This window comes from Pseudomonas sp. P39-UII1 (assembly GCF_039672635.1).
GTDB lineage: Bacteria > Pseudomonadota > Gammaproteobacteria > Pseudomonadales > Pseudomonadaceae > Aquipseudomonas.
In genome coordinates this window covers 1-115,343 of record NZ_JBDFPP010000005.1, presented here as the reverse complement: position 1 = coordinate 115,343, position 115,343 = coordinate 1, and the positions used below count along the sequence as shown (strand labels likewise).

Sequence of the window (115,343 nt, the reverse complement as noted above, 5' to 3'; positions counted from 1 at the left end):
GTACGGGGTTACCCCCTGGTCCCGGCACAGCGCCTTGAGCTCGACACTCAAACGTGGGTCCAGGCAGATCGCGACGCTGTCACCGGTGTAGTCCTGACGTTCAGGCCGTGGCCGGTCACACGGCAAGCTGATCAACGTTGGCGCGCCGGCCAGGTGGGCGGCCCAGTATTCGGCCTGGCGCTGCAAAGCATCGCCACCCAGCCAGCGGCGCTGCCACAGGGCATAGTCCAGGTACTGCACCGGCAGCGCTGGCAATGGGTCCGCACGATCCTGGCTGAAGGCTTGGTACAGTTCGCCCAGCTCGCGTACCAGCACACCCAGCGACCAGCCGTCGGCCACCAGGTGGTGCAGGGTCAGCAGCAGTACATGGTGGCCCTGCGCCAGGTGCAGCAAGCGCCCACGGATCGGCAGGTCCTGGTCCAGGGTGAAGGGTCGACTCGCCTCCTGCTCGATCAATGCAGCCAGCGCCGCCGCCTCAAGGCCGGGGGCTGGTACCCTGGCAAGGCTGAAAGCCTCGGTCGCCAGGACTACCTGCGGCTCGCCATCCTGCTCTACAAAATGGCTGCGCAGGCTCTCATGGCGCTCGACCAGGCGCTGCAGCGCCCGTTCCAGTGCATTTGCGTCCAGCGCCCCTTCAAGGCGCAGGCCGATAGGGATGTGATACGCCGCACTGCCAGGTGCCATCTGCGCCAGGAACCACAAACGCTGCTGAGCGAACGACAGCGGCATGCGGCCCACACGCAGGCTCGGCTGGATGGCGGGTAACACCTGCGCGGGTTGGCTGGCCAGGCTCGCCGCGACCGCCGCCAGGCGGTCATCGGCAAACAGGTCGGCCAACGCCAGTTCCAGGCCCAAGCGCTGACGCACCTGGGCCAGCATGCGCATGGCCAGCAGCGAGTGGCCGCCCAGCTCGAAGAAGCGGTCGTTGCGCCCGACGTGTTCGACCTGCAGCAACTCGCCCCATACCTGCGCCAACACCAGCTCGTGCTGGCCTTGCGGCGCCTCGTAGGCCGCCGCCGCGAAGTCCTGCGGCCCCGGCAGCGGCAATGCCTTGCGTTCGACCTTGCCGTTGTTGCTCAGGGGCATCCGCTGCAGGGCGACAAAGGCCGCCGGCACCATGTATTCAGGCAGGCGCCCACGCAGGTAGTTGCGCAGCCCGTTTGCATCAAGCGCCTCATCAAGGCGGGTGAACCAGGCCACCAGGCGCAACGGCCCCTGCTCACCGGGCACGGCCATCACGATGACGTCGCCGATACCCGGGCACTGTGCCAACTGCTGCTGGATTTCCCCCAGTTCGATACGGAAACCGCGGATCTTCACCTGGTCGTCATTGCGCCCCAGGCACTCCAGCTGGCCATCGGCCTGCCAGCGCACCAGGTCGCCGGTGCGGTACAGCCTGGCACCGGGCTGCTGGCTGAACGGGTCATCGACAAAGCGTTCGGCGGTCAGCTCAGGCCGGTTGAGGTAGCCCAGGGCCACGCCATCGCCGCCGATGTACAGCTCACCTACCACCCCCAGCGGTACCAACTGGCGCTGGGTGTCCAGCACGTAGACCTGGGTATTGCCGATGGGTTGCCCGATCGGCACCTGCGTGGCGCTGGCGGGCAGCGTGCGCACCTCAAAGGTGACCGCGAAGGTGGTGGTTTCGGTGGGCCCGTAGCCGTTGATCAGGCGCAGCGCCGGCGCACGCTCGCGCAGGGCCCGGAAGGCCGCAGGCTCGGCGCGCTCGCCACCGCTGATGAGGATGCGCAGCCGCGCCAACGCGTCGGGCAGCAGTTGCACATACTGGTTGAACAGCGCCGTGGTCAGAAACAGCACGCTGATGCCGTCCTCTGCCAGCGCAGCGGCAAAGCGCTGAGGGTCCACCAGCGTCGGGTGATCGATCACCCGCACCTGGCCGCCGTTGAGCAGCGCGCCCCAGACTTCCAGGGTGCTGGCGTCGAAAGCCGGGTTGGAGGCGAAGGCGATGCGGTCCTGCGCCGTGAAGTCGGCGTAGCCATTGACCATCACCAGGCGCACGATGCCCCGGTGCGGCACGCACACCCCTTTGGGCATGCCGGTGGTGCCCGAGGTGTACATCACGTAGGCGCTGCTGCCGGCGCCCTGGGGCAGGCCCGGGTTGTGCCCAGGCTGGCTGTCGAGCGCCAACTGATCCAGGTCCAGGCGCCGCACCGGGAAGTCTGTAGCCACGTCGGCCAGCGTCAGCAGCGCCACGGCCTGGCAGTCATCGACCATGAACGCCTGGCGTTCCACAGGCGCATGGATATCCAACGGCACATACACCGCCGCGCACTTGAGCACCGCCAGTTGCGCCACCAGCAGCGGCAGCGAGCGTGGCAGCAGGATCGCCACGCAGGCACCGGGCTGCACGCCCTCGGCGATCAGGTAATGGGCCAGGCGGTTGGCCCGGGCATTGAGCTCGCCATAGGTCAGCGCCTGCTGGCCATGCACCGCCGCCAGCGCCAATGGGTGGCGGGCGACGCGTTGTTCGAACAGGCGTTGCACGCACTGTTCGCGCGGGTAATCGCGGCGGGTTTCATTGAACGCGTGCAGCTGGGTGTGACGCTCCTGCTCGTCGATCAGCTCGACATGCGCCAGGGTTGCCTGGTCATTGCCGACCATCGCCCAGAGCAGGGTTTCAAAGTAACCGAGGTAACGGCGCACGGTAGGTTCATCGAACAGCGCCGTCGCGTACTCCAGGCTGCCGGCCAACAGCTCGCCGTGCTCGCCCAGGTTCAGCGTAAGGTCGAACTTGGCCACCTGCCCGGTCTGGCCCACGGCCTCAAGCTGCAGGCCCTGGAGTTCAAGGGCCGGGCCATGGGTGGCCTGCCAGTTGAGGGTCGCCTGGAACAACGGCGTGTGGGCCAGGCTGCGGGCGGGCCGGACGATCTCGACCACCTGTTCGAACGGCAGGTCCTGATGTGCCTGGGCGTCGAGCACGCGGGTGCGGGCCTGCTCCAGCAATGCTTGCGCAGTCGGCGCCGCTTGGGTGTCGATGCGGATGGCCAGGGTATTGACGAACAACCCCGCCAGCGCTTCCACCTCAGCCCGGCTGCGCCCCGCCACCGGGCAGCCGATCACCACTTCGGTTTGCCCAGAAAGCCGTGCCAGCAGCGCCGCCCACGCGCCCAGTACAGTCATGTAAAGGGTGACGCCGTGGCGTTGCGCCAAGGTGCGCAGGCCGGCGGCCAAGCGCAGGTCAATTTCCAGCGGCAGGCTCGCCCCGGCAAAGTCCTGGCGTTCCGGGCGCGGCCGGTCGCTGGGCAGCTTGAGCAGGGTTGGTGCGCCGTCCAGCGCCTGGCGCCAGTAGTCGGCCTGGCGTTGCAACTGTGCACCGGCCAGCCAGCGACGCTGCCACACCGCGTAGTCGCCATACTGGATGGTCAAGGGCGGCAGTGGGTCTGGCTGGCCTTGGCACATGGCGGGGTACAACGCGCTCAGTTCCTGGGTCAGCACACCGAGCGACCAGCCGTCGGCGACGATGTGGTGCACAGTCAGTGCCAGCACATGGTGTTCGGCGCCCAGGCGCAGCAGGCGTGCCCGCAGCAGCGGGCCATGGGCCAGGTCAAAGGGCGCGCTGGCCTCTTCACGTAACCGGGCGGGCAACGCATCGTAGCTTGATGCTTCGCGCTGGAACCACTCGCCGCCGGCGGTGGCAGCGATGATCACCTCGGCACTGTCGTCACGCGGCACGAAGCGGCTGCGCAGGGTTTCATGGCGCTCGACGATGCGCAGCAGCGCACACTCCAGCGCATCGGCATCCAGCGGCCCGCGCAGGCCCAGGGCCAGCGGGACGTTGTAGGCCTGGTTGCCGCCTTCCATCTGCGCCATGAACCACAGCCGCTGCTGGGCGAACGACATGGGCAGCGGTTGTTCGCGTGGCACCGGCAGTATCACCGGCAGTTCACTGCGACCGGCCGTTGCCAGTACGGCCGCCACCGCCGCCAGTTCGGCATTGGCGAACAGCTCGGCCAAGCTCAGCTCGACGCCCAGGCGCAGGCGCACCTGCGAGACCATGCGCATGGCCAGCAGCGAATGGCCGCCGAGGGTGAAGAAGTGGTCATGCCGGCCAACCCGCTCGACCTGCAGCAGCTCGGCCCAAAGCTGCGCCAGGGCGTTTTCGAGTTCGCCCTGGGGGGCTTCGTAACCCTGTTCGAACAGTGCCGAACGTTCAGGCTTGGGCAGCGCGCGACGGTCCAGTTTGCCGTTGGCGGTCAAGGGCAAGGCCGCCAGCTCGACGAACGCCACCGGCACCATGTACTCCGGCAGGTGCACCTGCAACTGGGCGCGCAGGCTTTCAGGGGTTGCCGCCTCGACATCGGCCTGTGGCGTGAAATAGGCGACCAGGCGCGGCTGGCCGGGTTGGTCTTCGCGGGCCAGCACCACGGCTTCGTTGATGCCCGGCAAGGTGGCCAGGCGGTTCTCGATTTCACCGAGTTCGATACGCACGCCGCGGATCTTCACCTGGTCATCGTTGCGCCCCAGATAGTCCAGGGTGCCATCGGCCAGCCAGCGCACCAGGTCGCCGGTGCGGTACATGCGCGCGCCTGGCGTGGCCGCAAAAGGGTCTTCCAGGAAGCGTTCAGCGGTCAGTTCAGGGCGGTTCAGGTAACCGCGTGCAACCCCGGCACCGCCGATGTACAGCTCCCCTGGCACGCCCAGCGCCACAGGCTGGCGGTGTTCGTCGAGCACGTACAGGCGGGCGTTGTCCACTGGCCGGCCGATGTGCAGCACCCCGCCCGCCTCGACCACGCCGGAGCTGGCCACCACCGTGGTTTCGGTGGGGCCGTAGTTGTTGACCACGGCAAAGCGCTGGGTGCGGTTGAACTGGCGCAAGCGGTCGCCACCGATCAGCAACGTGCGCAAGGTCGGGTGCTCTACCTGGTGGCTGAAGGCATATTCGGCCACCGGCGTGGGCAGGAAGCTCACGTCCAGCGGCTGCTCGCGCCACCAGGCGAGCATCGCATCAAGTTCTTCGGTGCCATCGGCGGCCGGGGCCAGGTGCAGCGTGGCGCCGGCACACAAGGCGGGCCAGACCTCCCACGCCATGGCGTCGAAGCCGAAGCCTGCCAGGCACGAGGTATGCCGGCCATGGCAAAGGTCGAAGGCGCGGCAGTGCCAGTCGACCAGATTGTTGACGGTCTGGTGCTCGACCATCACGCCTTTGGGCTGGCCAGTCGAGCCGGAGGTGTAGATCACATAGGCCAGGTTATGCGCGCTGAGCGCTGGCACCGCCGGGTTGTCTTCACGTGCCGCCCAGGCCGGCGGGTCGAGCAGCACTACCGGAACATCCAGGCTCCCCAGCCGCGCGCGCAGGGCCTGCTGGGCAAGCACCACCACGGGTGCGCTGTCGGTGAGCAGGTACTGCACCCGCTCATCCGGGTGGGCCGGGTCGATCGGCACATAGCCGGCACCGGCCTTGAGCACGGCCAGCAGGCCCACAAGGGTCTCCAGGCCACGGCGGGCGACCACCGCAACGCGGTCATCGGCGCGTACGCCAAGGCTGATCAAGTGATGGGCCAAGGCATTGGCCTGGCGGTTGAGGCTGGCATACGTCAGCGCTTCGCCCGCATGGGTGGCGGCGATGGCGTTCGGGTGTGCCTGCGCCTGGCGTTCGATGCGCTGGTGCAAGGCAAGGTCGGTTTCATGGCTGGCGGCGTAGTCATTGAACCCTTGCAGCAGTTCGTGACGCTCGCTGGCCGGCAGCATGTCCAGCGCCAGTACCTGCGCTGCGGGCGCCTGCAACAGGCTTTCCAGCGTTTGCTGCAGATAGGCGCAGACCCGTTGCGCCGGCACTTCGGCGCTGGCCAGTAACGTCAGGCGCAAGGCTTCGCCCAGGTCATCGACGCTGAGCGTCAGCGGGTAGTTGGTGGCCTCGGCCGATTCGACGACATCGATACCGGCCAGTGCCGCACGACGCGGTGCGCTGGCCGCGACCGCGCTGTGCCGGTAATTGAGCAGTGCATTGAACAGCGGCGCGGGGGCCGCCACGCCGCTGCAGCGCTGGGCCAGCGCCAGGGGGGCGTGTTCATGGCGCATCAGGGCGCTGAGGCGCTGATGGGTGGCGCGCAGCGCGGTGGGCAGGTCGACGTTGGCCAGGTCCACCCGTAGCGGCAGCGTATTGATGAAGATGCCCAGTGCCCGGTCGGTGGCTTCGGCGCCCTGCAGGCGGCCCATCAGCACCGTGCCGAAAACCACCTGTGCACGCCCGGTCAGGCCGCCCAACACCCGGCCCCAGGCCAGGTGGAACAGGCTGGCGACACTGACGCCCTGCCCCCGGGCATAGGCCCGCAGGCGTAGGCACAGGTCCAGCGGCAGGTCGAGGGTGTGCTCGTTGTGCACGGCGCCATCGCCCTGCACGTCCTGAATGCCATAGGCCAGGGTCGACTCATCGATGCCGCCGAGCATCTCGCGGAAAAACGCCTCATGCTGCGCTTCGCTGATGCCCAGCACTGCCTGCGCGACATAATTGCGAAACGGCACCGGGGTGCCCAGGTGCTGCTGGTCGCCGGTGAGGAAGGCGATCAGCTCGTGGCGGACCACGTCCAAGGCACTGTGGTCCATGGCGATATGGTGGAACTGCAGCGTGGCGCTCAGGCTGCCATCGGCCTGGGCCGGCTCGCGCAACAGGCGGATCAAGGGAGCCTGGGTCAGGTCGAGCCGGTTACGCTGCGGAGCATCCTCGGGCAGCGCCAGAACCTTCAGTTCGGCCGCGCGCCACACCACTTGCACGGGGGTCTCCAGGCCTTGCCAGTGCACCGAGGTGCGCAGGATGTCGTGGCGCGCAACCACGCCGCGCAGGGCGTCGGCGAACGCCTGCAAGCGCGCTTCGCTGGCGAACACGAAGCGCGCCTGCATCACGTAGGGGTCATGGTCGGTGGCACTGGCGTGGTGGAACAGCATGCCCTGCTGCAGCGGTGCCAGCGGGTAGATGTCCTGCACGTTGGCAGCGCCACCTGGGATGCAGGCGACGACCCGGTCGAGGCTGGCCTGGTCGAGCTCGATCAGGTTCAACAATTGCGGGGTAATGCGTGTGCAACCTGGTTCGATCAGGTTGGCCGGCACGTTCACTGCACCTTGCTTCACGGCCACGTACTCGCCGCGCTCGATCATCGCCACCAGGGCCGGTTTGTGCTCGCGAAGGCGCGCCACCAAAGCGGCGTCGGTCAAGGCCTGACGGTTGCCCTGAACCACCAGCTGGCCATCCTTGAGTGCCAGTTGCACGTTGTTGGCCGTCAGTGTTGCCAAGAGTTGGTTGATGCTCACAGGACGATCTCCATTCTGTCTGTGATGGCTGCATAGCCGGCCAGTGTGGGTTGGTCGAACAGGGCGCGCACGTCGGCCTCCAGGCCTTGTTCGCGCAGGCGCGAGGTGAGGGTCACCGCCAGCAGCGAATGGCCGCCCAGTTCAAAGAAGTTGTCGTGGCGCCCTACCCGCTCCACGCCCAGCAGTTCGGCCCAGATCGCGGCCAGCAGGGTTTCGGTTTCGCCTTCCGGGGCCTCGAACGGGCGGTCCTGAATGGCATCGGGCTGCGGCAGGGCCTTGCGGTCGAGCTTGCCGTTGGGGCTCAGCGGCAATGCTTCGAGGTGCATGAACAGCGCGGGCACCATGAATTCCGGCAGGTGCTTGAGCAGTGCGGCGCGCAGCATTTCTACCGCTTGCGGCTCGCCGGTGTAATAGGCGATCAGGCGTTGATCGCGGGCTACCACCACGGCTTCCTTGATACCCGCGATGGCGGTCAGGCCGGCCTGGATTTCCCCCAGTTCGATGCGCAGGCCGCGGATTTTCACCTGGTCGTCGTTGCGGCCCAGGTATTCGATGTTGCCGTCCGCAAGGTGTCGCGCCAGGTCGCCGGTGCGGTATAGACGTGCACCGGGCCGGGTGCTAAACGGGTCGTCGATGAAGCGTTCGGCGGTCAGTTCGGCACGGTTCAGGTAGCCACGGGCAACCTGTACGCCACCAATGAACAGCTCGCCCGCCACGCCCTGCGGCACCGGCTGGCCTTGGCCGTCCAGTACGTACAACGTGGTGTTGGCGATTGGCTTGCCGATCGGGGTGTTGTCCGGCGCGGTGACGCAGTGCCAGGCACTCACATCCACGGCGGCTTCGGTCGGCCCGTAAAGGTTGTGCAGTTCGACCGTGGGCAATTGGGCGTGGAATCGCCGTACCAGACTGCCCGGCAATGCTTCGCCGCTGCACAGCACACGCTTGAGGCGATCTGCCGAAGCGTCGCCATGCGCGAGGAACGCGTCCAGCATCGACGGCACGAAGTGCAAGGTGGTGACGCCCTCGCTGCGAATCACCTGGCGCAGGTACTCCGGATCACGATGGCCGCCCGGGCGGGCCATGACCAGGCGCGCGCCGGTTTGCAGCGGCCAGAGGAATTCCCACACCGACACGTCGAAGCTGAACGGCGTTTTCTGCAGCACCACGTCGTCGGCGCCAAGGCCGTAGGCCTCCTGCATCCACAACAGGCGGTTGACCACCCCGGCGTGCTCGTTCATCACGCCTTTGGGCAGGCCGGTCGAGCCCGAGGTATAGATCACATAGGCCAGATGATGTGGCGTCAGCGCAGCCACAACCGGGTTGCTGGCAGGTTGTGCATGCCAGGTCGGCTGATCCAGGTCGATCACCAGCCCAGATTCCGGCACATGGCGAGTCGCCGCATGCACCAGCACCGCTACCGGCGTGCTGTCACTCAGCATGTGGCGCACACGTTCGGCCGGGTAATCCGGATCGACCGGCACATAGGCACCACCGGCTTTGAGAATGGCGAGCAGCCCCACCACCATCGACAACCCACGTTCGACGCAGATAGCCACGCGATCGTCTGGTCTCACCCCAAGATCAATCAGATGGTGCGCCAGGCGGTTAGCCTGCTCGTTGAGCTGGCGATAGCTCAATACACCCTCTTCAGCCCGCACGGCCACGGCATCCGGCGTGCGCTCGACCTGCGCCTCGATCAGGCCATGCAAGGTCTGCGCAAGGTTGTAGTCCTCCGCGGTGTCGTTGAAGTCCACCAGCACACGCTGACGTTCCTCGGCCTCCAGCACCGGCAAGCGCTGCAACGGCAGCTCAGGTTCGTGCTCCAGCGCCGCGACCATAGCCTCGAGCACCTGGTTCATCTGCCCGCAGATCCGCGCCGCACCTATGTCCGCAGGCGTCATGGCCACCAGACGGAAGCCGTCGCCCAGGTCATCCACGTTGAGGCCCAGCGGATAGTTGCTGCGCTCCTGGCTTTGCAGGTTGTCGATACCCTCGGTCGCCTTGCGCTGGCTGGCACTGACCTGGGTGCTGTGGCGGTAGTTGAGCATTGCGCTGAACAGCGGCAACGGTGCCGCCACGCCGCTGCAGCGTTGGGCCAACGCCAGAGAAGCATGCTCGTGGGCCAGCAGCGCGCTGAGGCGCTGGTGGGCCGCCTGCGCCCCTTCACGCAGGCCGGTGCCGGCCAGGTCGATGCGCAGCGGCAAAGTGTTGATGAACATACCCAGCGCCCGCTCGGCACCCTCGCCGCCCTGCAAGCGGCCAAGCAGCACGGTGCCGAACACCACGCTGTCCTTGCCGCTGGCGGCCGCGAGCAACCGCGCCCAGGCCAGGTGGAACAGGCTGGCGACACTGATACCCAGTTGCCGCCCTTGTTGGCGCAGGCGCTGGGCCAGGTCGTCATGCAGCCACAGCTGCGCCTCCTCGATATCACGGCCATCGCCTTGCACGTCGCTCAGGCCGAACGGCAGGGTCGGCTCGTCGATATCGCCCAGCTGCGAGCGGAAGAACGCCTCGTGCTCGGCCTGGCTGACCCCCAGGCGGGCCTGGGTCACGTAGTTGCGGTAAGGCACCGGCGCGTGAGCAGGTTCCGGGTTGCCCTGCAGGTAGCCGATCAGCTCTTCGCCGACCACTTCCATGGCGGTGTGGTCGAGGACGATGTGGTGGAACTGCAGGGTGGCTTCGATGGCCTGTTCGGTCTGGGTGTAGAACAGACGGATAAGCGGGGCCTGGCTCAGGTCGAGGCTGTGACTGCCCTCACCTTCGAAGATGCCCAGCGATGCACGGCGCCAGACCACTTGCACAGGCTGCGGCAGGCCTTCCCAGAGTACGGCCGTGCGCAGCACGTCGTGGCGGGCGATGACAGTGTTCAACGCCGCAGCGAAGTTGGCCAGGTGCTCGCGGCTGGCGAAAGCGAACCGCGATTGCAGCACGTAGGGGTCGTGCTCCGCTGCACTCAAGTGATGGTAGAGGATGCCTTCCTGCAGCGGCGCCAGCGGGTAGATGTCCTGCACGTTCGCAGCCCCGCCCGGCACGCTGGCGACGATCCGCTCGATGGCGTGCGGCTGCAACGCCACCAGCGGCAGCATGGCCGGGGTGATGTGGGTGCAGCCCGCGGGGATCAGGTTGTCCGGCACTTCCACCAGCCGTGCCTGGCCCAGGGTCGCCGCCAAAGCGGCGATGGTCGGCTGGCCGAACAACGTGCGTACGTCGACCTGCAGGCCTTCACGGCGCAGGCGCGCGGTGAGGTTCACCGCCAGCAGCGAATGCCCGCCCAGTTCGAAGAAGTTGTCATGACGGCCGACCTGCGCCACGCCCAGCATCTCGGCCCAGACGTTGGCAAGCGCAGTTTCCACGGTGCCTTGCGGGGCAACATAGGCCTGCCCGCAGAGCAGTTCTGGGGCCGGGTCTGGCAAGGCCTTGCGGTCGAGCTTGCCATGGGGGGTCAGTGGCAAGGCATCCAGATGGATAAACGCCAGCGGCACCAAGTGCGACGGCAGGCTGGCCTGCAGCGCCTCCCGCAGTGCCTCCAGCGGCGCCGCGCCGGTGAACCAGGCCAGCAAGCGCTCGTTACGCACCAGCACCACCGCATCCTGGATGCCCGGCTGCGCTGCCAGTACGGCTTCAATTTCGCCAAGCTCCACGCGCACGCCGCGGATCTTCACCTGGTCGTCATTGCGCCCCAGGTAGTCGAGGGTGCCATCGGCGTTCCAGCGCACCAGGTCACCACTGCGGTACATCCGCGCCTGGGCCTGGGCACTGAACGGGTCGACGAGGAAACGCTCGGCGGTGAGTTCGGGCCGGTTCAGGTAACCCCGGGCGACACCCGCACCGCCGATGTACAGCTCGCCGACCGCACCCACCGGTACCGGCTGACGATGCGCGTCCAGCACATAGACGCAGGTGTTGGCGATCGGCAGGCCGATATGCAGGGCGCCACCCGGCTGCAGCTGGCCGGAAGTGGCGACCACGGTCGCCTCGGTCGGGCCATAGTTGTTGACCAGGGCAAAGCCTGGGTCACGGTCGAACTGGCGCAGGCGATCGCCGCCGACCAGCAGGGTACGCAGGGTCGGGTGCTGGCGTTGGCGGCGCAGCGCCTGCTCGGCCACCGGCGTGGGCAGGAAGCTGACCTGCAACGGTTGCTCCAGCCACCAGTCGAGCAGTTCGTCGACGTGTTCACCGGCGATGCGCGCAGGCGGCAGGTGCAGCACCGCCCCGCTGCACAGCGCCGGCCAGACTTCCCAGGCCACGGCGTCGAAACCGAAACCGGCCACGGTGCTGGTGTGGCTGCCCGCGCCGAGGTCGAAGGCTTCACAGTGCCAGTGCAGCAGATTGGCCAGCGTGCCGTGCTCGACCATCACCCCTTTGGGCTGGCCGGTGGAGCCGGAGGTATAGATCACATAGGCCAGCTGCTGGTCGTCCAGACCCGCGACTTGCGGGTTGATGTCCGTTTCGCCCTGCCAGTCATCGCGGTCCAGCTCGACCCGTGGGCTATCGCCGAGCACGCCCAGCGTGCTGGCGTCGGCCAGCACCAGCGCCGGGGCGCTGTCCTGCAGCAGGTAGGCAATGCGCTCGGCCGGGTAACCAGGGTCCACCGGCACATAGGCAGCACCCGCCTTGAGCACCGCCAGCAGGCCGACCAGGCGTTCGAGGCTGCGCGGCAGGCACAGGGCAACCCGGTCGCCCAGTTGCACGCCGCGGCGGATCAGGTGGTGGGCCAGGCGGTTGGCGCTGCGGTTCAACTCTCCGTAACTCAGCACCTGGCCATCCTGCACCAGGGCCGCTGCTTGCGGCGCACGGGCGGCCCAGGCTTCCACCAGGGCATGCACGGTCTGCCCCTGCGGGTAGGCGCGGGCGGTGGCGTTGAAGCTGTGCAGCAGCTGTTGGCGTTCAGGTGCGTCGAGAATCGGGAGTGCGTCCACGGGGGTGCTGTCGGCGTGTGCCAGCGCATCGCTCAACTGCGCCAACGCCTGGCTCATCCACTGGGCGACACGCCCGGCACCGATGCCCTGCTGGGCGAGCACGCTCAAGGTGAAGCCGTCGCCCAGGTCGTCGACGCTGAGGGTCAGCGGGTAGTTGCTGCGCTCTTCGCCGCCCAGCAGGCGCACGCCCTGCACGCTGGCATCGCCTTCGGCAGGTGCAGCGGCACTGCTGTGGCGGTAGTTGAACAAGGCACTGAACAACGCTAAGCCAGGTGCCACGCCGCTGCAGCGCTGGGCCAATGCCAGCGAGGCGTGTTCATGGCCGAGCAGTGCCGACAGGCGCTGGTGGGTAACCCGTACGGCCTGCAGCGCAGGCGCGGCAAGGTCGATACGCAGCGGCAGGGTATTGATGAACACACCCAGCGCACGGTCGGCGCCTTCACCGCCCTGCAGGCGGCCCATCAGCACGGTGCCGAACACCACGTCGCTGCGGTTGGCCAGCACCCCGAGCACCCGCGCCCAGGCCAGGTGCGCCAGGCTTGCGGCGCTTACGCCCAGGCGCCGGGCCTGCTCGCGCAGCTGCCGGGCCACCGCTGCATCGACGGGTAATTGTGCCTCTTCGATGGCGCGGCCATCGCCTTGCACATCGGCCAGGCCGAACGGCAGGGTCGGTTCGTCAAGGTCGCCGAGCATGTCGCGGAAGAACGTTTCGTGCCCGGCATCATCCGCCCCCAGGCGGGCCTGGGCGACGTAGGTGCGGTAAGGCACCGGTGCGGCCAGGTGCCCGGCGTTACCCGCCAGCAATGCCTGCATTTCGCCGGCGATCACTTCCATGGCGGTGTGGTCGAGGGCCAGGTGGTGGAACTGCAGGATGGCCACCACGCGCTGGTTTGCCGGGTCGTCGGCATGCACCAGGCGCATCAGCGGTGCCCGCGCCAGGTCAATGCGCTGGTGGCGGGCGTCGAAACGGGCCTGCAAGGCATCGATCGGCGAAGCGCCGGCCAGGTCGGTGATTGCCGTCACCTCCATGCGTGCTGCTCGCCAGACCACCTGCACCGGTTGCTCCAGCCCCTCGGTCAGCACCGACGTGCGCAGGATGTCATGGCGGTCGATGACCTGCTGCAGCGCCCCGGCCCAGGCCTGCAGGCGGGCCAGGCTGTCGAAGGCCAGGCGCGATTGCAGCAGGTACGGGTCGCCCTGCTCGGCGCTCAGGTGGTGATAGAGAATGCCCTCCTGCAGCGGCGCCAGCGGGTAGATCTCCTGCACGTTGGCAGCGCCGCCCGGGACGCTGGCGACGATCCGGTCGATGCTGGCCTGGTCGAGCTCGACCAGGCTGAGCATGGCCGGTGTGATCCGCTCGGCACCCTCGGGCACGCGGTTGGCGGGCACTTGCACTTCGCGGCCACTGCCCACCGCTGCAGCCAGGGCGGCCAGTGTGGGCTGGGCGAACAGCACACGCACATCGGCGCTGAGGCCGGCCTTGCGCATGCGCTCGATCAGGATAACGGCCAGCAGCGAGTGGCCACCCAGTTCGAAGAAGTGATCATGGCGGCCTACTTGTTCGACCTTGAGCAGCTCTGCCCAGATCGCCGCGAGGCTGCGCTCCACCTGGCCCTGCGGCGCCTCGAAGGCACGGCTGAGCAGCGCCTCGTTGCCTGGCAGCGGCAGCGCGCGGCGGTCGAGTTTGCCGTTGGCGGTCAGCGGCAGTTCAGCCACGTGCACATAGGCTGCTGGCAGCATGTAGTCGGGCAATTGGCCTTGCAGCTTGCCGTGCAGCTCGGCGATGGCCGGGGCTGCGCCGTTTGCCGTGAAGTAAGCGACCAGGCGCTTGTCGCCCGGCGTGTCCTCGCGCAGCACCACGGCCGTGTCGCGAACGCCGGTGCAGTTGGCCAGGCTGGCCTCGATCTCGCCCAGCTCGATGCGAAAGCCGCGCAGCTTGATCTGCTGGTCGGCGCGGCCCAGGTAGCGCAGGGTACCGTCGGCCTGCCAGCTCACCAGGTCGCCGCTGCGGTACATGCGTGCGCCTGCCTCGGGGCTGAACGGGTCGTCCAGGAAGCGCTCGGCAGTCAATGCCGGTTGGCCCAGGTAACCGAGGGCGACGCCGTCGCCGCCGATGTAGAGTTCGCCCACGGCACCGACCGGCAGCGGCTGCTGGCGGGCGTCGAGCACATAGCAGCGGCCGTTGCCGATCGGCTGGCCAATGGGGATGCTGCCCTCGCCGACTTCGGTGATCTCGTGGGTGGTACTGAACGTGGTGGCTTCGGTCGGGCCGTAGCCGTTCAGCAGGTGGGCCGGTGCACCTTCACGCAGCACCCTGGCGATCACAGCCGGGTCCAGCACATCACCGCCCACCATCAGGTAACGCAGCTTGGCCAGCGCCGGCAGCAGGTCGCCGGCAAACTGGTGGAACAGCCCGGCAGTCAGCCACAGCACGCTCACGCCCTGCTCCAGCAACGCATCACGCAAGGCTTCGCGTGACAGCACCTGATGCTGGTCGATGACCACCACGCGCCCCCCGTTGAGCAACGGCGCCCAGACCTCCAGCGTACTGGCATCAAACGCGGGGTTGGAGGCAAAGGCAACCCGGTCCTGGTTGTTGAACGCGGCAAAACCGTTGTTGATCACCAGGCGCACGATGGCCCGGTGCGGCACTTGCACGCCTTTTGGCGTACCGGTGGAGCCTGAGGTGTACATGATGTACGCCGCGCTGTTGGCGTTCACCGCCAGCCCTGGCGACTGGGCGGGGTAGCCTGCAAGGTCGAGCTGGTCCAGCTCGACCCGCTGGGCCTGGCCCAGTTGCGGCTCGTCGCTGAGGGTCAACAGCACCTGCGCCTGGCTGTCGGCAACCATGAACGCCTGGCGCTCGACCGGCGCATTGCTGTCCAGCGGTACATAGACCGCCGCGCATTTGCTGGCGGCCAGTTGCGCCGCCAACAGGTCGACGCTGCGTGGCAGCAGCAGTGCGATGCGATCACCCGGGCGCACGCCAAGGGCCAGCAGGTGATGCGCCAGGCGGTTGGCGCGTTGATCAAGCTGCTGGTAGCTGACCTGCTGCTCGCCGTGCACCACCGCCACGGCGTCCGGGCTGAGCGCCGCATGGGCACCGAACAGGGTGTGCACGGCATGCTCGTGGGGGTAGTCACGGCGCGTGGCGTTGAAGCCATGCAGTACCAACTCGCGTTCGCCAGGCGCCAGGCAGCTGACCCGCTGCAGGGCGGTGGCCGGTGCCTGCTCCAGGGTATGCGCCAATTGCTCGAGGGCCGTGCCCAGCAGGCGGCACACCTGCGCCCCGTCCACTTGCGCCAGCGCTTGTACCGTGACAACGAAGCCATCGCCCAGGTCGTCGACGTTGACCACCAACGGGTAATTGCTTCGTTCATGGGCCGCCAGTTGCTCGATGCCTTGCCAGGCGTCGCGCAATTCGGCCTTGGCCGGTGCACTGTGGCGGAAGTTGAGCAGGCTGGTGAACAGCGGCTGGGTGGCCGGGACGCCGCTGCAGCGTTGGGCGACGGCCAGCGAGGCTTGCTCGTGGGCAAGCAGCCGCGCCAGGCGTTGATGGGTCAGGCGCACGCCGTCGGCGACGCCGGCTGCGCCGACGCTGACGCGCAACGGCAAGGTATTGATGAACATGCCCAGCGCCCGCTCGGCGCCCTCGCCGCCTTGCATACGGCCGAGCAGCACGGTACCGAACACCACTTCCTGGCGCCCGGACAGCTGCGCCAGCACCTGGCCCCAGGCCTGGTGGACCAGGCTGGCGACGCTGATACCCAGCTGCCTGGCCTGCTCACGCAGGCGCTTGGCAAGGCTGGCATCGAGCGCCTGTCGGCTGTCGAGCACGCGGCTGCCGTCGCTGTGCGCAGAGCGCAAGCCGAAGACTTCGGTCGGTTCGTCGATATCCCCCAACAACTCGCGGAACAGCGCCTCTTCGGCCTGGCTGTCGCCGCCGAGGCGCGCCTGGGCCACGTAGTTGCGGTAAGGCACGCTGGCGTGTGGCAGCGGCTGGTGCTGCAGCACGGCGGTAACTTCCGCCACCAGGTGCTCGACTGCGGCGTGGTCGAGGATGATGTGGTGAATCAGCAGGGTCGCTTCGAGGCGGCCGTTGACTTGCGCCGGGAGCAGGCGGATCAACGGCGCGGTGCCAAGGTTCAGGGCGTTGGCGTTTCCTTCGTTGGGCGAGAAAGCGCCCACGGAGGGCACTTCGCGCCAGACGACCTGCACGGGTTCTTCGAGGTGCTGCCAGTGGATGCTGGTGCGCAGGATGTCGTGCCGCGCGATGACTTGATCCAGCGCAGCAGCGAAGGCGTCCAGCGTGGCCTGGTCGGGGAAGGCGAAGCGCGCCTGCAGCACATAGGGGTCGGCGCCTTCGCTGGCCAGGTGGTGGTAGAGAATGCCCTGCTGCAGGGGTGCCAGGCCGTAGATGTCCTGGATATTACTGGCGCCGCCGGGGACCTGCGCCGTCAGCGTGTCGATCGAGGCTTGCGAGAGATCGGCCAGCGGCAGCATGCCTGGCGTGATGTGCTTGCAATCAGCCGGTATGCGGTTGGCGGGCACCTTCAGGCCGGTTTCACCGCTGACCGCAGCCGCCAGCGCCGCCAGGGTCGGTTGGCCGAACAGCACACGGATGTCGGCATGCAGGCCGTGTTGGCGCAGGCGCGAGGTGAGGGACACCGCCAGCAGCGAATGGCCGCCCAGTTCAAAGAAGTTGTCGTGCCGCCCTACCCGCTCCACGCCCAGCAGTTCGGCCCAGATCGCGGCCAGCAGGGTTTCGGTTTCGCCTTCCGGGGCCTCGAACGGGCGGTCCTGAATGGCATCGGGCTGCGGCAATGCTTTGCGGTCGAGCTTGCCGTTGGGGCTCAGTGGCAGGGTTTCGAGGTGCATGAACAGCGCGGGCACCATGAATTCCGGCAGGTGCTTGAGCAGTGCGGCGCGCAGCATTTCTACCGCTTGCGGCTCGCCGGTGTAGTACGCGATCAGGCGTTGATCGAGGGCTACCACCACGGCTTCCTTGATACCCGTGATGGCGGTCAAGCCGGCCTGGATTTCGCCCAGTTCGATGCGCAGGCCGCGGATTTTCACCTGGTCGTCGTTACGGCCCAGGTATTCGATGTTGCCGTCCGCAAGGTGTCGCGCCAGATCGCCGGTACGGTACAGACGCGCACCGGGCCGGGTGCTGAACGGATCGTCGATGAAGCGTTCGGCGGTCAATTCGGCGCGGTTCAGGTAGCCACGGGCAACCTGCACGCCACCAATGAACAGCTCGCCCGCCACGCCCTGCGGCACCGGCTGGCCTTGGCCGTCCAGTACATACAACGTGGTGTTGGCAATTGGCTTGCCGATTGGGGTGTTGTCCGGCGCGGTGACGCAGTGCCAGGCACTCACATCCACGGCGGCTTCGGTCGGACCGTAAAGGTTGTGCAGTTCGACCGTGGGCAATTGGGCGTGGAATCGCCGTACCAGGCTGCCCGGCAATGCTTCGCCGCTGCACAGCACGCGCTTGAGGCGATCTGCCGAAGCGTCGCCATGCGCCAGGAACACATCCAGCATCGACGGCACGAAGTGCAAGGTGGTGACGCCTTCGCTACGAATCACCTGGCGCAGGTACTCCGGATCACGATGCCCGCCCGGGCGGGCCATGACCAAGCGTGCGCCGGTTTGCAGCGGCCAGAGGAATTCCCACACCGACACGTCGAAGCTGAACGGGGTTTTCTGCAGCACCACGTCATCGGTGCCAAGGCGGTAGGCGTCCTGCATCCACAGCAGGCGGTTGACCACCCCGGCGTGCTCGTTCATCACACCTTTGGGCAGGCCGGTCGAGCCCGAGGTGTAAATCACGTAGGCCAAATGACGCGGGGTCAATGCCGCCAGCAAGGGATTAGAAGCCGGTTGTGCATGCCAGGTCGGCTGATCCAGGTCGATCACCAGCCCCGCTTCCGGCACATGGCGAGTCGCGGCATGCACCAGCACAGCTACCGGTGCACTGTCGCTCAGCATGTGGCGCACGCGTTCGGCCGGGTAATCAGGATCGACGGGTACATAAGCACCACCGGCCTTGAGGATGGCCAGCAGCCCCACCACCATCGACAACCCACGTTCGACGCAGATGGCCACGCGATCGTCCGGTCTCACCCCTAGATCAATCAGATGATGCGCCAAGCGGTTAGCCTGTTCGTTGAGCTGGCGATAGCTCAACACGCCCTCTTCGGCCCGCACAGCCACGGCATCCGGTGTGCGCTCGACCTGCGCCTCGATCAGGCCATGCAAGGTCTGCTCAAGGTTGTAGTCCTGCGCCGTGTCGTTGAAGGCAACCAGCACACGCTGCCGCTCCTCCGCCTCCAGCACCGGCAAGCGCTGCAACGGCAGTTCAGGCTCGTGCTCCAGCGCCGCGACCATGGCCCCGAGCACCTGGTTCATCTGCCCGCAGATCCGCGCCGCACCTATGTCCGCAGGCGTCATGGCCACCAGGCGGAAGCCGTCACCCAGGTCATCGACGTTCAGGCTCAACGGGTAGTTGGTGCGTTCCTGCCCCTCCAGTACCTCGATGCCCTGCCAAGCCTGACGCTGCTCGGCACTGCTTTGAGCACCGTGGCGGTAGTTGAGCATTGCGCTGAACAGCGGCAACGGTGCCGCCACGCCGCTGCAACGCTGGGCCAACGCCAGGGAAGCATGCTCGTGGGCCAGCAGTGCGCTGAGCCGCTGATGGGTGGCATGGGCCGCCGCGCGCAGGCTGACGCTGCCCAGGTCGACCCGCAGCGGCAAGGTGTTGATGAACATACCCAGTGCCCGCTCGGCGCCCTCGCCGCCTTGCAGGCGACCCAGCAAGACGGTGCCGAACACCACGCTGTCCTTGCCACTGGCCGCTGCCAGCAGGCGCGCCCAGGCCAGGTGGAACAGGCTGGCGACGCTGATGCCCAGCACCCGCGCCTGGTGGCGCAGGCCAGCGGCCAGTTGCGCAGACAAGGGCAGCTTGACCTCCTGCATGCCACGGCCATCGCCTTGCACGTCGCTCAGGCCGAACGGCAGGGTCGGCTCGTCGATATCGGCCAGCTGCGAACGGAAGAACGCCTCGTGCTCGGCCTGGCTGATGCCCAGGCGGGCCTGGGCGACGTAGTTGCGATAGGGTGCCGGCGGCTGCGTGGGGGCAGGTTCGCCCTGGAGCAAGGCGACCAACTCTTCACCAATGACTTCCAGGGCCGTGTGGTCGAGGACGATGTGGTGGAATTGCAGGGTGGCTTCGATGCGTTGGCCGTCAGCCGGTTGGGCATGCAGCAGGCGGATCAGCGGGGCGCTGCTCAAGTTGAGGTCGGCGGCGCTGCTTTCGCGGGGCAAGCCCGCTCCCACAAGATCTGCGTCAACAGTGACCGGGGGGACCGTGCGCCAGACCACTTGCACCGGTTGCGGCAGGCCGTCCCAGAGCACAGCGGTGCGCAGTACATCGTGGCGGGCGATGACCTGGTCCAGGGCGTTGGCGAAGGCTTGCAGGCGTACAAGGCTGTCGAAGCGCAGCCGCGAATACAGCACGTACGGGTCGTGCTCAGGCGCGCTCAGGTGGTGGTAGAGGATACCTTCCTGCAACGGCGCCAGCGGGTAGATGTCCTGCACGTTGGCGGCGCCACCGGGCACGCTGGCGACGACCCGGTCGATGGCCGCCTGGTCGAGCTCGACCAGGCTGAGCAGGTCCGGGGTGATCGAAGCGCAATCTGCCGGGATACGGTTCTCGGGCACATCGACCTGCTGGTTCTGGCCGAGGGTCGCTGCTAGCGCGGCAATGGTCGGCTGGCCGAACAGGGTGCGGACATCGACCTGCAACCCCTCCAGGCGCAGGCGCGCGGTCAGGCTCACGGCCAACAGCGAGTGGCCTCCCAGTTCGAAGAAGTTGTCGTGCCGCCCTACCTGCTCGACACCCAGCAGTTCGGCCCATAGGCGTGCCAGCAGGGTTTCGGTGCTGCCTTGCGGTGCCTCGAAGGGGCGTTGCTGCAACGCAGCGTCCGGCGCGGGCAGCGCTTTGCGGTCAAGCTTGCCGTTGGGTGTCAACGGCAGGCTGTCGAGGTGGATGAACAGCCCCGGCACCATGTACTCGGGCAGCTGTGTCAGCAACGCTTGGCGCAGGCTGTCAGCTGGCTGTTCGGCGCCGGTGTAGTACCCGACCAGGCGCTCGCCAAAGGCCAGCACCACGGCGTCACGCACACTGGCCACGCCGCTCAGGCAGGCCTCGATCTCACCCGGTTCGATCCGCAGGCCGCGGATTTTCACCTGGTGGTCGTTACGGCCCAGGAACTCGAGGTTGCCGTCGGCCCGCTGGCGCACCAGGTCGCCGCTGCGGTATAGCCGCTCACCCGCCACGAACGGGCTGGCAATGAAGCGCTCGGCCTGCTGCTGCGCCAGGCCCAGGTAGCCCCGGGTGACGCCGGCGCCGCCGATATGCAGGTGGCCGGCCACGCCCCACGGCACCGGCTGGTCGAGGCTGTCGAGCACGTACAGGTGGGTGTTGTCGATCGGCCGGCCGATCGGCAGTACGCCGGGTGGCAGCGCGGCGTCGGGTTCCAGGGTCCACACGCTGCAGTCGACCGTCGTTTCGGTGGGGCCGTAGACGTTGTGCAGGCGCACGCCCGGCAGGCGCTGGCGTACACGTGCCGCCAGGGCTGCGGTCAACTCGCCGCCGCCACAGACGATATCGCTGAGGCTGCTGCACTGGGCGCTTTGCGCTTCATCGAGGAATTGCTGCAGCAGCGCCGGTACGAACTGCACCACGCTCACCTGCTGCTTCTGGATGAGCTGCGCAAGGTACTGCGGGTCACGCTGGCCGTCTGGCCGTGCCAGCACCAGGCGCAGGCCGCTGCACAGCGGCCAGAACAGCTCCCACACCGAGGCGTCGAAGCTGACCGGGGTCTTGTGCAGCACGCTGCCTTCGGCCGGCACGGCGCACAGGTGGCGGCTCCAGTGCACCAGGTTGACCACGTTGCGGTGCTCGACCATCACGCCCTTGGGCAGGCCGGTGGAGCCGGAGGTGTAGATCACGTACGCCAGGTGCTGCGCTGCCAGGCCCGGTACACGCGGGTTGCTGAGCGGCTGGGCGCCCCAGGCCGGCTGGTCCAGATCGACCAGCAGCGCTGGCGACGCTTGCACTGCCGCACGGGTGGCACCGTGCACCAGCACGGCCAGCGGGGCGCTGTCGGCCAGCATGTGGCGGATACGCTCGGCCGGGTAGCCGGGGTCGACCGGCACGTATGCTCCGCCCGCTTTCAGAATGGCCAGCAAGCCGACCACCAGCGACAGGCCACGCTCGACGCAGATCGCCACGCGGTCGTCGGGTTTTACCCCAAGGCCGATCAGGTAGTGGGCCAGGCGGTTGGCCTGCTCGTCCAGTTGGCGGTAGCTCAGCGTGCCTTCTTCGGCCACCAGGGCCAACGCATCAGGCGCACGCCGCACCTGCGCCTCGAACAGGCTGTGCAGGGGCTGTTGCAGGTCATGCGGCAACGCAGTGGCGTTGCTTTCGACCAGCAATTGCTGGCGTTCCTTGGCGGCCAGCACCGGCAGTTGCTGCAGGGGCAACTGTGGCTGCTGTTCCAGAGCATCGAGCAGGCCAACGAGTACCTGCAGCAGTTGCTCGCAGACCCGCTGCGCACCCACCTGCGCAGTCACTTGGGCGGTCATGCGCAGGCCATCGCCCAGGTCGTCGACGTTGACGCTCAGCGGGTAGTTGCCATGCCCGCCGCTGGGCAATGCTTCGATGCCTTCAAGGGCTTCGCGGTGCATCTGTTGCTCGGCATTACTCGCCCCGTGGCGATAATTGAGCATCGCGCTGAACAACGGCAGTGGCGCGGCTACACCGCTGCAACGTTGGGCCAGGGCCAGCGACGCGTGTTCGTGCACCAGCAGCGCGCTCAGCCGCTCGTGGGCCAGACGCACACCGTCCCGTACGCCCAGGCCATCGAGGTCCAGGCGCAGCGGCAGGGTGTTGATGAACATGCCCAGGCCACGGTCGGCGCCGGCGCCACCTTGCAGGCGGCCGAGCAGCACGGTGCCGAACACCACGCTGCTGTTGCCGCTGGTGGCCGACACCAGGCGGGCCCAGGCCAGGTGCAGCAGGCTGGCGGCACTCACGCCCAGTTGCTGGGCCTGATAGCGCAGGCGTTGGTAGTCGGCGGCTTGCAGTTGCACGCTGGCCAACTCGAAGCGGCTGGCCTGGGCCTGGAGATCGGTCAGGCCGTAGGGCAACGTCGGCTCAGCGATATCGGCCAGTTGGGTGCGGAAGAACGCTTCGTGCTCGGCTTCGCTGATCGCCAGGCGCGCCTGCGCCACGTAGTTGCGGTACGGCACGGGCGCGTGGCTTGGGGCTTGGCCGCGCAGGTGGTCGCGGATCTCTTCGAGCACCACCTTCATGGCGGTGTGGTCGAGGACGATGTGGTGGAATTGCAGGGTGGCTTCGATGCGTTGGCCGTCAGCCGGTTGGGCATGCAGCAGGCGGATCAGCGGGGCGCTGCTCAAGTCGAGGTCGGCGGCGCTGCTTTCGCGGGGCAAGCCCGCGCCCACAAGATCTGCATCGACAGTGACCGGGGGGACCGTGCGCCAGACCACTTGCACGGGCTGCGGCAGGCCGTCCCAGAGCACCGCCGTGCGCAGCACGTCGTGGCGAGCGATGACCTTGTCCAGGGCGCTGGCGAAGGCTTGCAGCCGTGCAGGGCTGTCGAATGCAATGCGCCATTGCAGCAGGTACGGGTCTTCGCCGGCAGCACTGAGGTGGTGGTAGAGGATGCCTTCCTGCAGCGGCGCCAGCGGGTAGATGTCCTGAATGTTGGCGGCGCCGCCCGGCACCGTGGCCGCGATGCGGGCGATGCTGGCTTCACTCAGGTCGATAAGCGCCAGCATGTCCGGGGTGATGTGGGTGCAGGCGGGCGGGATGCGGTTTTCGGGCACCGTCACCTGGCGCCCTTTGCCCAGCGCTGCCGCCAGTGCAGCCACTGTCGGCTGGCCGAACAGCACGCGCACGTCGGTTTGCAGGCCCTGTTGGCGCAGGCGCTCGATCAGGGTGACGGCCAGCAGCGAATGGCCGCCCAGCTCGAAGAAGTTGTCGTGGCGCCCTACCCGTTCCACACCCAGTACGTCAGCCCAGGTTGCGGCCATGGCGGCTTCGGTCTCGCCTTGAGGCGGCACGTAGCCTTGGCTGCCCAGGTCGGCGGCCGCGGGCTCGGGCAATGCACGGCGGTCGAGCTTGCCGTGGCTGGTCAGCGGCAGCTGGGCCAGGCGGATCAATGCTTGCGGCAACAGGTGTGCCGGCAGGCTGGCCTGCAGGGCCTGGCGCAGGTGGTCGACCTGCACCGGCGCGGTTTCGGTGAACCAGGCCAGCAGCCGCTCGCCACGCACCAGCACCACGGCATCGTCAATACCCGGCTGGGCCGCCAGGGCCGCTTCGATTTCGCCCAGTTCAACCCGCACGCCGCGGATTTTCACCTGGTCGTCGTTGCGGCCCAGGTAATCCAGGGTGCCATCGGCGTTCCAGCGCACCAGGTCGCCACTGCGGTACATGCGCGCGCCCGGCTTGCGGCTGAACGGGTCGTCGAGAAAGCGCTCGGCGGTCAGTTCGGGCCGGTTGAAATAGCCGCGGGCGACCTGCGCACCGCCAATGTAAAGCTCACCGGCAACCCCGATCGGCACTGGCTGGCGCTGTTCGTCGAGCACATAGACGCGGGTGTTGGCGATGGGCTGCCCGATGTGCAGCGCAGCACCCGGCAGCACCTTGCCAGAGGTGGCGACCACAGTGGTTTCGGTCGGGCCGTAATTGTTGACCAGTTCGAACCCGGGGTCGCGGTCGAACTGGCGCAGGCGGTCGCCACCGATCAGCAAGCTGCGCAAGGTGGGGTGCTGGCGTTCGCGGCGCAGCGCCTGTTCGGCCACCGGCGTGGGCAGGAAGCTGACTTTCAGGGGCTGCTCCAGCCACCAGTCGAGCAACTCGTCGACGTGCTCGTTGGCGATGTGCGCAGGCGGCAAGTGCAAGGTGGCACCGGCGCACAATGCCGGCCAGACCTCCCAGGCCATGGCATCGAACCCGAAACCGGCGACGCTGGAGGTGCGCTCGCCGGCGCCCAGCGCGAAGGCCTGGCAGTGCCAGTGCACCAGGTTGGCCAGCGTCTGGTGTTCGATCATCACGCCCTTGGGCTGGCCGGTAGAGCCGGAGGTGTAGACCACATAGGCCAGGTGATGGGCATCCAGCCCGGCCACCTGCGGGTTGCTGTCGAACGAGTGCCAGGCGGCCGGCTGATCGATGTCCAGGCGTGGGACGTCTGGCAAGCCATTGAGGCTCGACTCGGCCAGCATCAAGGCGGGGGCGCTGTCACCGAGCAGGTAGGCGATACGTTCTGCCGGGTAGCTCGGGTCCACCGGCACGTAAGCGGCGCCGGCCTTGAGCACGGCCAGCAGGGCAATGACCCGCTCGATGCTGCGCGGCAGGCACAGGGCAACCCGGTCGCCCGGCTGCACACCGCGCTCGATCAGGCGGTGGGCCAGGCGGTTGGCACGTTGGTTCAGCTCGGCGTAACTCACCGCGCGGTCTGCCTGGCTCAGCGCCGAGGCGTCGGGCGTACGGGCGGCCTGGGCTTCGACCAGGGCGTGCACGGTCTGGCCTTGTGGGTACTCGCGGGCGGTGTCGTTGAAGCTGCCGAGCAGTTGATGGCGCGCCTCATCGCTGAGGATCGGCAGGCTATCGACCGAAGTGCCGTGACCTTGTTCGAGCGCTTGCAGCAGCTGGCCTACGGCTTCAGCCATCCAGGCGACAACCCGGGTGGCGCCGATGCCTTCGACTGCCAGCACGCTGAAACTGAAGCCTTCACCCAGGTCGTTGACGCTCAAAGTCAATGGGTAGTTGCTGCGCTCTTCGCCGCCCAGCAGGCGAACGCCTTCCCAGATCCCTTCGCCTTCGCGCGGCGCATCGGCTGCGCTGTGGCGGTAGTTGAGCAACGCGCTGAACAACGGCGCCGAGGCCGCCACGCCGCTGCAACGCTGGGCCAGCGCCAGGGGGGCGTGCTCATGGCCAAGCAACCCCGACAGGCTGCGGTGGGTGGCGCGCACGGCCGCTTGCGCCGAGGCGCGGGTATCGACCCGCAGCGGCAAGGTGTTGATGAACATGCCCAGCGCGCGATCGGCGCCCTCGCCGCCCTGCAGGCGGCCCATCAGCACCGTGCCGAACACCACGTCGTGGCGGTTGGCGAGTACCCCCAGCACACGCGCCCAGGCCAGGTGCATCAGGCTTGCGGCGCTGACGCCCAGCTGGCGGGCCTGGCTGCGCAGGCGCTGGCTGATGCCGCCATCCAGTGCCTGGAAGGCGGTTTCGATTCCGCGGCCGTCGCCTTGTACATCGGCAAAGCCCAGCGGCAAGGTCGGCTCGTCGACGTCTGCCAGCATCGTGCGGAAGAACGCTTCATGCCCGGCCTGGTCGGCCAGGCGGGCCTGGGCCACGTAGTTGCGGTACGGCACCGCCGCCGGCAGGGTATCGGCCTGGCCGAACAGCAGCGCGCGCATTTCCCGGGCGACCACGTCCATGGCGGTGTGGTCGAGGGTCAGGTGGTGGAACAGCAGGATCGCCACCACCTGCTGGTTGGCAGGGTCGAGGCTGTAGTAAAGGCGGGTCAGCGGCGCCTGGCCCAGGTCGAGGCGGTGGTGGCGGGCATCGAAGCGGGCGTGCAGCTGTTCGATGCGGGCGGCACCGGGCTCATCGGCCAGGTCGTCGATTTCGTTGACGGCAAGCTCCGCCTTGCGCCACACCACCTGCAGCGGCTGCGCCAGGCCTTGCCAGAGCACCGAGGTGCGCAGGATATCGTGGCGGTCGATGACCTGCTGCAGGGCGCCGGCCCAGGCCAGCAGGCGTTCGACGCTGTCGAAGGCCAGGCGGGTCTGCAGCAGGTACGGGTCGCCCTGCTCGGCACTCAGGTGGTGATAGAGAATGCCTTCCTGCAACGGCGCGAGTGGGTAGATTTCCTGCACGTTGGCGGCGCCACCGGGCACGCTGGCGACCACGGCGTCGATCGCGGCCTGGTCCAGGTCGATCAGGCTGAGCATGGCCGGGGTGATGCGTTGGGCGTTGTGCGGCACACGGTTGGCCGGCACCTGGGCTTCATGGCCGATCCCGGCTGCACTGGCGAGCGCCGCCAGGGTCGGCTGGGCGAACAGCACCCGCACGTCGATCACCAGGCCCGCCTTGCGCAGGCGCTCGACCAGGGTCACGGCGAGCAACGAATGGCCGCCCAGTTCGAAGAAGTTGTCGTGGCGCCCTACCCGCTCGACACCCAGCACCTCGGCCCAGATCGCGGCCATGGTCGTTTCGGTGGCGTTCTGCGGTGCTTCGTAGGCCTGGCCGGCCAGCAACGCACTGTCGGGGTCGGGCAGCGCGCGGCGGTCGAGCTTGCCGTGGCTGGTCAACGGCAGTTCAGCCAGGCGAATGAATGCGGCCGGTATCAGTTGCGCCGGCAGGCTGGCCTGCAGGGCCTGACGCAGTTGTTCAAGGTCTACCGGCGCGGTCTCGGTGAACCAGGCCAGCAGGCGCGCGTCGCGCACCAGTACCACCGCATCGGCAATACCCGGTTGGGCCGCCAGGGCGGCTTCGATTTCGCCCAGCTCCACCCGCACGCCGCGGACCTTCACCTGGTCATCGTTGCGGCCCAGGTAGTCCAGCGTGCCGTCGGTGTTCCAGCGCACCAGGTCGCCACTGCGGTACATGCGGGCGTTGGCAGCCTCGCTGAACGGGTCGGCCAGAAAACGCTGTTCGGTCAGTTCAGGGCGATTGAAGTAGCCGCGCGCGACCTGCGCACCGCCGATATACAACTCACCGGTAACACCTACCGGTACAGGCTGCAGGCCCTCATCGAGTACATACACGCGGGTATTGGCGATTGGCTGGCCGATATGCAGCGCCGCGCCGGGGGTGAGCTGCCCGGAGGTGGCAACCACCGTGGTTTCGGTTGGGCCGTAGTTGTTGACCACGGCAAAGCCTGGGTCGCGATCGAACTGGCGCAGGCGGTCACCGCCAATCAGCAAGGTGCGCAGGGTTGGGTGCTGGCGGTCGCGGCGCAAGGCCTGTTCGGCCACCGGGGTCGGCAGGAAGCTGACCTGCAGCGGCTGCTGCAGCCACCAGTCGAGCAACTCGTCGACGTGTTCGTGGCCGATGTGCACAGGCGGCAGGTGCAAGGTGGCACCGGCACACAAGGTTGGCCAGACTTCCCAGGCCATGGCGTCGAAACCGAAGCCTGCGACGCTGGAGCTGTGCGATTCGGCGTGCAGCTCGAATGCCTGGCAATGCCAATGGACAAGGTTTGCCAGGGTGTGGTGCTCGACCATCACCCCTTTGGGCTGGCCGGTGGAGCCGGAGGTGTAGACCAGGTAGGCCAGCTGCTGCGCGTCCAGCCCGGGCAGTGCCGGGTTGCAGTCGTCCGCCGCGAAGGCATCGGGCTGGTCGAGGTCCAGGCGCGGCAGGTTAGGCAGGTTCTGGATTGCCGTCGTCGCCAGTACCAGGGTTGGCGCACTGTCGGCCAGCAGATAGGCGATGCGCTCGGCCGGGTACGCCGGGTCCACGGGCACGTAGGCGGCGCCCGCCTTCAACACCGCCAGCAGGCCGACCAGGCGCTCGGCGCTGCGTGGCAGGCACAGGGCGACCCGGTCACCCACCTTGACCCCCTGCGCGATCAACTGGTGGGCAAGCTGGTTGGCGCGCCGGTTCAGCTCGGCGTAGCTGAGCACCTGCTCAGCCTGTACCAGCGCTGCCGCATGCGGCGCACGCGCGGCCTGGGCCTCGACCAGGGCATGCACGGTCTGCCCTTGCGGATAGGCCTGGGTGGTGCGGTTGAACTGCTGCAGCACTTGCTCGCGCTCGCGCGCCGGTAGCACCGGCAACACCTGCAGGGGGGTCGAAGGCTGGTGCTCCAGTGCTTGCACCAGGCTTGCCAGCACTTGTGCGAACTGCTCGCTCAAACGGGCCGCGCCCCACTGCGGCAGGCTCTGGACGGTCAGGCGCAGGTCGTCGCCCAGGTCATCGACACTGACAGTCAGCGGGTAGTCGGTGCGCTCTTCGGCGCCGACGATATCGATACCGGGTGCCACCGGAATGATTTCAGCCGCATCACCGGCGGCACTGTGGCGGTAGTTGAGCATGCTGTTGAAAAGCGGCGCCGGCGCGGCAACACCACTGCAACGCTGGGCCAGGGCCAGGGAAGCCTGCTCATGGCCGAGCAAGGCAGTGAGGCGTCGATGCGTCGCCAGCAGTGCATCGCGCACCCCCTGCTGACCAAGGTCGATGCGCAGCGGCAGGGTGTTGATGAACATGCCCAAGGCTTGCTCGCTGCCGTCGCCGGTGGTCATGCGCCCCAGCAGGACGCTGCCGAACACCACGGCCTGGCGCGCCGACAATTGCCCTACCAGGCGGGCGAAGCCCAGGTGCAGCACGCTTGCCGGGCTTACCCCAAGCAAGCGCGCCTGGCTGCGCAGGCGTTGGCTGAGCGGCGCAGGCAAGGTCAGGCGCGCCTGTTCCAGGGCCTGGTCGCCTTCATCCTGCAGGCCGAAGGCCAAGGTCGGCTCATCGATGTCGGCCAGCATGTCGCGGAAGAAGTGCTCGTGGGTCTGCTCGTCCAGCGCCAGGCGGGCGGCGGCGAGTACGTTGCGAAACGGCATGGGCGCAGCCAGCTGCGCCGATTCACCGGCCAGATGCGCCTGGATTTCGCGGCGTACGATGTCCAGCGCGGTATGGTCCATCACCACGTGATGGAACATCAGCAAGGCGACCCACTCATCGCCTTCACTTTGCGCATGCATCAATTGCATCAGCGGTGCCTGGCGCAGGTCGAGGCGGTAGTGCCGTGGGTCAAATCGCGCGCACAGCTTGGCCAACGCATCGCTGCCATCGACCGCGATGGCCTCGCGCACCAGCGTCGCCTCCTGCCATACCACCTGCACCGGTTCGTCGAGGTATTCCCAATGCAGCGCCGTGCGCAGAATGTCATGGCGCTGGATCACCCATTGCAGGGCCTGGGCAAAGGCTTCGAGGTGCGCCTTGCTGGTGAAGCGCAGTTGCACCTGGGCGAGGTACGGATCGCCATCGCTGGCTGCCAGGTGCTGGTACAACATGCCTTGCTGCAGCGGCGCCAGCGGGTAGATGTCCTGCACATTGGCCGCGCCGCCCGGCACGCTGGCGACGATGCGGTCGATGGCCTGCTGGTCGAGTTGCACCAGCGGCAGCATGTCGGGGGTGATGCGAAACGCCGGGCTCAGCCAGTCGTCATCGCGTTCGGCGAGCATCTCCAGCAAGGCCGGCTTGTGCCGAGACAGCGCCTCCCACAGGGTATCGTCCAGGGTGTCGTCATCGCCCAGGACGATCAGGTCCTGGTCTTCGCGCTGGAGTCGGATCGCACGGGTGGAAAGAGCAGCCATCAGTTCGCTGAAGAGCATCGGTAAGCATCCTGCTTTGCCTGGAAATGGGAATCGGGGACACGCTAAAGGATCGTGACCGGACGGTCTGACATGGGAAGCGGGGACAGGGGCGTGTCTTGGGGGGGGCGGAAGTGCTAGTCATGAGGTTTTTGGCGCATCGCGTAGCGCTTGGCTTGGGATCTTTAGGGCCCTTGAGATCGAGCGCCGCCCGCGCGGCGCATCGCGAAGCGCTTGGCTTGGGATCTATAGCGCCTTTGAGATCGAGCGCCGCCCGCGCGGCGCTTCGCGGGGCAAGCCCGCTCCCACATTTGTTGCAACGTGCCATGGCCTGTGAGGCCATAGTTGCCAGCCTTGTTGGCACGACGCGATCTCTCGGCTGGCGCTGCCGGCGCCCCACCAGTCTTCAGTCCTGCACCAAGGCGAACAACCATGGCCTGCCTGGAACGGCGCGTTGCAACAAATGTGGGAGCGGGCTTGCCCCGCGAAGCGCCGCGCGGGCGGCGCTCGATCTCAAGGGCGCTGAAGATCCCAAGGCAAGCGCTTCGCGAAGCGCCGCGCGGGCGGCGCTCGATCTCAGGGGCGCTAAAGATCTCAAGGCAAGCGCATCGCGATGCGCCGCGCGGGCGGCGCTCGATTTGTGCATCACCAACAAATCCAAGCCAGGCCTCCGGTAGCCCCAACTCTAATCTCCCCTAAATCCACAGCGAACACCCTCAAATCCGCCTGCGCTTGCCCAGGCTCGGGATGGTGGTCTGCGGTATCACCACCTCGACCTGCTCGCGTCGGGTGCTGGCCGCCAACCCGGCCAGGGTCGGCTGGCTGAACAAGGTGCGGGCATCGACATGCAACCCGGCCTGACGCATGCGCGCCACCAGGCTTACCGCCAGCAACGAATGGCCGCCCAGCTCGAAGAAGTTGTCCTCGCGACCCACCTGCTCGATCTTCAGCACTTGCGTCCAGATCGCCGCCAGCGCTGCCTCCAACTCGCCCTCCGGCGCCCGGTACTCACGGCTGATCACCGCCTCTTCACCGGGCGCCGGCAGCGCCTGGCGGTCGACTTTGCCGTTGGGGCTCAGCGGCAGTTGCGCCAGGGCGACAAATGCCTGCGGCACCATGTACTCGGGCATGCGCGCCAGCAGATGGCTGCGCAGCACTTGCAGGGCGGGCGCCGGGCTGGCGTCGCGGCAGGTGAAATAGGCCACCAGGCGTTCTTCGCGCATCAGCACCACGCTTTGCCCAATGGCCGGGTGCGCCACCAAGGCTGCTTCGATCTCACCCAGTTCGACCCGCAGCCCGCGCAGCTTGACCTGGAAATCGTTACGCCCGACAAAGTCGAGCTCGCCATCCTCACGGTAGCGCACCAGGTCGCCGGTGCGGTACAGGCGGTCGCCCGGGGCAAACGGGCTGGCGATGAAGCGCTCGGCCTGCAGCGTCGGTAGCCCCAGATAGCCACGGGCAACGCCAACGCCGCCAATGTGCAACTGCCCCACCGCGCCCAAGGGCACCGGGCGGTCGTGGGCATCGAGCACATACAGGCGGGTATTGGCGATGGGCCGGCCGATCGGTGGCGCCAGCGCGGGGAGCGGCTGATGGGCCTGCAGGGTCCAGGCGGTGCTGTCGACCGTCGCTTCGGTGGGGCCATACACGTTGTGCACGCGCACCTTGGGCAACCGCTCGCGCAGGCTGCGCAACAGCGCCAAGGTCAACTCGCCACCGCCACAGAAGATGTCGGTCAGGCTGGTGCAGCGCTCGACGCCCGGCTCTTCGAGAAACTGGTGCAGCAAGGCTGGGACGAACTTCATCGTGGTCACCTGCCGCGCCTGGATCAACTGCACCAGGTACGCAGGGTCGCGGTGGCCGTCGGGGCGCGCCAGTACCAGGCGCAAGCCGGCACACAACGGCCAGAACAGCTCCCAGACCGAGCCATCGAAACTGAACGGCGCGCGTTGCAGCAAGGCATCCCCAGGCTGCGGCGGACAGATCTGCGAGCCCCAGTGCATCAGGTTGCACAGGCCGCGGTGTTCGATCATCACGCCCTTGGGCGTACCGGTGGAGCCGGAGGTGTACATCACATAGGCCAATTGCCCAGGCCCCAGGCCCGCCACCTGCGGGTTTTCGGCGCTGCAGGCTGGCCAATCGTCGCGGTCCAGGTCCAGCACCGGCGCTGCAAGCGCATCGAACAGGCCCAGCGTAGCGCCATGCACCAGCACCACGGTGGGCGCGCTGTCTTCGAGCATGAAGCGCAGGCGCTCGGCTGGGTAGCCTGGGTCCAGCGGCACATAGGCGCCGCCGGCCTTGAGCACGCCGAGCAGCGCCAGCATCATCGACACGCCTCGCTCCACGCAGATGGCTACACGCGCATCGGGGCCAACGCCCAGGGCGATCAGGCGGTGGGCCAGGCGGTTGGCCTGGGCATTGAGCGTCTGGTAGTCGAGGCTGATGTCCTCGGCCTGCAAGGCAATGGCCAGCGGCGTGCGCCGCACCTGGGCCTCGAACAGCGCAGGCAGGGTGCTGCCCAACGGGCTTTGCCGGTCTTCGGTGTGGTTGAAGGTGTGCAACAGCTGCCGCAGTTCATCGGCGGGCACGCTGCAAAGGGTATTGAGCGGCTGGCTTTGCTGAAGGCCGTCGGCGAACTGGCGCAAGGTGGTCAGCAAATAGCCCAGCAACCGCGCTGCGCCGATCGCACGGGGTGCACGCAGGGTGAGTTGCAGCGTATCGCCCAGGTCATCCACGGTCAGCACCCTGCCGTGGCTCAGCACTTCGCTGGCCGCGATCAGCGCTACGCCGGGCAGCACCTGCCCTTGCGGCAGCGCACCCTGGCGGTAGTTGATCAGGCTTTCGAACAACGGCGTGGCGGCCGGCAGCCCGCTGCAACGCTGGGCCAGCAGCAAGGGCGCGTCTTCGTGCCCGAGCAAGGCGGCCAGGCGCGCGTGGGTCTGCGTCAATGCCTGGCCCAGCGGCTGGTCGCCCAGGCTGATGCGCAGCGGCAAACTGTTGATGAACATGCCCAGCGCACGGTCGGCGCCCTCACCGGCCATGGCCCGGCCCAGCAGCACGGTGCCGATCACCACCTCGTCACGGCCCGACAAGCTGCCGAGCACCTGGGCCCAGGCCAAATGCAGCACGCTGGCCAGGCTCACGCCGTGGGCACGGGCCCGAGTACGCAGCAGCTCGCTCAAGCCACCCTCCAGCGCCACGGCATGCGTCTGCAGGTCTTGCTCGTCAACCGCCACGGCGCCCAGCCCCGGCACGGGGGCCGGGGGCTCGACGCCAGCCAGCTGCTCACGGAAGTAAGCCTCATGGTGGGCCTGGCGCTCTGTCGCGCCGCTGAGCGCCACGTAGTTGCGGTAGGGCACCGGCAGCGGCATTTGCTCGCCCCGGCCCTGCATGAACGCGTCGAGTTCGCCGAACAGCACCTGCAATGAAACGGCATCGTTGACCAGGTGGTGGAAGCGCAGCAGGCCCAGCCAGCGGCCTTGCGCCGCGTCTTCGGCGCAGACCATTGCCATCATCGGCGCCTGACGCAAGTCCAGCGGCCGTTGTTGCGGGTCGTAGGCCTTGCGCAGCTGCGCCGCCACATCGCCGCCTTGCACTTCAGGCGCCCAGCGCTCGACGGGTAACGGCGCCTGGCGCCAGACCACTTGCTGCGGCTGCTCGAGGCCGTCCCAGGCCAGGCTGGTGCGCAGGATGTCATGGCGCTCGATCACCTGCTGCAGGGCATCGGTAAAGGCCTGCAGCTGCGCATGGCTGGCAAAGGCGAACAGGGCCTGCTGCTGATAGGGGTCCTGGGCATCGGTGACATGGTGGTACAGCAAACCCTGCTGCAACGGTGCCAGCGGGTAGATTTCCTGCACATTGCCAGCGCCACCCGGCACTGCCGCGACGATCCGATCGATAGCGGCCTGGTTGAGGTTGGCGAGCGTGAGCATGTCGGGGGTAATCTGTTGGCACCCCGCCAGCACGCCATTGCCCGGTACCGTTGCGGCTTCCCCCACCACTACCGCGGCAGCCAGGCTGGCCAGGGTCGACTGGCCGAACAGCACCTGCACGTCAGCCTGAAGGCCCTGCTGGCGCATGCGTTCGATCAGTTGCACCGCCAACAGCGAATGGCCGCCCAGTTCGAAGAAGTGGTCCTGGCGCCCTACCCGCTCGACCTGCAGCAGTTCGGCCCACAGCAGTGCCAGGCGCTGCTCGACCTCACCGATCGGCGCTTGGTGCTCGCGGCGCACCTTGGCTGCCTCGTCGGCGGCCGGCAGCGCGCGGCGGTCGAGTTTGCCGTTGGCGGTGAGCGGCCAGCTTGCGATGTTGATGTAGGCCGTTGGCAGCAAGGCGGCCGGTAGCCGCTCGCGCAGGTGCTCGTGCAGTTCACGGGGTGCCACCGCCGCCTCGGCAATGAACCACGCCTGCAATTGGCCGTCGCGCAGCAGCACCACGCACTCGCGCACCGCAGCATGACTGGCCAACGCCGCTTCGATTTCCGCCAGTTCCACCCGCACACCGCGGACCTTCACCTGGTCGTCATTGCGCCCCAGGTATTCCAGCGTGCCGTCGGCCAACCAGCGCACCAGATCGCCGGTGCGGTACAGGCGAGCGCCGGGGCAGAACGGGTCGTCGAGGAAGCGTTCGGCGGTCAGTTCGGGCCGGTTCAGGTAGCCACGGGCTACGCCGCTGCCGCCGATATACAGCTCACCCACCGCGCCAATCGGCAGCAGCTGGCGATGCTCGTCCAGCACATGCAGGCGAGTGTTGGCCACCGGGCCACCGATATGCAGTGGCCGGCCCGCCTCGACCAGGCCGGAGGTCGCTACCACCGTGGCCTCGGTGGGGCCGTAGTTGTTGATGACCCGGTAGCGGCGCTCGCGCGCCAGGCGGCGCAGGCGGTCGCCGCCGATCAGCAGGGTCTGCAAGGTTGGGTGCAGTACGCCCTGGGCAAAGGCATGTTCGGCCACCGGGGTAGGCAGGAAACTTACGTCCAGCGGTTGGTCGCGCCACCACTGCAGCAAGGCGTCGATATTCTCGGCGCCGTCGCGCACCGGTGCCAGATGCAGCGTGGCGCCGCTGCACAGCGCCGGCCAGACTTCCCAGGCCATGGCATCGAAGCCGAAACCGGCGAGGCTCGACTGGTGCCGGCCTGGCCCCAGGTCGAAACTGGCGCAGTGCCAATCGACCAGGTTGGCCAGCATCCTGTGTTCGACCATGACCCCTTTGGGCAGCCCGGTGGAGCCGGAGGTGTAGATGACATAGACCAGGTGGCTGGCTGCGAGCTGGGCGACGGCGGGCGCATCACCCGTTGCCCCGGCCCATGACAAGCGGTCCAGCTCGACCTGTGGCCGGCCGTGGGCGGGCAGGCGGTCACGCAAGTGCGAGAGGGTCAGCACCACCCGCGGCGCGCTGTCGTCCAGCAGGTAGGCCAGGCGCTCCTGCGGGTGAGCGGGGTCGATCGGTACATACGCAGCCCCGGCCTTGAGAACGGCCAGCAGGCCAACCAGGGTATCCAGGCCACGCTGGGCGACCACCGCGACCCGCTGGTCGGGCCCTGCGCCCATGCCGATGAGGTGTTTTGCCAGATGGTTGGCACGCCGGTCGAGCTCGGCGTAGGTCAGGCTATTACCTTCGTGTAGCGCGGCGATGGCCTGCGGCCGGGCCCTGGCCTGGGCTTCGATGCGGCGGTGGATCAGCATCTCGCCCTGCTGCCTGGCCACCGCCGAATCGTTCCACTGCTGCAGTTGTGCCTGCTCGCTGGCGGTCGGCAGGTGCAAGGCGCCAATGCTCGATTCAGGCTGCTGTAACCCTTGCTCGAGCACATGCAGCAGCCGGGTAGCCAGCGCGTCGACTTCGTCGGCACTGAACCACGCTCGGCTGTACACCAGGTGCAGGCAGGCTTGGTCGCTGTAGCTGTTGCTGCGCAGGTGCACGCTTAGCGGCGTCGGCTCGTGGCTGTTGCAGACCATCACCGTATGGCCGCTGACCTCACCGAAGCGCAGGTCGTTGCTGTCCTCCTCGAACGACACCATCAGCTCGAACAGTTGCGGCCGCTCTTCGCGCAGCGCACCCAGCGCCCGGTTCAGTTCGCTCAAGGCGAAACGCTGGTGGCGAAAATCCTGCTTGAGTGCGTCACGTATGCCCTGCACCAGTTCAGCGAACGAACGGCTGCGACCAAAATCCATACGCAATGCACTGACCTGGGTGAACAGCCCCATGGTCGATTTGAACCGTGCGTTGCCACGGTTGCGCACTGGCAGGCCGACCACCCACTCGTCGCGTTGCCAGGTGCGCGCGCAGCACACATGCATCGCCGCCAGCAGTACATGGAACGCCGAAGCCTGCAGGTCTGTTGCCAGCTGCCGCATCCGCGCCAGCAGGCCGGCATCGAAAGGTTGCTCAAGGGCGGCACTCGGCTCGCCGGCCTGTACCGCGCCACGTTCACGCGGTACCAGTAAGGCGTCGGGGAGTTGGGTGAATTTGCCCAGCCAGTAGTCGCGGTCACGGCCATGACGGGGCGATGCCTGATACTGGGCGTCGTCGTCGATGAATTCCCGGTAGGACGGCCCCGTGGCAGGCAAAGGCAGGCCCTGCCCCAGCAGGCCATAGCAGTCGGCGAGCTGCTTGAACCACAGGTCAACGCCCCAGCCGTCGAGGATCAGGTGGTGCGCCTGCAGGGCGAGCAGGTAGCGCTGATCTTCCAGCCTGACCAACTGCGCGGCCCACAGGGCGCCGCCATCCAAGGCAAAGACCTTTTGCATCTGGGCGCTGAGCAGGCGCCGGGCGGCGCCAAACGGGTCGTCGCTGGCGCGCAGATCGTGCTCGGGCAAGCCCACCGCCAGGTCTTCGGCAAAGCGCTGGCGGGGTACACCCTGCCCGGGCACCAGCACCGTACGCAGCCCGTCGTGCAACGCCACCAGGTGCGCCAGGGCCGCGCGCAGACGTTCGACGTCAACAGCACCACCCAGCTCGACGTAAGCGCCTATGTTGTAAAGCGGCGAGTCGCCGTGGCTGATCTGGTCCAGCCAGATGTCGCGCTGGGCAACGGTCAGGGCAAAGGTTTGGGCGGCAGGCATGAGGGCTCAGGTCCTTCTGATTGATCATCCGCGGATTCAAGCATCGCCACCCCACCCTGTATGGCCCCTTAAACCCGGACAATCCCGGTGGCCGTCCACGGCGGCTTAAATATCTGTAGGAGATTGGCCATAACTAGCTGCCCCTGATGGCCTACGCCCAGCTGCATAGTGCGGGATCAGCCGCGAACCGACAGGCTTATGACGTCAATTCGCTGGCTGCTGGCCGCAACGCGTGCTGCGGCGCCGCATTCATGCCTACATTGCAAGCAGCCATTACTGGCATTTTCTGTCCCGGTTTCCCGCTACAGACGCAGCAATCCGGGCACGCTTGAATACCGCTATCACCCGCTTGCCACCCGGAGACTCGACTGCGAGACCACCCGCCGTAACGCTTTGAATCAAGGACGACAACGCTATGAAGCTGACCGCCAGCCTCGACTACCGCCCCGACCCTCAGCTGTATCTGCAACTGGGCGAGCTGATCGCCAGCAGCGGCGCCGATGACTTCGCCGAGCAGATGTATCGCCTGGTCGATGCCCAGGTGCCGGTCCACAGGCTCGACCTCAGCGAATGGACCCTCGACCCGCGCCAGGCCAGTGTCAGCCGGATCAAGCTGCTGGGCAGCGCCGGGCCTGAGCAACCGCAGGCTGTGGATACCGTGCGCCACCCGCTGCTGCAAAGCATCATGCAGATGAAGGACCCACTGCTGATCGAATTCAAGGCCCCCCTGAACGCCTGCCACAGTGCCCACCAGTGCAACCTGGTTTCGCGCAGCGGCGACCGCCGCTGGGTCATCTGTTTCCATCGCCTGCCCAGCCAGCGGCCCTTCAGCCTGAGTGAGCTGTCGCAGCTCAAGAGCCTCTCCGACACCCTGCTGCCGTTGGTGGAGCACCATGGCCAGCTGCTGGGCCAAGGCACGGCTCGCCGGGCCGGTACAGCCGCTTCGGCTGTGGACGCCGGCTCGCTGCGCCAATCCTTGACCGAACGCCTGGCGCAGGATGCCGTCAAGCTCTCGACCCGCGAGCAGGAAGTCTGCCTGGGCCTGCTGACAGGGGGCACCGTGCCCGAGATGGCGCAACGGCTGAATGTGAAGAACAGTTCGATCGAAACCTACCTCAAGCGCGCCACCGCCAAGCTGGGGGTCAGTGGCCGCCACGGCCTGGCGAAATGGATGGCGGGCGCCTGACTGTGCGAGAACCGGTAATGCCCCGACATGCCCTTACCCTGTGCGCTGTACTGCTGTGCGGCTGCTCCCTGGCGCCCGATTATCAACGCCCGGCGCCGCCGGTGGCCGAACAGTTCCCGCAAGGGCCGGCTTACCAGGGCGATGCGCTGGCACGCCAGCCTGCGCAGGACTGGCGCCAGGTGTTCCAGGACCCTGTACTGCGCCAGTTGATCGACGCTGCCCTGGCCAACAACCGTGACTTGCGCACCGCAGCGCTGAATGTGGAGGCCTATCGCGCCCAGTACCGCATCCAGCGTGCCGACCTGCTGCCCAAGGTGTCCGCCGACGCCCAAGGTACGCGCCAGTACCTGCCGCGCAGCATGACCGGCACTGACCAGGGCGTGATCTCCTCGACCTATGCGGCAACCTTGGGCGTCAGCGCCTACGAGCTGGACCTGTTCGGCCGGGTGCGCAGCCTCAGCGACCAGGCGCTGCTCACCTACCTGGCCAGCGATCAGGCGCGGAGCAGTACGCAATTGAGCCTGGTGGCGAGTGTTGCCAACGTTTACCTGACCTGGCGTGCCGACCAGGAACTGCTCGCGCTCTCCCTGGAAACCCTGGCTGCGGACGAACGCAGCCTGCGCCTGACCAGCAACCAGCGCCGCGCAGGCACGGTGTCGGCGCTGGACCAGATCCAGGCACGCACCAGTGTCGACAGCACCCGTGCTGCGGTGGCGCGCTACAAGCGCCAGGTGGCCGAAGACCTTAACCAGTTGACCTTGCTGGTGGGCGCACCGGTGGCCGCTGACCTGGCCGCCCTGCCCCTGGGCGACGAACAGATCGCGGGCTTGCCGGCTGGCCTGCCCTCCGACCTGCTGCGCCGCCGCCCGGACATCGTGCAGGCCGAGTACCAGCTGCGCGCGGCCAATGCCAATATCGGCGCAGCGCGGGCAGCGTTCTTCCCGAGCATCAGCCTGACCGCCAATGCCGGCAGCACCAGCCCGGAGCTGAACGGGCTGTTCGACGCAGGCTCCGGCACCTGGCTGTTCCAACCGCAGATCAGCTTGCCGATTTTCACCGCCGGCAGCCTGCGCGCCAGCCTCGACTACGCGCAGTTGCAAAAGGACATCCAGGTGGCCCAGTACGAAAAGGCCATCCAGAGCGCCTTTCAGGAAGTGGCTGACGGGCTGGCGGCGCGGGCCACCTACCAGCGGCAGTTGCAGGCGCAGCGCGACCTGGTGGCGTCCAACCAGCGTTATTACAACCTGGCCGAACACCGCTACCGCATTGGCGTAGACAGCAGCCTGACGTTCCTCGATGCACAACGCTCGCTGTTCACCGCCCAGCAGGGTTTGATCAGCGACCGACTGGCGCAGCTGGTGGCCGAGGTGAACCTGTATGCAGCGCTGGGCGGGGGGTGGCAGGAGGCTGGGGCACCTGGCAGGCAACTGTAGGCCGCAGCGCTTCCCCACAGGGGCTAGACTGAACAGACCAGATGGCATGAACCGGGGGGCTGCCCACACGTGGAGGTGTGCGATGAGCCAGTTCAAGCGTTTGTTAATCATGCTCGGCCCGCAGATGCGATACACGCCGGCGCTACAACGCGCGGCGGCGTTGGCCGAATCCAGTGGTGCATTGCTGGACATCAACGTGTTCGTCGACGATGTCGACACCTTCGGCCTGATGGGCGACGGCCGCGAACGCGAGCGATTGCTCGCCGACAACCGCCAATGGCTGGCCGACGCCACCGAGCAGTTGCGCACTGCCGGCCTGGATGTCTCCACCGAGTTGCTGCTGACCCGCGACCCGCTGGGCAGTGCCATCGAGCGTATCGAGCAGCTAGGCTGCGACCTGCTGGTCAAGGACGTGCAGCACGAACCGGTGCTCAAGCGCCTGCTGGTGACGCCGCTGGACTGGCAACTGCTCAAGGACAGCCCGGTGGCGGTGCACCTGGTCAGCGACATTCGCCTGCCACTGCCACGGCAGATCGCCGCAGCGGTCGACCTCAACAGCCACGGCGCTGGCGAACACCTGGACGAGCAGGTCATTCACTGCGCCCATGCCCTGGCGCTGCAATGCAACGGCGAGGTTCATCTGGTGCACGTGTGCGATGCGGCACGGACCCATATCGCCGATTTCGGCGCCGGCACAGTGACCATGCCCGGCTTTGATGGCAGTGTGCGCACCTCGCAGCGGGCGGCGTTCAACCGGCTGGGTGACCACCATCAGGTCCCGCTGGAACGTCGACATTTTCTTGAAGGGCCGGCGATACGCGCGATTGCGCAGTTTGTCAGCCACAGCAGGATGGATGTGATCGTGATGGGTAGCCACCGGCATGACGCCATGCAGACATTCCTTGGCGGGACTACTGCGCATGTGCTGGAACATCCGCTGTGCAATGTGTTGGCGATCAAAGGGGCTGGCTGAGGCATGTCTTGGCGTTTTTGCCGGTCATGAGATCGCGTAGCGCTTGCCTTGGGATCTTCAGCGCCCTCGAGACTGAGCGCCGCCCGCGCGGCGCATCGCGAAGCGCTTGCCTTGGGATCTTCAGCGCTCTTGAGATCGAGCGCCGCCCGCGCGGCGCTTCGCGAAGCGCTTGCCTTGGGATTTTTAGCGCCCTTGAGATCGAGCGCCGCCCGCGCGGCGCTTCGCGGGGCAAGCCCGCTCCCACATTTGTTGCAACGTGCCATGGCCTGTGAGGCCATAGTTGTCAGCCTTGGTAGCATGACGCGATTTTTCCGTTGGTGCTGCCGGCGCCCCACCTGTCCTCAGCCATGCACCAGGGCGAACAACCATGGCCTGACTGGAACGGCGCGTTGCAACAAATGTAGGAGCGGGCTTGCCCGCGATGCGCCGCGCGGGCGGCGCTCGATCTCAAGGGCGCTGAGGATCCTACGGCAAGCGCCTCGCGATCCCCCCACTATCCTCCAGGCCAGCCTCGCCCCCAACCTGGCACTCCAGCTCCATTTAAAAAGAATGCATTTGATAATGATTCGTAGTAGTTTCGCGGCGCTTCCTCCCCATCCCTAACGCCCTACTTCAGGATCGTACCGTCGATGCGTCGCACATTCGTTTCGCTTTGTGTGCTCCATGCTGTCTCCCCGCTGGCTTTCGCCGAGCCCGAACCGCTCAACGACCCCAGGCAGATCGAACTCCAGGCCCTGAGCATTACTGGCAGCGCCGACAGCGAGCGCGCCGATGGCCCAGTCGATGGCTACAAGGCCAACCGCTCGACCAGTGCCACCCGCACCGACACCGCCCTGCACGACACCCCGCAATCGATCAGCGTGGTGCCCAAGGATGTGCTCGAAGATACCGGTGCCACCCGCCTGCAGGACGGCCTGGACTACGCTGGCGGCGTCGGCCGCGCCAACAACTTTGGCGGCCAGGGCCTGACCACCTTCACCGTGCGCGGCTTCACCACCGGGGAGTTCTACCGCAACGGCTTCCCGATCAACCGGGGCTACCCCAACGCGCCTGACGCCAACAGCGTCGAACGCCTGGAAGTGATCCGCGGCCCGGCCACCAGCCTGTATGGCCGTGGCGACCCCGGCGGGACCTTCAACGTGGTCAGCAAGCAGCCGCTGGCCGACCCCAAGGTGACCCTCGGCAGCCAGTTCGACGACCAGGGCATGCACCGGGCCACCCTGGACGCCACCGGGCCGCTCAACCAGGACGGCTCGCTGGCATACCGGCTGAACGTGCTGGGGGAAGGCGGCGACAGCTTCCGTGACGATGTCGAGAGCGAACGCTACGACGTCGCGCCGGTACTCAGCTGGCAGGTCAACGACGCCACCAGGATCGTCTTCGAGGGCGATTTCATGCGCAACAACCACCCACTGGACCGCGGCCTCACTCGCCTGCCCGGCCAGCGCGGCACGGCGTCACGCGATACCAACATCTGGGAAAAAGGCAGCGACAACCTGCTGCACAACGATAACAACATGGCGCAGCTGCGCTTCGAGCACGCGCTGAACGATGACTGGACGCTCGGCGGCGGCATGCAATGGCTGGACGGCTCGCTCAAGGGCAACGCCGTCGAAGCCAACGGCTTGCAGGCGGACGGCCGCACCCTGGGTCGCAACTTCAACTACCGCAAGCTGGAGTGGACCGACCGCGATTACCAGCTCAACCTCACCGGCCACTTCGACGCGGGCGGCTTTGCCCACACCCTGCTGACCGGCATCGAGTACGAAGACTACGATTACAACTCGATCATCCAGCGCTCGGCCGCCGGCACCGGCGCCTACCCAATCGACATTTTCGACCCGGTGCAGGGCCAGGCGCGCCCTGCCCTCACCCGTACGACCACGCACGACAAGGAAAACCTCAAAACCTGGGCGGCCTTCATCCAGGACCAGGTCGCCCTGACCGATCGCCTCAAGGCCCTCGCCGGCGTGCGTTTCGAGCGCTACGAGCATGACTACGACAACAAGCTCAACACTGCGGGCGACTTCAGCAAGGGCGAGAACGGTGTGACCCCGCGGTTCGGCCTGCTCTACGACCTGACCGATACGCTGGCGGTGTACGCCAATACCGCGCGCTCGTTCAAGCCCAACAGTGGGGCCAGCCTGCAAGGCAGCGGCTTTGACCCGGAAAAGGGCAAGTCGTATGAACTGGGCGTGAAATGGGAGGCGCTGGACCGTCAGCTGAGTGTCGATGCCGCGATTTACCACATCGTCAAAGAGAACGTGTTGACCCGCGACCCGAATGACCCCAGCGGCACTTACAGCATCGCGGCCGGCGAAGTGCGCAGCCGCGGCCTGGACATCAACATTGCCGGCAACCTCACGCCGCAATGGCGTGTGATCGGTGGCTACGCGTATGTCGACGCCGAGGTCACCCAGGACAACACGGTGCCGACCGGCACGCGCCTGGCGAACATCCCGCGTAACAGCTTCAGCCTGCTGAACACTTACGAGTTCCAGGATGGCGTGGCCAAAGGGCTGGGCCTGGGTGTTGGGGTGAAGTACATCGATGACCGTGCCGGGCAGACCGCTGCGACCACCTACACCATGGAGCGTTACAGCGTCGTCGACCTGCTGAGCTTCTACAAGGTCAACGAGCACGTGCGGCTGAACCTGGATGTGAAGAACGTGTTCAACAAGGGCTATGACGAGGGGGCGTTCAATACCTACGTCTATCCGGGCGCGCCGCGTACGGTGCAGGCTGGGGTTTCCTACACCTTCTAAGCTGCCGGGGCCGCGATGCGGCCCCTTCGCTTCAGAAGCCCTTGGTGTAGAACAGCGAGTACGACTCGATGCCGTCGTTTGGCTGCTTGATGCCGGCGTTCGAGTAATGGATGGCGCGAATGCCGACCTTCTGCTCGCCCGGCAGCTTCAGACCAAAGCCGATGCGGTCCTCGAAGTTGAAGGACGAGCCCAGGCGCTGGTCGCCCACCTCGGTCTTGGAGAACGCCGCCAGGCCGATGCCGGCTTCGATGTACGGGGTGTAGGTGAAGCCGCTGAACTCGTAGGTGAACACCGGGCTGAACGACAGCGAGTGGGCGCCGCTGGCATCACCGCCTTCCCAGTAGGTGTAGGCCGCATCCCAGTAGCCACTCACGTAACCGGTGCTGCTTTGCAGCCATTTCTTGTCCCAGTCGAACGACAAGCCGATACGGTAGGTCATGTCGCCCTGGCTGGTGGCGCCAACGGCACCTGAAACCTGCGCCGCCTGGGCCAGGTTGGCCCCGGCGAAAGCCAATACGGCAGCGGCCAGCGCAGTGGCAAGAGGGGTTTTCATCGATGACTTCTCCTGATGGTCAACACGGGCAAACGGGGGCTTTTCGCCCCTCGATTTTTTTGGTGGCCGGTGCATCCAGCCGGTCACACGGGGTGATACTTTTCTGATTATTGTCCAGATAATCAGAAAGTTGAAAGTGAATTGCCACTAATGGCTATTTATATGGCTCAAGATCTTCAGGGCCCAGTAGATCGAGCGCCGCCCGCGCGGCGCTTCGCGAAGCGCTTGCCTTAGGATCTTTAGCGCCCTTGAGATCGAGCGCCGCCCGCGCGGCGCATCGCGAAGTGCTTGTCTTGGGATCTTCAGCGCCCTTGAGATCGAGCGCCGCCCGCGCGGCGCTTCGCGGGGCAAGCCCGCTCCCACATTTGTTGCAACGTGCCATGGCCTGTGAGGCCATAGTTGCCAGCCCTGTTGGCTCGACGAGGTTTTTCGGCTGGCACTGCGGCCGCCTCACCTGTCTTCAGTCATGCGCCAAGGCGAACAACCATGGCCTGACTGGAACGGCACGTTGCAACAAATGTGGGAGCGGGCTTGCCCCGCGAAGCGCCGCGCGGGCGGCGCTCGATCTCAAGGGCGCTGAAGATCCCAAGGCACACATAGCGAATACCGTTCTGCTCTTGCGGTTGCAGCTGTACCGCCTGCATATCGATGGGGGCATTGAGATCGGCCGCCGCGGCCAGGGTCCAGGGGAACGCCAGCGCGAGCAGCAGCGTGGCACCCAGGGCATAGTGATGATTACGCATGGTCAGCGCCTCCTTGAGGAGATGGCTTACCTGATATTTGATCCCTGCCCTGCCGCCGGGTTCACGCCGCCCGCCGCTCTTCGAGCAGTTTCACGAACATGCTCAGGCTGCGCGATACGGTGCCACGGCGCCACACCAGCCAGGTCTTGAGGAAGCGAAAATCTTCCGACATCGGCCAGGCGCTGACCGTGCTGCAACCGGGCATGTTGTCGAGCATGCTGCGTGGCAACATGGCCAGGCCAGCCCCGGCGCTGACGCAGGCGAGCATGCCGTGGTACGACTCCATCTCGTGGATCTTGCCCGGCACGGCCTGGTCCTGGACGAACCAGTTCTCGAAATGGTGGCGGTACGAGCAGTTGGCGCGAAAGGCGTAGATGCTCGCGCCATTCACATCCTGGGCGCGGGTCACCGGTGCGTGGTTGAGCGGTGAAATGATCACCATCTCCTCCTCGAACACCGGCATGCCCTCGAGCGTCGGGTGCAGCAGCGGGCCATCGACGAAGGCCGCCACCAGCCGCCCGGACAACACCCCTTCGAGCATGGTGCCGGACGGCCCGGTGGATAGATCCAGGTCGACCTTGGGGTAACGCTGGTTGTAAGCCGCCAGCAGTGCCGGGATGCGCACCGCAGCGGTACTCTCCAGCGAACCCAGGGCGAAGGTGCCCTGCGGGTCTTCGCCGGCCACGGTCAAGCGCGCCTCGTGCACCAGGTCGAGAATACGCCGGGTGTACTCGAGGAAGTTCCAGCCTGCAGGTGACAGCCGAAGGCGGCTTTTCTCGCGGATGAACAGCTCGACGCCGAGGTCCTCCTCCAGCTGCTTGATGCGCGTGGTCAGGTTGGACGGCACCCGATGGATGTGCTGGGCGGCGGCGCTGATGCTGCCCTGCTCGGCCACGGCTTTGAAGATCTCCAGTTGCACCAGGTCCACAGTCATTCTCCAAACGTGAATGTTTCGCTCATTATTATTCAGTTTTCATTAAACCCCTAGCCCACTAGTCTGGCCTCACTGATAAACAACAACGAGTGTCCAACCATGAGCGCGATCAGCAGCCTGACCCACGCCATCTCCGTCGACCCGCACAGCGGCGAACAGATCGGCAGCTACCCCTTCGACACCGACGCCGCATTGGAAGCGGCGCTGCAACGTGCCAAGGTTGGCTACCGCCAGTGGCGCCAGGTGTCGCTGGGTCAGCGCAGCGAGTTCCTGTTGGCCCTGGCCGATACACTGCAGGCCAAGGCTGAAGCCTTCGCGCAGATGATCAGCCGCGAAATCGGCAAGCCGATCAGCCAGGCCCGCGGTGAAGTGAGCAAGTGCGTGGGCCTGTGCCAGTGGTACGCCGAACACGGCCCGGCGATGCTCGCCGCCGAACCGACCCAGGTCGAAAAGGCACGTATCGAGTACCGCCCGCTGGGCCCGATTCTGGCGGTGATGCCGTGGAACTTCCCGATCTGGCAGGTGCTGCGTGGCGCCGTGCCGGCGATCCTGGCCGGCAATACCTACGTGCTCAAGCACGCACCGAACGTGATGGGCAGCGCCTACCTGCTGGGCGAACTGTTCAAGGACGCTGGCCTGCCAGAAGGCGTGTTCGAGGTGTTGAACGTCACGCCTGAAGGCGTCACCCGCGCCATCAACGACCCGCGCATCGCCGCCGTGACCCTCACCGGCAGCGTGCGCGCCGGCATGGCCATCGGTGCCCAAGCCGGTGCTGCGCTGAAGAAGTGCGTACTGGAGCTGGGCGGTTCCGACCCGTTCATCGTGCTGGCTGACGCCGACCTGGATGCCGCAGTCAAGGCAGCCGTCATCGGCCGTTACCAGAACACCGGGCAGGTCTGCGCTGCAGCGAAGCGCCTGATTGTCGAAGAGCGCATCGCCGAGGCTTTCACGCAAAAGTTCGTTGAGGCGACCCGCCAGCTGAAAGTCGGCAACCCGCTTGAAGATGACACCTACATCGGCCCGATGGCCCGCTACGACCTGCGCGACGAGCTCGATGGCCAGGTTCAGGCGACCCTCGCCGAAGGTGCCACCCTGCTGCTGGGCGGCAACAAGGTCGAAGGCGTGGGCAACTTCTACGCACCCACCGTGTTCGCCAACGTCACGCCGGACATGACGGCGTTCAAACAGGAGTTGTTCGGCCCGGTAGCGGCCATTATCACTGCCCGCGATGCCGACCATGCAGTGGAGCTGGCCAACGACAGCGAATTCGGCTTGGCGTCGACCATCTACACCGCTGACTACGCCCTGGCCGAGCGCATGACGGCAGCACTGGATACCGGTGGTGTGTTCATCAACGGTTACTGCGCTTCCGACCCCCGCGTGGCGTTTGGTGGGGTGAAGAAGAGTGGTTTCGGCCGCGAGCTGTCGCACTTTGGGGTGCGCGAGTTCACCAATGCGCAGACGGTCTGGCTGGACCGTAACTGATTAGCCATGGGGCCGCTTCGCGGCCCCAAACGGTCTCAATCCCGCACCTGATCCTTGACCCAGTCCAGCATCCCCCCGGGCACGATCAACTCATGCCGCGCCCGCGAACACGCGGTATACAACCCTGCCAGCATCCGCGCCCGCTCATTGCGGTTGCCCGCCGCCAGCGGTGCGACCATCAGCTCCGGCGATACCATCACCCGGGCGAATTCCATGTTCTTCACATCCCGCACGCGGCCCAGGAACAGCTTGGGCGCCTTGTCCCAGCGGTAGCGGCTCTTGGCCTTGGCGAAGTGCTCCGCGGTGTAGCCCTTGCGCAGCATGTTGGCCACGGCGACAAAAGCCTTGTCGTCACCCTTGTCCTGCTCCAGCGCCTGCCAGCTGGGGTAACGGAACAACATCGGGTGGCGTGGCCGCGTACCGTGGCGGTACAGCTCGATACAGTCCTCGACGAACAGCTCGAAGTCCTTGCGTGCGCTTTTCAGCAGCACGAACGGCACGCCTTGGTGGGTCAGGCGCTGGAACCAGCCGAACAGCCCCCACTCGTCATCGACGATCAGCGCGGTCGGTTGCGTGGGCACCGTGACGGTATCGAAGAAGCTGACCCGCGTGTAATGCTCGGCACTGCCGCTGAAGGCGGCCTGGATGGCCGCCGGGTGAGCCTGGATCAACGGGTTGAGCACGTTGTCCATGGCGGGCCCGGCGCGCAGTGAATGGTCGATGTAACGCTGGCGGATGAAACCGCCATGGTGCGGGCTCAGGCCGTTGAGGTTCTGCAGCTCGTCGCCCAGGGCGATGACCGACTGCGGGCTGCGGTCCAGCACGCTGAGCATCGGCGCGGACAACTCATGCGCTTCGTCGACGATCACGTGGGTGTAGCGGCTGTCGATGAGCTCGGCCGTCAGCGACAGCAGCTTGACCCGATGGTAATCGCGCACGGGCAACTGAACCTCGCGCGATGAAGGGCGGATCAGCTCGTGCCAGTACAAGCGGGCCTTCTCCAGCAGCACTTCCTGGTCCAGCGGCGAGGTGCCCGGGCCGGCCCAGGGCAAGTGGTGCAACTGCACCTGGGTATCGCCGCTGCGGCAGAAACTGCGCACAGCCTTGATGCACAGGGCGACCACGTCGCAGGCGGCCAGCGGGCCGATGTCGGGGATAGCCAGCCATTTCACCACGTGCGCTTCCTGCGGGCGCCACGACAGTTTGGTGCGATAGGGGTCGCGCAGGCGCCAGCCGTTGCTGGTGAGGTCGCGGTTGAGGATTTCGTCGGCCAGCTGGCCGAAGGTCATCGCAGTGTAGGCTGCGGCGTCTTTGACCCGCGCCTGCAGCGCCCGCAACTGGCCTTCGGTGAGGGCCAGCAGCAAGGTGCGCTGCGGGTCCAGCAGGCGCGCGAACTGGTGAATCAGGAAGGTCTTGCCGGTGCCGGCGAAACCCTGCACCGCCACCGACTCGTCCACACCGCAAAGAAATTCGCGCAGCAGGCGGTTTTGCTGGTCACTGAGCATCAGGTCGCTGGCCAGTGACGGCAGGTACACCGGGTGCAACGGGGTCACGCGCTGGCGGTAGCTGTCGGCGAACTGGAAATTCCACTGGCCCTCGGTGTCTACAAACTCGTCTGCCGGGTACTCGACCTCCGGTGAAACCAGGCCGACACCGTTTTCACCGAGCAAGCCGAGGCCCATGGCGAACGCCTCGCGGTCAAAGTGCTGTGCCACCTGGCCTTGAAAGCGCCCTGGGGCCGCCGCTTCGACTTCGTTGGCGATGCGTACTATCTCGGCAAAACGGCGTTCCTGGGCGTCAGCGGACACACCGGCTGGCTGGCGCGGCACATTCTGCACGAACAGCACGGCGGCCGCCTCCAGCAGGCTGGCGGTCGGGAAGTAGTCGATGGCTGTGGGCGCGCTGGCCAGGCGGTCGGCCTGGTCGCTGGGCAAGGGCAGGTAGAACATCAGGACCTCGGGTGGAAACTGCCGGGCACGATAGCAGGTTTCAGGCCCGGCCGCGCTTGAGCGTCTCGCTCGGTAGCTCCTTGAACAATTGCCGATAACTCTCTGAAAACCTTCCCAAATGCCAGAACGACCAACGCATGGCGACTTCGGCGATGGTCACCCCACCCCCACGCAACAGGTCGCGCCGGGCCCCATTGAGGCGCCGCAGGCGCAGCCAGTGGGCGGGCGGCATGCCGGTAAAGGCCTTGAACGCTTGCTGCAACTGGCGCAGCGAAACGCCGGCAACATCGGCCAGCTCCAGCAGGTTCAGGGTTTCCTCCGGGCAATCTGCCGCCCACGCGCTGACCCGTTGCATGATTGCCCGCTCCTCTGCCCGCCGGCCCAGGGCGCCGCCCTGCAGCCGCTGGCAGGCGTTGTCGAGGATGAACAGGCAGTCTTCCAGCAGTTGCTCGGCCAACGCCTGCCCTTCCAGCGGGCAGCCTGCGTCGCCAAGGCGCGTCAGGGTGGCGCTGAGCCAGCTGCCGAACAGCGCATTCTGCCCGCTGCCAAGCGGCACCATGAACAAACCTTCGAGGCGCTGTGGGTCGAGGCCATGACGGGCGAGGAACGGCTGGTCGAACACCACGGCCACCTCCCGGTAGTTCTCCGGGGTGATCCAGATATTGCGGCTCTGTTCGTTGAGCAGGTAGAGGCTGTTTTCGCTGCGGTCGAAACAGAACGCCAGTGAACCGCTCGGGGCCCGGAAGAATTGCTCGACCCGCGTGTTCAGGCGTTCTTCGTACACCTCCACGCCGTCAAGGCCCAGGCAACGCAACTCGCCGCTGAAATGGCCGGGCGACATCTGCCGGTATTGCTGTTGCCAACCGGGGGTGGCACGCACCTGCTCGGTCACGTCGGTGGTGTGAAAAGCCTGGACTTGCAAGGCATTGGGCGTTGTCACGCTTTGTCCTAGTTGCACTCTTTTGGTGCATTTAATGCTGAAGAAAGTGGATAGATCGCCCTGGGGGGCTGCGACCAAGATAGTCTCCAGCGCGTCACCTGGGAAGGGTTCACCCCTTTGCAAAGCCGGCAACGGCCTTCGCGGGTAAACCCGCTCCCACAACAAAACCCAATCAAGAGGTCTGTATGAACGCCCCTTTCGATCAGCTTTCTACCTGGCTGAAAGAACACCGCATCACCGAAGTCGAATGCGTGATCAGCGACCTGACCGGCATCGCCCGCGGCAAGATCGCACCGACTGCCAAGTTCCTCCACGAGCGTGGCATGCGCCTGCCTGAAAGCGTGCTGCTGCAGACCGTCACTGGCGACTACGTCGACGACGACATCTACTACAGCCTGCTCGATGCCGCCGACATCGACATGGTCTGCCGCCCCGACCCTACGGCGGTGTATCAGATACCCTGGGCCATCGAGCCGACCGCGATCGTTATCCACGATACCTTCGACAAGCAAGGCAACCCGATCGAGCTGTCGCCGCGCAACGTCCTGAAAAAGGTGCTCAAGCTTTACGCTGACCAAGGCTGGCAGCCGATCGTCGCGCCGGAAATGGAGTTCTACCTGACCAAGCGCTGCGAAGACCCAGACTTGCCGCTGCAAGTACCGCTGGGCCGCTCGGGCCGCGCCGAAAGCGGGCGCCAGTCGTTTTCGATCGACGCTGCCAACGAATTCGACCCGTTGTTCGAAGACGTCTACGATTGGTGCGAGCTGCAGGGCCTGGACCTCGACACGCTGATCCACGAAGACGGCCCGGCGCAGATGGAGATCAACTTCCGCCACGGCGACGCGCTGGACCTGGCCGACCAGATCACCGTGTTCAAGCGCACGATGCGTGAGGCGGCGCTCAAGCACAACGTCACCGCCACCTTCATGGCCAAGCCGATCACCGATGAGCCGGGCAGCGCCATGCACCTGCACCAGAGCGTGGTCGACATCGCCACCGGCAAGCCGGTGTTCGCCAACGACGATGGCAGCATGAGCGAGCTGTTCCTGCATCATATCGGCGGCCTGCAGAAGTACATCCCAAAGCTGCTGCCGATGTTCGCCCCGAACGTCAACTCGTTCCGCCGCTTCCTGCCGGACACCTCGGCACCGGTGAACGTCGAATGGGGCGAGGAAAACCGCACCGCCGGCTTGCGCGTACCCACATCCAGCCCCGAGGCAATGCGCGTGGAAAACCGCCTGCCGGGCGCCGACGCCAACCCTTACCTGGCGATTGCCGCGAGCCTGCTGTGCGGCTACCTGGGCATGGTCGAGAAGGTCGAGCCCAGCGCGCCGGTACAAGGCCGCGCCTACGAGCGGCGCAACCTGCGCCTGCCGATCACCATCGAAGACGCCCTGCAGCACATGGAGGACTGCCAGACCGTGCAGCGCTACCTGGGCAAGCAGTTCGTCCAGGGCTACGTGGCGGTCAAGCGTGCCGAGCATGAAAACTTCAAGCGTGTGATCAGTTCCTGGGAGCGTGAGTTCCTGCTGCTCAGCGTGTAACGCATCGCCGGCAAGCCGGCTCCCACAGGGGCAGGTGTTGCCAACGCTGTACCTGTGGGGGCCGGCGTGCCGGCGATTGGGCTGCACAGCAGCCCCACAACACCGAATTCAAATAACAAGACCAACGAGGTGTCGACATGCGTCATCTGCAATCCCTGATACCCGCAGCATTCACCCTGCTGTTCGGCGCCGCCGCGCAGGCCACGCCCACCGTCAGCGTGTACAACTGGACCGACTACATCGGTGACACCACCCTGGCCGACTTCCAGGCCAGCAGCGGGATCAAGGTCGTCTATGACGTGTTCGACTCCAACGAAACCCTCGAAGGCAAGCTGCTCGCCGGCCGCACCGGCTACGACGTGGTCGTGCCGTCCAACCACTTCCTGGCCCGCCAGGCACAGGCAGGCGCGTTCCTGCCACTGGACCGCAGCAAGCTGCCGAACTGGAAGCACCTGGACCCCAAGCTGCTCAAGCAGCTTGAACAGAACGACCCGGGCAACCAGTACGCGGTGCCGTACCTGTGGGGCACCAACGGCATCGGCTACAACGTTGAAAAGGTCAAGGCCGCGCTGGGTATCGAGCGTATCGACTCCTGGGCGGTGCTGTTCGAGCCGGAAAACCTGAAAAAGCTCAAGCAATGCGGCGTGGCGTTCATGGACTCGCCCGACGAGCTGTTCCCGGCCATGCTCAACTACCTGGGCATGGACCCGCGCAGCGAAAAGGCGGCGGATTACGCCAAGGCCGAAGCACGCCTGCTGGCGCTGCGCCCTTACATCACCTACTTCCATTCTTCCAAGTATGTTTCAGACCTCGCAAACGGTGACATCTGCGTGGCCTTCGGCTACTCCGGCGACGTGTTCCAGGCGGCCAACCGCGCAGTGGAGGCCAACAACGGCGTGAAGATCGCCTACAGCATCCCGAAAGAAGGCAGCAACCTGTGGTTCGACCTGCTGGCCATTCCCAAGGATGCCGGCAACCCCGACCAGGCCCTGGCGTTCATCAACTACCTGCTGGAGCCGAAGGTGATCGCCAAGGTCAGCGCCACCGTCGGCTACGCCAACGCCAACCCGGATGCCAAGGCCGACATGGACCCCTCGCTGGTCAACAACCCCGAGATCTACCCACCCCAGGAGGTGCTGGACAAGCTGTACATCTCAAGCACCCCGACCCCGCAGATCATGCGGGTCATGACCCGCTCCTGGAGCAAGATCAAGTCCAACCGCTGAGCCGAGAACGCGCCATGCCTTTCACTACTCAACACACCGCGTCGTACTACGCCGCTACTGCGCGCGATACCGCGCCCTACCCCAGCCTCGACGGTGAACTGAGCGCCGACGTGTGCGTAGTCGGCGGCGGGCTGACGGGCGTGAATACCGCGCTGGAGCTTGCCGAGCGCGGCCTGTCGGTGATCCTGCTGGAAGGCCGGCGCATCGGCTGGGGCGCCAGCGGGCGCAACGGCGGCCAGCTGATTCGCGGCATCGGCCATGATGTCAGCGGTTTTGCCCGCTACGTCGGCCAGGACGGGGTGCGCTACCTGAAGCAGGCCGGCATCGATTCGGTGGCCCTGGTGGCCGAACGCATCGAGCAGTACGGTATTGCCTGCGACTTGCGCTGGGGTTTCTGCGAATTGGCCAATACGCCCGCCCAGTTCGCCGCCTTCAAGGACGAACAGGCTGAGTTGGCAGCGCTTGGCTACCGCCACGAAACACGCCTGGTCGGCCCCGAGCGGCTGCATGAAATCGTCGCCAGCGAACAGTACGCCGGCGGCCTGGTAGACATGGGCTCGGGCCACCTGCACCCGCTCGACCTGGTCCAGGGCGAAGCGCGCGCGGCCCATGGCCTGGGCGTGCGCATCTTTGAGCAGAGCCCGGTGCTGCGCATCGAGCATGGCCCTACGGTGACCCTGTACACAGCGCGCGGCAAGGTCCGGGCGCAGAGCTTGGTGCTGGGTTGCAATGCCCACCTCGACGAACTGGAACCCCGCCTGAGCGGCAAGGTGCTGCCCGCCGGCAGCTACGTAGTCGCCACCGAACCCTTGCCCGAGGCCGTCGCCCAGGCGCTGATCCCGCAAAACATGGCCATGTGCGACCAGAAAGTCGGCCTGGATTACTACCGCCTCACCGCCGACCGCCGCCTGCTGTTTGGCGGTGCGTGCCACTATTCCGGGCGCGACCCCAAGGACATTGCCGGTTATATGCGGCCAAAAGTGCTCAAGGTGTTCCCGCAATTGGGCGACGTGCGCATCGATTACCAGTGGGGCGGCATGATCGGCATTACCGCCAACCGCTTCCCCCAGGTCGGGCGGCTCAGCCAGTACCCTAATGTGTACTACGCCCAAGGCTATTCCGGGCATGGCCTGAACGTGACGCACTGGACGGCGAAGCTGCTTGCAGAGGGGATCGCCGTTGGGGAAAGTCAGGGGCTGGATGTGTTCAGTGCTGTGCCACACCTGACCTTCCCGGGCGGCAAGGCATTGCGCTCGCCGCTGCTGGCGTTGGGGATGTTGTGGTATCGGTTGCGGGAGGTGTTGGGGTAGTAACCTTTTACGGTGGGCATGCGGCTCGCCGCCTGCAAATTTCGGAAACTACTTCAAGACAACGATGCATCTTCTTGATTAGTAGACGTTTTTACGGAAATGGCACGAGTTCACAATGCAATCAAAGGATTGCTTGCAAGCCTTTGATTGCAATGACATTTAGCAATTTGAGCGCAGGGCCGGCCGGGCGCGTTTCCCCTTGCTCCCATTTACGAATGGTCGACGCGCTCGTATGCAAATGCAGCGCAAAGACCGGTTGGCTGAAATTCAGCGTTTCGCGTAACCGCCGGATATCAAGGGCGCTGAAATCCCGCACAGGTGCAGGACACAGCATTTCGAAATCCCTGAGGGTCACCTTGCCAACAGCTCCTGCTTCATGGAGGGCTTCAAGATCCTCCCGTAACGATTCAACAAGCTTGCTGCTCACAGCAGACCTCCATTAACACACCTGATTTCAATGCCCTGTACAGTGCCAGCGGTGACAACTCCAGGAAAACCCTGCCAGCAAAGCGCAGCGCCTTCTGTTCTTCCAACGAAATATTGGCCTTGTCGCACTTGGCGAAGCCGTGCAAAAAAACATACCGGTTACCCACACGCGCAGAAAGGAGGGTTCGGTAGCCACCGCGCTTGCCGCAGCCATGCCTCGCTACTCGCTTCTTGTACAGGTCACCACCGAGGGCGGCATCGACCAAGCCCCTGCGCATTTCGTCCACTGCATGGCACAACATGCCGTCAGTAAGCCCCTGCGCCGCTTGCCACCGCGCGAAATCCTTGCGCTTCAACACGTCCATGAACGCTTCCTCAAAACTATACCCGTTGCGGGCATATTTTCCATTAATACTCACAGAAGCAAAGATGGCGAATTCGCCCCGTGTCGTAGGAGGCTTCGCTTTGAAGGGGTGAGCTAAAGGTCAATCACGGGTTGACCACTGGCCAACCGCCGCGCACCTGCTAGCGTTGTTCTGGCCACCCCCTCATGGACGCATCACCATCATGAAATCACTGCCTCGCATCACCCTGTTGTGCGCTGCTTTGCTCGCCGTGGCCGCCTGCTCGAGCAACCGCGTGGACCCGAAGGACTATTCAGGTTTCCTTCAGGACTACAGCCGGCTGCAGCCAGCTGAAAGCCCCTCAGGCGCGCCGGTGATGCGCTGGATCGACCCGAAGGTCAGTGCCAGCCAGTACACCCAGATTTTCATCGAGCCCAGCCAGTTCTATCCCAAGCCTCAACCCACCGCAGTCATCTCCGCACAGACCCTGCAGGAAATCACCCGCTACTTCAATGACGCTCTGCGCCGTGAAATGGGCAGCGTGCTGACACTGGTCAAGGCCCCCGGCCCCGGCACGATCGTGGTGCGCCCGGCGATCACTGCCGTATCGACCGGCAATGAAGGCCTCAAACCCTACGAAGTGATCCCGATCGCGCTGGTTGCGGCCGGGGTGAATACCGCCATGGGCGGTCGCGATCAGGAGGTGGACGTCGGCGTGGAGGCCGCATTCCTCGATGGCGCCAGCCAGAAGGTACTGGCGCAGGTGGTGCGCAAGGGCACAGGCAAGGAACTGGAAAACGATACCCAGAAACTCACCCTGAACGACGTCAAGCCTGTGCTCGATGGCTGGGCCAAGGACATGCGTAGCAGCTTCGTGGCCCTGCGCAACAAGGCCAAATGAGCCAGTGACGGCTGATCAGCACTCCACAAAGGCGACCGCAAGGCCGCCTCTGGAGGTTTCCTTGTAGTTGGCATGCATGTCCGCACCCGTATCACGCATCGTGCGGATAACCCGATCCAGCGAGATGAAGTGCTCGCCATCACCCCGCAGGGCCATCTGCACAGCATTGATGGCCTTGACCGCAGCAATCGCGTTGCGCTCGATGCAGGGCACCTGGACCAACCCGCCGACCGGGTCGCAGGTCAGCCCGAGGTTGTGCTCAAGGGCAATTTCGGCGGCGTTTTCCAGCTGTGGCGGCGTGGCGCCCAGGACTTGGGCAAGGCCGGCCGCGGCCATCGAACAGGCAGACCCCACCTCACCCTGGCAGCCTACCTCTGCACCGGATATAGAAGCGTTTGTCTTGCACAGGATGCCTACAGCGGCAGCAGCCAGCATGAACGCCACCACGTCATCGTCACAGGCCTCGGGGTTGAACTTCATGTAGTAGTGCAGCACCGCAGGGATGATGCCCGCCGCGCCATTGGTCGGTGCGGTGACCATGCGCCCGCCAGCGGCGTTTTCTTCGTTGACCGCCAGGGCAAACAGGTTTACCCACTCCATGGCACTCAAGGTCGAGCCGATGACGTTGGGCTTGCCCAGCTCCTGCAAACTGCGGTGCAGGCGCGCGGCGCGGCGCTTGACGCCCAGGCCGCCCGGCAGGATGCCTTCGTTGCGCAAGCCATTGTCGACGCACTCGCGCATCGCCGCCCAGATCTGCAGCAAGCCTTCACGCACCTCGGCCTCAGGGCGCCAGGCGCACTCGTTGGCCATCATCAGCTGTGCCACGCTCAGCTGGTGGGCCTTGCACAGGGCAAGCAGCTGGGCCCCACTGGAAAACGCGTAGGGCAGCGTGACGGCATTGGCCTCGGCCTGCGGCGCATCGATTTCGCCCTGCTCGACGATAAAACCACCCCCCACCGAGTAGTAGGTCTGGCACAACAGGCTGGCCTGCCCGTCCAAGGCCTCCAGGCTCATGGCATTGGGGTGATACGGCAGGTTCTCGTCCAACAGCAACATGTCGCGGGCGTAGACGAAGGTCAGCGGCTGGCTGCCATCGAGCATCAGGCATTGCTCCTGCATCACCTGGCCGATACGCGAATCGATGGTGGACGGGTCGATCCGGTCCGGCCACTGCCCCATCAGGCCAAGCAGGCAGGCACGATCAGTCGCATGGCCCACCCCGGTGGCTGACAGCGAGCCATACAGGCGCACCTCGACACGGCTCACCTGGCCCAGCAGCCCCTGCGCTCGCAAGGCCTGGGCGAAGGTTGCCGCTGCCCGCATCGGGCCGACGGTGTGGGAGCTGGACGGGCCTATGCCAATTTTGAAAAGGTCGAAAACACTGATAGCCATGCTAATGCCTGACCGCGCCGGCATGAAACGCCGATACGCGGCTAACTGAGTAAATTGAACGCAACTGCGGATTTGCGCGATACTGACGCGCTCAGTCGTTGATGACCAACGAAACTTTCTAAGCAAGGCTTTAGTGGAGCTAAACGATGCGGCGACAGCTCAACGGCCAGATGTTCGTCTGGCTGCATGTCTTTTCCTGTGCGGCCCGGCACCTGTCGTTCACGCGCTGCGCCGAGGAACTGCACATTACCCCCGGTGCAGTCAGCCAACAGATGCGCCAGCTGGAAGAGCGCCTGGGCTACCGGTTGTTCCTGCGCCGCGCCCGCGGCGTTGAATTGAGCGCCGAAGGCCAGCGCCTGGCGCAGACGGTTGCCGAGGCCTATGGCAGCATCGAGGCCGAGCTGTTGCGCCTGGACGCCGGTGAAATCCGTGGCACCCTGCGCCTGCGCTCAATCCCCTCGTTCCTGGCCAAGTGGCTGACACCGCGGCTGCCGCGGTTCCAGCAGCGCTACCCAGACATCGAACTGCGCCTGGTGGCCGAGGACAGCGCGCAGGCACTGCACCCGGGCGACTTCGACCTGGCCATCGACCTGAATGACGGCAGCTACCCCGGCATGCTCTCGACGCCGTTGCTGGACGAACAGATCTTTCCGGTCTGCTCCCCTGCCCTGCTGCGTGGCCGGCCACCGCTGCACGGGCCTGCGGACCTGGCGCATTACCCATTGCTGCACGACATCACCGCCTGGCGTGGCAGCTCGGATTTCGCCGAATGGGAGTTCTACCTGGAGGGCATTGGCTCACCCGGCCTGGATGTGCGACGCGGGCACACCTTCAACCGCAACCACCTGACCATCGAAGCGGCGATTGCCGGGGTAGGCGTGGCGATTGCGCGGCGCACGCTGCTCAATGACGAACTGGAGCGAGGCGCCCTGATCGTGCCGTTCGGCGTGCCGATCGCCAACCACAAACGTTATGTGGTGCATTACCCACCTGGCGGCCTCAACCAGCCGGGGGCACGCGCGGTGCACGACTGGTTGGTGGCTGAAGCGAAGACGTTTCTTGCTCAGCACCCCATTCAAACAGACACGGCCAACAACGGGCCATGAGTGTGATCATTCAGCCGCGACCCGATTCACATCGAAGTCGAACGACGGAACGTAACCGGTGCCAAGCAGAAAAGGGCATTGCGACGGGACGAAATCGTTGCTCAGCAAGTCGTGAGTGCTGTCGTAACCTGGCATCGAAATACCGGTGATGGTCAGCAGCGTATGCGGCAAGGAGGAAATGCTGATGCGCTGCCCTTCCCTCTCTTGAAGTTTCTGCAGCTTTTGCGCCTGCTGCTGAGGCAGGTTGGCAGAGGCCCAGATAAACGCCGCCACCGAAAGATCATACTCATTGCCCATGCCGTGGCCGAGCAGGCCACGGCTGTCATCCAGCAAGTTTTCACCATGGTCTGACGAATAGACCAGCAGCGCCTTGCGTTGGCTGGTCTTCAACTGCTCGATGATCGTGCCTAGCAGCCAGTCGGTGTACAACACCGAGTTGTCGTAGTTGGCGGTAATCCTGTCCTTGGCACTGTCCGTTGCAGGCGTAAATTTGGCGAACTCCCGCGGGTAACGCCGCGCGTAGTCGAAATGGCTGCCTTTGATATGGATGAAGATCGCCTGCTTCTGCCCCGCGCCCTGCTGAATTATTTTTTCATACGCTGAAATCAACGCCCCATCATAGCTGCGTTCAAAATACTGACGGTTTTGCGCCTCGGCGGCAATTTGCGGAATGATCCCGCCAAAACTGTCGACCTCCTGCGATGACAGCCAGTAAGTCTTGTAGCCGGCCGCACGGTAGATGCCGACCAGGGATTTGGTCGAGGCAATCAGGTCCCAGTGCTTGATGGGCTCGAGGCTGAGCAGCGAAGGCACCGCGACCGAGGTGTAAGGGGCGGTGGTGCACATGCTGGTGAACTTGAAAACCCCCGTCTCTTTATCAAGGTTGGGCGTGGTTGCATTGGGGTAGCCGAACAGCGACCAGTTGTGCGGGCGCGAGGATTCGCCAATCACGAACACCAAGGTCTCTATACCGGACTGGTCCGATATCGACGTTATATTGACTTCGGACTCCAGGCGCTGCTTGATGTACTTTTTCGATTCTGTGTACAAGCTGGCGGTCAATCCGATTTGTGACAGATAACCGACCGGCGTACTTTGGTCTTTTGCCGCCAGGTCGAGAACGGCGCTCTTGCCGAACGAATTGAGTTTCACGGTTTTATAAAAATAGGCACCGTAGCCAACCAGCAAGGCACCGATTGCGAAACAGAAAACAGCTTTGCTCTTGTATAACGTTCGCCGGTAAAGGCCCGCCAGGCCGACGCCATAACACAACACGAACACCAGCAATACCATAATGATCGAAGACCCGTAGGTACTCAGAAAATCGCCCGCTTCCTTGTAGTTGGTCAGGCCGATGAAAAGATAGGCGGCCGTCAACCTCGAGCCGAAGTTGAGTACCAGGAACAGGTCTACGCTCGCCACCAGATAAAACGGCAGCAAGTACACATGAACCTTGAATTGATTGCCTGAAACGAAGCGTATTGCCAGCAGCCACAGCAGTGAAATGCCAAGCGTGTAGTACACCAGCAGGTCCGTTTTCGAGCACCTGCAGTCTGCCAGCAACCTGATCAGCAACGGCGACAGCAGGAACGACCACAACAACAGAGTCGGCCATTCTGCCTTCGCTACCTTCGCCGCACCCTCACCAAACCGGGACCTGCTTTTCATATTCGATGACCCGGATGAGCGCGTGAACGCGGGTGAATGTCCTGTAGGCGCAGGCAAGCCAGCGCCTGCACACACAGTTTTCTTACAGACCCTAGTAAGCCTGCTTGCCGGTGAAGGCATTGAGCGTTCGTACCAGGATCACGAAGTCGAGCCACAGCGACCAGTTGTTGATGTACTCGATGTCCGAATTCACCCGCTGGATCATCTGTTCGATGTCCTTGGTCTCGCCTCTGTGGCCACGCACCTGCGCCAGGCCGGTCATGCCAGGTTTGATGTTGTGGCGGGCGAAGTAGTCGACGATGTCCTGGGAATACAGCGTGTCATGCTGCAGCGCATGTGGGCGTGGGCCCACCAACGACATTTCGCCCGTCAGTACATTGAACAGCTGGGGCAGCTCATCCAGGCTGGTGCGGCGAATGAAGGCACCCACCCGCGTCAGCCTGGGGTCATTCTTCTGCGCCTGCTGCACCACGCCACTCTCAGGCTGGTGCACCCGCATGCTGCGAAACTTCCAGATACGGAATGATTCCCCCGTCCAGCCCGTGCGTTCCTGGCGGAAGAACACCGGCCCGGGGCTGTCGAACTTGATGACGGCGGCCACCACCAGCAATACCGGTGAGGCGCACAGCAGAATGAACGCCGCCAGCACCCGGTCTTCCAGGTTCTTCAGGAACAGGCTCATCCCGGTCAGCGGTGTTTCAGACAAGGTCAGCACCGGAATACCGGCTATCTCACGCACACTGTGGTTGATCAGCCGCAGGGAGAAGATGTCCGGCACCCAGTTGACGGCGATGCACTTGTCCAGCAGCCTCAGGTAGACGTCGTTGATCAGTTCAGAGCCGCCAAGCGGCGTTACCAGGTACACCGTGCGGATCGCCTGCTTGGCGATAATCTCATCCAGGTCGCCAATGCGCCCCAGCACTGGCAAACGCAGTTTTGTATCGCCCGTGTCCCCCCCGTCGGCTTCATCAATAAGCACACAACCCACTACCCGTTCACCGAACCACGGGTTATTGCTGATCTTCTGATAAAGGAAGTTGGCCAGATCGCCACCACCGATAATCAAGGCATTGTCCAGGCGGGCACGCGCGGTAAAACGCTTTTGCAGTTCACGCATGACAATATGCAACAGCAACTGAACGACGTAGCCAATAACAAACAGCTGGCCAACCAATAACCGGGAATAGGTTTCACTTTGTTTGGTGACGAACGCGATCACCACTAAAAAACAGAACGTTGCCGACCAGGCCTTGAATAACCGGAAGGCTTTGACCGACAACCCCACGTTGCTTCGGTAAATGGCGTAATGGTCGTAAATGACCGCTAACGCACCAATCAGCAACAGCAGCATGATTACATAGTCAGAGGTAATGTAACCGAACCGATCATATATCAAGTACCACGCCACACCGGTGACAGCGATTCCATCGAGCCCTGCTTGAATGGCGTTACTCACGCTGCTTCTACGCTGGAGCAAGGAACGGCTGCTTCTAGGCTCGAATACCATTATGAGGCCTCTTTTTCAGGTGCGCGACTTACGCATGCCCATTACATCAATGCGATAAAACCAACCTTAGATTTAATACAAAATCATTAAATTCAACGTACGGCACCCCACGCCATTGCTTTCACTGTAGCAGCACACCGCCAGCAGCGCCGGTGGCCAATCCTTCATGCCGTCCGTTCTGGCGTTTTCACCCTGTCCAGCCAGCGCCCTTCAGATCCGCCCGGGCTTGCCTTGAGCACCTGGAAAGGTCGCTTTCGAGCACATCAGCGCGCGCAGCAGGAAAAGCGGGTTGCCAACCACATAGCGGACAAACAGCCGCTTGGGCTCCCTGCATAACCGGTAAAGCCACTCGCCACCCAGCCGGCGCAGCCAATTCGGTGCCCGTGTCACCTTGCCGCCGATGAAATCCAGAATCGCCCCGCCGCAGACGATCAGGCAGGGCCTGCCAATGTCGGCCAGTCGCGCGGCGACGTTTTCCTGTTTAGGCATACCCATGCCCAGTACGATCAGCTCGGGCTGTAGCGCCGTGGCCAGCTCGAGGTAGGTTTCGGCCCCGGAGAACCCGTCGTGCACCGAAACCACCTGCACGCCGTACAAGGCCTCGCTGCGCTGCGCTGCCTGGGACAGGTAAGGTTCCTGTGTACCCCAGAACGCCACCCGCCTGCCCTCGTACGCTGCCAGTAACTCGGGAATGAAGTCGGTGCCATTCATGTTCAAACCGGGGGCCAGCCCCAGGCGCCGGTACAGTATTGCGATCCCCGAGCCATCGCGCAGCAGCACGTCGGCGGCCGCCAGCGCCTCGCAGTAGTGCTTGTCGGCGGCCACCAGGTTCATCGCATGGGCATTGACGAAGCCGAGCACAGTAGCGGTTTGCGGAGCACGCAGCGCCTCGAGTACCTGCTGCTCGTCGGCCGCGTCACTGACCACGCGCAACTTGCCGATGATCGACTTCCAACGTTTGAGCCAAGCCCAGTCACCCATCAGTTGTCATCCCGTTTTGAGCGCACCCATTCCACCTGGCGCTTGAGCAGAAACCCGAGGTACAGGGGGATCTTCTTCGCCGCGTAGAACGGCGCATACAACAGCACGGAAAACGGAATCAGCTCACGCGAGAAGCGCCACCAGGCCAGCAGCACCGCGGCACCCAGCAAGGCCAGGCTGACCGTGGCGATCACCGCCGGCAGCACGATATCCAGCGCCAGCAACGCCAGCCAGGCCACCGTGAACACCACCATCATGGCCAACGACAGCAACGCCAGTGGCGGGACCAGCAGGTCGACGGTCATGGCCAACAAAGGCCAGTTGCGCTGCGCCAGCGCGCGGCCGATCAACCCTGGCCCTTCTGCCAGCACCAACCCCAAATGGCCATGCTCCCAGCGCGTACGCTGGCTGGTCAGGCCTTCCTGGCTGGTGGGGAACTGGCTGGTGACTTGCGCTGTCGGGCAGAACAGCGGCGGCTTGCCGTCACGGCAAAGCTCCAGGCCCAGCTTGATATCTTCGACCAGATGGCCGGTCGCCAGATTAGCGGCGGTGACATCCTGCCAGCTGAACGCCATCCCCGCGCCCATCAACTGGCACGGTAGCCCCAGCCGGGTCCAGCCGCGCGGGCGCACCAGGTTCTTCACGCGCCAGGCAAACTCGGCGACCTGAACCTTGAGCCCCGCGCCTGCAGGCGCATGCATCAGGTAAAGCGACTGCGCCGGCCGCCCGGACTCGATGCAACAGTGGGCCAGGCGCTCGACCGTGCCCGCGCTCACCTGGCAGTCCGCGTCGATGATCACCACCACATCCGGCGGCGCCTCGGCCAGGTGCCGTACACCGTAGTCCAGGGCGTAGCCCTTGCCCCGCAGCTGCGCGTGCTGGCGCTCGATCACTTGCGCGCCGGCGGCACGCGCCAGTGCCGCGGTGTCGTCGGTGCAGTTGTCCGCCACTACCAGCAGCTGATCACCCTCGACCAGTTGCGGGCGAATAGTGGCGAGTGCCGAGGCAATCACCGACGCCTCGTTGTGCGCTGGCACCAGCACCGCTACCCGCGGGCGCGGCCCCTTGAATGCAGGCACCGGCCGCGCCGGCAAGCAGGCCAACAGCACCTGGACCAACAGCACCAATACCGGCAACAGCACCAGCAGCGCCAATATGCCCAGTAGCCAACTCAATAAAGTCATCATGCAGTTGCCTTGAAATAGCTGACCAGCCTGGCCGCTTCAGTGTCGATGTCGTGACGTTGCAGCACGCGCTCATATGCAGCTTCACCCATGCGCTGCAGGGCCTCGGCAGGTTGCGCCAGGCAGTCCGCCATGGCCGTGGCCAGCTCCTCGACAGCGCCTGCCGGGAACAGCCAGCCGTTTTCACCCTGGCGAACCAGCTCGGGGATGCCCGCGACATAAGTGGTCAGTACCGGACGGCGCAGGGCCATCGCCTCCATGATCACCACCGGTAACCCTTCGGCAAAACTGGGCAAGACCAACGCCCGGGCGGCGAGGATTTCTTCGCGCACCTGGGCGCTGCTGATCCAGCCGGTGACGCGCACTTGCGCCTGCATGCCATGGCGCGCGATCAGGGCATCGATCTGTTCGCGCATCTCACCATCACCGGCCAACACCATTTCCAACGCCACGCCCTTGGCCAGCAGCAGGCGCGCAGCTTCCAGCAACAGCAGCTGGCCCTTCTGTTCGCACAGGCGCCCCACGCATACCAGCCGCGGCGCGGCCGGGGGGGCAACGGCAGCGCCCTCGTGGAAGCTGCGCTCCAGGCCGCAATGCACCACCTTGACCTTTACCCAGTGCTCGTGGGCCACCCAGCGGAACAGCTGGCTACGCCCGTAAGAGCTGACCGCCGCGACGAAGGCTGCGCGGCGGACCTTTTCCCCCATGTGCAGGAACTGCGGTTTGTCGAACTCCTCCGGGCCGTGCACGGTAAAACTGTAACTGGGCCCGCCGAGCGCATTGGCCAGCATCACCACTTCGGTGGAGTTGGTGCCGAAATGCGCATGCACGTGCTCGGCACCGAAGGCGTGCAACCACTGCACGACAAGGCATGCCTCGGCCAGGTAGACCAGGTGATACGGCCAGGCGCGGTCGGCCCGCAGCCCCATGCGCAGGGCAAGGCCCAAAGTGGAGAGAAAACGCCGTGGGTCAGCGCGCAATGCCTGGAACATCGGTTTCATCAGGCCCTTGACGCCATCTTGCAGCACGTAGCGGGTTTTCTCCCGCTCGGCTAGGTCTTCGCTGTCTTGCAGTTCGGCATCCCAACCCCGCAAGGCAATGCGTAACACCTCGATGCCCTGACGCTCGAGCGCCAGGATTTCGCGCCGGATGAAGCTGTGACTGACCTTGGGATACTGATTGATGAAATAAGCAATGCGCATACGCCCCCAAATCGAAGTCCGTTTACCGAATGGCCAGGTCGACTCCGCGAGACCCTGGCCTTCTTCTTGCTGTTCGTCACTGACTGCAGGCCAGTTGTGGATGCAGCGGCAGCTCTTTTTGCCCGGTCGTACGGGGCAGCGCTGCTTCTATCCTGGCAAACACATCGTCCAGCAGTTCATTGCGCCTGCGGTACATGGCGCGTTTCTTTGGCGCTATGTCCTCCAGGGTGCGCTGTGCCGGCGCCATCGGCACGGCAAAAAAATCCTCGCGCGTCGAGCCTTCGGCGCCGTTCTCCTGCCATATCACATCATAGTTGGCGGCCAGGTCCTGGGCCTTATCAATACCGAAATACGGGTGGCGGTGATGCCGGCACTGGTCAGTCACAGCATAGATGTGCGTGGCCCCAATCGCTCTGGCCAGGCACTTGAGGGCTTCGACCAGGAAGCTTCTGGGGCGCAGCCCTTGGAAATCCTTGGTCAGGTCGCGGTAGATGTTCAGCGACGTTTCGCTGTCGATGCCCTTGTGGATGCCCTGCACCGCGCCAATGAACAGGCACAGCCCACCCTCGGCGCGGCACAGCGTGAACGCCAGTGACGCCACGCGCAGGTCAGCCTGAAAAAGGTTGAGTACCAGCTCCCCTTCGCGCTTGAACCAGATGGGCCGGTCCAGCACCAGGGTGCAGCCACTGGCGTAGCTCGACAGGTCGCAAACCACTCGGCTTTCGTCACGCCCCAGCAGCAACAGTGCAGGGAAATCCTTGGCGACCACTTCGTAGTGCGACGCCACCACCTCGAAACGCTCGGGTGCCTCCCAGCATTTGCTGATGTAGGGCCATTGCACCATGCCGATGCAGTCCACCCCCAGCCTGGCGAAACGCTCGTCGCCCAGTGCACCCGACATGCGCTGGATGAACGCGCGCAGCTGCGGCCACTGCGTGATCATCGCTGCCGTCAACTTGCGCTTGTTGTTCAGCGCCCGTAACGAGTAGCCGGGCTGCAAGGTGAGCACACTTTTCGCTAACGATGTGAAAATCATAGGCATCTCATTTGTACTCGATCAACACCGGCTTGCTGGCCGCGTGGCGGTTAAGCAGGAACTTCACCTGGCCGAGCATCTCCGGGAATTTGCCCAGCACCAGAAACACCGCCTGCAAGCCGTTCTCACGCGCCGACCTGCCGCCACGCCGCGCCAGCCGCAGCATTTGCAGCGGGTAGAGCAACAGCAGCAGCAGCCCCCAAGGCCCCAGCCACACACTGGCAAAAACAATCAGCAGCGGAATGCCCAGCCCCCAAAACCAGGCGCGCCGCGACTCGCGCAACCAATGGCGCTCTGGCGGCGCGCCATGCAGGTAGGCGCCCTCTGCGTAGGCATAACCTGCCCGCAGGCTACGCCGCCACCACTGGCCGAAGCGGGTCATGGCCGCATCGTGCAGGGTCATTTCGGCGCCCAGGCGCCAGACTTTCCAGCCAGCGGCGCGCAGACGCACGCACAGCTCGGGTTCTTCCCCGGCTATCAGCTCCGGCCGATACCCAGACACCGACAGGAAGGCATCTACGCGCATCAGCGCGTCGCCACCACAGGCCTTGGCCTCGCCCAGCGGCGTGTCCCACTCCAGGTCGCAGAGCAGGTTGTAGATCGAGTGCTGGGGAAACCGTTCGCGGCGCCGGCCGCAGACCACCGCCACCTGGGGGTGCGTGTCGAGAAACGCTTGTGCCTTGGCCAGCCAGCCGGCATCTACCTCGCAATCGCCATCGACGAACTGCACATGGCGGATTGCTGGCAGCGATTTCTGCAGGCAGGCGAAGCCTTCGTTGCGCGCGCGCGCAGCGGTGAACGGTATCGACATGTCCAGCGCCAGCACCTCGACACCCAGCGCCGACGCCCGCGCCACGGAGCCGTCGGTGGAGCCGGAGTCCACATAAACCATCTTGTCCGCACGCCCGGCCAACGACGCCAGGCAGCGCTCAAGGCGCTGGCCTTCATTACGGCCGATCACCACCACTCCAATGCCTGTCACCATGGGGCCTCACTCGCGCGCTTGACGGAACGACCCTTTTGCGCGGCCATTCATTGGCTAGGCTCTGTACGAAAAGCCTTGATACTTGTCCATGCTGCGTTGCAAACAGCCTCGCCTGCCCTGCGTCTCAAGCCATTACGTACAGAGCCTGAATCATGAGCACTCCATGGCTTCGCTGTGCTTTCTGGCCTTGATGGTCGCGGGCACGCCTACCGCCAGCGAGTTGTCGGGCACATCGATCAACACCACGGCGTTCGAGCCGATCGCCACATTGTTGCCAATGCGGATGTTGCCAAGCACCTTGGCCCCGGCGCCGATGTCGACGTTATTGCCAAACACCGGTGCTATCGGTTCGTTGACGTTCTTCAGGCCGACCACCACGCCATTGCGAATCCGGCAGTCGTCGCCAAATCGAGCATAGCCGCTGATGACAATCCCGCCGAAATGGTCAATGACGAAGTTGCGGCCAATCACCACCTCGCATGGCAGCTCGACCCCGGTGATGATCTGCACGAACTTGAACAGCACCTTGTAGACAAACGACAGTAGCTTGCGCAAAAGCGCCGGCCGCACGCCATAACGCCAGCGGCCAAAGCGGTACACCACCAGCACCCAGAACCCCTGGGCGCCCCAATCGCCACCGTGTGCGCGCAAGTCCGCGCGAATGTTATCGAACATGGCTTCACCTACCGTGTGGGTTGGCTCGCGAACCGGGTCTTGAGCAGCAGCGACCAGGTCGCCTGGGTATGCCGCCAGCAGGCCTTGATTGCGCCCCAGCCGCGTCCCTTGAGCAGCGCCTTGAGTGCCAGCACCAGGTCACCCAGGCTCACCAGCAGCATGTGCAGGGCCAACCCGGCGACACCGTGATGCTTGCGAAAATACAGCAGCTCGCTTTCGATCTGGTAGCTGGAGATCTGCCGGCTCGCCGCCTCGAGCTCGGCGACCGACTTGGAGCTCTCACCGCCGATGTGCACGACCGTGGTGTGCGGGTAGAACACCACCTTCCAGCCGGCCTCCTTGACCCGCTTGCAATGGTCCACCTCCTCGTAATAAAGGAAGTACCGTGGGTCGAACAACCCCACTTGGTCGAGCACCTCACGGCGCACCAGATAAAAGCAACCAGGCAGCCAGTCGCATTCGCGCACCGAGCCGTGGTCCCAGTTCATCTCGTCGACCATTTTCAAGCCGGGGAAAAAGCGCCCGAGACCGGTGCGTGCCACAAACACGTTCAACGGCGTAGGGAAGTACCGGCAACTGGGCTGCAGGTCGCCGTCGCGCCCCACCAGCCGCACGCCCAGCACACCGCACTCCGGGTGGGCATCCATGTAGTCGATGGTTTTCTGCAGGCTGTCGTCGGCAACGAACGCATCGGTATTGAGCAGCAGCGCGTATTTGCCTTGCAGGTGGGCCAGCAGCTGATTGTTGGCACGGCCAAACCCCACGTTCAGCTTGTTGCTGAGCAAAACCGCCTCGGGGCAGACCTGGGCCATGCGCTGCACCGAATCGTCGACGGAGGCGTTGTCCACTACCAGGTACTTGGCCAGCCGCTCACTGCCGGCCTGGCGCAAGGCATCGAACATCGGCTGCAGCAACGATGCGGTATTGAAGTTGACGACCATCACATCGACGGGTTTTCTATCCATTGCTACCGTCTCCGAAAAAATACTCGCTGCGTTGCCGCGCCAGCGCAGGCTCCACCGTGGGGTCGTAAGCGCCCTTGCGGTTCTTCACCATGTCGATCCAAGGATAGGCATTGCAGCGCGCCTCGACCCGTTTGATCAGCTCTTCGGTGGTGCAGATGAATTTGGCCGGATTGCCGCCGACGACCGTGCCGGGCGGCACATCCTTGGTGACCACGGCACCGGCAGCGACAACCGAATCCGGCCCGATGGTGACCCTTGGCATGACGATGGCGCCGTGGCCGACAAAGCTGTTGTCCCTGATATCAATGTAGCCGACCGAATCCAGATGCTTGCCGTAACAGATCTCGATCAGCGCAACCACCCCATCGTGGCCGATCAATGTGCAGTCCGACAGGCCCACATTGCTGCCAATGCGTACCAGTGTCGGGTCGGTCACGTTACAGCCGCAGTTGATATACACGTTGCTGCCCACGGAGTGAAAACTCCCCCACCGCGCCAGGTAGGTGCCCCACTCCAGGGGTGTCGGGTTGCAGAATTTCTTGTATGCCGAGCGTCCCCGCCCTGTCGAGTAAAAGTACTGCGTCATGGCATTCCGTATCCATCCTTTCATACTGCTAGCCTCGCAAGTCAAGCGCTCCTGGACTGTCCCTGAGGCGAACCGGTCTCGTTCTTCTTTGTGCTGACCGCAACGCTCTCAACCCTTTACCCTGTGCTTCAAGCCTTCATCAAACCCGCGCGCCCCTGGCCGCCTTCAACCGTGCATCAAGGTGGTCGGCCAGGCGGAGCGCGAACTGCAACAGCGGCATCGTCGGGTTCGAAGCGCCGCCCGTGGCAAAAATGCTGCTGCCGGCCACGTAGAGATTGTCTGTGCCGAACACCTTGCAGTCGGTATCGACCACGCCGAACTCAGGCGACGCTGCCATGCGCGTGGTGCCCATGTGGTGGGCATGCGGCTGCACCTTCAAGGCAAGCTCGGTGTCGTAGACGTAGTCGTTCAGCTTGACGAAGCCAAGCCCCATCTCGGCGAACTGCTTGGCCAGTTCACTGCCAATGCACTTGATGGTATGCCTGTCGGTGGCACTGAGCGCCCAATTGACGTTGACCTTGGAGACACCCAGTTCATCCTTTTCGTCGAGCAGCGAAATACGGCTGTGGGCATTGGGAAACTGTTCGATCATCGTGCTGATGACGCCATCGCCCGGGCAACTGAACTTGGCCACGAAGTCGATCTTGCTGGCCAGGCCCATCTCACAGGCGAGGTTCTCCAGAAAGTGCTTCACCTCGGCGGTTCTGCCATAGGTCTGCACATCGGTAAGCACGGTGGTCGAGACATTGCCTTTGCCGGCGCGGTACTCGGAAACAAACGTATCGGTGGTGTAGTACTGACGTGGCTCGGTACCTTGCCCGTCTTTGAGGATGAACGTGCCCATATCGACGTTCAGGTGTTCCATCAGGCAACAGCCGGTCAGGCCATCCTTCTTGATCACGCCTGCGCCCACCAGCGTCGTACTGTTGAGCAACTGCCTGGCATTCTCGATGGCGCCGGTGGCGAGAATGAATGTGCTCGCCACGACCCGTTGACGATTACCCGCGTAATCGCAGACCACTGCCGCTTTCAACTGCCCGGCAGCCTCGTCGAAATCCAGGTCGACGCAATTACAGTTGATGAACACGTCCAGCCCTGCCGTTTCGTCGAGCGCCTTGGCATATTTTTGCGCAAACCGCGTTGGCGGGCTGAGCAGAAAGCGGTCGGCGTCGAATTCATCGCCGCCCAGGCCAGCGTTGACCGTTCGAAATTCGGCGCCCTGCGGCAGGTCCACGATATCCATGGCTGCGGGCAGGTAACGCTCTATCTCCCCATAGGGAATGGGCCAGCCAGGCAGATCGACTGGCGGTGCATTGGCGAAGTCGGACGCCGTGAAGGGGCGGCAACGGCCTGCCCAGTGATTGGAGGTGCCGCCCAGGTAACGCAGGCGCGTTTCCTCAGCGTACAGTTCAAGCCCGGTGGAGGTGCACCTGTAGAATGCCTGGGAACGCGGTGAATACTCATGGCCACCGCCCTCCAGCAGCACCACGCGCCACCCCGCCTCGGCCAGGCGCAAGGCCAGAGTGATGCCGGCCGGCCCGGCGCCGATGATGCAGACGTCGTAAGCCTTGCGCAGGGTTTTCTCAGCCTCATAGTCCTTGATCATGCTCGCCCGTCCTTGAAGTACTCGGAAGGCAACACCCAGCCGTTGATCACGACAAACTCGCCCTTTACCGCAGGTTTGCGCGGCACGCTGGCGCCCACGCCGAACACGGCAGCTCCGGCGCTCAACAAGACACAATTACGAAGAAAGCCCCTGCGCCCCAACTGCCGAGTAAGAAACTGCAGCTTCCCCATGATCACAAGACCTATGTCATTGATTTTATTGAGCTCGTTATTGTTAGGTAGCACGTGCCAGCAGGGCTTCACAGCCAGTCGAAAAGGCGTGTGAGCAAAAAGCCACAAAGCGCGCCGACCACAATCATCGGCAGCACCACAAGTTCGCGCTTCACACTGAAAATGTCTAGCTTGCAGTTGACGTAGAAAATCAGGATCAGGGTTGGGAAGGTATGCAGTGCTGCGCCCCAGATCGCCCATTTCACACCGCCCAAGGCCAGCAGCAACGGTAGCAGGGTCCACAGCGACACGAGCCGGATGATGTTGTCCATCGCCTGGTACTTGGTGTGGCCCAGGGCGATCCACAGCTGATGGGCCAAGGTGTAGCGCAGGGTGAAAAACGACAGCGACAGAATGGCCAGCATGGGGCCGGCGTCGGCATAGCGCGCGTCGTACAACCAGCCGATCAGCAACGGGCTGCCGGTCAGAAAGCCGCCACACAAGAACAGCATGACCAGGTCCACGATCAGCCTGAAGTGGAAGTACAGCTTCTTCAGGCGAGCCTTGTCCCCCGACCGGGCTGCCTCGCTGAACGCCGGCAGCGCCACCGTACCGAACAGCTTCATCAGGCCGGTCTGCAGTGACCCGAGTATCAGCACCGCAATCGAATAGACCCCCAGCTGCGCCACCGTCATGGTGCCGCCGAACCAGATGCGGTCACCATACATCGCCAGCACACCGACCATCGATGACAGCAGTATCCAGCGGCCAAACACGATCAGTTCGTTCAACGCCTCGCGGTCCCACTGCAGACGGTTATGCGGCCCTTGCAGGGCCAGGTGGCCGAGCAGCGTACCGGCCAGGGCGGACGTCAGGCCGGCGATCACCAGCGACCAGATCGACCGGGTGAAATACCCGATGGCCAGCATCGTGATCAAACCGACGACCTGCGACGCGATGTCGACCAGTACCACGCGCTTCTGTTGGAAAGTTCGCACGGCCACGTCTATCTTGGTCGACTGGAACCCCCAGATGATCGCCGACAGGCCGGTGATTGCCAGCACCAGGGGCAACTCGGGCGCCGCATAGGTGGAGTGCGCCGGCCACAGGTCGGCCACTTGCGCGGCCCAGGCACCGAGGGCCAGCAGCAGCGTCAGCGCAAACAGCATGAAACCGCGCACGATCTGCACGGTCCAGGCGGTATTGAGGAATAGCGGGTCGTCGCCGCGGTGGCTCTGGATGATGTTCTGGCGCAGGCCGACATCCGACAGCAGGTGAAGCAGTACCGAAACGGTGGTAGCAATGACCATCACCCCGAACATTTCCGGCAGCAGCAGCCGGGCCATGATCAGGTTGCCGCCCAGGCGCAGTACCTGTGAGGCGACCAGCGACACCAGGTTCCATGCCCCGGCGCCCAAGGCGCGCTTGCGCAGACTGGATGAGGCTTGCACATCAATCGACGGCATGACTTCAATCTCTGACTGATTGGCTAGAAGTCACTATAGTTTCAATTAGCCATGATGCTAGTGCCCACCCACCCAGGGACAGGTGACCCTTCAGATGCCAGAACATATTCGTGCGTTGGTCGTCATTCTGTTCGTCGCGGGTGTGGTGTTTTTCCTCGCCCGCAACCCGGCAACCGACCTGATACCCGAGGGTGATTTCAAGCGCCGCCGCAACCTGTGGTTCGCCCTCACGCTGGTGGCGTTCTTTGCCCACAGCTACTGGATCTACACGGCCGTGGCCGCGGTCATCCTGCTAACGGCCAGGCGCCGCGAGCGCAACCCCATGGCGCTGTTCTTCATGCTGCTGTTCGTCATCCCGCCGGCGTCGATCGAGGTGCCGGGGTTTGGCGTGGTCAACTACCTCATCGAACTCAACCATCAGCGCATTCTGGCCCTGTGCGTACTGCTACCCGCCGCACTGGTGCTGAGCAAGCAAGGCGATACCCTGCGCTTCGGCCGGCTGTGGGCCGACAAGCTGCTGGCCGCCAGCCTGCTGCTGATGGCCTTGCTGTACCTGCGCGAAACGACCGTCACCGACACCCTGCGCCAGGGCGTGTACCTGTATATCGACGTGTTCCTGCCCTATTACGTCGCCAGCCGCGGGGTGCGGGATATCAGCGAATTCAAGGATGTGATGCTGGCCTTCGTCATTGCCGCGTTCGTGCTGTCGCTGCTGGCGGTGGCCGAGTATGTGCGCCACTGGCTGCTGTACAACGCCCTGCTCGATGCCCTGGGCGTGCAGTGGAGCATGAAAGGCTACCTGAGCCGCGGCGGTGCGTTACGCGCCAGTGTCACCACCGGCCAGGCCATCGCCCTGGGTTACGTCATCACCGTGGCGATCGGCCTGTTCCTGTTCGTCCAGGGCTTCGTGCGCAACCGCATGCAGCGCTACCTGGGCGCCCTGCTGCTGGCCGCCGGGCTGTTCGCACCGCTGTCCCGCGGCCCCTGGGTGGGCGCGGTGGTGCTGATCGTCGTGTACATCGCCATGGGCCGCCGTGCGCTAAGCCGGCTGGCCTTGCTGGGCCTTGCCGGGCTGCTGAGCATCCCGCTGCTGAGCATCATGCCTGGCGGCGAAAAAGTGCTCGACCTGCTGCCTTTCATCGGCAATGTGGACCACGAGAACATCACCTACCGCGAGCGCCTGCTCGACAACTCGTGGATCGTCATTCAGCGTTACCCGCTGTTCGGCTCGTTCGACTTCCGCAACACCCCGGAAATGCAGTCGATGATCCAGGGCGAAGGCATCATCGACATCGTCAACACCTACATCAACCTGGCCCTGCGCATCGGCCTGGTCGGCCTGGCATTGTTCGTAGGCTTTTTCGCCTGCGTCGTGTTGGGCATCAGAAAGACCCTGCGCACCTTTACCGACCGGGATGACCCGTACCGCGAACTGGGCCGGGTACTGCTGGCGACCTTGCTGGGCATTCTGGTGACCATCTTCACGGTCAGCAGCATCACGGTGATCCCGGTGATCTACTGGTCTGTCGGCGGCCTCGGCATTGCCTACATCCAGATGGTGCGCAGGCTCGGCCAGGCCGATGCCACCCAGCCCGCCAACGTCAGCCTGCAACCGAGGTAACGCGATGATCCGCACACTCCTTTGCCCTTTTACCCGGGCAACGGCACTCGCTGGCCTGTTGCTGCTGCCGCTGGCCGGCTGGGGATCGCAATGGGTGGTCAGCATCAACGAACAGAATGGCCTGCCAGGCCTGACACGCGGCGGCGGCGCAGCGATGGCGTCGAGTTTCAACTTCTGGGGGGCGAACTGGAGCTGGACAGGGTTTTACCCGACGTTCAAGGTCGAAGGGCCTTACCACTACACCCTGGCGGGCAACAACAAGGACCTGGATTTCGACCTCAAGGCCGACATCCGCAAGGATGAAGCGCAAACCTTGACCTGGAGCTTTGACCTGCAAGCCCACAGCAAGCAGGCCGATGTCATGGGTGGCGGCATCGTCTGGGACTTCGACCCTGCGCTGATCGCCGGCGAGATGGGCGACCCGGTGCTGCTGCCGGGCAATCGCGGCTGGTCGTGGGGCAAGGACGCACAAGGCCCGCGCGTGGAAATGCGCTTCGACCCGCCATTGGCCAAGGTGTATTTCGAACGGGGCGACACCCGCCAGATCCGTACCTTCTTCTATACCGACCCGATCCGCCCCGGTCGCCAGCAGATCAAGGCGGTGCTGAACGTGACCGGCGACGTCACCATCGGCCCGACCCCGAGCGAACGCTTCGGCCTGGCCGACCCCACGCAATGGCCTGATGACCAGCTCGACTGGCGCACGTCGCCGGTGGACCTGTCGTTCCTCAATGCCCCCGAAAAGCCTGCGGGCAAGCGCGGTTTCGTCAAGGCGGCCGGTGAACAGCTGGTATTTGCCGACAACACCCCGGCGCGCTTCTGGGGCACCAACCTGTCGGCTTACGCGCTGTTCAAGACCCCCGACGAAGAGATCAAGGCCCAGGCCAAGCGGTTGTCGGCACTGGGCTTCAACCTGGTCAGGCTGCACCACCATGACTCGCCCTGGGTCAGCCCGAATGTCTTCGGCGACCTGCAGCGCCTGAAGGACACCGGGCAACTCGATACCGATGCGCTGAAGAAGATCGACTGGTGGATCAAGTGCCTCAAGGACGAAGGCATTTATGTGTGGCTCGACATGAACGTGTCGCGGGTACTGACGGCCAACGACAACATCTATGCATTCGACGAATTGCCCAAGGAACACGAGGTTGCCGGCCTGAAAGGCTATGCCTACGTCAACGTCACCCTGCAACAGGCCATGAAGCGCTTTGCCCAGCAGTACATGACCCACGTGAACAGCTACACCGGGCTGGCCTACAAGGACGACCCGGCCATCGCCGCCATCCTGATCACCAACGAAAACGACATCACCCACCACTTCGGCAACGCCCTGCTGCCAGACAAGGGCGTGCCCAAACACAGCAAGTTGTACATGGACGAAGCCAAGGCCTTCGCCGCCCGCCAGAACCTGCCCGCAGACAAGACCTGGCGCGCCTGGGAACAGGGCCCGTCGAAACTGTTCCTCAATGACCTGGAGCACCGCGTTTTCGATGACATGATCAAGGACCTGCGCAGCCTCGGCGTCAAGGTACCCATCGCCACCACCAGCACCTGGGGCGGCAACGGGCTGTCGTCGCTGCCTTCGCTGACCACCGGTGATGTGATCGACGCCCACAGCTATGGCGGCATCGGCCAGCTGGAGAAGAACCCGCTGACCAGCGACGGCCTGATCAACTGGCTGGGTGCCGCTCAAGTGGTCGGGCTGCCGATGACCGTGACTGAGTGGAACGCCGAACCCTTCCCGCTGCCTGATCGCCACTCGCTGCCGTTGTACGTCGCGGCCACCGCCAGCCATCAGGGCTGGGACGCGATCATGCAATATGCCTACAGCCAGCAGGGTTTTCTGGCCCAGTGGCGCCGGGCCGACAACTGGAACGCCTACAACGACCCCGGGCTGATGGCCACGATGCCCGCCGCCGCCCTGCTCTACCGCCGCGAAGACGTGCAGCTGGCCAAAACCCGTTATGTGTTCGCGCCTACCCCCGACACCCTCTACAACACGCTCATAACCCCCAACACCTCGGTGCTGCTGCGTACCGCCATGGAAAAAGGCCGGCTGCAGATCGCCATGCCGCAGACCGCACAGTTGCCCTGGTTGCAGGCCAACGCCATCCCGGCCGATGCCCAGGTGCTGCACGATCCAGACCAGTCCCTGCTGGATGCCAACGCCAGCGAAGCGGTCACCGATACCGGTGAGCTGCGGCGTAACTGGCAACAGGGCGTCTACACCATCGACACCCCCCTCACCCAGGCCGCCACTGGCTGGCTGGGCGGCCAGTCGATGAGCCTTGGCGACGTCACGCTGCAGCTGAAAACCGCTTATGCCAGCGTGGCAGTGCAAAGCCTGGATGCCAAGCCGCTCGGTCAGTCGCGGAACCTGCTGATTTCGCTCGGCAGCCGTGCTGTCCCCCGGCCCGACGACATGACGCCGTTCCACGTCGAACCGCTTGAAGGTGGTTTGAGCATCAAGGCACCCGCGGGCCTGAAACTTTACAGCCGCACTGCCGACGGCCAGGAAAAGACGCTGGCGGCGAACTATCAGGATGGGCGTTACCTGATCACGTTCGATGGCCAGAACATGACCAACTGGCTTTTCTTGAAATAGGGCATTTCGCCATCTAGAGTCAATTCAGACCTGAATTCCAGGCATTCGACGCTGCGTCTGTTCCAGGAGGATTGGATGAAGTACTTGGTGGTCGGGGGTTCAGGTTATATCGGTTCGCACATGGTCAAGCACCTGCTGCGCGCCGGGCATGAAGTCGTGGTGGCGGACACCGCGGCCGCCGACCCGGGCATCGAATGGGTCGAGCTGGACATCGCCAACGCACATGCGCTGGACACCTTGTTTGGCGATTGCCACTTCGATGCCGTCTTTCATTTCGCGTCTTTCATTCAGGTAGGGGAATCGGTCAGCGACCCTGGCAAGTATTACCAGAACAACGTCGCTGCCACCCTTACCCTGCTCAACGCCATGGTGCGGGCAGGTATCAGATACCTGATCTTCTCCTCCACCGCCGCCGTCTATGGCGACCCGCAGTACGTGCCCATCGATGAGCAGCACCCCAAGGCGCCCATCAACCCCTACGGCCGCAGCAAGTGGATGGTGGAACAGATCCTCCAGGACTTCGACCGGGCGTATGGGCTGAAGTCGGTGTGCCTGCGCTACTTCAACGCAGCGGGCGCCGACCCGGAAGGGCTGCTAGGTGAATGCCACGAGCCGGAGACGCACCTGATCCCGTTGATCCTGCAGGCCGCCGCGGGGCGGCGCGAGGCGATTACCGTGTTCGGCCACGATTACGACACGCCGGACGGCAGCTGTATCCGCGATTACGTGCATGTAGCCGACCTGGCGTCGGCCCATGAACTGGCAGTGGAGTATTTGTCGAAAGGTGGCACTACCACGGCGTTCAACCTGGGCAATGGCTTGGGGTTTTCGGTGCAGCAAGTGATCGATACAGCCCGCGATGTAACGGGGCGGCAGATCAATGTGGTCGAGGCCGCACGTCGCGATGGCGACCCGGCCAGGCTGGTGGCAGATGCTACCAGGGCCAGGCTGGTGCTGGGCTGGCAGCCACGGTTTGATTCACTGGAGCAGATTGTGCGCCATGCTTGGGAGTGGGAGCTGCAGTACCCGTGGCGATGAACTGAGATACAGAACAGAAAAGAGCAGGCTTGCCCAGCCTGCTCCCGTTTGCAGCGAACCTGTATCTAGTAGTAAGCCCGCGGCTTCTCATCCGCCTTGTTCAACACCGCCCCGATGAGGTTCGCCGTCGCCAGGTGGTGCAGGCAATCCTCGATGTCCTTCTTGCTGTTCATCCCGTTGGCCACCACCAGCAACACGCAGTCGAACTTCGGCAACACGGTGAGCGCATCGTCGGAGCTCAACAGCGGCGGCAGGTCGAAAATGCAGATGCGCGAGTCGTAGCGATCGCGCAGGTCGTTGATCAGGCTGTTCACCTTGGGCGACGAGAGCATCTCGGTGGACATCGGGATCGGCTCGCGCGTTGGCAACACGACAAAACGCGGCAAGGTCGGGTTGACCATCACCTCCTCAAGCCATGCCTCGCCCTTGAGCAGTTCGTTGAGCGCTTTGTCCATCGGCAAGCCGAGGCTGCTGCCAACCCGTGGGCGGCGCAGGTCGAAGTCGACCAGCAAGGCGGTCTTGGTGGTGTGGTGGGCGATGCTCATGGCCAGGTTGACCGCCAGCACCGTCTTGCCCGCCTCAGGCGTTGGCGAGGTGATCGCCAAGGTACGCCAGCCGTTCTCTTCCATGGCCTGCAGCACTTGCGTGCGCAGCAGGTCGATGGCGCCGCTCATGTTCGAGTTCTTGTTGTACGAGACGATGCGGTTGCGCTCCAGGTGCTCCGCATTCAGCGGCACCACCTTGGTCTGCACATAATCGAACTGGCCCAGGGCCTCGGGCTTGTCCGCCAACAGCGGCGCCTTGGGCGTTTCTGCAGGGCTGGGAGAAACCTGATGAATGTTCTTTCCGATAGCCGGCGTAATTCTGTCCATCGCTGCGCTTCCCTATTCAAACCGAGCCATAGCTTTAAACAGCAGGAGGTCCAAGGGCATATAGAACACATGGACGACCACCATCAGCATAGCAACCAGTACCAACCCCGCGATCAGCAACCAGAACCGCCACTTGCGGCGCCTGGCTGCATCTGCCTGCGTGGGAATGTATGGGACAGCCACCAGCACACGCTTGCCCAGCACACTTTCCAGCGCACCCACACCGCGTACCCGCTGGTTGAGCATTTCCAGCAACATCACCAAGCCACCGCCAATGGCCGGTGCCAGCACCAGGCCCAGGGCGACGATTTTCTTGCGGTTGGGCTTGACCGGTTTTTCCGGCATCAAAGGGGGTTCCAGCAGCACGAAGCGCTCGGCCTTGTTTTCCTGCTCGAGGCTTTCGGTGATCTTCGCGCCCATTTCCTTGTTGCGGATTTCTTCGTACTTCTTGCGTGCGTTGTCGTGGTCACGCATCAAGGTCACCAGCCCACGCTCGACTTGCGGGGCTTCAAGGATATCGGCCTCGTAGCCTTCCATCTTGGCGGTAAGCTGGCGTTTCTGTTCGGCCAGCGAGCTGATGCGCGACTGCGCCGCAGCCATCTTGGTACGCACCCTCGCGGCATCGAGGTTCATGGCCGCTGCCGCAGCGATGCCCTTCCCGCCCGACGCCTGCAGCAGGTCGATCTTGCGTTTGACCGCGACGACATCAGGGTGCGCCGAGGTGTATTTGGTCAGCAGCCGGGCGTACTCGGCCTTGAGGCTGGCCAGGTCTTGCGGCTGGTCCGCTGGTGCAGGCCTGCCGCCGGCACCCTGGCTGGGCACGCCCGCATTGGCGGCCGACAGTTCCAATTCGAGGTAACGCAGTTCTTCCTGGGCCGATTTATAGTCGCGGTCAACCTCACGGAACTCCAGCTCCGAGCGTGACAGCATGCTCATGCGCAACTGCTGGTTCTCGGGCAAGGCATTGGCGTGGGCCTGCTTGAAGTCCGCCAGCTTGTTTTCGAGGTCGGCAAGCTCCGCGCCGAGCTTGTTCGCCTCCTGGGTGAGGAACTCGGTGGTTTCGGTGGCCCTTTCGGTGCGCTGTTTCATGTTTTCGTTGAGGAACAGCGTTACCAGTTCGTCGGCCACTTCCTTGGCGACGTCGGCACGCTTGTCTTCATACGAAACCGTGAATGCGACCGTGGCTTCGCCTCGGCCTTTGACATAGGTGCTCAGCGTGGCCACAACGATCGCGTTGCGCATCTGGTCGATCTTGTCGGTTTCGCTGAACTGCCGGCCCTTGTCGGCAAACAGGTTGTACTTGTCGATGATCTTCAGCAGGTTCTCGCGGGTCATCACGCGCTGGCGGATGACCTCGATGCGCTCATCGGCAAAGCTGTTGTTGTTCGCCGACACCAGGTCCGGGGAAATCTGCTGCGACTCCACCAGGATGGTGCCGGTCGATTGATAAAGCGGCGGCACCGTGACGGCGACCCCCACGGTTGCGGCAACCACGACGACGATGCTCACCCCCAGCAACAAGGCGCGGTCCTTGATGATGGCGATGTAATCTTTGAGGGAAAGCTCGTACTCGGATTTCATGGTGGCCACCCGTGCGAGAGTCAGATGTCGGGATATCTATACGTCAGCGTCAGCCCAGCAATGGTCGCGTCAGCATCGGGCAAGCCGTCTTGCTTACGCTGCTTGTACATCAGAGAGAAACGCAGGTCCCAGGCCGGCGAAAACGCTCGGCTGGCCCAGACGCCGTAAGTCTGCAAGGTATTCGGTGATACGCCTTTGCTGTCCTGCCAGGATGCATCGACGCCCACGCGGTCCACCTCGGTGACCAGGTAGCTCCAGCTGCCGCGGACCATGTCGAGTTCGGCAAAACCGCCCTCGGCGTTGGCGACGGTGCTGCGCTCGGCGCTCAAGCTGGCATCGGCGCGTACGCCGCGATAGAACAGCGACATGCCGCCTTCACCGCGGCGCCCGCCCCCTGGGCCAGTGGTCTTGTTGACGCCAACGTGCATCTCGCCTTCGAAGCGCTCGGAGAACCGGTGACGCACGCCGATGTTCGGGCTGTAACTGTTGGAGGACACCGCAGTGGTGTCATCCTGCGGTTCATAACGCCTGGCGTTGAAACCGGTGATGATGTCGGTGCGCTCGTTCCAGGCGTAGGTCCAGGTCGATTTGTTGAACAACTCGTCGTAGCCGGTCAGCGTACTGATGTCGTAACGTGCATGCGAGTACGTGAGCACGTTCGCCAGGGTACTGCGCTCGGTCACCGCACTTGTCCAGTTACCCTCCAGCGTGGTCATCTTCTGGGTGCCGTCGGTGGTGACCACACCGGTATCCTGCACGGCCCCGGACAGCGTGGAGCTTTCTTCATAGCGTGCCAGCAGGCCAAAGCCGCCGGTCTCGGTTTCGCGCTGCCAGCCCAGGCTCAGTTTGGGGTCTTCGCGGTCATCCACGACCGAACGGTCGGATGAACGCAGCACGTTCACGCCCAACCCGAAGCGCAGCTGGTCACGATCGAACTGGCCTGTGAGGGTGTAGTCGGGTGCAATGATGGTACGCGTCACACCTTTCTCCTCGGACGTCAGGAGCAATGGGTTGCTGTCGTACTCGACAGACGTGGGTACCACGACTGAAGACTGCCAGATGGCGGCGTGAGCCACCCCTGCGAACGGCATCATCATGATCGCCGTCGCAATACGTGTTGGTCGAAAAATAGGCACTGGAGATTCTTATTTATATGAAGGGTCAAGGTACGACCAGCGTATCGCCAGCCTGAAGTTGGAAGTTGGTGGACATGTCCCGCCCGGAGACCAGATCCTTGTAACGCACTGGCATTACCCTTTGCGAAGGGCCGTTGCCACGGATTACCTTGATGGCACTTTCGTCGGCGAATTTGTCCATTCCACCCGACATGCTCAGCGCCTGCAGCACCGCAGTAGGGCCTGTCATCGGTACTGGGCCTGGCTTGACCACTTTGCCCTGGACATACACCTGATTGCCAGCAGTGCCGGTGACGACAACGCTGACGTTAGGGTCGGCAAGATAGGGTTTGAGGCCGGCCGTGACCTTGCTGGCTACCGCCGTGACATCGAGGCCGGCCACATCGATTCGGCCAGCCAGGGGGAATGTGATGCTGCCGTCGGGAAGGACAACGGTTTCCTGGCGGAGGGTGTCTTCCTGCCATACCGAAATCAACACCCTGTCGCCAGGGCTGAGCAGGTACGCCGAGTTGCCTTGATCGGCGACACTGGCGCCGGACCATGCTACGAGTACGCAGAAGATGGAAATCAGCAAACGCGCCATGAGGGATCCCTCCGGCCTTGCGGCCCAGGTTCAAGAGCACTGAATGAGAACAACACTAAACCTCTCGCTCCGCTTCGCAGGGGTGACCCACTGCGATGGCCTCGAGCATCCTGGAGGCCTTGTACCGCGATGCTGCTTTTGTGCCACTGCCAATCAGCCCCTGGGGCGTCAGCTACTGGAATATAGCAATAGCTGGAAAATTGACAAGCGGCGAATCCCCCCTCAACGCAAATATCCCTTATTTAGCGTCAATTCACCGGCAGCGCGGTAATACATGTACAACTTTGCAACGGCACTGCCTGAAACTAGATTTTCTTCCTGTTTGCCACCGCGACAAAACCAATAACCGCAAATGCAAACAACCAACCGGCTGTCGCCAGCGGTACAATATTGGTCTGGCTCATATAAGAGTCCGCTGCGCGCGCCGCACCACTCAATAATACCAACAGAAAAATCGATTTGATGAAGAGTGTCGAACGCATGGTCCCCTCCTACGAAGAGGAAAGTGTGGCAAGGGTTTTTTGGCAGGGGTTTTAATCGCTGTTGATTGGAGCTTATGGGCACGATGCCATTACGTCAACGATCCGACACCATAATAAATCTCAATCGATATGCCTTGGCTTCGTCAATATCTCGACATGCAGAATTTGCAGCCTCGACCCCGCCTTGATATACCAATCCAAGTTGCTGATAATCCTGATAAACCAGTCGCAGTGAATGCAGGCTCAACTGGGGCAGTTTTGCCGCCTGGCCGAAGCCCGGCCAACGTTAATGTGTTTCATCAACGAGAATGCCTGAGAATCATTGCGCTTACCGTCACGCTTATGACGGTAGCAAGTCCAGGGTACGCTCGACTTCTTCGACATCGATCGTAAAGCCTTCACCCTCCGGCATTCCCACGACAAAGCCGAAATGCTGATGGTCTCGGTCCGTCAGGTATTTGTAGTAACTGACGAAGCGGTTCGGTGGCTGCAGTGCCACTACAGCGCCCCCCGAGCGCAGCACGTTGACACCGTGGACCAGCTGGCTGCCTTCCACGCCAATTACCGTCCTTGCGCCCGCGCAGGCTGCAACGATGGTCGGCACATCACACTTCAGCGGGTTGATGACACGGAACCCGCGGTGGCTGCGCAGGTGTTCGGCAACTTCAAGTTCGTTGCGCATCAGACGCAAGTCACCCTCACTGCCGCGCAGGATGAACACGCCGGGGTGTGCGCTGTGATCGACATGCGACAACAACTTGTCACCCATGGCGCGGTAACGCTGGTGACGGCTACGGTTGTTGCTCACGTCATCAAATAGCACCAGTTCCTTGAAATAAGCACTGCGTACTCGCAGCGGCTGCATACCTAACCAGTCTTCATAAGCCGGCCCTTGGGCAAATATCGGGTAGCGCGCCGACGGCGCGGTGGTGATCGGGATGCCCTCGTTGATGGCCAGGGCATAGGTCGGGCAGTCTTCCATCAACCAGGTGCCAAACCATGTATTGCCGTTTTGCGTGCAGAAAGCAGCCCCCCGTTCGATCTCATACTCGACCTTTACCCGGGGAAAGTTGCCCGGCTTCAGCGACAGCCAGTGGCTGGCATTGCCTTTGTAGAGCGCCCCGTCAATCATCCATACATCTTTGATCAAGTAGCCACGGGTCGGCCCCTGTTGCGCACTGATGCCACCCTCCATGGTGCGGGCGGGGTGTATGTAGGGGTAAAAGCGCTTGGCCTCCCAGCCCGTGACACGTTCCAGCTGGCCGGGCAGGTAAATGGCTGGAGGCGAAAGGGTGACTTCACCCGGTGCAATATCCCAGGTTTTAACCGCCAGGCTTTTTATATCGATATCAGCTTTGCGCATCAGCCGCTTTCTTGCCATGTTCCTGTACGCCGCCAGTGTCCAGGTGTTTTCGCGGGCGGTCAGCGCCTGGCTAAACTTCGAGATATCGCTTCCCATCAAACGTCCCCTATCAATGACAACGTCAATAACGTGGCAAACGACACCCTGTTCGATGCCGAACCTGCGTACAACTTAATTGGACAAGACCCGCTCCATCGTCGGCGGCGACTTTACGCTCGCGTAACGCTCGCGCAAGTTCTGCAGAAATTGCTCGCCCGAACTTCTGGCACCATAAAGGTATATTTTGTGCAGGCCACCAAACACCATCTCGTGATAACGGCTGGCAAGTTCTTCATCACTGGACCCGTCGGGCAACCCCAGGTGCAGCGTCAACTTGTTGCCTTCTACCGCAAACAGCGGCGTGTCCCAGAGAAACTGCGCAACGCCCGTGCGGGGCAGGCGGATGAACATGTAGGCGTGGTTGCCAAGCGAATCGACATCGCCCCCGCGTCGGCGCTTCCATTTCAGCAGCCCGTCATCGGGGCGTGCCAGGCACAGGCCGATGTCGTAGTAGTCGAAGCCGTTGGCCAAGGCCCACTCCAGCGCCATGAAGGTGGTGATGGAATTGACTTCGCGCAGCTTCTTGGCGTCGGAAAACACCGCTTCGCAGTAACCGAAACGCAGCGTGCTCCAGTAACGCTTGCCGGCGCGGGTAATCTCGCAGCCCAGGTGGCAGGCGACCACTTCGCCATTGAGGGTAATCAAGTCCAGCCGGCCTACCCCCTTGGCCAGGCGGAATACCTCTTCGGTGGGGAACTGCGCCGCATGGATGCCCTGCCTGGCGGTGGCGTACGGGCGCAGCAGGTCGCGGTCGGCCATGGCGATGTCGTCATCCGCCAGGGTTTGCCTCATCTCGTACAACGGGCGGTTCTTGCGGATGCTGCGGCGCAGTTCGCTGTCATAGCGTGCGGTAATGTCGTCCAGCGAGCGGCCAAGTGGCACGACGGCACTCAGGTAGTGCGGCACGGACAACGCGCCGAGGGTCGGCAGTTCACTCACCACCACACGGTTCGCCGTGGTGGCTGCCGCGCTGCTTTCGGGCCCCTGGGCCTGCTGCTGGCCCTTGCCGCCAATCAGCAGCTTGGCCATTTCCCGCTGCTGCTTTCTGCCAATGTAGAGGATTTCGTAGGGGCTCTCCTGCTGCAGCCTGAAACGGGCCACTTCCCAGCGCCAGAAACACGCACGCCCCAGCATGTCGCGTATCACGTTTGAAACGTTTCTGAGCTCGTAGCGCATGGAGGGGGAGATGAATTTTCGGGCTACCGCTGCCAGGTGCTGTTTCATGTCTGCTTCGACGTCCTTAGATGTTGCCCATGGGCGTGATCGAAAAAGAGTATCGGAAATGTGCAGATAACCCGCGTAACGCATTGATATAAATGGGAACTTAGCCGCTCTACCACCTTAATATTCAGTAACAATTTAAGATGCAAGGCTGCGTCTTGGCAAGCGGCCAATTGATATCACCGGCCTCTATTTAATGGCGTCAAATAAGGGATAAGTAACACGGCAAGGTGCACCTGGCACCTATCGACAAGTGACTATCTCTCGGCGTTGCCATTACCCCTCGCCCGGTCGGGCTGACGGGCCAACCAAAGCGCCAGGTCAGGCGCAGGCATCGGCCGCCCCATCAGGTAGCCCTGCCCCTGATCACAACCTGCATTGCGCAGGAAGTCATACTGTTCCTGGGTTTCGATCCCTTCAGCCGTGATGCGATAGCCCAGGGCGTGGCCCAGGTCGATGATTGCCCGGGCGATGGCCACGGCGTCGTCATCACCGGGCAGGTCTTTGATGAACGCACGGTCGATCTTCAGGTGGTCGATCGGCAAGGCACGCAGGTAGGCCAGCGACGAGTAGCCCGTGCCGAAGTCGTCGACTGCCGTGGCCACCCCCATGGCCTGCAGCTGGGCCAACGCGGCGCAGGCCTGCTGCTGGCTTTCCATCAACAGGCTCTCGGTGATTTCCACTTCCAGCATATTGGGCGACAGAGCATGCCGTTCAAGCGCCAGCGCCAGGCTCGACACGTAGTCGCTGCGCTCGATCTGCAGGGCGGCAACGTTGATGGCCAGCGGGCCAGGCAGGCAATCGTCGGCACGCCAGGCCGCCAATTGCGCACAGGCCAATTCCAGCACCCGCTCACCCAGCGGGATGATCAGGCCAGTGCGCTCCGCCAGCGGGATGAATTCGCCAGGTGAAACCAGGCCATGCTCAGGGTCACGCCAGCGAAGCAACGCTTCAACCCCTTCCAGTTGGCCACTGAACAGGTCCACCTTGGGTTGGTACCACAGCTCGAACTCGTTGTTCTGCAGGGCCCGACGCAAATTGCGCTCCAGCTCCAGGCGCTGTTGCAGGCGCGCGGTCATGTCGCGGTGATACGGCCGCCAGGTATTGCGCCCGCCCTCCTTGGCCACGTACATCGCGGTGTCGGCGTGGCGCAGCAGGCTGCCAACGTCGGCGCCATGCTGCGGGCACCAGGCCAGGCCGATGCTGCCGGTGACCAGCGCGGCATTGCCGTTGAGGTCGAAGGGCCGTTGCAGGCAACGCAGCAGGTGGCGGACCTGATGGTTGATCTGCCCCTGGGTGCCCTGGAGCATGAACACGAACTCGTCACCGCCCAGCCGGCACAGCCGGTCGGTGGTGTCCAGCTCCTGCAGAAAGCGCGCGGTGGCCTGCTGCAGCAGCAAGTCGCCCATGGCATGGCCCAAGCTGTCGTTGACCTGCTTGAAGCCGTCGATGTCCAGCATCAGCACTGCCAGGCCGTTGCCTTGGCGGGTGGCGTCGGCCAACTGTTGCTGGAACAGCACGCGGTTGGGCAGCCCGGTAATAGTGTCGTAATGCGCCAGGCGCTCGAGCTGTGCCTGGGAGCGCTGCAACTCGCGGTTGCGCTGCACCAACTGGCGCTGCTTGCGATTGATCTGGGCGACCAACAGGCCGCTCAGGCCGGTGCACACAAGCCCCAGCCAGAACAGCGGCGAAGCGAACACGCCTGCGCCCTCTGGCGCCTGCTGGCGCTGTGCGTCCAGGTGCCCAAGCGCCACCGACAAGCCGATGCCGGCCAGGGCGAAAGCCACCGGCAGCAAGCGCTTGACGGTCTTGCGCAGGGTGCCGGCAGCCGGCTTCTGCTCATCGGAATACGGGGAATTGGACGGGATCATAAGCCTGCGGACGCACTCGATTGCTTCTGTATCGGCGCAGCTTCGGCAATGTTGAGCCAGACTGGTGTTTTTCTTCAGGCCGGTGCATGCTCGAAGCTGAAGCGTTTCACCTAGCCAACACATGTGAGGTGCAGTACCCATGGACCGTCTGCTCGATTCGTTGTTTCCTGCCGCCGAGAACATCCCCGAGGCCTGGCGCCTGGGCGAGCCACTCGAGCAACGCGACTACCTGGTGAACGGTGAGTTGCGCCGCTGGGACGGCCCACTGGCTACCGTGCGCAGCCCGGTCTGGCTCAAGGAGGGCGACAGCGAGCGCCAGGTCATCCTCGGCAGCGCCCCGCTGCTCGACGCCGATACCGCCCTGACCGCACTCGATGCCGCCGTGCAGGCCTACGACAAGGGCCGCGGGGTATGGCCGAACATGCGCGTTGCCGAGCGCATCCAGCATGTCGAAACCTTCCTGTCACGCATGCGCGAACAGCGCCAGGCGGTGGTCAAGCTGCTGATGTGGGAGATTGGCAAGAACCTCAAGGACTCCGAAAAGGAATTCGACCGCACCTGCGACTACATCGTCGATACCATCAACGCCCTCAAGGACCTTGACCGCCGCTCCAGCCGCTTCGAGCTCGAGCAAGGCACCCTCGGCCAGATCCGCCGCGCGCCACTGGGCGTGGCGCTGTGCATGGGGCCTTACAACTACCCCCTGAATGAAACGTTCACCACGCTGATCCCGGCCCTGATCATGGGCAACACCGTGGTGTTCAAACCGGCCAAGTTCGGCGTGCTGCTGATCCGCCCGCTGCTCGAAGCCTTCCGCGACAGCTTCCCAGCTGGCGTGATCAACGTCATTTATGGCCGTGGCCGCGAGACGGTCAGCGCCTTGATGGCCAGCGGCAAGGTGGATGTGTTTGCCTTCATCGGTACGCACAAGGCCGCCAGCGACCTGAAGAAACTGCACCCACGCCCACACCGTCTGCGCGCCGCACTGGGGCTTGACGCCAAGAACCCGGGCATCGTGCTGCCGCAGGTCGACCTGGATAACGCCGTTGAAGAAGCGGTAACCGGCGCGCTGTCGTTCAACGGCCAACGCTGCACGGCGCTGAAAATCCTGTTCGTGCATGAGGATGTGGTCGACGCGTTCCTCGACAAGTTCAAGCGCAAGCTTGCCGCGCTGAAACCGGGCATGCCGTGGGAGCCAGACGTGGCCCTGACCCCACTGCCGGAACCGGGCAAGGTGGACTACCTCGACGGCTTGGTGGCCGACGCCACGGCCAAGGGCGCGCAAGTGCTGAATGAAGGTGGTGGGCACAGCCGCGGCTCGTTCTTCTACCCCGCCCTGCTCTACCCGGTCAGCAGCGACATGCGCGTGTACCACGAGGAACAGTTCGGCCCGCTGGTGCCGGTGGTGCCTTACCGCGACCTGCAGACAGTGATCGACTACGTGCTGGACTCCGACTACGGCCAGCAGCTGAGCCTGTTCGGCAACGACCCGCAGACCATCGGCAGCCTGGTCGATATCTTCGCCAACCAGGTGGGCCGCATCAACCTCAACGCCCAGTGCCAGCGCGGCCCGGACACCTACCCTTTCAACGGCCGCAAGAACAGCGCCGAAGGCACGCTGTCGGTGCATGACGCCCTGCGCGTGTTCTCCATCCGCACGCTGGTCGCAACCCGGTTCCAGGAGGCCAACAAGGAACTGATCAGCGAAATCATCCGCAACCGGCAATCGAGTTTCCTGACCACCGATTACATCTTCTGATGCCGCCTTGGTTATAGACATTTGATCTAGGGTGCGTGTCGATCTTGCGCTTTGCTAAACGACTCTATGCAACAGGGGCGCCTATCGCGCCCCTCTTGCATCCCCGGCAAAGGAGATTCGAACATGGCAGCCAAACCCATCCCCGAAGGCCAGCACAGCATCACCCCTTACCTGGGTATAAAGGATGCTGCGAGGGCCATCGAGTTCTACAAGCAAGCCTTTGGCGCAGTCGAGATGTTCCGCCTCGAAGGCCCTGACGGCCGTGTCGGCCATGCCGAACTGAAGATCGGCGATTCGTCGTTGATGCTCGCCGACCCGTGCGACATGGAAGGTGGCCTCACCGCCAGCCAGTCACTCAATGGCGTTGCGGTCGGCCTGCACCTGTACGTCGAGGACTGCGACAAAGTCTACGCCCAGGCCCTCGCCGCCGGCGCCACGCAATTGCATGAAGTAAAAGACCAGTTCTACGGCGACCGCAGCGGCACGCTGAAAGACCCGTTCGGCAACATGTGGTTCGTCTCCACCCACAAAGAGGACCTCAGCCCAGAGGAAATCCGTGCCCGCGCCGCCAAGATGTTCGGTGGTAGTTGAGGAGCAAGTTGAAAGCGGCGCGACTTTGCTTGAAGCTTGTGGCTCGTAGCTTGGAGCTGCTTCATGCGAATCATCGACAAAACCGCCGCGCAGGTCCGTAGCCTGACCCCGGCCGAAGAGGAACTGCTGCAGGCATTTGCCGCGGGCACCCTCGTTGGCCCCCGCCTGCTGCAGGCCAACCAGTTATTGATGAGGGTGCGCAGCGCCAACCAGTGGCTGGCCTGCGATTGCCGCAAGGATGCCCTGCCGGTACTGAATGTCACCCTCAATGGCAGCACCGGCACCCTGTTTCTCAAGAACAACCCCGGCACCGCCGAGCATGCGCCGGGGTGCCCGTTCACCAAGGACGAGCGCGAGGCGGCCGAGCGCGAGCAAGACCCCGCCCCGCCCGCCGCCTGGCTGCCCCCCGACACCGCGCTGCGCCTGCTGGGTGATTTCCGCAAGGCCAGCGACAGCGCTGGCGGCGCCCCTGACGGCAGCGAGCGCCGTGAGCAGCAGCGTCTGCTGTCGCTGCTGTTGACCTGGATCGAAACCAGTGGCTTGAACCTCTACGCCACGCACTTGAAAAAAGACCTCACCAGCCAGTTTGCCGAACTGCGCAGCGTCGCCAGCCGTTACCCGCTGCTCGAGCGCGTGCCCGCCAGCAACTACCTGGAAACCCGGCTGGACATGAAGCACATGCTGATGCTCAAGGCCCGCCTGCGCGAGGCCACGGTGTTCGGCAACCACCGCCGCCATGGCCTGATGCTCGATTGCATCGACCAGATCAAGGGGCGCAAGGTGTTCAACAATCGCAGCGAGGATGGTTTCGACTTCCAGGGGCATCATCTGTATTGGGGCGGCAGCCGGACGTCCGGGCCGCTGCTGGCACTGGCGCTGTATTCGCCGACCACGGCGGGCAGTCACTTCTACGAACTGATCCACGTGGCCAGCGTGCCGGTGCTGTCACGCGCTCACCTGTTCCCGGTATACCGCGACGAAGAACGTGAGCCGCTCAAAGCGCTGGTGTCGTTGATCGACTGGATGGCCAGCAAGGGTGTCAAGGTGCAGATGCGCCGGCCGGTGATTGGCGGCCAGGTGATGGATGAGCTGGTGCTGACCTCGGATCAGGACCGGGTGCTGTCGGTGTCGCTGCTCGAGCAGCCGGTGGGGCCGGAGCCGGATGCCGAGAACTTCAAGCGGTATGCGGATTTCAAGAGCCTGGAGACCTTCCGCAAGTTTGTGGCCGGGTTCTTCATGCGCGAGCGCTGATCAAGATACGCTGCCTCCCTGTGGCAGCGGCCTTGTGTCGCGATAGGGCTGCAAAGCAGCCCCCGATAATTCACGCAGTCCCGCTAGTGCGCGGTTACCCAAGAAACAACGCGTACGCTGGGTTATCAGTCTCATCCCAATACCGATACCCCATCTCATCCAGCGCCTGCGGCAACCTGGCCTGCTCATCCGCCGGCACTTCCAGCGCGGCAAACACCCGCGCCTCGGCCGCGCCATGGTTGCGGTAATGGAACAGGCTGATGTTCCAGCGCTTGCCCAGCCGCTCCAGGAAACCTAACAGCGCCCCCGGCCGCTCGGGGAATTCGAAGCGCAGTACGCGCTCATCCGCCCCCGGCGCCGCATGCCCGCCCACGGTATGGCGCACATGCAGTTTGGCCAGCTCGTTGTCGGTCAGGTCGAGTACGCTGTAGCCCTGTTCGGCCAGGCTGGCCAGCAACTTTTCACGCGGGTCGTGCAGCGGGTGCGTCTGCACGCCTACGAACAGCCGCGCTTCCTTGCCCGGGTAATAGCGGTAGTTGAACTCGGTGATCTGCCGCTTGCCCAGCGCCTGGCAGAAGGCGCGGAAACTGCCGGGTTGCTCGGGGATGGTCACGGCGATGATCGCCTCACGCTGCTCACCCAGCTCGGCGCGCTCGGCCACATGGCGCAGGCGGTCGAAGTTGACGTTGGCGCCGGAATCGATGGCCACCAGGGTCCGGCCCTGCACGCCTTCGCGCGCCACGTACTTCTTGATGCCGGCTACCGCCAGGGCGCCTGAGGGCTCGGTGATGGAGCGGGTATCGTCGTAGATGTCCTTGATCGCCGCACACAGCTCGTCGCTGCTGACAGTCAACACCTCATCGACAAAGTGCCGGCACAGTTCAAAGCAGTGGGCCCCGACCTGGGCCACTGCCACGCCGTCGGCAAAGGTGCCGACCTGCGGCAGAATCACCCGCTCGCCGGCGGCCATGGCGGCCTGCAGGCAGTTGGAATCTTCCGGCTCGACACCGATCACCTTCACCTCGGGGCGCAGGTACTTCACATACGCGGCAATCCCCGCCACCAGCCCGCCGCCACCGACCGGCACGAAGATCGCGTCCAGCGCACCCGGCTGCTGACGCAGGATTTCCATGCCTACCGTGCCCTGGCCGGCGATCACGTCCGGGTCATCAAACGGCGGCACGAAGGTTGCGCCCTCGCTGTCGGCCAGGGTCAGCGCGTGGGCCAGCGCATGCGGGAAGCTTTCACCGTGCAGCACCACATGGCCACCCCGCGAACGCACACCTTCGACCTTCAGCGATGGCGTGGTGGTCGGCATCACGATGGTGGCTTTCAGGCCCAGATGCGAAGCCGCCAGGGCCACGCCTTGCGCATGGTTGCCCGCCGATGCGGTAATCACACCGCGCTCGCGCTGGGCTGTGGTGAGCCGCGACAGCCGGGTGTAGGCACCGCGGATCTTGAACGAGAACGTGGGTTGCAGGTCTTCGCGCTTGAGCAGCACCTGGTTGCCGAGGCTGGCAGACAGTGCCGGTGCCGCTTGCAGGGGCGTCTCGATGGCCAGGTCGTACACCGGCGCAGACAAGATGCGCCGCACCTGCTCCGACAACAGTTGCTGCGGGCTGAGCGGGGTACGTGGGCTGACGTTGAGGCTGGTCATCGGTGCAACTCCTTGGCTGTTTTCACGTTGCCCAGGAGTCGAAGAGTAAAAACCCGCCTCCAGGGCGGGTTTGGTGCACGTACGCGCTAGCCCGCCAAACTGATAATGGCGGTAATAATAATGGCGTTCACGTGCAGGAAAGTGTTCATGGGGTGGGAACTTATCCCGCCACGGGCGGGCGTGTCAACACTTGGCCTGCTGGGCAGACAGCGGCACATCGAACACCTTGTCGAAGCCCCACTGGAACACGAAGGCATAGACGAAGAAGAACACGAACAGCGCCAGGTTGGTCAGCAGCGCCGCCCACAGGCTGACATCCAGCCAGTACGCCACCAGCGGCAACAGCAGCACTACCAGCCCGCCTTCGAAGCCCAGCGCGTGCAACAACCGGCGCAGAAAGGTGCGTTCACGTTGTTGCTGGCGGGCTTCCCAGCGCTCGAAGGCCCAGTTGAAGGCCATGTTCCAGCTCATGGCGATGCCCGACATCAGGATCGACAGCACGGCCGATTGCGCCATACCGGCACCGAACGCCAGCTCCAGCGCCGGCGCCACGCAGGCCACGGCGATAGCCTCGTAGAGGATGGCCTGGACGATCTTGCGGGCCTTGCCTTGCATGGTTGGGTCTCCTTTTTTGCTTGCCATTGAAATGTTGTCGTTGTTGAGATCGAGCGCCGCCCGCGGGGCGCATCGCGAAGCGCTTGCCTTGGGATCTTCAGCGCCCTTGAGATCGAGCGCCGCCCGCGCGGCGCATCGCGGGGCGCTTGGCTTGGGATCTTCAGCGCCCTTGAGATCGAGCGCCGCCCGCGCGGCGCTTCGCGGGGCAAGCCCGCTCCCACATTTGTTGCAACGTACCATGGCCTGATAGGCCATAGTTGTTAGCCTTGGAGGCTCGACGAGGTTTTTCGGCTGGCACTGCTGCCGCCTCACCTCTCTTCAGTCATGCGCCAAGGCGGACAACCATGGCCTGACTGGAACGGCGCGTTGCAACAAATGTGGGAGCGGGCTTGCCCCGCGAAGCGCCGCGCGGGCGGCGCTCGATCTTCGCCTCACAACAAAACCCCAGCCAAGCGCCTGTCAGCCCTGACACCAATTCCCGACAAGCACTCTACCCCTCACATTGGACAACCCCTCCCTCGACTGCTTGTATCTATCCATTGCAAGCAACCCGAATTCGTACAACTTCGTCCAGGGAATCGTACGAGGAACAAGACGATGGCAAACACCGTCATGATGGTATTCGGTACCCGCCCAGAAGCGATCAAGATGGCCCCTCTGGCGAGGGTATTGCGCGAATGGCCGGACATCGACCTGCATATCTGCTCCACCGGCCAACACCGCGAGATGCTCGAGCAGGTGCTCACCGCTTTTGGCCTGAGCGTCGATCAGAACCTCAAGGTGATGACCCAGAACCAGACCCTCAACGGGCTGGCCCGTGACCTGCTGGACAAGATCGACAAGGCCTTCGAGAAGGTCAACCCGGATATCGTGCTGGTGCACGGCGACACCACCACCAGCTTCATTGCCGGCCTTGCAGCCTTCCACCGGCACATCCCCATCGGCCACGTCGAGGCAGGGTTGCGCACCGGCAACCTGCAGCAACCCTGGCCCGAGGAGGCCAACCGGCGCCTGACCGGGGTGATCGCCGACCTGCACTTCGCCCCCACCCGCAAAGCCCGCGACAACCTGCTGCGTGAAGGCGTACCGCTGGAGCACATCGAAGTCACCGGCAATACCGTTATCGATGCCCTGCTGTGGATGCGCGAATACCTGGCCCAAACGGCCTGGCACCCCTCGGCCGACTCACCCCTGCACACCCTGCGCGACGACCAGCGCATGGTGCTGATCACTGGCCATCGCAGGGAAAACTTCGGGGCCGGCTTCGAACGCATCTGCCTGGCCCTGGCCGAATTGGCCCTGCGTTACCCCGACGTGCAATTCGTCTACCCCGTGCACCTCAACCCGCAGGTACAGAAGGCCGTCTACGGCCTGCTTTCCGGCCGTGAAAACATCCATTTGGTGGCGCCGCAGGATTATCAGCATTTCGTCTGGCTGATGGACCGCGCCCACATCATCCTCACCGACTCCGGTGGCGTGCAGGAAGAAGCCCCCGCGCTGGGCAAACCCGTGCTGGTACTGCGCAAGGTGACCGAGCGCCCGTCGGTACTCGAAGGCGGCACGGTCAAGCTGGTCGGCACCCAGGCCGAGCGTATCGTCAAGGAAACCAGCCAGCTGCTTGACGATGAACAAGCCTACACGCGCATGGCCCGGGTATTCACACCGTTCGGCGACGGCCACGCCAGCGAGATCATCGCCGAACGCTTGAGCCTCTGGTTCGAGAAAACCACCCGTCAACAGGGTGACGCATGAGCCTGGCTTTCGTCGACTTCCTCACCTATGTGCTGTTCGGCCTGAAGATCCTGGCCATCATCCTTGCCAGCTTAATGTTCCTGCTCGGCCTCGATGACCTGTTCATCGACCTGTGCTACTGGTGCCGCAAGGTGGTGCGGCAAGTGCGCATCTACGACAAGTACGAAAAGGCTGACGAAAAACGCCTGTTCGAAGTGCCGGAAAAACCGCTGGCGATCATGGTCCCGGCCTGGAACGAAGTGGGTGTGGTCGGCGAAATGGCGCGCCTGGCGGCCTCGACCATCGACTACGAGAACTACCAGATCTTTGTCGGCACCTACCCCAACGACCCGCAAACCCAGGCCGACGTCGATGCCGTGTGCCTGCACTACCCCAACGTGCACAAAGTGGTCTGCGCGCGCCCCGGCCCGACCAGCAAGGCCGACTGCCTGAACAACATCATCGATGCCATCCTGCGTTTCCAGGAAGACGCACGCATCGAGTTCGCAGGCTTCATCCTGCACGACGCCGAGGACGTGATCTCGCCCATGGAGTTGCGGCTGTTCAACTACCTGCTGCCGGCCAAGGACATGATCCAGATCCCGGTGTACCCCTATGCGCCGGAATGGAAAGGCTTCACCGCCGGGCACTATGTGGACGAATTCGCCGAAAACCATGGCAAGGACGTGATCGTGCGCGAAGCACTCACCGGCCAGGTGCCCAGCGCAGGCGTCGGCACCTGCTTCAGCCGGCGCGCCATCAGCGCACTGCTCGAAGACGGCGACGGCATCGCCTTCGACGTGCAGAGCCTCACCGAAGACTACGACATCGGTTTTCGCCTGAAGCAAAAAGGCATGAAGTGCATCTTCGCCCGCTATTCGGTGACCGACCCGGCCCTGGCGCTAAAGCACGACTGGCGCTGGGGGATGAGCCGCGAGTTCTCCCAGGTGATCTGCGTGCGCGAGCATTTCCCGCGCGACTGGCAGCACGCCATTCGGCAGAAGTCGCGGTGGATCGTCGGCATCGTGTTCCAGGGCACCAGCAACCTTGGCTGGAGCCGCACGGGCGCACTCAACTACTTCCTCTGGCGGGACCGGCGCGGCCTGTTCGCCTACCTGCTGAGCTTTCTCGTCAACCTGTTGCTGCTGGTGTTGCTGGCCATGTGGCTGGTGACGGTGATCGCGCCGCAGTCCTGGCGGTTCATGTCGATCCTCAGTGACAGCTGGCTGCTCACCACCCTGCTCTGGCTCAACGGCCTGATGCTGATCAACCGGCTGTTCCAGCGCGGCTGGTTCGTTACTCGCTATTACGGCATCGGCGAAGGGTTGCTGTCGGCACCGCGCATGATGTGGAGCAACTTCGTCAATTTCTTCGCCAACCTGCGCGCGCTGCGCCAGGTCATGGAGATGGGCGATTCGCGCCGGGTAGCCTGGGACAAGACCACCCACGAGTTCCCCGCCCTCGCCTCGCCGGCCCGCACGCCACTGGGCCACCGCCTGGTCGAGAAAGGCTACATCAGCGAACAGCAGCTTGAGCAGGCCATCACCAGCCCGGTACGCCGGCGCCTGGGCCGCGAGCTGTTGCTGCGCGGCTGGCTGACCAGCGAGCAGCTGGTGCAGACCCTGGCCGAGCAACTGGACATGCCTTGGGCGCCGCTCAACCCGTTCAAGCTCGACGCAGAGCTGATCGCCCAACTGCCGCGCCGCCTGGCCACGCATTACGGCGTGCTGCCGGTGGCGCAAGACGGCAGTACGCTGGTGCTGGCCAGCGAGAGCCCGGTCAGCCAGGTGTCGCTGGGGGTGATCAGCCGTCAGCTCAAACGGCCCGTCCGTTGCCGCCTGGCGCCCCAGGGCCGCGTCACCCTGGGGCTGCGCTTGCACTACCCCAGCCCTTGGCAGCACGCCGAGACCCAGCAGATGCTCAAGGTGCTCGTACTGCACCAGGACAATGCCGAGCTGATCGAACAGGTCAGCACTCACCAGGTCATGCTCGGTGCCCTGCTGCAGGTGCGCGGCATGGTTCCGCCGACCTTGTTCAACCAGGCACTGATCGACTTCGACCCCGAGCAGCAGAGCCTTGGCGAGCACCTGATCGCGCGCGGCATCATCACCGAGCACGTGCTGCAGCAGGCGCTCGCCGAGCAGGCCAGCGAACAGCAGGCCGCCTTTGACCTGATCAGGGAGGTGGCATGAAGCCGCGTTTCACCCTCACCTTCACCGGCCTGTTGCTGTGCTCCACCGCCCTGCCCACGCTGGCCGCGCCCATGACGGACTTTCAGCGTTTCACCAGCTACCCGTTCATGGAGCGCAGTTACCGCGAAGCGAAAAAGGACAACTGGGCCGAGGTCGAACGCCTCACCCGCCATGTGCTGGGCCGCGTGCCGAACAATGACGAGGCGCGCGCCTTGCTGGTGGAGGCACTCGCCCACCAACGCCGCTACAAAGAGGCACAAGCCCTGGCCGAGCAACTCGATGGCCCCGAGCATGCCGATGCCTTGCTGCAGCTGCGCCTGACCTGGATCGAACAGGACCCACCGCCCGCCAGCCAGGTTGAAAGCTGGCTGGCTACGGCCGACGGCATGCAGCGGGTACGGCTGTGGCAGGCCTACAGCCTGAGCCTGGCCAAGTTCGGCGGTGCCGGCAAAGCCCTGCAATGGCTCAGCCAGTTACCACCCCGTGACGATGGCCAGGTGCTGCGCCTGGCCCGGGCCAACTTCGCCGAACAGTTGCGCAACTGGAAAGAGACCATCGAACAGCTGCAGCCGTTGGCCGAAAAAGGCCAGCTGCCAGCTGAAGACTGGCAGCGCCTGGCCAATGCCTATGTCCAGCAAGTGGATGAAAAGGGTCTGACACGGTTGCTGCAAAGCGCGCCCTCCCCTGAAGTCGCCAACCAGACCCGGCTGGCCATGGCCAACCGAGCCATCGCCGTGGGCCATAACCAGCAGGCGCAACGCTGGCTGCAAAGCCTCCCTGCCGAGCAGCTGCAACAGCCCGAACAACGCCAGCAACTGTGGGAACTGGCCCGTGAAGGCGACGATGCACCGTTGCTGCGGCGACTGAGCAACGAACTGCAGCGCCCGTGCCTGGAAACGGTCGACTGGCTGTCGCGGCATGACCCGGATGTCGCCCGTGAGCAGCTCAAAAGCTGCCCCGCCGCCGTCGACCCCCGCGCCTACGCCATCCTCAAGCAGCGCCTTTACGGCGACCCCGTGCAACCGCCACAACCGCGCACGGCCGCCGAATGGGAGCAACGCTACCGCCAGAGCGGTAACCTGGCCGCACTTGAACAGGCAACCTTCCTGCTGGTAAAGCAGGGCCACAGCGAACGTGCACGAAGCCTTATTGAGCAGGCCTACGACCGCCGTAAGGGCCGGCTGACGCCCTCGCTGCTGCAGCGCCTGGGCAATTTTTACGCGCGTGACGACGGGCCGCTGGACAGCCAACGGATACTGGGCCTGATCCCACGCGTCGATACCCAAACACGCGCCCAGCTGCTCGCGCGCCTGGCCGAGGCCGGCCAGTGCGACGCCGTACACCAGGCTGTCCCGGCCAACCCAAGCGAAGCTGGCCAGTACCGTGCTCTGGGCCGTTGCGCCATGCCCGAGCAGCCCGGTGCAGCAGTGGTCTACTACCAGGCCGCTGAACGCCTGGGCGACAGCGGCAACCGCTTACCGCTGGCCTACGCCCTGGAAGCCGCCGGCGACTCCACAGCCGCCCTGCCGATCTGGCGCAGCCTGCCCGACAGCGCCTGGACCGACAACGCCCGCCTGACCGCCGCCGCTGGCGCCTTGCACGCAGGCGACCCACAGGCCGCGCGCCGCTACTGGGACGCCGCTGCGCACAACAGCGCCGACGACTGGGCCTTGGGCGCCGCGATCGCCCAGCGCCAGGGCGACCTGCAGGCAGCGCTTGGCTTCCAGCGTCAGGCCCTGGCGTACAACCCGCGTGCCGACCACTACTACGCAGCCGCCAGCACCGCGCAACTGGCCGGCGACAGCGCCCAGAGCACGGCCTGGCTGGCCGAGGCGCTACGCCTGGCGCCGGACCAGCCCCGCTACCGCGCCGACTACGGCATGCGCCTGGCCGGTTCGCCCGACAAGGCCCAGCGCCGCCAGTCGATCCCTTATCTGCAAAGCGCCACGCGCGATTTTCCGGAGGACTACCGCCTCGGCGAAACCCTCGCTCTGCGTTACGACGAAGCCGAAGACAGCGCCTCTGCCCGCCGCGAGCTGCGCCGGATCATCGACGTGGAGCAGCACCTGGTCGACGGTGACGATGAATATGGCAGCCTCGAAGCGCGCAAGTACCGCCAGCGACGCGCTCACGAAACCCTGTCGCGCCGCGACAGCGTCACCCTGGCCAGCACCTGGTCGCCAGCCGGCACCTCGACCAACGACAAATTCCTCGACACCGGCCAGCGCAGTGGCAGCGCTCGCCGGGCACAGTCGCAGAACGTGCAGTTGGCCATGTGGGACCACGCACTGGGCGACGAGCCCAGCCGCAATGGCAGCACCTTGTCGGTGTACGGCCGCGTGCTTTTCGGCGGCCAGAGCCGCACCGACTACGCGCAAAGCATGGGCACTGGCGTCGGCCTGCGCTACAAGCCGCTGGGCCAGGCCAACCTCAACCTGTATGCCGAGCTGTATCACCAACGCCAGATCGACGCCGAGCATTACAGCGGGCTGAGCCTTGGCGAGCTGCTGAGCCCGGCCAAGGTCGGCGGCAATTGGGGCGATTTGCGCCACAACGCCGAATCGAGCAACGACTTGCTGTTGCGCGCGACAGCCTCATTCCTCGACCAAGGCGACTGGCGTAACGACTGGCGGGTTGACGAGGACGACTGGAACGAGCGCTTTTTGTATCTGGACGCCGCCTGGTGGACCCGCGCCGGCGACCATGCCTGGTTGTCGCGCTACCAGCAGGGGCATGCCTGGAAGCTGCCTGGCACCTCGCCGCAAACCCTGATGCCTTATGGCTTCCTCGAATTTGCCAGCCAGGACCCGAGCAATGACTGGCGCCAGGACGCCCGGGCAGGCGTGGGTGTGCGTTGGCAATGGTGGTTCGACGACGACCGTTACAACGCCTACCGCGGCTCGCTGAAAGTGCGCGCCGAGTACCAGCAGTCGCTGGGTGGCAACCTCTACGAGCGCGCCAACGGCGTGCTGGTGGGCGCGGAGATGACCTTCTGATGCGTACCTTCCTGGCAATCTGCATGCTTGCCCTGTGCCTGCCGGCCATGGCCGACCAGCGGCTGTTCTACCAACCCCTGAACCGCGACGCCGCGGTCAGCCCAGGCCAGTGGCAGCAACTGTGGCGCGCCACCGCAGCGCACGGCGGCAAGACCCTGATCGTGCAGTGGAGCGCCTACGGTGACAGCGATTTCGGCGGCGCCCAGGGGTGGCTGGCCAACAGCCTGCGCGAAGCCCGCGCGCAGGGGTTGGAGCTGGTGCTCGGCCTGTACATGGACCCGGCCTACTACCAGCGCCTCGAAGCGCTCGACGGGGATGGCCTGAACAGCTACTGGAAAGCGCAGCTGGGCCGCTCACTGAGCCACTACCAGCAGGTGCGCAAGGACTGGAACCTGGAGGTAGCCGGCTGGTACCTGCCAATGGAGCTGGACGATCTGCACTTTCGTGACCCCGCACGCCGTGAAGCACTGTACGGCCAGTTGCAGGCGTTCAACCGGCAGTTGGACAAGCCGCTGCACATCAGTGCGTTCAGTGCCGGCACGCTGGCACCGCGGGTCAACGCCGCGTGGCTGGAGCAACTGGTGGGGTTGGGTTTGACTGTGTGGTGGCAGGACGGTGCCGGGACTGGGCGCTTGCCGCCGTTGGTGCGCCAGGGGTACGAACAGGCCCTGCCGTGCCGGGTCGGGGTGGTGCGTGAGGCCTTTCGCCAGGTGAGCGCGCCGGGGCAGGCGTTTCGGGCCGAGCCGGCCTCGCCCAGGCTGACGGGTGGGTGCCATGCCGAAGCGGTGTTTGCCCTGCGCTACCGGCCGTGGGCTCGGGGTATCCTGCCGCAGAATTGAGTCGTCTGTTAGGGCCTCATCGCGGGCAAGCCCGCTCCTACAGGTCGACCACCGCCCTTGGGTCAGCAATTATCCCGTAGGAGCGGGCTTGCCCGCGATGAGGCCGGCACTGACAAAGCACTCCTCAACAGGGCCAGATCAATGTTCAAGACCATCGAGGAATACGTGCGCCAGCAAGTGGCCCCTGCCGCCCTGCGCGCCGAATTTCGCCAGCATGAATACGACACCGCTCGACGCTTCTGCCATCTGATCTTCTGCCTCAGCATCGCTGTCTGGCTGCTCTTCGACCTGATGGTCAGCTACCTGGGCAACCAAGGTTTCACCTGGCTTTCAGGCCTGTTCCTGGCGCTGATGTGCAGCCTCACCGTGGTCCTGGGTTTTACCCGCAAGACCCACCACTTCGATGTGCTCAACCTGCTGTTCATAGCCGTCATCACCTTGGGCATGCGCCTGGTCATCGAAGGCATCCCGATCGCCCTTCGCCCGGTCTGGCTGGTGCTCGGCACCTCCACCGTGCTGTACAGCGTCTCGGTGCTGCCGGTACGGCGCTGGTCGTTCTTCTGCGCCATGGCCATCACCTGGACCATGCTGAACCCGTTCTATGACACCAACATCGACCTGGACGACCTTGAAGCAGCCATGTTGGTGAGCTATGCGGTGTTCCTCAGCGGCCTGGTGATCTACAGCTACCTGCGCATCCGCCAGGCCAAGCTGCACAATTTCTACATGTCCAAGTTGCTGCTGGAACAGGCCTACGTCGATGTGCTCACCGAAATCCCCAACCGCCGCTCGTTCATGGCCAAGGCTCAACGCCAGTTGCAGCAGGCACCACCCGGGCAGTGGCTGGCGATGATCGACATCGACAATTTCAAGAAGGTCAACGACCGCTACGGGCATGACGTCGGCGATGAGGTGCTCAAACGCGTGGCCGTGCACATCAAGGCATCGATGGCGGGCCATGAGTTCGCAAGGCTCGGCGGCGAGGAATTTGCGATCTTCCTGCACGGGCTGGATCAGCAAGCCGCCGAGCGCCAGGTTGAATCGTTGTGCAAGCGGGTGCGCGAAGACCTGGGTGCGCACCCGGTGACGATCAGCATCGGGCTGGCCGAGGTGGGCAGCGCAGATACCCTGACCATGGCGCTGGTCAAGGCCGACCAGGCGTTGTACCAGGCCAAGCACACCGGCAAGGACCGCTTCGTGTTGTGGACTAGCCGGCTGGCAGCCGAATCCTGAACTGCGCCCCACCCAGCGCCGACTGCGCCACGGTAAGCGTTCCGCCCTGGCCCTCGATGGCCCTTCTGCTGATCGCCAGGCCCAGGCCGAAGCCGCCGGTATTGCGGTCGCGGCTGCGGTCCAGGCGGTAGAACGGCTGGAAGATCCGCTCGCGCTCCTGCACCGGGATGCCGATGCCGTCGTCCTCGACGGTCAGCAGGCAGGCGCCGTCCGCCTCCAGGCGCAAGCGCAGCAGCAGGCTCTGGTCGCAATAGCGCATGCCGTTGCGCACCAGGTTCTGCACCGCGCGGGCGGTCAGCCGTGGGTCGAGCACGAAGCGCGGCAGATCGCCTTCGGCGCGCACCTCCCACTGGATGCCACGGCTGTCGAGTTCTTCGGCAAAGCCGCCGAGCACGCTGTCGACCAGTTCCAGCAATGACACCTCGACCCGCTCGCGGGCCTGGTCGGCGTTGTACAGCCGGCTGTAGGACAGCAGCTCGAGCACCAGTTCGTCCAGCTCACGCACATGCCCGACCAGCTCCAGCAGGCGCTTGCGGCTGCTGGACGGCACTTCGTCAAACAACAGCACCAGGCCGAAATCCAGCCGCGTGAGCGGCGTGCGCAGTTCATGGGACACCGCATTGAGCAGCTCGCGCTGCTGGTTGACGTGGCGCTCGAGGTCGCTGGCCATGGTGTCGAATACCCCGGCCAGCTCACCGATGTTCGAATGCGGCGAGATATGCGTGCGCTCGGCCATCTGCCCCTGGCCCAGGCGCCTGGCGGTTTCCTTGAGGCGCTCCAGGTCGCGCCAGTGCGGCCACACCCACAGCAGCAGGCAGCCGAGCATGGCGGCGCCGATCAGCACCGTCACGCCCCACGACAGCACATTGATGTCCAGTGGGTCTGGCGGCGCGTGCAGGCTCACCAGCCAGCCTTGTTCCAGCGGGGCCAGCACGGTTTGGTAGTAACCCCAGTCGCCAATGCGCACTGCGTACAGGCCGTGCTCCAGGCGTGCCTGCTCCTGCGGGCTCAAACCTGCCTGGTCGGTGCGCAGCAGCGTCACCTGCAGCGGCGCGAATGCCTTGGCCAGGTCCTGCTCCACCGCAGGCCACTGCTCGCGCGGGGCCTGGCGGAACTGGCGGACGATCAGCGATTGCACCCCCTTGGCCTGGTCCAGGTTATAGGCCATGAAGCGGTCATGGAACAGGCCGACGATGGTGTCCGGGATCAACAGCAGCGCACCGGCGTAAGCGACGATGATCAGCAGGTACAGGCGCACCAGAATCTTCAGCATGCGGTATCAGCACTCCCATTCGACGCGGCTGAACAAGTAGCCCTTGCCCCACACGGTCTTGATCTTGCGCGCCTCGCCGGCGCTGTCGTCGAACTTGCGGCGCAGCTTGGAGATGGCCACGTCCACCGAGCGGTCGGTGCCGTTGAACTCGATGCCACGCAATTGCTGGAGAATGCGGTCGCGGCTGAGCACTTCGCCGGCATTGCGGGCCAGCACCACCAGCAGGTTGTACTCGCCGCTGGACAGCTCCACCTCTTCGCCGCGCCAGCTGACCACGCGCTCGGCCAGGTCGATACGCAAACCGCCGACCAGGATCTGCTCGCTGTCCAGGCGCGGCTCGTGCACGCTGCTGCGGCGCAGCAAGGTGCGTACACGTGCCAGCAGCACGCGCGGTTCGCAGGGTTTGGTCACATAATCGTCGGCGCCCATCTCCAGGCCCAGCACCTGGTCGTGGCTATCGTCGCGGGCCGTGAGCATCAGGATCGGCAGGCTTTGTGATTCCTGGCGCAGCAGGCGGCACACCTGCAGGCCGTCGATGCCCGGCAGCATCAGGTCGAGGATGACCAGGTCCGGTTTGTCCTGGCGGAACGCCTCCAGCACATGATCGCCCCGGGCGATCACCCGCACATGGAAGTCATTGCGTTGCAGGTAGCTGGCAATGAGCTCGGACAGGGCACTGTCGTCTTCGACCAGAAGAAGGTTTGGCATAAGCGCTTGGACACAAGGGGAAAGACCGGCAGGATATAGAATCCCGCCCGCAGACAGGATTGTTCTTCACACTTTTTCACACTCGCCCTACACAGCTTAACAGGCGCTCAGGCAACCTCTGCCTTAGCATACGCACGGTCATCATCGGAAGATCCGTATGCCTATCATGTTTACCCATCGCCTGCGCCCTTTGGCGCTTCTGGCACTGCTTACCCTGTCCCTGGCCGGTTGTGGCGACGACGCCGGGAAGGACGAGCAGGCACCCACGCCCCACGTCGGGGTAGAAACCCTGCAGTTGCAGCCGCTGGCGATCAGCACCGAACTGAGCGGGCGCATTCTGGCACCGCGCACGGCCGAAGTGCGTGCGCGGGTCGCCGGCGTGGTGCTCAAGCGTGTTTACCGCGAGGGCAGCGACGTCAAGCAAGGCGACGTGCTGTTCCTCATCGACCCGGCACCGTTCAAAGCCGACCACGACAGCGCCCGGGCCACCCTGGCCAAAGCCCAGGCCAACCTGTACCAGGCGCGCCTGCAGGAACAGCGCTACCGCGACCTGGTGGATGACAAGGCCGTCAGCCGCCAGGAATACGACAACGCCCGGGCCGCCTTCCTTCAGGCTGACGCCGAAGTGGCCGAGGCCAAGGCTGCACTGGAGCGGGCCCGCCTGAACCTGGGCTACGCCACCGTCACGGCGCCGATCGCCGGGCGCATCGGCCGTGCGCTGGTCACCGAAGGTGCCCTGGTGGGGCAGAACGAGACCACGCCGCTGGCCACCATCCAGCAACTGGACCCGATCCATGCCGACGTCACCCAGTCGACCCGCGAGCTCAACACCCTGCGCCGCGCCTTGCGCGCGGGCGAACTGCAGCAGGCCGGCAACGGCGAGGCGCGTGCCACGTTGATCCAGGATGACGGCAGTGCCTACCCGTTGCCCGGCAAGTTGTTGTTCTCCGACATCAGCGTCGACCCGAGCACCAACCAGATCACCCTGCGCAGCGAGTTCCCCAACCCGGACCTGGACCTGCTGCCCGGCAGCTATGTGCGCGTACGCCTGGAGCAGGCCGTGCAGCCCAAGGGCATCAGCGTGCCGCAGCGCGCCATCCTGCGCGACAGCGCTGGCGTACCGAAGGTGCTGGTGGTCGACGCGCAGGCGCGCATCAGCGAACGCCAGGTGGTCCTCGGCAACGCCCAGGGCGACCGCTGGATCGTCAGCGAAGGCCTTGCAGCCGGTGACCGCGTGGTGGTCGAAGGCCTGCAACACGTCAAGGCCGGTGACCAGGTGCAGGTCGACGCCAGCCAGAACACCCAGCCCATCGCCCAGCACAACGGCCAATGAGGGCCTGACCCATGCCGCAATTCTTCATCGACCGCCCGGTGTTCGCCTGGGTGGTCGCGTTGTTCATCCTGCTGGCCGGCGCGCTGGCCATCCCGCAGTTGCCGGTGGCCCAGTACCCCAACGTGGCGCCGCCGCAGGTGGAAATCTATGCCGTGTACCCGGGCGCCTCGGCGGCGACCATGGACGAGAGCGTGGTCAGCCTGATCGAGCAGGAGCTCAACGGCGCCGACAACCTGCTGTACTTCGAGTCGCAGAGCAGCCTGGGTAGCGCCACCATCACCGCCACCTTCGAACCGGGTACCCACCCCGATCTGGCCCAGGTCGATGTGCAGAACCGTCTCAAGGTGGTCGAGTCGCGCCTGCCGCGCCCGGTCACCCAGCAGGGCCTGCAGGTGGAAAAGGTCTCCACCGGCTTCCTGCTGCTTGGCACCCTGACGTCCGAGGACGGCACGCTCGACGAAACCGCGCTGTCGGACATTCTGGCGCGCAATGTGATGAACGAAATCCGCCGCCTCAAGGGCGTCGGCAAGGCCCAGCTGTACGGTTCCGAACGGGCCATGCGTATCTGGATCGACCCGGCCAGGCTGATCGGTTTCAACCTGACGCCCAATGACGTGGCCGAGGCCATCGCTGCGCAGAACGCCCAGGTCGCACCCGGCAGCATCGGCGACCTCCCCGCCCGCAGCACCCAGGAGATCACCGCCAACGTGGTGGTCAAGGGCCAGCTCAGCACCCCTGAGGAGTTTGCCGCGATCGTGTTGCGGGCGAACCAGGACGGCTCGACCGTGACCATCGGCGATGTTGCCCGGGTCGAGATCGGCGCCCAGGAGTATCAGTACGGCACGCGCCTGAACGGCAAGCCGGCCAGTGCCTTCAGCGTGCAGCTGGCGCCGGGCGCCAACGCCATGGAAACCGCCACGCTGGTGCGGGCGAAGATGCAGGAGCTGTCGCGCTACTTCCCCGAAGGGGTCAAGTACGACATCCCTTACGACACCTCGCCGTTCGTCAAGGTGTCGATCCAGCAGGTCATCAGTACCCTGTTCGAAGCCATGCTGCTGGTGTTCGCGGTGATGTTCCTGTTCTTGCAGAACCTGCGCTACACGCTGATCCCGACCCTGGTGGTGCCGGTGGCGCTGATGGGCACCTTCGCCGTCATGCTGGCGCTGGGCTTCTCGGTCAACGTGCTGACCCTGTTCGGCATGGTGCTGGCCATCGGCATCCTGGTGGACGACGCCATCGTGGTGGTGGAAAACGTCGAGCGGATCATGGCCGAAGAAGGCCTGCCGCCCAAGGAGGCCACGCGCAAGGCCATGGGCCAGATCAGCGGCGCCATCGTCGGCATCACCCTGGTGCTGGTGGCGGTGTTCCTGCCCATGGCGTTCATGAAGGGTTCGGTGGGCGTCATCTACCAGCAGTTCTCACTGTCGATGGCGGTGTCGATCCTGTTCTCGGCGTTCCTGGCTCTGAGCCTGACGCCGGCCCTGTGCGCTACCCTGCTCAAGCCCCTGGCCAAGGGCGAGCACCACGAGCGCACAGGGTTCTTCGGCTGGTTCAACCGGCGTTTCGAGGCCATGAGCAACGGCTACGAGCGCTGGGTCGTCAATGCACTCAAGCGCAGCGGTCGTTACCTGCTGGTGTATGGCGTGCTACTGGCCGTGCTGGGTTATGGCTTCAGCCAACTGCCCACGGCGTTCCTGCCCACCGAGGACCAGGGCTACACCATCACCGACATCCAGCTGCCGCCGGGTGCCAGCCGCATGCGCACCGAGCAGGTGGCCGCGCAGATCGAGGCGCATAACGCCGAAGAGCCTGGCGTGGGCAACACCACGGTGATCCTCGGGTTCAGCTTCTCGGGCAGTGGGCAGAACGCCGCGCTGACCTTCACCACCCTGAAGGATTGGTCCGAACGCGGCGCTGACGACAGTGCCCAATCGATTGCCGACCGCGCCAGCGCAGCGTTTTCGCAGATCAAGGATGCGGTGGCGTTCTCGGTGCTGCCGCCGCCCATCGACGGCCTGGGTGAATCCACCGGGTTCGAGTTCCGCCTGCAGGACCGCGGTGGCATGGGCCATGCCGCGCTGATGGCCGCCCGTGACGAACTGCTGGCCGGTGCCCGCAAGAGCAAGATACTGGTCAATGTGCGCGAGTCATCGCTGGCCGAAAGCCCGCAGGTGCAGCTGGAGATCGACCGCCGCCAGGCCAACGCGCTGGGCATCTCGTTTGCCGATATCGGCGCGGTGCTGGACACCGCAGTGGGCTCCAACTACGTCAACGACTTCCCCAACCAGGGCCGCATGCAGCGGGTGGTGGTGCAGGCCGAAGGCGACCAGCGCAGCCAGGTCGAGGACTTGCTGAAAATCCACGTGCGCAACAGCAGCGGCAAGATGGTCCCGCTGGCTGCCTTCGTCCAGGCCCAGTGGGTCAGCGGCCCGGTGCAGCTGACCCGCTACAACGGCTACCCGGCCGTGTCGATTTCCGGCGAGCCGGCGGCCGGCTACAGCTCGGGCGACGCCATGGCCGAGGTTGAACGCCTGGTCGCGCAGTTGCCGGCCGGCGCCGGCCTGGAATGGACGGGCCTGTCGCTGCAGGAACGCCTGTCCGGCAGCCAGGCGCCGCTGCTGATGGCGCTGTCGCTGCTGGTGGTGTTCCTGTGCCTGGCGGCGTTGTACGAAAGCTGGTCGATCCCCACCGCCGTGCTGCTGGTGGTGCCGCTTGGCGTGCTGGGTGCGGTGCTGGCGGTAACCCTGCGCGGCATGCCCAACGACGTGTTCTTCAAGGTCGGCCTGATTACCCTGATCGGCCTGTCGGCGAAGAATGCCATCCTTATCATCGAGTTCGCCAAGAGCCTGGTGGACCAGGGTGTGGACGCTGTCGACGCCGCCATCCAGGCTGCCCGCCTGCGCCTGCGGCCGATTGTCATGACTTCGCTGGCGTTCATCCTCGGCGTAGTGCCACTGGCCATCGCCACCGGTGCCAGCTCGGCGAGCCAGCAGGCGATCGGTACCGGGGTAATCGGCGGGATGCTCAGCGCCACCTTGGCGGTAGTGTTCGTGCCGGTGTTCTTTGTGGTGGTGATGCGCCTGGCCGAGCGCCGCCGCAAGCGGGCCGATGGCGGCGCGCAAGCTATCGACGCTCAATAAAAGCCGGTGGGGTTGCCCTGTAAGGGCACCCCCGGCCAGCCTGGACAATTGCGCTGCAGCGTGGGAGGGTGCGGTCCTTGCACTTCAGGAATCGACACAATGCCCACCCTGCCCTCCTTTTCTGCATTGATCCTCGCTGGCGGCCGCGGCCAGCGCATGGGCGGCCGTGACAAAGGGTTGGTGCCGTGGCGTGGCGAACCGCTTGTGGCGCATGTGCAGCGCGTGGTGCGGGCGCTCAGCGATGACGTGGTGATCTCCTGCAACCGCAACCAGGATCTTTATCGCCCGTTTGCCGATCAGCTGGTATCCGACGCTGAAGTGGGCTTCCCCGGGCCGTTGGCCGGCGTCATTGCCGGGCTGGCAGTGGCGCGGCATGAATGGGTGGTGGTGCTGGCCTGTGATGCGCCATTGATTGACCAGGGGTTGATCGAGGAATTGCTACAGCTGGCGGTGGCCAATGACAGTGCCGCCATGGTGCGCCAGGGTGGGTATTGGCAGCCGATGTTCAGCGTGCTGCCGCGCAGGTTGCTGCCGGTGCTTGAGCAGGCCTGGGCGGCGGGTGAGCGGAGTTTGCAAAAGGCGCTGTTGCTTGAGCCGGTGCAGGGGCTGGAGTGTGCCGAGGATGATCGGCGGTTGAGCAACTTCAATAGCCCCGACCTGCTGCAGGGCTGAGCTAGCGACTGCCTGTACCGGCCCTATCGCCGGCAAGCCGGCTCCCACAAGGTTCTTTTACGCAAGCCTCAGGCGTTGCGCATTACCTGTGGGAGCCGGCTTGCCGGCGATAGGGCCACCGAATGCGACATATCAACCACCAGCCAGCTCTTCGACACTGATCTCGCGCATCCTGAACTTCTGCACCTTGCCCGTCACCGTCATCGGGAACTCGTCGACAAAGCGGAAATGCCGGGGCACCTTGAAGTGCGCGATGCGCGCCCTCGCCCACTCGCGCAGTTGCTCCTCAGTGACGGGATGCCCGGGGTGCAGCCGCACCCAGGCGACGATCTCCTCGCCATACTTGCTGCACGGCACGCCGATCACCTGCACATCCGCGACTGCCGGGTGGGTGAAGAAGAACTCCTCCAGTTCACGCGGGTAAATATTCTCGCCACCGCGGATGATCATGTCCTTGCTGCGCCCGACAATGCGCACATACCCCTGCTCGTTCATCACCGCCAGGTCACCGGTGTGCATCCAGCCTTCATCGTCAATGCTTTCAGCGGTGGCCTTGGGGTTGTTCCAGTAGCCCAGCATCACGCTGTAACCCCGGGTGCACAGCTCGCCGATTTCGCCGCGCGGCACGCTGTTGCCGTCGGCATCGATCACCTTGTTCTCCAGCCGTGGCTGGGTGCGGCCGACGCTGGTGACGCGGCGCTCCAGGTCGTCGTTGGCGCCGGTCTGCAGTGACACCGGGCTGGTTTCGGTCATGCCGTAGGCGATCTGCACTTCGGCCATGTGCATCTCGTCGATCACCCGGCGCATCACCTCGATCGGGCAGGTGGCGCCGGCCATGATGCCGGTGCGTAGGCTCGACAGGTCGAAAGCGCTGCGCTGTGGGTGGTCCAGTTCAGCGATGAACATGGTCGGCACGCCATACAGGGCGGTGGCCTTTTCTTCCGCCACGGCGCGTAGCGTGGCCAGCGGGTCGAACGCATCGTTGGGGTAGATCAGGGTGCTGCCGTGGGTCATGCAGCCCAGGTTGGCCATGACCATGCCGAAGCAGTGGTACAGCGGCACCGGGACCACCAGGCGGTCGTGCTCGGTCAGGCCCAGGCTCTCGCCGACCATGTAGCCGTTGTTGAGGATGTTGCTGTGGCTGAGCGTCGCGCCCTTGGGAAAGCCCGTGGTGCCCGAGGTGTACTGAATGTTGATCGGGTCGCCAGGCTGCAACTGTGCCTGGCGTTCGGCCAGCGCTTCGGCGCTGACGGCAGCGGCGCGGGCCTGCAGGTCGTGCCAGGCGAGAAAGCCAGGTGGCGGCGTGACGGCCAGGCTGACGACCCCGCGTAGCGCTGGGAAGCGCTCGCAGTTCAGCCCGCCGGGGTGCCCTTTGGCCAGGCCAGGGACCAGGCCCGACAGCATGGCGTGGTAGTCGGACGTCTTGAAGGCATCGGCGCAGATGACCCAGCGGCAGCCCGACTGACCGAGCGCGTAGTCGAGTTCGCTTGCGCGGTAGGCCGGGTTGATGTTGACCAGGATTGCCCCGACCTTGGCGCTGGCGAACTGGGTGATGCACCATTCGGCGCAGTTCGGTGCCCAGATGCCGAGCCGGTCGCCAGGTTGGACGCCCAGGGCCATGAGGGCGCGGGCATGCTGGTCGACGGCGTCGGCGAGTTGCCGCCATGTGTAGCGCAGGGCCTGGTGGCGAACCACCAGGGCTTCGCGGTCGGGGAAGCGGGCGACGGTGGTGTCAAAGGCGTCGCCGATGCATTGGGTGAGTAAGGCCTTGCCCTGATCGCCCTGGGAGTAGCTTGGCTGGGTCATGGGTGCGCTCTTGTTGTTTTTGTGGTGCCGAATCGGGCCCTATCGCCGGCAAGCTGGCTCCCACAATGACCGGGGTGTCGCATGGTCCTGTAGGAGCGGGCTTGCCCGCGAAGAAGCCAACACAAAATTACCTGACAAACACCTGCGGCGTGGTGGTCGACATATCGCCACCGGGCAGCTTGATATTCTTCACCTTCTCCAGTGTTTGCGGGTCGAACACCGCCAGGTCATTGAAGGTGCCGCCCAGGTACAACTTGTCGCCCTTCATGTCGAAGGTCACGCAGTAGTAGGTGTGCTCAAGGTTAGCCGCCTTGATCAGCTTGCGCTCTTTGATGTCATAGCGCGCCAGGCGGTTGAGCACGCCGTAGATCTGGTTCGGGTCCTTCGGCGAACGCAGGCCGGTGAAGTACAGCTCGGTCAGGTCGGCGAACTCCTGGGTGTGGGTCTTGCCGGTCTTGAGGTCCACGCTCAGGTAGCCGTACAGCAGCTCGGCGGTGTTGGGGTCTTGTTTCTCGTCCTTGAACCTGGCGATGGTGTACAGCATCGAGAACTCGTGGCGCGGGCTCTGATGCGGCCAGAAGTACAGCACGTCCGGGGCGCTGTAGCCTTTGCGGTTCCAGTTGCGCAGCGGCAAGGCCACCTCGTACTTGCCGGTGTTCACGTCCATCTTGTAAATGTCGGGGCCGGCGACGAACAGGCTGCCGTCATCGGCGGCGCGCATCAGGTATACCTGGCGTGGCATCGGGAAGGTGCGCACTGGCTTGGCGCCTACTCCGTCGGCGGTGCGGAACACTTCGAGGCGCGGTGGCTTGACCACGTAACGGTCGTTCAAACGCTGGCTGGGGTTGACCGTGGCGTACACCTCTTTGCCGTCCGGGCTGATGGCGAACGAGTACATCGACTTGCCGACTTCGCCTGGCACGCTGGACAGGTTGGCGTGGAAGGTGGTCTTGCAGGTGTCCAGGTCGATACCGTAAATGTCGGCGTAGTGGTTGTTGAGTATGTAGGCGGTACGGTTGTCCGGCGCCATCATCGCGGTGCCCGGGCCGAACGCGTCGGGCAGGCGGCAGCTTTTATACAGCGTGTCGCTGGCCACATCGACCACGTGCAGGTTGTTCGGGTAGTTGGTGGCGATCAGGTATTCGTTGCCGGCCTTCAGGGCAGGCGCGGCGTCATCGGCCTGTACCGCCCAGGCGCAGGCCGTGGCGGCGACGGTGAGCGCGAGCTGCGCGCAGAGTCCAGGTTTCATGCGGTTTCCCCTTGTCATTCTTGTTGGGCCGGTCACTTGTCTTTTGGGAACACGGTGCCGAGGTTGCGCCAGTCGTCCTGCGAGTTGGTCGCCTGGGCGTTCCAGTCCTGGTAGGTGCTCATCATGTCCGGCACCTGGGCTGGCCACCAGCAAGGGTCGGAGCAGCCATAAAGGTCGGCCTCCATCGGCTGGCACAGCGAGCTGACCCCGCCAAAGGCGTCCACTTCCCAACCCGGGTCGGTGGTGGCGGTGCAGCCGGCCACTGCGCTCATTGCCATGACTTCTTCGACGCGGTCTTCGGCAGCGGCCTGCTCGAGGATGCGTGCCTTGTTGTTCAGGGGCTTCAAGTGCTTCATGTCAGTGGGCCTTGCGCGGAGTGATATAGCGGTCGATGAAGGCCGGGTTGGCGGCCATGATGCGGCTGTAGACTTCGATGCCGAAGTCGACCCAGTCACGCATCAGTTCGCAATAGTGGTAGGTCGGGTGCTGCGGGTCGCCGTAGCGTGCGTAGCTTTCGTGGTAGCAGCCGCCGGAGCACAAGTTGCGGATGCGGCAGCTGTCGCAGCCGGTGTTGCTGCGGTCCAGGCGCTGGGACAGGAAGTCATTGAGCTGCGCCTGCTTCACGCCCTGGTGCACGTTGCCGAAGGTCGGCAGGCTGGAGCCGGTGAAACGGTGGCACAGGTTCAGTTCGCCCTCGTGGTCCACCGCCAGCATTTTCAGCCCGGCGCCGCACGGCAGAGCTTTCTTGTGGCCTTCGTGGATATCGGTGATCAACTGGTGCAGGTTGGAAAAACCGATGTTGCGGTGTTCCAGGGCGGCCTCCAGGTAGCGCCGGCCGAGGGCTTTCATGTTGGCGAAAACCGCGATCAGCTCCTCGCCGGTGAGGTTGAAGTCGGCCATGTCGCCCGAGGTCACCGGGGCGAAGCCCACCTCGGCAAAACCCAGCTCATTGAACAGGTGGTTCCAGATGGTCTCGACGTCGGTGATGCCGCGGGTCAGGGTCACCCGCGCCCCAACCGGGCGGCTGGTGTAGCGCGACAGCAGCAGCTCTGCCTTGCGCCGCACCACGTCATAGGTGCCCTGCCCGCCCACGGTGATGCGGTTGCGGTCGTGCACGGTCTTGGGCCCGTCGATGCTCACCGACAGGCCGAAGCGGTGGGCATTGAGCCAGTCGATGGTGTCTTCGGTGAGCAGCGTGGCATTGGTGGTCATGATGAATTCCACCTGCTTGCCGGCTTCGGCGAAGCGCCGCTCGCAGTAGGCGACCATGTGCTCGATCAACGGCCGGTTGGACAGTGGCTCGCCGCCGAAGAACACCACGCTGTAGCGTTGTTCGTCGGGTGATTCCTTGAGCAGCATTTCGACCGACGCCTCGGCGGTGGCGGTGCTCATCTTCTTGCCGGCCGAGGGTTTGTCCAGGTCTTCCTTGTAGCAGTAGGTGCAGCTCAGGTTGCAGCCGGTATTCACGTTGAGCACGACGGTGTTCAGCGCCGTACGCTCGACTTGCTTGAGGGCGATTTCCGGGGTGAGCGGCGAGCCGTCGCTGACCAGCTCCAGCGCGATCAGCTCGCGCAGGGTGTCCTCGATGTCGTTGCCGGCGAACTGCTGGCCGAGGCGCTGCACCAGCTCCTCGGCGGAGCAGCCTTGCTGGCGCAGGGTGTCGATGATGCCCCCGGTCACCGCGTCGGCGGTGAACAGCGAACTGCTGGGGATATGGAACAGCATGCGGTCGGCATCGACCTGCACTTCGTGCAGGTTGCGCTCGACCAGGTTCAGTAATACGCCCATGGCGACCTCCGATAATCGATCCGTTGGTTGATGCGTCTGGCAGGCCAACCCTTATGGCAGGGGCGGGTTGTTCCAGCGCTGGACGGTGACGATCATGTGGCCCTCGCCGGTCTGGCCGCCGTCAGCCAAGGTAGCGATGACTTTCAGGTTGCCGGCGTTGTTGGTCATCATCTTGCGCGCAGGGTTCGGGCCCGCACCGCCTGGCACGAACACGCCGTCAGCCTGCATCTGGCCAGCAAACTTGACGTCTTCGTCCTCGACAGCACGTTCGTTGAACGGCTCGACCTTCCACGTGGCCGGCAGGTAACCGATGCGCAGCGGCTGGCCGCTGGCATCCTTGCCCCAGGCTTCGGCCTCGAAACGCCCCTGAACCTTCGGTACCGCCGCGCCGTTTTCGCCGATACGGGCGATGGAGAACGCCGGCACGACCTTCACCGCCTCGACCTTGTCGTAAACAGCCAGGTTGACGCCCTTGAGTGCACCGACTGCTACCTCACGCTGGCCAGGTTTGGCATCTGCTGCCGCGCGCGCCTTGACCCGCACCAGGGTCGGGGTCTGCTCCAGCACCTCGGTCACCTCGACACCCGCGCCCAAGTCAGGCTTGCCGCTCAGGTCGCTGCCCACCAGGGTGATCTCACTTTCGCCACCGGCCTTGATGTAGCCAGGCTGTACTGCCAACAGGCGTGGTTTGCCGGCTTTCACCGCGGTGAAGTCCAGCCCGCGCTCGTCGTGTTCGGCCTCGAACATGCGGCCTTTCATCTCGCCGTCCAGCGCCGCGAACACCTGGCGCAAGCTGGCGTCGCCCACCTTGACGTTGCCGCGCCACTCGTAACCGTTGTAGAGGATCGCCGTGCCAGTGCCATTGAATGGCGTGCCGTCGGCATAGGCGCCCTTGACCTCCACCTTGAAGGTATCGCCTTGCTCGGGGCTGACCGTCATCACCCCGCGCACGTCGCCTTTGGCCAGCATGTGGCCGCTGAAGGCCCATTGCCCCGGTAAAGCATCGGCCTTGGGTTTGGCGTTCTGCCAGTCAGCCCAGGCCGTGTTGTCCAGCGGGAAGCGCTTGGCCAGCTCCGGCACCACCTGCTTGAGGGCGATGTCCAGCCAGTCGCGGTCGCGTGCCTGGGCCTGGTATTCCAGCGATGGCCACTGGCTGAGGTGGAAGTTGACCAAATGCTCCCATTCCTGGGCCGGCCGGCGCTGCAGAGCGACACGGGCACCGGAGTGGCAACGGCCGCAGGTTTCGCCGATGATCGGGTCGAAGTGCTCGACGGTATTGAGCCGGCGTTCCATGGCGTAGCGCACGCCTTCGGTTTCGCTGGGGGCCAGCCCTTGTTTGTCGGCCAGGTACTTGACCAAGGTGCGACGGTCATCATCACTGATCTGCAGGCCGTGCATGATTTGCATGCGGGCGATGCTCATCAGCCAGCCTTCGGGCGTTTTGCGCTGGTGGCTGATGCGGCTGTAGGTATCGTTACCCTCGGGGATATGGCACCCCATGCACTTGTTCTGCAACAGGCTCGGGCCCTGCTCGGCCGCCATGGCCTGGGTGCCCAGCAGTGCGGCGGCGATCAACGCCAGTTTGCCCGCTTGCCGCCGGAGTCGAGTCGTCTTCAAGGTCAGACCTCCACGGTTGTTGTTCTTATGGTTTTCGCACGCTTGGGTACAGCAGGTGTGCATGTGACAGTTGCGATACAGAAACTGTGCCAGATGCTTGAAAATTGTTGTATTTCAGCTTCTTAGCGCATTTAAGGGACCTGCAACCACACCTTGGTGTCGAGTCGGAACGTGCCATTTCGCGACAGGGTGTTTCATGTTGAGACAGGGGCCTGCTGCGCAGGCCATCGCCGGCAAGCCAGCTCCCACAGGTACAGCGGCGTAGGTGATGACTGCACTGTACCTGTGGGAGCCGGCTTGAACTGGCTTAATGATCCCGGACACCTCTTAAGGGCGATATGATTCGCCCAATCAGGAGGTTCCATGCAAGAACGAAAGACCTATACCCGCGAGTTCAAGCAACGTGCTGCCAGCATGGTTCTTGATGACAACGGCTCGATTCCAGATGTTTGTGCGTCGATGGAGGTCGGCCCTACGGCGCTGCGCCGCTGGGTTGATCAGGTTCGCAAAGAGCGTCAGAAGGGCCAGCCA

At 64.5% G+C, this 115,343-nt stretch carries 65 protein-coding genes and 1 pseudogene (1 of these 66 running past the window's edge); 25 read left to right on the top strand and 41 right to left on the bottom strand.

Annotated elements, in window-relative coordinates; translation table 11 throughout:
- The 3 genes from ABEH27_RS09135 to ABEH27_RS09125 all read right to left on the bottom strand — a co-directional run.
- A protein-coding gene (locus ABEH27_RS09135; RefSeq protein WP_346613264.1) for an amino acid adenylation domain-containing protein crosses the window boundary here: on the bottom strand, positions 1-7,266 show its 5' portion. It extends 4,059 nt beyond the left edge of the window; only the first 7,266 of its 11,325 coding nucleotides appear in the window; its start codon is at positions 7,264-7,266; the stop codon falls past the left edge of the window.
- The gene (locus ABEH27_RS09130) at positions 7,263-29,609 is read right to left on the bottom strand and encodes a non-ribosomal peptide synthase/polyketide synthase (protein ID WP_346613263.1); all 22,347 of its coding nucleotides are present in this window, start codon (positions 29,607-29,609) and stop codon (positions 7,263-7,265) included. Before ABEH27_RS09130 ends, ABEH27_RS09135 begins: the two co-directional genes overlap by 4 nt.
- A gap of 695 nt (positions 29,610-30,304) precedes the next feature.
- A complete protein-coding gene (locus tag ABEH27_RS09125; protein ID WP_346613262.1) occupies positions 30,305-36,649 on the bottom strand; it encodes an amino acid adenylation domain-containing protein in 6,345 nt (2,114 codons plus the stop codon).
- Between the two features lie 415 nt (positions 36,650-37,064).
- Here ABEH27_RS09125 and ABEH27_RS09120 point away from each other — a divergent pair, with 415 nt between their 5' ends.
- The 4 genes from ABEH27_RS09120 to ABEH27_RS09105 all read left to right on the top strand — a co-directional run bounded on the left by ABEH27_RS09120 (position 37,065) and on the right by ABEH27_RS09105 (position 43,006).
- The gene (locus ABEH27_RS09120) at positions 37,065-37,835 is read left to right on the top strand and encodes a helix-turn-helix transcriptional regulator (RefSeq protein ID WP_346613261.1); all 771 of its coding nucleotides are present in this window, start codon (positions 37,065-37,067) and stop codon (positions 37,833-37,835) included.
- A 17-nt stretch (positions 37,836-37,852) separates the two neighbouring features.
- The gene (locus ABEH27_RS09115; RefSeq protein ID WP_346613260.1) at positions 37,853-39,268 is read left to right on the top strand and encodes an efflux transporter outer membrane subunit; all 1,416 of its coding nucleotides are present in this window, start codon (positions 37,853-37,855) and stop codon (positions 39,266-39,268) included.
- Positions 39,269-39,350: 82 nt separating this feature from the next.
- A complete protein-coding gene (locus ABEH27_RS09110; protein WP_346613259.1) occupies positions 39,351-40,241 on the top strand; it encodes a universal stress protein in 891 nt (296 codons plus the stop codon).
- A 629-nt stretch (positions 40,242-40,870) separates the two neighbouring features.
- Positions 40,871-43,006 carry a TonB-dependent siderophore receptor gene (locus ABEH27_RS09105; protein ID WP_346613258.1) on the top strand — a complete coding sequence of 712 codons (2,136 nt, stop codon included), beginning with the start codon at positions 40,871-40,873 and terminating at the stop codon, positions 43,004-43,006.
- Between the two features lie 31 nt (positions 43,007-43,037).
- Here the strand turns inward: ABEH27_RS09105 and ABEH27_RS09100 are convergent, their stop codons facing one another.
- The 3 genes and pseudogenes from ABEH27_RS09100 to ABEH27_RS09090 all read right to left on the bottom strand — a co-directional run bounded on the left by ABEH27_RS09100 (position 43,038) and on the right by ABEH27_RS09090 (position 45,230).
- A complete protein-coding gene (locus ABEH27_RS09100; RefSeq protein ID WP_346613257.1) occupies positions 43,038-43,559 on the bottom strand; it encodes an acyloxyacyl hydrolase in 522 nt (173 codons plus the stop codon).
- 593 nt (positions 43,560-44,152) lie between these two features.
- Positions 44,153-44,302: pseudogene (locus ABEH27_RS09095) on the bottom strand (carboxypeptidase regulatory-like domain-containing protein); the annotation flags it as partial.
- A gap of 61 nt (positions 44,303-44,363) precedes the next feature.
- Positions 44,364-45,230 (bottom strand): LysR family transcriptional regulator, encoded by an 867-nt coding sequence (locus ABEH27_RS09090; protein ID WP_346613478.1) that lies wholly within the window; start codon positions 45,228-45,230, stop codon positions 44,364-44,366.
- A gap of 105 nt (positions 45,231-45,335) precedes the next feature.
- Here ABEH27_RS09090 and ABEH27_RS09085 point away from each other — a divergent pair, with 105 nt between their 5' ends.
- Positions 45,336-46,721 carry an aldehyde dehydrogenase family protein gene (locus ABEH27_RS09085; RefSeq protein WP_346613256.1) on the top strand — a complete coding sequence of 462 codons (1,386 nt, stop codon included), beginning with the start codon at positions 45,336-45,338 and terminating at the stop codon, positions 46,719-46,721.
- Between the two features lie 35 nt (positions 46,722-46,756).
- On the opposite strand, the gene ABEH27_RS09080 is transcribed toward ABEH27_RS09085, so the two are convergent.
- Both ABEH27_RS09080 and ABEH27_RS09075 read right to left on the bottom strand, forming a co-directional pair.
- Complete coding sequence (locus ABEH27_RS09080; RefSeq protein ID WP_346613255.1) at positions 46,757-48,670, bottom strand: hypothetical protein; 1,914 nt, start codon at positions 48,668-48,670, stop codon at positions 46,757-46,759.
- A gap of 40 nt (positions 48,671-48,710) precedes the next feature.
- Positions 48,711-49,610 carry a helix-turn-helix domain-containing protein gene (locus tag ABEH27_RS09075; RefSeq protein WP_346613254.1) on the bottom strand — a complete coding sequence of 300 codons (900 nt, stop codon included), beginning with the start codon at positions 49,608-49,610 and terminating at the stop codon, positions 48,711-48,713.
- Between the two features lie 185 nt (positions 49,611-49,795).
- Between ABEH27_RS09075 and ABEH27_RS09070 the strand changes: the two genes are divergently transcribed.
- From ABEH27_RS09070 to ABEH27_RS09060, 3 genes are all read left to right on the top strand, one after another.
- On the top strand, positions 49,796-51,154 hold the full coding sequence (locus ABEH27_RS09070; protein WP_346613253.1) for a glutamine synthetase family protein: 1,359 nt from the start codon (positions 49,796-49,798) through the stop codon (positions 51,152-51,154).
- A 137-nt stretch (positions 51,155-51,291) separates the two neighbouring features.
- The gene (locus tag ABEH27_RS09065) at positions 51,292-52,380 is read left to right on the top strand and encodes a polyamine ABC transporter substrate-binding protein (protein WP_346613252.1); all 1,089 of its coding nucleotides are present in this window, start codon (positions 51,292-51,294) and stop codon (positions 52,378-52,380) included.
- Between the two features lie 14 nt (positions 52,381-52,394).
- Positions 52,395-53,690, top strand: a complete 1,296-nt coding sequence (locus tag ABEH27_RS09060) for an FAD-binding oxidoreductase (protein ID WP_346613251.1) — start codon at positions 52,395-52,397, stop codon at positions 53,688-53,690.
- A gap of 121 nt (positions 53,691-53,811) precedes the next feature.
- Here ABEH27_RS09060 and ABEH27_RS09055 read toward each other — a convergent pair whose 3' ends face one another.
- Both ABEH27_RS09055 and ABEH27_RS09050 read right to left on the bottom strand, forming a co-directional pair.
- Positions 53,812-54,117: a DNA-binding transcriptional regulator gene (locus ABEH27_RS09055; protein ID WP_346613250.1), complete on the bottom strand. Its 306-nt coding sequence runs from the start codon at positions 54,115-54,117 to the stop codon at positions 53,812-53,814.
- Entirely contained in the window at positions 54,098-54,481 is a 384-nt protein-coding gene (locus tag ABEH27_RS09050) for a type II toxin-antitoxin system RelE/ParE family toxin (protein WP_346613249.1), read from the bottom strand. The genes ABEH27_RS09055 and ABEH27_RS09050 overlap by 20 nt, the downstream gene beginning before the upstream one ends.
- Before the next feature lie 202 nt (positions 54,482-54,683).
- Here ABEH27_RS09050 and ABEH27_RS09045 point away from each other — a divergent pair, with 202 nt between their 5' ends.
- Positions 54,684-55,361 carry a DUF3313 domain-containing protein gene (locus ABEH27_RS09045; RefSeq protein WP_346613248.1) on the top strand — a complete coding sequence of 226 codons (678 nt, stop codon included), beginning with the start codon at positions 54,684-54,686 and terminating at the stop codon, positions 55,359-55,361.
- Between the two features lie 15 nt (positions 55,362-55,376).
- On the opposite strand, the gene ABEH27_RS09040 is transcribed toward ABEH27_RS09045, so the two are convergent.
- Positions 55,377-56,753 carry an L-serine ammonia-lyase gene (locus ABEH27_RS09040; RefSeq protein WP_346613247.1) on the bottom strand — a complete coding sequence of 459 codons (1,377 nt, stop codon included), beginning with the start codon at positions 56,751-56,753 and terminating at the stop codon, positions 55,377-55,379.
- 146 nt (positions 56,754-56,899) lie between these two features.
- Between ABEH27_RS09040 and ABEH27_RS09035 the strand changes: the two genes are divergently transcribed.
- The gene (locus ABEH27_RS09035; RefSeq protein WP_346613246.1) at positions 56,900-57,859 is read left to right on the top strand and encodes a LysR substrate-binding domain-containing protein; all 960 of its coding nucleotides are present in this window, start codon (positions 56,900-56,902) and stop codon (positions 57,857-57,859) included.
- A 6-nt stretch (positions 57,860-57,865) separates the two neighbouring features.
- Here the strand turns inward: ABEH27_RS09035 and ABEH27_RS09030 are convergent, their stop codons facing one another.
- The 13 genes from ABEH27_RS09030 to ABEH27_RS08970 form a co-directional block, all read right to left on the bottom strand.
- Positions 57,866-59,527, bottom strand: a complete 1,662-nt coding sequence (locus ABEH27_RS09030) for a phosphoethanolamine transferase (protein ID WP_346613245.1) — start codon at positions 59,525-59,527, stop codon at positions 57,866-57,868.
- A 91-nt stretch (positions 59,528-59,618) separates the two neighbouring features.
- Entirely contained in the window at positions 59,619-61,034 is a 1,416-nt protein-coding gene (locus ABEH27_RS09025) for an undecaprenyl-phosphate glucose phosphotransferase (protein ID WP_346613244.1), read from the bottom strand.
- Between the two features lie 210 nt (positions 61,035-61,244).
- A complete protein-coding gene (locus ABEH27_RS09020) occupies positions 61,245-62,015 on the bottom strand; it encodes a WecB/TagA/CpsF family glycosyltransferase (protein WP_346613243.1) in 771 nt (256 codons plus the stop codon).
- On the bottom strand, positions 62,015-63,202 hold the full coding sequence (locus ABEH27_RS09015; RefSeq protein WP_346613242.1) for a glycosyltransferase family 2 protein: 1,188 nt from the start codon (positions 63,200-63,202) through the stop codon (positions 62,015-62,017). Before ABEH27_RS09015 ends, ABEH27_RS09020 begins: the two co-directional genes overlap by 1 nt.
- A complete protein-coding gene (locus ABEH27_RS09010) occupies positions 63,199-64,401 on the bottom strand; it encodes a glycosyltransferase (RefSeq protein ID WP_346613241.1) in 1,203 nt (400 codons plus the stop codon). Before ABEH27_RS09010 ends, ABEH27_RS09015 begins: the two co-directional genes overlap by 4 nt.
- Before the next feature lie 76 nt (positions 64,402-64,477).
- Positions 64,478-65,437, bottom strand: a complete 960-nt coding sequence (locus ABEH27_RS09005; RefSeq protein ID WP_346613240.1) for a DUF535 family protein — start codon at positions 65,435-65,437, stop codon at positions 64,478-64,480.
- Between the two features lie 7 nt (positions 65,438-65,444).
- Positions 65,445-66,422 carry a glycosyltransferase gene (locus tag ABEH27_RS09000; RefSeq protein ID WP_346613239.1) on the bottom strand — a complete coding sequence of 326 codons (978 nt, stop codon included), beginning with the start codon at positions 66,420-66,422 and terminating at the stop codon, positions 65,445-65,447.
- Positions 66,423-66,572: 150 nt separating this feature from the next.
- Positions 66,573-67,097 carry a serine acetyltransferase gene (locus tag ABEH27_RS08995; protein ID WP_346613238.1) on the bottom strand — a complete coding sequence of 175 codons (525 nt, stop codon included), beginning with the start codon at positions 67,095-67,097 and terminating at the stop codon, positions 66,573-66,575.
- A gap of 8 nt (positions 67,098-67,105) precedes the next feature.
- On the bottom strand, positions 67,106-68,062 hold the full coding sequence (locus ABEH27_RS08990) for a glycosyltransferase family 2 protein (protein WP_346613237.1): 957 nt from the start codon (positions 68,060-68,062) through the stop codon (positions 67,106-67,108).
- On the bottom strand, positions 68,055-68,672 hold the full coding sequence (locus ABEH27_RS08985; protein ID WP_346613236.1) for an acyltransferase: 618 nt from the start codon (positions 68,670-68,672) through the stop codon (positions 68,055-68,057). Before ABEH27_RS08985 ends, ABEH27_RS08990 begins: the two co-directional genes overlap by 8 nt.
- 115 nt (positions 68,673-68,787) lie before the next feature.
- Positions 68,788-70,254 carry a GMC family oxidoreductase gene (locus tag ABEH27_RS08980; RefSeq protein ID WP_346613235.1) on the bottom strand — a complete coding sequence of 489 codons (1,467 nt, stop codon included), beginning with the start codon at positions 70,252-70,254 and terminating at the stop codon, positions 68,788-68,790.
- Positions 70,251-70,379, bottom strand: a complete 129-nt coding sequence (locus ABEH27_RS08975) for a hypothetical protein (RefSeq protein WP_346613234.1) — start codon at positions 70,377-70,379, stop codon at positions 70,251-70,253. Before ABEH27_RS08975 ends, ABEH27_RS08980 begins: the two co-directional genes overlap by 4 nt.
- Positions 70,380-70,513: 134 nt before the next feature.
- A complete protein-coding gene (locus ABEH27_RS08970; protein WP_346613233.1) occupies positions 70,514-71,890 on the bottom strand; it encodes an oligosaccharide flippase family protein in 1,377 nt (458 codons plus the stop codon).
- Between the two features lie 94 nt (positions 71,891-71,984).
- Here ABEH27_RS08970 and ABEH27_RS08965 point away from each other — a divergent pair, with 94 nt between their 5' ends.
- The 3 genes from ABEH27_RS08965 to galE all read left to right on the top strand — a co-directional run bounded on the left by ABEH27_RS08965 (position 71,985) and on the right by galE (position 77,154).
- Entirely contained in the window at positions 71,985-73,511 is a 1,527-nt protein-coding gene (locus tag ABEH27_RS08965) for an O-antigen ligase family protein (protein WP_346613232.1), read from the top strand.
- A 4-nt stretch (positions 73,512-73,515) separates the two neighbouring features.
- Positions 73,516-76,116 (top strand): glycosyl hydrolase family 5, encoded by a 2,601-nt coding sequence (locus tag ABEH27_RS08960; RefSeq protein ID WP_346613231.1) that lies wholly within the window; start codon positions 73,516-73,518, stop codon positions 76,114-76,116.
- Positions 76,117-76,191: 75 nt separating this feature from the next.
- Positions 76,192-77,154, top strand: a complete 963-nt coding sequence (gene galE, locus ABEH27_RS08955) for a UDP-glucose 4-epimerase GalE (protein WP_346613230.1) — start codon at positions 76,192-76,194, stop codon at positions 77,152-77,154.
- A gap of 65 nt (positions 77,155-77,219) precedes the next feature.
- On the opposite strand, the gene ABEH27_RS08950 is transcribed toward galE, so the two are convergent.
- The 8 genes from ABEH27_RS08950 to ABEH27_RS08915 form a co-directional block, all read right to left on the bottom strand.
- Complete coding sequence (locus tag ABEH27_RS08950) at positions 77,220-78,026, bottom strand: CpsD/CapB family tyrosine-protein kinase (RefSeq protein ID WP_346613229.1); 807 nt, start codon at positions 78,024-78,026, stop codon at positions 77,220-77,222.
- A gap of 12 nt (positions 78,027-78,038) precedes the next feature.
- A complete protein-coding gene (locus tag ABEH27_RS08945; RefSeq protein ID WP_346613228.1) occupies positions 78,039-79,607 on the bottom strand; it encodes a Wzz/FepE/Etk N-terminal domain-containing protein in 1,569 nt (522 codons plus the stop codon).
- Between the two features lie 20 nt (positions 79,608-79,627).
- Positions 79,628-80,743: a hypothetical protein gene (locus ABEH27_RS08940; RefSeq protein WP_346613227.1), complete on the bottom strand. Its 1,116-nt coding sequence runs from the start codon at positions 80,741-80,743 to the stop codon at positions 79,628-79,630.
- 25 nt (positions 80,744-80,768) lie between these two features.
- Positions 80,769-81,326 carry a polysaccharide biosynthesis/export family protein gene (locus ABEH27_RS08935; protein WP_346613226.1) on the bottom strand — a complete coding sequence of 186 codons (558 nt, stop codon included), beginning with the start codon at positions 81,324-81,326 and terminating at the stop codon, positions 80,769-80,771.
- A 305-nt stretch (positions 81,327-81,631) separates the two neighbouring features.
- Entirely contained in the window at positions 81,632-81,808 is a 177-nt protein-coding gene (locus tag ABEH27_RS08930; RefSeq protein ID WP_167060926.1) for a hypothetical protein, read from the bottom strand.
- Positions 81,809-82,148: 340 nt separating this feature from the next.
- Positions 82,149-83,267, bottom strand: coding sequence for a glycosyltransferase family 61 protein (locus ABEH27_RS08925; protein WP_346613225.1), 1,119 nt, complete (start codon positions 83,265-83,267; stop codon positions 82,149-82,151).
- A gap of 75 nt (positions 83,268-83,342) precedes the next feature.
- On the bottom strand, positions 83,343-84,494 hold the full coding sequence (locus tag ABEH27_RS08920; protein WP_346613224.1) for a hypothetical protein: 1,152 nt from the start codon (positions 84,492-84,494) through the stop codon (positions 83,343-83,345).
- 254 nt (positions 84,495-84,748) lie between these two features.
- On the bottom strand, positions 84,749-86,362 hold the full coding sequence (locus tag ABEH27_RS08915; RefSeq protein ID WP_346613223.1) for an EAL domain-containing protein: 1,614 nt from the start codon (positions 86,360-86,362) through the stop codon (positions 84,749-84,751).
- Positions 86,363-86,501: 139 nt separating this feature from the next.
- On the opposite strand from ABEH27_RS08915, the gene ABEH27_RS08910 reads away from it, so the two are divergent.
- The 3 genes from ABEH27_RS08910 to ABEH27_RS08900 all read left to right on the top strand — a co-directional run bounded on the left by ABEH27_RS08910 (position 86,502) and on the right by ABEH27_RS08900 (position 89,963).
- Positions 86,502-88,121: an NADP-dependent glyceraldehyde-3-phosphate dehydrogenase gene (locus tag ABEH27_RS08910; RefSeq protein WP_346613222.1), complete on the top strand. Its 1,620-nt coding sequence runs from the start codon at positions 86,502-86,504 to the stop codon at positions 88,119-88,121.
- Positions 88,122-88,244: 123 nt separating this feature from the next.
- The gene (locus ABEH27_RS08905; RefSeq protein ID WP_346613221.1) at positions 88,245-88,712 is read left to right on the top strand and encodes a VOC family protein; all 468 of its coding nucleotides are present in this window, start codon (positions 88,245-88,247) and stop codon (positions 88,710-88,712) included.
- Between the two features lie 63 nt (positions 88,713-88,775).
- Positions 88,776-89,963 carry a hypothetical protein gene (locus ABEH27_RS08900; RefSeq protein WP_346613220.1) on the top strand — a complete coding sequence of 396 codons (1,188 nt, stop codon included), beginning with the start codon at positions 88,776-88,778 and terminating at the stop codon, positions 89,961-89,963.
- A 94-nt stretch (positions 89,964-90,057) separates the two neighbouring features.
- Here the strand turns inward: ABEH27_RS08900 and ilvA are convergent, their stop codons facing one another.
- Positions 90,058-91,620 carry a threonine ammonia-lyase, biosynthetic gene (ilvA, locus tag ABEH27_RS08895; protein ID WP_346613219.1) on the bottom strand — a complete coding sequence of 521 codons (1,563 nt, stop codon included), beginning with the start codon at positions 91,618-91,620 and terminating at the stop codon, positions 90,058-90,060.
- A 183-nt stretch (positions 91,621-91,803) separates the two neighbouring features.
- Positions 91,804-92,235 (bottom strand): PACE efflux transporter, encoded by a 432-nt coding sequence (locus tag ABEH27_RS08890; RefSeq protein WP_346613218.1) that lies wholly within the window; start codon positions 92,233-92,235, stop codon positions 91,804-91,806.
- A gap of 597 nt (positions 92,236-92,832) precedes the next feature.
- On the opposite strand from ABEH27_RS08890, the gene wecB reads away from it, so the two are divergent.
- From wecB to ABEH27_RS08865, 5 genes are all read left to right on the top strand, one after another.
- Positions 92,833-93,987, top strand: a complete 1,155-nt coding sequence (wecB, locus tag ABEH27_RS08885; protein ID WP_346613217.1) for a UDP-N-acetylglucosamine 2-epimerase (non-hydrolyzing) — start codon at positions 92,833-92,835, stop codon at positions 93,985-93,987.
- Positions 93,984-96,158, top strand: coding sequence for a cyclic di-3',5'-guanylate-activated glycosyltransferase NrfB (gene nrfB, locus ABEH27_RS08880; RefSeq protein WP_346613216.1), 2,175 nt, complete (start codon positions 93,984-93,986; stop codon positions 96,156-96,158). Before wecB ends, nrfB begins: the two co-directional genes overlap by 4 nt.
- A complete protein-coding gene (locus tag ABEH27_RS08875; RefSeq protein ID WP_346613215.1) occupies positions 96,155-99,154 on the top strand; it encodes a phage receptor in 3,000 nt (999 codons plus the stop codon). Before nrfB ends, ABEH27_RS08875 begins: the two co-directional genes overlap by 4 nt.
- Positions 99,154-99,993 carry a DUF4434 family protein gene (locus ABEH27_RS08870; RefSeq protein ID WP_346613214.1) on the top strand — a complete coding sequence of 280 codons (840 nt, stop codon included), beginning with the start codon at positions 99,154-99,156 and terminating at the stop codon, positions 99,991-99,993. Before ABEH27_RS08875 ends, ABEH27_RS08870 begins: the two co-directional genes overlap by 1 nt.
- 141 nt (positions 99,994-100,134) lie before the next feature.
- Positions 100,135-101,226, top strand: a complete 1,092-nt coding sequence (locus ABEH27_RS08865) for a GGDEF domain-containing protein (RefSeq protein ID WP_346613213.1) — start codon at positions 100,135-100,137, stop codon at positions 101,224-101,226.
- Here the strand turns inward: ABEH27_RS08865 and ABEH27_RS08860 are convergent.
- Together ABEH27_RS08860 and ABEH27_RS08855 are read right to left on the bottom strand one after the other, a co-directional pair.
- The gene (locus ABEH27_RS08860; RefSeq protein WP_346613212.1) at positions 101,201-102,499 is read right to left on the bottom strand and encodes an ATP-binding protein; all 1,299 of its coding nucleotides are present in this window, start codon (positions 102,497-102,499) and stop codon (positions 101,201-101,203) included. The two genes, ABEH27_RS08865 and ABEH27_RS08860, sit on opposite strands and share 26 nt — an antisense overlap.
- A 6-nt stretch (positions 102,500-102,505) precedes the next feature.
- Positions 102,506-103,207 carry a response regulator transcription factor gene (locus tag ABEH27_RS08855; protein ID WP_346613211.1) on the bottom strand — a complete coding sequence of 234 codons (702 nt, stop codon included), beginning with the start codon at positions 103,205-103,207 and terminating at the stop codon, positions 102,506-102,508.
- A 157-nt stretch (positions 103,208-103,364) separates the two neighbouring features.
- On the opposite strand from ABEH27_RS08855, the gene ABEH27_RS08850 reads away from it, so the two are divergent.
- From ABEH27_RS08850 to mobA, 3 genes are all read left to right on the top strand, one after another.
- Positions 103,365-104,540: an efflux RND transporter periplasmic adaptor subunit gene (locus ABEH27_RS08850; protein ID WP_346613210.1), complete on the top strand. Its 1,176-nt coding sequence runs from the start codon at positions 103,365-103,367 to the stop codon at positions 104,538-104,540.
- Between the two features lie 11 nt (positions 104,541-104,551).
- Positions 104,552-107,680 carry an efflux RND transporter permease subunit gene (locus ABEH27_RS08845; RefSeq protein ID WP_346613209.1) on the top strand — a complete coding sequence of 1,043 codons (3,129 nt, stop codon included), beginning with the start codon at positions 104,552-104,554 and terminating at the stop codon, positions 107,678-107,680.
- Positions 107,681-107,779: 99 nt separating this feature from the next.
- Positions 107,780-108,352, top strand: a complete 573-nt coding sequence (gene mobA / locus ABEH27_RS08840) for a molybdenum cofactor guanylyltransferase MobA (RefSeq protein ID WP_346613208.1) — start codon at positions 107,780-107,782, stop codon at positions 108,350-108,352.
- Positions 108,353-108,484: 132 nt separating this feature from the next.
- On the opposite strand, the gene ABEH27_RS08835 is transcribed toward mobA, so the two are convergent.
- The 5 genes from ABEH27_RS08835 to peaA all read right to left on the bottom strand — a co-directional run bounded on the left by ABEH27_RS08835 (position 108,485) and on the right by peaA (position 114,812).
- Entirely contained in the window at positions 108,485-110,158 is a 1,674-nt protein-coding gene (locus ABEH27_RS08835) for a fatty acid CoA ligase family protein (protein ID WP_346613207.1), read from the bottom strand.
- 127 nt (positions 110,159-110,285) lie between these two features.
- Positions 110,286-111,407 (bottom strand): quinohemoprotein amine dehydrogenase subunit beta, encoded by a 1,122-nt coding sequence (peaD, locus tag ABEH27_RS08830; protein WP_346613206.1) that lies wholly within the window; start codon positions 111,405-111,407, stop codon positions 110,286-110,288.
- 32 nt (positions 111,408-111,439) lie between these two features.
- Positions 111,440-111,763 (bottom strand): quinohemoprotein amine dehydrogenase subunit gamma, encoded by a 324-nt coding sequence (qhpC, locus tag ABEH27_RS08825; RefSeq protein WP_008091708.1) that lies wholly within the window; start codon positions 111,761-111,763, stop codon positions 111,440-111,442.
- A gap of 1 nt (position 111,764) precedes the next feature.
- Complete coding sequence (gene peaB, locus ABEH27_RS08820) at positions 111,765-113,195, bottom strand: quinohemoprotein amine dehydrogenase maturation protein (protein WP_346613205.1); 1,431 nt, start codon at positions 113,193-113,195, stop codon at positions 111,765-111,767.
- A gap of 51 nt (positions 113,196-113,246) precedes the next feature.
- Positions 113,247-114,812 carry a quinohemoprotein amine dehydrogenase subunit alpha gene (peaA, locus tag ABEH27_RS08815; RefSeq protein WP_346613204.1) on the bottom strand — a complete coding sequence of 522 codons (1,566 nt, stop codon included), beginning with the start codon at positions 114,810-114,812 and terminating at the stop codon, positions 113,247-113,249.
- A gap of 363 nt (positions 114,813-115,175) precedes the next feature.
- Between peaA and ABEH27_RS08810 the strand changes: the two genes are divergently transcribed.
- Positions 115,176-115,343: transposase (locus ABEH27_RS08810; protein ID WP_346613477.1), on the top strand; the 168-nt coding region annotated here is incomplete at its 3' end.

Excerpts from the sequence above, each read along its gene's own strand:
- ABEH27_RS09130 (WP_346613263.1), bottom strand. The coding sequence starts at position 29,609 with ATGCTCTTCAGCGAACTGATGGCTGCTCTTTCCACCCGTGCGATCCGA.
- ABEH27_RS09125 (WP_346613262.1), bottom strand. The coding sequence starts at position 36,649 with ATGCCTGCCGCCCAAACCTTTGCCCTGACCGTTGCCCAGCGCGACATC.
- ABEH27_RS09120 (WP_346613261.1), top strand. The coding sequence starts at position 37,065 with ATGAAGCTGACCGCCAGCCTCGACTACCGCCCCGACCCTCAGCTGTAT.
- ABEH27_RS09115 (WP_346613260.1), top strand. The coding sequence starts at position 37,853 with ATGCCCCGACATGCCCTTACCCTGTGCGCTGTACTGCTGTGCGGCTGC.
- ABEH27_RS09110 (WP_346613259.1), top strand. The coding sequence starts at position 39,351 with ATGAGCCAGTTCAAGCGTTTGTTAATCATGCTCGGCCCGCAGATGCGA.
- ABEH27_RS09105 (WP_346613258.1), top strand. The coding sequence starts at position 40,871 with ATGCGTCGCACATTCGTTTCGCTTTGTGTGCTCCATGCTGTCTCCCCG.
- ABEH27_RS09100 (WP_346613257.1), bottom strand. The coding sequence starts at position 43,559 with ATGAAAACCCCTCTTGCCACTGCGCTGGCCGCTGCCGTATTGGCTTTC.
- ABEH27_RS09085 (WP_346613256.1), top strand. The coding sequence starts at position 45,336 with ATGAGCGCGATCAGCAGCCTGACCCACGCCATCTCCGTCGACCCGCAC.
- ABEH27_RS09080 (WP_346613255.1), bottom strand. The coding sequence starts at position 48,670 with ATGTTCTACCTGCCCTTGCCCAGCGACCAGGCCGACCGCCTGGCCAGC.
- ABEH27_RS09070 (WP_346613253.1), top strand. The coding sequence starts at position 49,796 with ATGAACGCCCCTTTCGATCAGCTTTCTACCTGGCTGAAAGAACACCGC.
- ABEH27_RS09065 (WP_346613252.1), top strand. The coding sequence starts at position 51,292 with ATGCGTCATCTGCAATCCCTGATACCCGCAGCATTCACCCTGCTGTTC.
- ABEH27_RS09060 (WP_346613251.1), top strand. The coding sequence starts at position 52,395 with ATGCCTTTCACTACTCAACACACCGCGTCGTACTACGCCGCTACTGCG.
- ABEH27_RS09050 (WP_346613249.1), bottom strand. The coding sequence starts at position 54,481 with ATGGACGTGTTGAAGCGCAAGGATTTCGCGCGGTGGCAAGCGGCGCAG.
- ABEH27_RS09045 (WP_346613248.1), top strand. The coding sequence starts at position 54,684 with ATGAAATCACTGCCTCGCATCACCCTGTTGTGCGCTGCTTTGCTCGCC.
- ABEH27_RS09040 (WP_346613247.1), bottom strand. The coding sequence starts at position 56,753 with ATGGCTATCAGTGTTTTCGACCTTTTCAAAATTGGCATAGGCCCGTCC.
- ABEH27_RS09035 (WP_346613246.1), top strand. The coding sequence starts at position 56,900 with ATGCGGCGACAGCTCAACGGCCAGATGTTCGTCTGGCTGCATGTCTTT.
- ABEH27_RS09030 (WP_346613245.1), bottom strand. The coding sequence starts at position 59,527 with ATGAAAAGCAGGTCCCGGTTTGGTGAGGGTGCGGCGAAGGTAGCGAAG.
- ABEH27_RS09025 (WP_346613244.1), bottom strand. The coding sequence starts at position 61,034 with ATGGTATTCGAGCCTAGAAGCAGCCGTTCCTTGCTCCAGCGTAGAAGC.
- ABEH27_RS09020 (WP_346613243.1), bottom strand. The coding sequence starts at position 62,015 with ATGGGTGACTGGGCTTGGCTCAAACGTTGGAAGTCGATCATCGGCAAG.
- ABEH27_RS09015 (WP_346613242.1), bottom strand. The coding sequence starts at position 63,202 with ATGATGACTTTATTGAGTTGGCTACTGGGCATATTGGCGCTGCTGGTG.
- ABEH27_RS09010 (WP_346613241.1), bottom strand. The coding sequence starts at position 64,401 with ATGCGCATTGCTTATTTCATCAATCAGTATCCCAAGGTCAGTCACAGC.
- ABEH27_RS09005 (WP_346613240.1), bottom strand. The coding sequence starts at position 65,437 with ATGATTTTCACATCGTTAGCGAAAAGTGTGCTCACCTTGCAGCCCGGC.
- ABEH27_RS09000 (WP_346613239.1), bottom strand. The coding sequence starts at position 66,422 with ATGGTGACAGGCATTGGAGTGGTGGTGATCGGCCGTAATGAAGGCCAG.
- ABEH27_RS08995 (WP_346613238.1), bottom strand. The coding sequence starts at position 67,097 with ATGTTCGATAACATTCGCGCGGACTTGCGCGCACACGGTGGCGATTGG.
- ABEH27_RS08990 (WP_346613237.1), bottom strand. The coding sequence starts at position 68,062 with ATGGATAGAAAACCCGTCGATGTGATGGTCGTCAACTTCAATACCGCA.
- ABEH27_RS08985 (WP_346613236.1), bottom strand. The coding sequence starts at position 68,672 with ATGAAAGGATGGATACGGAATGCCATGACGCAGTACTTTTACTCGACA.
- ABEH27_RS08980 (WP_346613235.1), bottom strand. The coding sequence starts at position 70,254 with ATGATCAAGGACTATGAGGCTGAGAAAACCCTGCGCAAGGCTTACGAC.
- ABEH27_RS08970 (WP_346613233.1), bottom strand. The coding sequence starts at position 71,890 with ATGCCGTCGATTGATGTGCAAGCCTCATCCAGTCTGCGCAAGCGCGCC.
- ABEH27_RS08965 (WP_346613232.1), top strand. The coding sequence starts at position 71,985 with ATGCCAGAACATATTCGTGCGTTGGTCGTCATTCTGTTCGTCGCGGGT.
- ABEH27_RS08960 (WP_346613231.1), top strand. The coding sequence starts at position 73,516 with ATGATCCGCACACTCCTTTGCCCTTTTACCCGGGCAACGGCACTCGCT.
- galE (WP_346613230.1), top strand. The coding sequence starts at position 76,192 with ATGAAGTACTTGGTGGTCGGGGGTTCAGGTTATATCGGTTCGCACATG.
- ABEH27_RS08950 (WP_346613229.1), bottom strand. The coding sequence starts at position 78,026 with ATGGACAGAATTACGCCGGCTATCGGAAAGAACATTCATCAGGTTTCT.
- ABEH27_RS08945 (WP_346613228.1), bottom strand. The coding sequence starts at position 79,607 with ATGAAATCCGAGTACGAGCTTTCCCTCAAAGATTACATCGCCATCATC.
- ABEH27_RS08935 (WP_346613226.1), bottom strand. The coding sequence starts at position 81,326 with ATGGCGCGTTTGCTGATTTCCATCTTCTGCGTACTCGTAGCATGGTCC.
- ABEH27_RS08930 (WP_167060926.1), bottom strand. The coding sequence starts at position 81,808 with ATGCGTTCGACACTCTTCATCAAATCGATTTTTCTGTTGGTATTATTG.
- ABEH27_RS08925 (WP_346613225.1), bottom strand. The coding sequence starts at position 83,267 with ATGGGAAGCGATATCTCGAAGTTTAGCCAGGCGCTGACCGCCCGCGAA.
- ABEH27_RS08920 (WP_346613224.1), bottom strand. The coding sequence starts at position 84,494 with ATGAAACAGCACCTGGCAGCGGTAGCCCGAAAATTCATCTCCCCCTCC.
- ABEH27_RS08915 (WP_346613223.1), bottom strand. The coding sequence starts at position 86,362 with ATGATCCCGTCCAATTCCCCGTATTCCGATGAGCAGAAGCCGGCTGCC.
- ABEH27_RS08910 (WP_346613222.1), top strand. The coding sequence starts at position 86,502 with ATGGACCGTCTGCTCGATTCGTTGTTTCCTGCCGCCGAGAACATCCCC.
- ABEH27_RS08905 (WP_346613221.1), top strand. The coding sequence starts at position 88,245 with ATGGCAGCCAAACCCATCCCCGAAGGCCAGCACAGCATCACCCCTTAC.
- ABEH27_RS08900 (WP_346613220.1), top strand. The coding sequence starts at position 88,776 with ATGCGAATCATCGACAAAACCGCCGCGCAGGTCCGTAGCCTGACCCCG.
- ilvA (WP_346613219.1), bottom strand. The coding sequence starts at position 91,620 with ATGACCAGCCTCAACGTCAGCCCACGTACCCCGCTCAGCCCGCAGCAA.
- ABEH27_RS08890 (WP_346613218.1), bottom strand. The coding sequence starts at position 92,235 with ATGCAAGGCAAGGCCCGCAAGATCGTCCAGGCCATCCTCTACGAGGCT.
- wecB (WP_346613217.1), top strand. The coding sequence starts at position 92,833 with ATGGCAAACACCGTCATGATGGTATTCGGTACCCGCCCAGAAGCGATC.
- nrfB (WP_346613216.1), top strand. The coding sequence starts at position 93,984 with ATGAGCCTGGCTTTCGTCGACTTCCTCACCTATGTGCTGTTCGGCCTG.
- ABEH27_RS08875 (WP_346613215.1), top strand. The coding sequence starts at position 96,155 with ATGAAGCCGCGTTTCACCCTCACCTTCACCGGCCTGTTGCTGTGCTCC.
- ABEH27_RS08870 (WP_346613214.1), top strand. The coding sequence starts at position 99,154 with ATGCGTACCTTCCTGGCAATCTGCATGCTTGCCCTGTGCCTGCCGGCC.
- ABEH27_RS08865 (WP_346613213.1), top strand. The coding sequence starts at position 100,135 with ATGTTCAAGACCATCGAGGAATACGTGCGCCAGCAAGTGGCCCCTGCC.
- ABEH27_RS08860 (WP_346613212.1), bottom strand. The coding sequence starts at position 102,499 with ATGCTGAAGATTCTGGTGCGCCTGTACCTGCTGATCATCGTCGCTTAC.
- ABEH27_RS08855 (WP_346613211.1), bottom strand. The coding sequence starts at position 103,207 with ATGCCAAACCTTCTTCTGGTCGAAGACGACAGTGCCCTGTCCGAGCTC.
- ABEH27_RS08850 (WP_346613210.1), top strand. The coding sequence starts at position 103,365 with ATGCCTATCATGTTTACCCATCGCCTGCGCCCTTTGGCGCTTCTGGCA.
- ABEH27_RS08845 (WP_346613209.1), top strand. The coding sequence starts at position 104,552 with ATGCCGCAATTCTTCATCGACCGCCCGGTGTTCGCCTGGGTGGTCGCG.
- mobA (WP_346613208.1), top strand. The coding sequence starts at position 107,780 with ATGCCCACCCTGCCCTCCTTTTCTGCATTGATCCTCGCTGGCGGCCGC.
- ABEH27_RS08835 (WP_346613207.1), bottom strand. The coding sequence starts at position 110,158 with ATGACCCAGCCAAGCTACTCCCAGGGCGATCAGGGCAAGGCCTTACTC.
- peaD (WP_346613206.1), bottom strand. The coding sequence starts at position 111,407 with ATGAAACCTGGACTCTGCGCGCAGCTCGCGCTCACCGTCGCCGCCACG.
- qhpC (WP_008091708.1), bottom strand. The coding sequence starts at position 111,763 with ATGAAGCACTTGAAGCCCCTGAACAACAAGGCACGCATCCTCGAGCAG.
- peaB (WP_346613205.1), bottom strand. The coding sequence starts at position 113,195 with ATGGGCGTATTACTGAACCTGGTCGAGCGCAACCTGCACGAAGTGCAG.